This is a genomic window from Sphingomonas hankookensis, from assembly GCF_022664465.1.
GTDB lineage: Bacteria > Pseudomonadota > Alphaproteobacteria > Sphingomonadales > Sphingomonadaceae > Sphingomonas > Sphingomonas hankookensis.
This window is the reverse complement of sequence record NZ_JAKREV010000003.1, coordinates 222,705-335,684: the sequence shown is the minus strand read 5'-3', so window position 1 is coordinate 335,684 and position 112,980 is coordinate 222,705. Positions and strand designations below refer to the sequence as shown.

The following is a 112,980-nucleotide window of genomic DNA, read 5'->3' as shown; positions in this document are numbered from 1 at the left end:
CGATAAGGAACGTCATGAAGCGCGCGCTGGGCGGCATCGCTGCCGCCATCCTCCTGTTCACCCAGCCCGCTGCCGCCCAGTCGATACTGCGCGATGCCGAGACCGAGGCGCTGCTGCACGACATGTCGCGGCCGATCGCGGTTGCCGCAGGGCTCGACGCACGCAACTTCAATGTCGTGTTGTTGCAGGACAAGTCGATCAACGCCTTCGTCGCGGGCGGACAAACGGTCTATATCCATTCGGGACTTCTCGACGCCGCCGACGATGCCAACGAAGTGCAGGGCGTCATCGCCCATGAAATCGGCCATATCGTCGGCGGCCACGTACCCTTGGCCGGACGCGGCATGGCACCGGCGACCGGCATCACCGTGCTCAGCCTGCTGCTTGGCGTTGCGGCGATGGCGGCGGGCGCGGGTGAAGCAGGGGCGGGCATCCTCGCCGCCGGGCAACAGGCGGCGATGGGCAGCTATTTGTCGTTCAGCCGGACTCAGGAAAGCGCCGCCGATGCCGCCGGCGCCCGCTTCCTGCGCACGTCGAACATCTCGGGGCAGGGCATGCTGGACTTCTTCAAAAAGCTCCAGAACATGGAATATCGCCTCGCGATCCCGCAGGACAATGGCTATCAGCGCACCCACCCGTTGACCGGCGAGCGTATCGCCAACCTGACGCAGGACGTGCAAAGCTCGGCCGCGTTCAAGACGCAGACCGATCCGGCGCTGGAAACCTGGTTCAAGCGGGTGCAGGCCAAGCTGCGCGGCTATGTCAGCGATCCCAAGGATACGCTGCGCCGCTATCCCGCCAGCGACCAGAGCGTCTACGCCCATTATGCCCGCGCCTATGCCTATCATAAATCGGGCTATCCGGAGCAGGCGGCGGCGGAGACGCTGGCACTGGTGAAGGCCGCGCCCGACGATCCCTATTTCCTCGAACTCGAAGGGCAGATCCTGCTCGAATCGGGCAAGCCGAAGGAGGCCTTGTCGGCGCTACGCGAGGCGACCGACCGGACGCGCTCGTCGCCGCTGATCGCCGCGACCTTCGGCCATGCGCTGATAGCCGCGGAAGACCCGGCGCTGCTGAACGAGGCGGAGCGGGTGCTGAAACAGGCGATCGCGCGCGACAACCGGAACCCGTTCGCATGGTATCAGCTGAGCATCCTCTACGAACGGCGTGGCGATGCGGCACGGGTGGCGCTGGCGATGGCCGAATATGCGTCGCTGTCGGGCGACAACGGCATGGCGCTGGCCAGTGCGCGGCGGGCGATGGCGTTGTTGCCGCAGGGGTCTAGCGACTGGATTCGGGCACAGGATATTCAAATGACGTCGCAGACCGCATTCGAGGAAGACCGCCGCAATCGTCGGCGGCGGGGGGAATGATGGGGAAGGTCGGCAACGTCCTGATGCTGGCCGCCGCGGCGCTGGCGGGGGCCGGCGGCGCGATCGTGGCGCAGCGCGGATCGACCGATCGCGCCGCGACCGAGACGGTGGTGCGCGACTACATCCTCGCCAACCCGGAGATCCTGCCCGAAGCGATGCGCCGGTTGCAGGCAAAGGAATCGGGCAAGGCGGTGGCCGCCAACCGCGCGGCGATCGTCGAACCCTTTCCGGGCGCGGTCGCGGGCAATCCCAATGGCGACGTCAGCGTCGTCGCCTATCTCGACTATGCCTGCGGCTTCTGCCGCGCCAGCCTGCCGGCGATCACCGGGTTGCTCGCCAGCGATCCGAACGTCCGCATCGTCTATCGTGAGTTGCCGATCCTGTCCCCCGACAGCCGCAGCGCCGCCGAATGGGCGCTCGCCGCCGCGTTGCAGAACAGGTTCAAACCGTTCCACGACGCCCTCTACGCCTCGGGCCGGGTCGATAGCGGCGCGATCGAAGCGGCGGCCAAGACCGCCGGGCTGGACGTCGCCGCCGCCCGCGCCGCGATCCGGTCGCCGCAGATTGCGGGCGAGATCGAGCGCAACATGAAGACTGCGAGCAGCCTCGGCTTCACCGGTACGCCGTCCTGGGTGGTCGGCGACCAGGTGCTGGGCGGCGCGCAGACGCTGACCGGGCTGCAGACTGCGGTCGCCGACGCCCGCAAGGCGAAGGCGACGTAAGCCGCCTTCCCCCCGTCATCAAAGCGTGGGACAAGCCGTTCCATGAACACCATTCTATCGATCCGGGGCGTCGCCAAGACGTACCAGTCGGGCACCGTCGCGCTCGAACCGACCGACCTCGATATCGCCAAGGGCGAAATCTTTGCGCTGCTGGGGCCGAACGGGGCAGGCAAGACGACGCTGATCAGCATCATCTGCGGCATCGTGACCGCCAGCGAAGGCACGATCACCGCCGCCGGGTTCGACACGGTGCGCGATTATCGCGAGACGCGGACCCGCATCGGGCTGGTGCCGCAGGAATTGCTGACCGATGCGTTCGAAACGGTGATGGCGACCGTCACCTTTTCGCGCCGGCTGTTCGGGCGGCATGGCGACCCGGCCTTCATCGAAAAGCTGCTGCGCGACCTGACGCTGTGGGACAAGCGCAATGCCAAGATGACCGAGCTGTCGGGCGGCATGAAGCGCCGGGTGATGATCGCCAAGGCGCTGTCCCACGAACCCGACATCCTGTTCCTCGACGAACCAACCGCGGGCGTCGATGTCGAGCTGCGCCGCGACATGTGGCGGCTGGTCCACGAACTGCGCGAGCGGGGCGTGACCATCATCCTGACCACCCATTATATCGAGGAGGCCGAGGAGATGGCCGACCGGGTGGGGGTCATCGCCAAGGGCAAGCTGATCCTGGTCGATGAAAAGGCCGCGCTGATGCGCAAGCTGGGCAAGAAGACGCTGACGCTGACCATGGCCGAACCGCTGGGCGAGGTGCCGGCGGCATTGTCGCATTGGCCGCTGACGCTGACCGACGAAGGCCATGCAATGACCTTCGCCTTCGATGCCAATGCCGACGACAACGGCGTACGCGCGCTGTTGCGCGCGGTCGACGAGGCCGGGATCGCGTGGAAGGACATCGCCACGAAACAGTCGAGCCTTGAGGATATCTTCGTCGGGCTGGTGCACGAACAGGAGAGCCGGGCATGACGTTCAACTGGCACGGCGTGCTCGCCATCTATCGGTTCGAACTGGCGCGCTTCGGGCGGACGATCTGGACCTCGCTGATGACGCCGGTCATCACGACGTCGCTGTACTTCATCGTGTTCGGCACCGCGATCGGCAGCCGCATGACCGAGGTCGGCGGCGTGCCGTACGGCGCGTTCATCGTGCCCGGACTGATGATGCTGACGATGCTGACCGAAAGCATCTTCAACGCCAGCTTCGGCATCTTCATGCCCAAATGGTCGGGTACGATCTACGAACTGCTGTCCTCCCCCGTCTCGACGCTGGAGACGCTGGCCGGCTATGTCGGGGCGGCGGCGACCAAGTCGGTGATCGTGGCGCTGGTGATCTTCGCCACCGCGCACCTGTTCGTCGACGTGCAGGTGGCGCATCCGTTCTGGGCGCTATGCTATCTGTTGCTGGTCGCGACGACCTTCTGCCTGTTCGGCTTCATCCTCGGGCTATGGGCCAAGGGGTTCGAACAGTTGCAGGTGATCCCGCTGCTGGTGGTCACGCCGCTGACGTTTCTGGGCGGCGCCTTCTATTCGATCGACATGCTGCCGGGCGTGTGGCGGACGATCAGCCTGTTCAATCCGATCGTCTACCTGATCAGCGGGTTCCGCTGGACCTTCTTCGGCAAGGGCGACGTTTCGGTCGTGGCGAGCATCGGTGCGACGCTCGGCTTCCTGCTGCTGTGCGTCGCGGTGATCGCAACGATCTTCCGCACCGGTTGGCGATTGAAGAAATAAGGGACGAGCGCATGGATCTGGGAATTGCCGGCCGCAAGGCGATCGTGTGCGCATCGAGCGCGGGGCTCGGCCGGGCCTGTGCGCTCGAACTGGCGCGTGCCGGGGTCGATGTCGTCGTCAACGGACGCGATGCGGCGAAGCTGACGGCGACGGCCGACGCGATCCGCGCCGAAACCGGGGTGACCGTGGTCGAGGTGGTTGCCGACCTGTCGAGCGAGGAGGGCCGTGCCGCGCTGCTCGCCGCCTGTCCCGACCCCGACATTCTGGTCAACAACAATGGCGGGCCGCCGGTGAAGCCCTATACCGACCTCGACGCCGACGGCATCCGCGCCGGGGTGGAGGCGAATTTCGTGACGCCCGCGCTGCTGATCCAGGCGGTGCTGCCCGGCATGGTCGCGCGCGGCTTTGGCCGGGTGGTCAACATCACCTCGGGATCGGTCAAGATGCCGCTCCCCGGCCTCGACCTGTCGAGTGGTGCGCGTGCCGGCCTGACCGGTTTCGTCGCAGGCATCGCGCGGTCGGTGGCGCATGCCAACGTCACGATCAACGGCCTGCTGCCCGGGTCGTTCGACACCGCCCGCATCGCATCGATGAGCGAAGCGGCGGCGGCAAAGAACGGCACGACCCCGGCCGAGGAAAAGGCGAAACGGGCGGACACGATCCCGGCGAAACGGATCGGCGATCCGGCCGAATTCGGCGCGGCCTGCGCCTTCCTGTGTTCGGACAAGGCCGGGTTCATTACCGGGCAGAGCCTGTTGATCGATGGTGGAGCGTTTCCGGGGATTTTGTGATTTCACGCGAAGGCACGAAGAAGGTTTAAGAAGGTAGATTTCGCGCAGAGCCGCGGAGGCGCAGAGAGGTCCAGCCTGGGACGACCGGTTGCGTTCGGTAGACGATGTCCTTCGCTGCACGAAGATCGAGAGCCGCTATCGCGGCCGAACTCGCCGCAAACGCGACCCCTCCGCGGCTCTGCGCGAAATCTACCTTCTTCTCTCCGCGCCTTCGCGCCTTCGCGTGATTCAGAAAATCCCGAGAAACTTCTTCCGCTGTTCCTTGCGCTCACCCCGGTTGGAACGGCCATCCTCGGCCTTCGCCGTCGTCCCCCGCCCGACATCGTCGCGCGCCTCGCCACCCTTGGTCCGCTGGGCACGCGCCGTCGCGCCGGTGAGGATGGGGCCACACGCCGCGCCCTTGGCGTCGCCCGGATCGACGAACGCGAGCACCCCCGCCACCGGCGTCGCCACCAACGCCAACCCAAGCCCAGCACCGGCACGGCTGAGCAGTTCGGGGCTGACGACCGAGTAACGCGGCTCGGCGAAATAGCCGCCGACCCCGACCGGCGACTGGCCGGCGAACAGCGAGAAGCGCTTCGAGTCGGCGCGCACGGCAAGGTCGATCGATTCGTTGCGGAAGCTGAACCCGCCGCGGCCGATCATCACGTTTTTCTGCGTATCGATCAGGATCGGGTCGGCCGCCGCCACACCGTTCCGCACGGTAAAACCGATCAACCCGCAGTTGATCCGCACCGGCTCCTTCAACTTCCCCTCGAACATCTTCTGCGCAAAGGTGCCGAGATCGAGTTCGGACAGCTGGATATTGCGCGTCCAGAAGCTCCCGGCCGGCAGGATGATCGCGATCCGCCCGTTCGACGCCGCCAGTGAATCATGCACCGTATCGCCGGTGCCGGTCAGCTTCACCCGCCCCTTGACCGTACCGGTGGTGCCCGCTTCCGCGACCCCCCAGCCGGCGAGCAGCTGCCCCATCGGCGTCGGCGACAGGCGGATGTCATAGTCGGTGACCGCCGGGCGGCGACGCGCGTCGATGACGATGTCCGACGCGACATTGCCGCGCGCCATCGCGAAGGTCAGCGGTGATAGTTTGAGCAGCCGGTCGTTCAGCTCAAGCGTCAGGTCGACATTCGACACCGGCAGGCTGCGCGCGCGGACGGTCCCGACCTTGTAGCGGACCTGCGCATCGAAATTGCGCAGTGCCTCGACATTCAGCTTCGCATCGGGGAGCAGGCGTGGCGCGCCGCCCTGCCGTTCGATCACGCCCGCCGCACCCTGCGCCTCGACGCGTTCGAGGTCGTAGCCGACGAACGCCGACATATCGACGATATCGAGCGTGCGCGAGGTCAGGTCGGCGGTCAGCAGCAGCCGCGGCTCGCGCTGCGTCACGGTCAGCCTGCCGGCCAGATCGCTGTCGCCGAAGGTCCCGCGCAACCGGGTGAATTTCCAGTCGGCGCCATCCTTCGTCATCCGCCCGGTCAGGCGATAGGTCCGCGTGTTCGGCGTGGTGATGCCGAGCACCGCGAACACCTCCGCCAGATTGCGGCCGCGCAGGCGGACGGCGAGGTTCGATCCGTCGAGCTCGGTCGGCCCGGGCAGCGTACCGGCCAGCACCGCGACCGAGCGCGCAACCTCGATCCGCGCGGTCAGCCGGTTTTGCCCGCCACGGATCGTCGCATTGGGCGATTGCAACTCACCGGTCAGGCGGAACGGCCGCCCGCGCACCGTGCCGCGCCCGGTCGCGCGGATCGCATGCTCGAACTGCGCACCGGCCGTGGTCGCAGGCGCAAGGTCGAACGTCCCGTCGAGCAGGAATTGCGGGTCGCGGTAGCGGATCCGCGTATCACGGAACATGCCGCTGCGCACGATCGGCAGTTCGAGCTTCTTGCCCGGCTGGTTCGGATCGCCGAACGTCCAGGTGTTGCGCTTGCGTTGCGGATCCCAGTGCAGGTCGGCGCGCGCGCCGTCCAGTTCCAGCCAGTTCACCCGCCGCCGCCCGAACAGGAAGGTCAGCGTCGCGACCGAACTGTCAAGCTTCTTCGCTTCGAACACATTACCGCCGCCGGCCCAGTCGGGGTTCGACACCGACAGCCCCTCGGCAAGGAATTTCAGGTTCACCGGCGCGAAGTAGAACTGGAAATCGCCCGCGACGCGCACCGTCCGTCCGCTCTGCGACGACGCGATCCGTTCGAACGTGCCCTTCAGGAACCGGCCCTTGGTGACGAACAGCACTGCCCAGGCAAGGACGATCGCCGCGACGATCCCGAGGAGCGTCCGAAGCGCGATCCGCCGCCAGTCGCGGCGGCGGGGGGCGGCGGGTGCGCCGGCAGTTTCGGAAACGTCGGCCATCGCACCCCAACCGTTCGCAGGCGAAACGAGTTCCGGTTATTGCGTTTTGGCGACAGCCGGGTTAGGGGCGCGCTCTTTCCACGACCTTTCAAGGGATTCGCCCGGCCATCTAGGGCTGCCGCGGCAATCCGCACGTCGTGATTTTTGAGGAGACCAAAATGCCCAAGCTCAAGACCAAGAGCGGCGTGAAGAAGCGCTTCAAGCTCACCGCCACCGGCAAGATCAAGCACGGTGTCGCGGGCAAGCGCCACCGCCTGATCTCGCACAACGCGAAGTACATCCGCCAGAACCGCGGGACTTCGGTCCTGGCCGACGCCGACACCGCCCGTGTCAAGGCGTGGGCGCCCTACGGTCTGCGTTAAGGAGTACTGAAGCATGGCACGTATCAAGCGCGGCACGACCACGAAGGCGAAGCACAAGCGGATTTTGGACCAGGCGAAGGGCTATTATGGCCGTCGCAAGAACACCATCCGCATCGCGCGCCAGGCCGTCGAAAAGGCCGGTCAGTACGCTTATCGCGACCGCAAGGTAAAGAAGCGGACCTTCCGTGGTCTGTGGATCCAGCGCATCAACGCCGGTGTCCGCGCGGAAGGCATCACCTATTCGCAGTTCATGCACGGCTGCAAGCTGGCCGGCATCGAACTCGACCGGAAGGTCCTGGCCGATATCGCAATGCACGAGGAAGCCGCCTTCAAGGCGATCGTCGCGCAGGCGAAGGCCGCCCTGCCGGAACAGGCCGCCGCGTAAGCGCAGCGGTTTGATGGTAAGAGAAACGCCGGTGGGGTGACCCGCCGGCGTTTTTTTGTGCCTTTCCGCGACCCCCATCGTCATTCCGGCGAAGGCAGCTGCACCTTCATCGTCATTCCCGCGAAGCGGGAATCCATAGACGCTGCCGTTCCGGCTCCATTATTACCGTCAGCGTATATGGGTTCCCGCCTTCGCGGGAACGACGAAGGGGTGGGGGAATGGTGCGCATCTTCGAACCCTGCGTCTATATCGTCGCCAGTCGCCGCAACGGTACCTTCCCCGGCTTTACGGCTGATCACAATTGTGCCCGGCTCGTCTGGTTCAAACGCCACGAAACCATGGAAACCGCGATCCAGCGGGAGAAGCGGATCAAGAAGTGGAACCGCGACTGGAAGCAGAATTTGGTCGAGCGCACCAACCCCACTGGCACGACCTGTCCTCGGGGCTAGGCTTCTTCCCCGTTCCGCAATAAAGCCGGTCGCCTATCCCGACCACCGGAGCGACCGTGACCCCCGATCTCGACCAATTGCGTGCCGACCTGCTCGCCGCCATCGATGCCTCTGCCGGCGTCGATGCGCTGGAGGCGGTGCGTGTTCATGCGCTGGGCAAGCAGGGGGCGATCACCGGCCTGCTGAAAACGCTGGGCGCCCTGTCGCCCGAGGAACGCCAGACGGTGGCGCCCGGCATCCACGCCCTGCGCGAGGCGGTGACCACCGCGATCGGTGCGCGCAAGGCGGACCTCGAAGCGAAGGCGCTGGCCGCCAAGCTGGCGTCGGAACGCGTCGACCTGACGCTGCCAGTCGATCGTGCCGCACCGGGCGGGGTGCATCCCGTGTCGCAGGTCATGGACGAGCTGGCGGAGATTTTCGCCGATCTGGGCTTCGCTGTCGCGACGGGGCCGGAGATCGAGGACGACTGGCACAACTTCACCGCGCTCAACATTCCGGAGACGCATCCGGCGCGCGCGATGCATGATACGTTTTACGCGCAGCCGCGACGCCCGCAGGGCGAGCAACGGGCAAGCGCGGCCGGCGGCGCCGAAGCGCCGTCCGACGACGGTGGCTCCGCCACCGGCGCCCCCCAATCGGCCCGCGCCGGGCAAAGCCCGTCGCCGTCGGACGGTGCGGGTGCACCGCCGGCCGGTCCGGAGCAGGACCGAACCGCGCAGCGTTTCGTGCTCCGGACCCATACGTCGCCCGTCCAAATCCGCACGATGATGACGCAGCAACCCCCGATCCGCATCATCGCGCCGGGCCGGGTCTATCGCAGCGACAGCGACGCGACCCACACCCCGATGTTCCACCAGATCGAAGGGCTGGTGATCGATCGCGGCATCCATATGGGGCATCTCAAATGGACGCTGGAGACGTTCCTGAAGGCGTACTTCGAGCGCGACGACATCGTCCTGCGCCTGCGCCCCAGCTATTTCCCGTTCACCGAACCGTCGGCCGAGGTCGATATCGGCTACACGCTGGAGAAGGGCCGGCGCGTCGTCGGCGGTGATCCGGCCAAGGGCAATGGCGGCTGGATGGAGGTGCTGGGCAGCGGCATGGTCCATCCGAAGGTCATCGCGGCGTGCGGGCTGGACCCGGACGAATGGCAGGGTTTCGCGTTCGGCACCGGCGTCGACCGGCTGGCGATGCTGAAATACGGCATGGACGATCTGCGCCCGTTCTTCGACGGCGATCTGCGCTGGTTGAAACATTATGGCTTTGCGGCGCTGGACGTCCCCACGCTGTCGGGGGGAGTAGGCGCATGAAGATCACGCTTGGCTGGCTGCACCAACATCTCGACACCGACGCCACGCTCGACACGATCCTCGACGGCCTGACCCGTATCGGGCTGGAGGTCGAGGGCGTCGAGAATCCGGGCGAGAAGCTGTCCGCGTTCCGCATCGCCCGCGTCCTGACGGCGGAGCCGCATCCACAGGCGGACAAGCTGCAAGTGCTGTCGGTCGATGCCGGCGACGGCCCGTTGCAGGTCGTGTGCGGCGCGCCCAATGCCCGCGCCGGGCTGATCGGCGTGTTCGGGATGCCCGGCGCGACGGTGCCGGCCAACGGCATGTTGCTGAAGGTCGCGGCGATCCGTGGCGTCGAATCGAACGGCATGATGTGCTCGACGCGCGAGCTGGAGCTGGGCGAGGACCATGACGGCATCATCGAGCTGCCCGCCGATGCGCCGGTAGGCACGCCTTTCCTCGCCTATGCCGGGCTCGACGATCCGGTCATCGACGTCAGCGTCACACCCAACCGGCAGGACTGCATGGGCGTGCGCGGCATCGCGCGCGATCTGGCGGCGGCAGGCTATGGAACGCTTAAAGCTCTGGCGGTGCCGGTCGTCGAGGGTATCGGCGAGGGCCCCGACGTGCGGGTCGAGGACGCCGCGGGTTGCCCGGCGTTCCATGCACAGGCGGTACGCGGCCTGACCAATGGCGAGTCACCGGACTGGATGCGCCGCCGGCTGGCCGCGATCGGGCAGAAGCCGATCTCGACGCTGGTCGATATCACCAATTACGTGATGTTCGACCTCGGCCGGCCGCTGCACGTCTATGACATGGCCAAGCTCGATGGCGGACTGGTCGCGCGGCAGGCGCGAGTGGGCGAAAGCGTCGTGGCGCTGAACGGCAAGTCGTACACGCTGAACGGCGGCGAGACGGTGATCGCCGACAACGCGGCGGTGCACGATATCGGCGGGATCATGGGCGGCGAGCATTCGGGCGTGTCGGCGACGACGACCGACGTGCTGATCGAATGCGCGTACTTCACACCCGAGGCGATCGCGCGGACGGGACAGAAGCTGGCGCTGACCAGCGATGCACGTACCCGGTTCGAACGCGGCGTCGATCCGGCGTTTCTCGACCAGGGGCTCGCCATCGCGACCGATTATGTCCTGCGGCTGTGCGGCGGACAGGCGAGCGGCGTGACGAAGGCGGGTTCGCCGCCGACCGACCTGCGCACGATCACCCATCAGCCGGGTCGCGTCGCGTCGCTGGGCGGGATGGACGTGACCGAGGACCGGCAGCGCGACATTCTGGAGCGGCTGGGCTTTGCAGTCGGCGATGACTGGCAGGTGACCGTGCCGTCGTGGCGGCGCGATGTCGAGGGGACCGCCGATCTGGTCGAGGAAGTGATCCGGATCGAGGGGCTCGACAAGGTCCCCTCGACCCCGCTCGACCGCCCGGCAGGCGTCGCGCTGCCGACCGCCACCCCCGAACAGAAGCTGGAACGGCGGATGCGCCGTGCGGCCGCTGCGCGCGGGCTGGCCGAGGCGATCACGTGGAGCTTCATCGCCGACGACGAAGCCGCGCCGTTCGGCGGCGGCGCGTGGGAGGTGGTGAACCCGATCGCCAGCGACATGCGCGTCATGCGCCCGTCGCTGCTGCCCGGACTGCTCAGTGCTGCGGCGCGCAACATCAAGCGCGGGCAGTCGAGCGTGCGGCTGTTCGAGATCGGGCGGCGCTATCTGGCTGACGGCGAGCGCATGACGCTGGGCATCGTGTTCGCCGGCGAGCGTAGCCCGCGGAGCTGGCGCGGTGGCAAGGCGCAGGGCTTCGATGCGTTCGATGCCAAGGCCGAGGTGCTGGCGCTGCTCGAAGCGGCAGGCGCGCCGGTGGCGAATTTGCAGGTGATGGATGGCGCGGGCGACGTGTTCCACCCGGGGCAGTCGGCGACGCTGCGGCTGGGGCCGAAGACGGTACTGGCGAGCTTCGGCGTGCTGCACCCGACCACCGCCAAGGCGTTCGACCTGGCCGCGGGCGTGGTTGCCGCCGAACTCTATCTCGACGCCTTGCCGGCCAAGCGCGGCAGCGGCTTCATGCGCGCCGCCTATACGCCGCCGGCGTTGCAGGCGGTGACGCGCGACTTCGCGTTCCTCGTGGCGGAGGATGTTGCTGGCGATCAGCTGGTGCGCGCGGTGCGCGGTGCGGACAAGGCGGCGATCGTCGATGCGCGCCTGTTCGACGTCTTTGCCGGACAGGGCGTCGAGCCGGGGCACAAGAGCCTCGCGATCGAGGTCACGCTGCAGCCGGGCGCGAAGAGCTTCACCGATGTCGAGCTGAAGGCGATTTCGGACAAGATCGTGGCTGCGGCGGCGAAGGTCGGGGGGAGCCTGCGGGCATGAACGTCGTACTGACCAACGGGACACTGACCGCGACGATCGATCCGCTAGGTGCGGAGCTGCATTCGCTCAAGGATTCGCAAGGCCGCGAGCTGATGACCAATGCCGATCCGGCCTATTGGACCGGCCATGCGCCGATCCTGTTCCCGATCATCGGCGCGTTGCAGGACGATACGTACCGGGTGGAGGGCACGACCTATCACCTCGCCAAGCACGGCTTTGCGCGGCGGCGGATGTTCGCGAAGGTTGCGCAGAACGATGTTTCGGTGCGGTTCGAACTGGCCGACGATGCCGAAACGCGGGCGGTGTATCCGTTCGGCTTCGTGCTTCACGTGGAACATCGGCTGGACGGCGCGACCTTGCACACCGAGGTGACGGTGACCAATCGCGGCGATACCGACCTGCCGGCGAGCATCGGTTTTCATCCGGCGTTCGCATGGCCGCTGCCATTCGGACACGACCGGGCGGCGCACCGGATGGTGTTTTCGGCCGCCGAAGGTGACACCGTCGCCGCGATCGCCGCCAACGGGACGATCGCAGCGGAGCGGCGGCCGAGCCCGCTCGACGGCAAGGTGTTGAAACTGAACGACGCGCTGTTCGCTGACGATGCGCTGGTGTTCGATCCGGTGCATAGCGACAGCGTGACCTATGGTGCGGAAGACGGTCCGCAGCTGCGGGTCGACTTTCCGGGAATGCCGAAGCTGGGCGTGTGGACCAAGCCGGGGTCGGCGTTCGTCTGCATCGAGCCGTGGGACGGGATCGCCGATCCGGAGGGGTTTGCCGGGGATATATTCGACAAGCCGGGCATCCACCGGGTCGCACCGGGGCAGTCGCATCGAGCGGCTATGTCGGTGACGTTGGAAGGTTGATTTTCACGCGAAGGCGCGAAGGGCGCGAAGGGAAGAAGTAAGGTAGATTTCGCGCAGAGCCGCGGAGACGCGGAGGAGTCCTGTTCGCGGTAAGGCTCCGCCACGATAGTGGCTTTCTCGCTCGCTGCGGCGGGTGAAGCGGTCTCCCGAACGCAAACGGCCTGTTCATGCGCGACCTCTCTGCGCCTCTGCGTCTCTGCGCGAAATCTATCTTCTCTTTGCGCCTTCGCGCCTTCGCGTGAACTCCTCTCTTCGAACCCAATCTTGCCGCCCTCCCCGCCCGGCCCTAAAGGCCGACGATGGACCATATTTCCGATCGCCGCACTTTTGCGATCATTTCCCACCCCGACGCCGGCAAGACCACGCTGACCGAAAAGCTGCTGCTGTTCGGCGGTGCGATCCATCTGGCGGGCGAGGTCAAGGCGCGCGGCGCCGCCCGGCGCGCGCGGTCGGACTGGATGAAGATCGAGCAGCAGCGCGGGATTTCGGTCACGTCGTCGGTGATGACGTTCGAACGCAACGGGCTGACCTTCAACCTGCTCGACACGCCGGGGCATGAGGATTTCTCCGAAGACACGTACCGCACGCTGACCGCGGTCGATTCGGCGGTGATGGTGATCGACGCCGCCAAGGGCATCGAACCGCAGACCCGCAAGCTGTTCGAAGTGTGCCGGTTGCGCAGCGTGCCGATCATCACCTTCGTCAACAAGGTCGATCGCGAGGGTCGTGACCCGTTCGCGTTGCTCGACGAAGTCGCCGACATGCTCCAGCTCGACGTGTGCCCGATGACGTGGCCGGCGGGCATGGGCGGGCAGTTCGAGGGCATCTATGATCTGGTCGACAACCGGCTGTTGCAGCCGGAGGCCGGGACGAAGGATTTCCAGGGCAAGGTGGAGCAGTTCACCGGGCTGGACGACGATCGCATCGATTCGGTGCTGTCGGCGGAAGGTGCCGAGCGGCTGCGCGAAGAGGCCGAGCTGGCGACGGGCGGCTATGCCAGCTTCGATGGCGCGGCATACCGCGCGGGCGACCTGACCCCGGTCTATTTCGGGTCGGCGCTGAAGGAGTTCGGCGTCGATTCGCTGATCGACGCGATCGCGCGCCACGCCCCCCCGCCCCGCCCGCAGCCGGCCGAACCGGCGCCGGTCGATCCGACCGACGACCGCGTGACCGGGTTCGTGTTCAAGGTGCAGGCGAACATGGACCCCAATCACCGCGACCGGATCGCGTTCATGCGACTGTGTTCGGGGATTTTCAAACGCGGCATGAAGCTGACCCCGACGGGGCATGGCAAGCCGATCGCGATCCATTCGCCGATCCTGTTCTTCGCGCGCGAACGCGAGCTGGCCGATGAGGCGTATCCGGGCGATATCATCGGCATTCCCAACCATGGGACGCTGCGGGTCGGCGATACGCTGTCGGAGCGGGCCGATGTGCGCTTCACCGGGCTGCCGAACTTCGCGCCGGAAATCCTGCGCCGCGTGGTGCTGAAGGACCCGACCAAGACCAAGCAGTTGCGCAAGGCGCTGGACGACATGGCCGAGGAAGGCGTCACGCAGGTATTCTATCCGGATATCGGGTCGAACTGGGTGATCGGCGTGGTCGGGCAGTTGCAGCTGGAAGTGCTGCTCAGCCGGCTGGAGGTCGAATACAAGGTCGCGGCGGGGCTGGAAATGGCACCGTTCGAGACGGCGCGCTGGGTGTCGGCCAGCGATCCGGCGGATTTGAAGACGTTTACCGACCTGCATCGTTCGGCGATGGCGAAGGATCGGGACGGGAATCCGGTGTTCCTGGCGAAGAGCGCGTGGGAGGTCGGGTATATCGCCGATCGGTATTCCAAGGTGACGTTCGCGGCGACGCGGGAGCGGTAAGCGCGCCGCCTGCGTCTCCGTACCCCCGCGCAGGCGGGGGTCCAGGATTTCAGCCGCGATGTTGCATTGCTCGGCTCTGGATCCCCGCCTGCGCGGGGATACGGATTACTACGCCGTTCGTCGCCCCGGACTTGATCCGGGGTCCCGCTTCTTCCTTTGCCCAGAAGAAGGGAGAAGCGGGACTCCGGGTCGAGCCCGGGGTGACGGTTGGAGAGGGCACCCTGCATCTCTGCGTCTCTGCGTCTCTGCGCGAAATCTGCCTTCTTCTCCCCCACCTCCACGTGAACCCAATCACGCCACCCAGTCGCGCTCCAGCCGGCGGCTCGCCAGCGCCATCAGCGCCCCGGCGACCAGATACAGGCACAGCGCCACCGCGATCGCATAGCGTAGCGATTCGCTGCCATAGGTCGGGACCAGCGCCGTCGACAGCCGACCGACCACGAAGCTGCCCAGCCCCAGCCCGATCAGGTTGTTGATCAGCAGGAAACACGCCGACGCCGTGGCACGCATATGCGCCGGCACCAGATGCTGCACCGCGGTCAGCACCGGCCCCAGCCAGACATAGACCAGCGCCTGCGGGACGACGAACAGCGCGAAGGCGGCGACCCAGCCACCCGACAGCACGCCGGCGATGAACAGCGGCGTGCCCAGCACATAGCAGAGCGCCGGCAGCAGCGCGTACCAGCGCTTGTTCCGCTGACCCAGCCGGTCACCGAGCGATCCGCCGAGCAGGATGCCCGCCACCCCGCCGCTGAGCAGCAGCGCGCCGAAGAACTGGCCGGTCTGGACGATGTCGAGGCCGAAGCTGCGCATCATCAGGCTGGGCAGCCAGAAACCGACGCCATAGCCGCACATCGACCCCGCCGCCGCGCCGAACGCCAGCAGCCAGAAGCTGGGCTTGCGCGCGAGGATGCCGAACACGCGGCCGACCGGAATGCGATCGGCAGTCGCTGCGGCACGCGGCGGGTCCTTTACCAGCAACCGGAAGAACGGCGCGATGACGATGCCGGTCAGACCGACGGTATAGAAGGCCGTGCGCCATTCGACCGCGTGCGCGATATAGCCGCCGAGCAGCACGCCGCCCGCCGCCCCCAGCGGAATGCCGAGCGAATAGATGGCGAGCGCACGCGCGCGGCGTTCGGGAGGAAAGGTGTCGGCGATCAGCGCATAGGACGGCGCGACGCCGCCCGCCTCCCCTACGCCCACGCCGAGGCGGAACAGGAACATCTGGGTAAAATTCTGCGCCATGCCGCACAGCGCGGTAAAGGCGCTCCATACCGTGAGGCTGATGGTGATGACCCAGGTGCGGCTGGTCCGGTCGGCGATCAGCGCGAGCGGAATCGCCAGCGTCGAATAGAGCGCGGCGAAGGCGATGCCGCCCAATATCCCCATCTGCCCGTCGTCGAGCCCGAGGTCGCGCTGCACCGGCTGCGCGAGGATCGCGAGGATTTGCCGGTCGAGGAAGTTGAAGCTGTAGACCAGCAGCAACATGGCGAGGGTGATGCGGGGGTTTCTGGTCATCGGAGCCCTCTTAATCCTCCCCACTCCGTGGGGAGGGGGACCATGCATAGCATGGTGGAGGGGCCTGGCCCCACACGCAGCGGTAGCGTTTGTGGCGATGCCCCTCCACCACCGCTGCGCGGCGGTCCCCCTCCCCACCCAGTGGGGAGGAGCTTTGGTTAGAACTTCACCTCGAACGTCGCGGTCGCCGTCCTTGGCGGACCGTAATAGCCGATGATCGAATTGCCGAAGAGCGCACCGGGGAAATTATACCCGCCGACCCGGTACCGCTGATCGGTCAGGTTGCGCAGCGCCATGCCGAGCCGGTAGCGGCCATCGCCCGAAATCCAGTTGGCCGACGCGTTGACCAGTGCATAGCCGTCCTGATCGAGCGCCGGGGTCGGGATTTCGAACAGCGAATAATCGCTGCGCAGCGTCACTTCGGGCGTAACCGACAGCGTGCCCGCAGCAACGTCGGTCGAGGCGGTGAAGGATGCCGCGGCGGTGAATTCGGGCGTGTTCTGGAACACGCGCTGGTTCGCGACGTCGACCGGCGTGGTGCCGCCGCCGATGAAGGTCAGAAATTCCTTGTAGTCGGCATTGGTGTAGCCGAACGACACCTGCGCGGAGAAATTGCGCGACGGGACCATACGGCCCTCGATTTCGAGGCCGTAGATATCGGCCTTGCCGGCGTTATCGACGAAGCTGGCGATGCCTCCCGCGACATTGGGCACCTGAATCGTGACCTGCTGGTCGGTGTAGCGCGAATAATAGCCCGCCATGTTGAGGAACAACGTGCGGTCGAGGAACGCCCCCTTCATGCCGACTTCGTAGCTGGTGATCTTTTCGGGATCATAGCCATTGACGGTGGTCGGCGTGAACACCGCGTCGCCGCGCATGTCGAACCCGCCCGATTTGAATCCCCGGCCCCACGACGCATAGAGGTTCAGGTCCTTGCGCGGCTCGTAGCTGATCGAAACGCGCGGGGTGAACTGGTCGAAGCTGCGGTCATTGGTGTAATCGGTGCGGATCAGGCCGGGTACCGCGTTCGCATTGCCGAAGCGTGGGCTGCGGATGCCGGTATAGTTGCGGCGGAAGACGGTGCCGGTCTTGTCGTCCTTGGTGTAGCGCAGGCCGCCCGAAATCTTCAGCTGGTCGGTCACGTCGAAGCTGATGTCGCCGAACGCGGCATAGCTCTTGGTCTTGACTTCGCCCGACGTCAGCGTGGTGGTGTTGGCGAGGCCCAGCACCGTGTCGAACGCGCCCGATGCGTCGGCGTTGAGGTAATAGAGGCCGACGACGCCCTGCACGCGTTCGCCCTGCACCAACAGCTGCAGCTCCTGCGTGAACTGCCAGTCGTCATATTCGGCGGGCACGTCGAGCGTCGGCAGGACGGTGTTGTCGAAATCGATGACCGTGTTGGTCGCGCCTTCGCGGTAGGCGCTGATCGATTTGAAGGTCAGCAGGTCGGAGAGCTGGAACTCGCCGGTCAGCGACAGGCCCTGCGCCACCACCCGGTTGCGATCGCCGATGCCGGCGCGGGTGTCGTAGACGCTGGGGGTCGGCGCATAGCGCGCATCGGTGCCGTTGCCGACCAGCCGGGTGCCGTGGCGCGGGTTCGACCGGTCGAGCGTGCGGTCGCCCGCCAGCCGGACGAAGATCGCATCGGTCGGGGTCCATTCGGCCGAAACGCGCGCGGCCAGCACGTCCTTGTCATACTGGTCGGCGCCGGTGGTCAGGTTGGTGCCGTATCCGTCGCGCTTGTAGCGGGCGATCGCCCCGCCGATCGCGAAGGTGTCGCCGATCGGCACGGTGACTTGACCCACCAGATCGAACTGGTTGTACGATCCGTAGGACGCGCGGGCGGTGGCGGCATAGTCGTGGCCCAGCCGCTTGGTGACGTACTTGATCGCGCCGCCGATGGTGTTGCGGCCGTACAGCGTTCCCTGCGGCCCGCGCAGCACCTCGACCCGTTCCACGTCGAAGATATCGAGCACCGCGCCCTGCGGCCGGGCGACATAGACGTCGTCGAGATAGAGGCCGACACCGGGTTCGAAGCCCCAGAGCGGGTCTTGCTGCCCGACGCCGCGGCTGAACGCGATCAGCGTCGAGTTCGACCCGCGCGCGATCTGCAGCGTCAGGTTCGGCGTCTTGTCCTGCAACGCGGTGATATCGACCGCGCCGGTGCGGGTCAGCTGATCGCCGGTCACCACCGACATCGCGATCGGCACGTCGATCACGCTTTCGGCACGACGCCTGGCGGTAACGACGATGTCGCCATCACCCTGATCCTCGACTACCGATGCCGATTCGGCCGGCCCCGCCAGGGGCGTTTCGGTGGTTTGCGCGAGCGCGGGCGATACGGCGAACGCCGCCCCCATCAGCAAACCGGCGCGGATTCCAAACGTGCGACGCATCGACCTCTCCCCTTCATGGACGCCACCCGTTGGCCGGGTTGTACGCCGTTGCGCTTCGCTATACTGAAAGCTGAACCGGGTTTCAACTTTTCCCGGGAGGTGGGAGGGAATTTGATGGGCACCGATGGAGCCGGGCTCGACAAGGCGCCGCGGACCGAGCGCGGCCGCCGTACGCAGCGCGCGATCCTCGACGCCGCCGCGGCCGAGTTCGGTGAGAAGGGGTTTCACGACGGGTCGATCAGCGGGATCACGCGGCGCGCCGGCGTGGCGCTGGGCAGTTTCTACACCTATTTCGATTCGAAGGACGCGGTGTTCCGCGCGCTGGTCGCCGACATGTCGGCGCAGGTGCGCGATCATGTCGCCCCGGCGATTCGCAGCGCGGAAGGGCGGATCGCGGCGGAACGGGCGGGGTTGCTGGAATTCATCCGATTCGTGCGGACCCACAAGGAAATCTACCGGATTATCGACGAGGCGGAGTTCGTCGACCCGGCGAGTTTCCGGCGGCACTATTCGACGACCGCCGATCGCATCGCCGCACGCATCAGCACCGGGCCGGACGATATGCAGGCGGAGGTCCATGCCTGGGCGATCATGGGGATGAACGTGTTTTTGGGCCTGCGCTATGGCGTGTGGGACGAGGACCGTGCGCCGGAGGAGGTGGCCGATACCGTCGCGACGCTGCTGGCGCGGGGGATATTTGGTTCACGCGAAGGCGCGAAGGGCGCGAAGAAGGAAGATTAGGGGTTCGCGCGGAGGCGCGGAGACGCGGAGGGGTTGTGAACCTGGCGAATGGCGTGCGTTCGGGAGACGTTGCGTTCGCTGTTGCCTCCGCATGAAGGCTGCTGACGCAGCGAAAGTCGCGCCTCGAATGCACCCTCTCTGCGCCTCCGCGGCTCTGCGCGAACCACTATCTTCGCGACCTTCGCGCCTTCGCGTGAACCCTATTTCTTCAGCAGGTCCGCCAACCCACCCAGCGCCGACAGCGGGCCCGCCTCTTCCTCCTTCAGCACGCCGGCGGCGCGCAGCGCTTCTTCCGCATGGGGACTGCGCGGATAGGGGTCGAGCGCGAGGGCCAGCGTTTCCGCCGCCGCTTCGCCGAGGTCGATCGACGCGCCGGCGTAGAACATCGTGTCCATCGCGTCGTCGTCGAGCTCCAGTTCGCTATTCTCCACGCTGCCTTCGGGCAGGAAGCGCAGGGTAAAGGCTTCGTCGACCACCTCGGGCACCGGTTCGCCGCTGGCGACGCAGGGTTGCGCGACCTCGGCCCGCAGCTGCCCGGTCGCGATGATCCCGGTGGCATCGCGGCGCAGCGTATAATCGGCGGTCAGCGCACCCAGTTCGAGCAGGCCGAAGCGCCCCATCAACCGGCGGCGTTCGTCGGCATCGGCTTCGATGCGCTGGCGAAGCTCCCCCTCCCCGATCTGGTCGATGCGGAGGGGGCGGTGGAATTCGGAGATCATGGCAGCTTTCCGGCAAGAAGATCGTCGACGGTCACGCCGTCGAGCGCGGCGCGCAAGCCGCGCAGTTCGGCAGCGACATGGGCGAGTGCAGCAGGATCGGGCGCGGTCCCGCGATAGAGGTTGCGGACCAGCGCGGGTTCGAACGTCCCGTCGGCCAGCCCGTCGCGATACGCGCCCAGCCGCCCGCCCAGCGCCGCCATCATCCGCCCGATATGCTTGCCGACGACCATGTCGCCAAAGCCGATCTGACGCAGCTGCCCGTCCATGTCGTCGACGAAACATTCGGCGAGCGATGCGGCCGGCGCGGCCCCCGCCCCCTCGCCTTCCAGCCGCAGCATCACCATCGCCAAGACGGCGGCAATCATGTCGAACCGCCCGTCGAGCGTATCGGGCACGGCGCCCGCCAGATACCAGTGCGGCATCCGCCCGTGCGCGACGACCGCGTCGTACAGGGTGGCGGCAACGCGCGGCGGCGGTTCGCGACGGAACAGGCGGGGTAGACGCATGACTCTCCAAGGGAACGACGAAGGCCAAAGGAACGACAAAGGGCGCGCTTGTGGATAACGCGGGTCCGTCATATTGAACGCGTGGCCGCGCGATGCAATCGGGCGACCCGGTCGCGCGTTCGCTGGACGGAGATTTTATGGTTCGCTTCCCCACCCGTGGCGCAGTGGCGCTGATGATCGCCTGTGCCGCGGCGGGCCTGGGAGGCTGCACGAAGCTGCGCAGCCACCAGGGCTATGTCATCGATCCCGATCTGGTCAACGCGGTCCAGCCGGGCGTCGATACCCGCCAGTCGGTGCTGCAGACGCTGGGTACGCCCACCTTCGTCGGCCAGTTTTCCGACCGCGAATGGTTCTATCTGTCGCGCGACAGCCGCAACCTGGCGTTCAATCGCCCGCGTGCCGCCGATCAGACGACGCTGAAGATCAGCTTCGACCAGGCCGGCAACGTGACCGCGATCGACCGCACCGGCGTCGATCAGGTCGTCGGCATCAGCCCGTGGGACAAGAAGACGCCGACGCTGGGCCGCGAATCGAACTTCTTCCGCGATCTGTTCGGCAATATCGGCACGGTCGGCGCGCCCGGCACCGGTGGACCGGGGCCGAACCAGTAGGGATTGGGGCGGTCCGGCCGGCGGGGCATTTCCGCGTAGGCAGAATTCCATCGACGCTGGGGATGTGACCCGATCCGCAGCGTCGGTGTTTACGGATTCCCGCCGCCGCTGGCATGACGAGGGGGTCAGGCCAAGCCTTTCAGAATCCTGACGATCGCATTCGCGGAGCGTTCAGCGCGGCTCGGGCATTTCCGTTCTCATCACGAGGACAGGAGCAATCCGTATGCGAAAGATCTTACTGGCCGCACTGGCGGCAACGATCGCCCTTCCCGCCGTTGCCGCCCCGGCGATGGCCCAGTCGGCACGCGAACTGCGTCGCGACCGGCAGGATATTCGCGAGGAACGCCGCGACCTGAACCGCGCGCAGCGCAATTATCGCGAGAATTTGCGCGACCGGGCATGGGGACGCAACGACTGGCGCGCCTATCGTCAGGGGCACCGCAACCTCTATGCCCGCGGCAACTGGAACGCGCCGTTCCGCTATCAGGCGTTCCGGCCCGGTCTGGCGATCGGCCGCCCCTATTATGCGCAACGTTACTGGATCGCCAATCCGGGCCGCTATCGCCTGCCCCCAGCGCGCGGCGGCTATCAACGCTGGGTGCGGCATTATAACGACGCGTTGCTGATCGATCAGCGCCGCGGCCGGGTGATCGACGTGATCCGCAACTTCTATTGGTAAGCCCCCGGTTCGGCCGCGCCGTCGATACGTTCGGCGCGGCCGGTGCGCGGGGCACCAGTCCCGAAAGGGGATTTAGGACCGTTTTCGCCAACGTCCCGAATCGCGACCGGTTCAATCACAATCCAGAAATAATTCGCCACGATTCGCCGCATGCGGAGCGAAGACCCTTGTCCGCGTATACCGCCGCGGATTAAATCGCGGCGGGGACCATCATCGGGGGCTGGGGCATGGCTGCGTCCATCCCGTGGATCGACGGCATTGCGCGCGAAACGATGCTGTTCGCCGCCGTCGGGTTCCTGATCGGCGGGATCGACGATCTGGCGATCGACATCGCCTATCTGATCCGCGCGATCCGGCGGCGATGGCGGCAAAGAACCACACCGACGCTCGCCGATTTTCCGGTCGAGGGCTGCACCGGGCGATTGGCGGTGTTGATCCCGGCGTGGGACGAATCGTCGGTGATCGGCGCGATGCTGCGGACGACGCTGGCGCGGTTCGACCATCCCGACTGGCGGCTCTATGTCGGCGCCTATCCCAACGACCGTGCGACGATCGCCGCGATCGTCGGCGTGGCGATCGCGGACAATCGCGTCCGGCTAGCCCTGACGCCGCATCCCGGCCCGACGACCAAGGCCGACTGCCTCAATACCCTGTGGCGCGCAGTGCTCTCGGACGGTGCGCGCGAAGAACGCCCGTTCACCGCGATGGTGCTGCACGATGCCGAGGATGTCGTGCATCCCGGCGAGCTGCGCGTGTACGACCATATGCTGGCGCATGCCGATACGGTGCAGCTGCCCGTGTTGCCGCTGGCCGACCCCGGTTCGCGCTGGGTATCGGGCCATTATATCGACGAATTCGCCGAGGCGCATGGCCGGCAGCTGCCGGTGCGCGGCGCGCTGGGCGCCGAACTGCCGTTGGCGGGGGTGGGCTGTGCGATCTCCGCCGCGATGCTGGCGCGGATCGCCGAGCGTCGTGGCGGCCTGCCGTTCGACGAAATCAGCCTGACCGAGGATTACGAACTGGGGCTGACGGTGCGGGCGCTGGGCGGGCGCGGGTTGTTCGTCCGTGCGCTGGAGACACCAGGCGGATCGCCGGTCGCGGTGCGCGCCTATTTCCCCGCGACGCTCGATACCGCGGTCCGGCAAAAGGCGCGGTGGATGACCGGCATCGCGCTGGCCGGATGGGACCGGATCGGCTGGCAGGCGGGCGCAGGGTGGCGCGACCATTGGATGCGGATGCGCGACCGGCGCGCGATTCTGGCGATACCGGTGCTGGCGGTCGCCTATGTCGCGCTGGTCGCATGGGGCCTCGCGCTGCTGGCGCATCTGTGGAGCGGCAGCGCTGCGGCGGCGATCGATCCGGCGCTGCAACTGGTGCTGGCGGCAAACCTGTGCCTGCTGGTGTGGCGGGTCGCGATGCGCTGGACGCTGGTGCGCCAAGCTTATGGCCGGGACGAGGCGTGGCGATCGATCCCGCGGATATTGGTGGGCAATCTGGTGGCCCTGCTGGCGGCACGCCGCGCGGTGATACGCTATGCCGCGACGCTGCGTGGACGACCGGTACGCTGGGACAAGACCGCGCATCATTTCCCCAACCTCGCCGAACTGCACGGCGCATGACGCCGGCCCGTGGACGCCCGCTACGGTTCCTGGCGCTCGTCACCGTCAGCTGGATCGGCATGCGGGTCGCGTTGCTGTGGCCCGACGGCGTGCCGCAGGGTGATTGGGTGGAGGTGGTCCTGCCGGGCGCGCAACCGGTACCGATCGTCGCGTCGCGCGCGCAGTTACCGGCGCCGCAGCGGGTGGTCGCGGTGGCCGTGCCGCGTGCAGCCCTTAGCGTAGCCTCTTCGATGTCGAGGACGCCGGCCCGAGCGGTCCTTGCGCAAACCTCTGCGCCGGCACTGCCGGTCGCGGAATCACGGGTACAATTGGCCTTGCTCGCGCTGGCCGGTTTCTCGTCCGCGGAGACGTTGTCGCGCCCGGTCGTGCCACCACCGGCGCTGCCCCGGCCGATCACGTCCCGGTTGACCGTCAGCCTGTGGGCGCTGGCGCGACCCGGTAGCGCGACCGGGGGGCCGGTGCAGCTGGGCGGCGGGCAGGCCGGGGTGCGGCTGCGGGTGCCGGTCAACGACAGCGGGCGGGCGGCGGTGGCGGCCCGGGTCGCCACGCCGCTGGCCGGGCAGGGGCGCGAGGCGGCGGTGGGCGTCGAATGGCGGCCGGTCGCGGCGCCGGTCGCGGTGGTCGTGGAACGCCGCATGGCGCTCGACCGCGGGCGCGACGGCACCGGGCTCGGCCTGATCGCCGGGATCGACCGGGTACTGCCGGGCAGTCTGGGCATCGAAGCCTATGGGCAGGCGGGTGCGGTGGCGCGCGACGGGATCGAACCCTATGCCGATGGGGCGGCACGGGTGCTGCATCCGATGACGACGATCGGTGGCAGCGCGGTGAAGCTGGGCGTCGGCAGCTGGGGCGGGGCACAGCGCGGGGCGATGCGGATGGATATCGGCCCGTCGCTGGTCGCGGCGATCCCGGTGGGCCGCAGCGCGCTGCGCCTGTCGGTCGACTGGCGCCAGCGGGTCGCGGGCGATGCCGCGCCGGGATCGGGACCGGCGCTGACCATCGGCAGCGACTTTTGAGGGCACGGCTGGCACGGCCGGGCCGAACGCGGTAACCGGGAACCCCATGGACCTGTACCTTCCCATCGCCAACCTGTCGGTCAATGCGCTGGTCATCGTGCTGCTGGGGGGCGGCGTCGGGTTCCTGTCGGGCATGTTCGGGGTGGGCGGCGGGTTCCTGACCACGCCGCTGCTGATCTTTTACGGCATTCCGCCGACCGTCGCCGCCGCGTCGGCCGCCAGCCAGGTGACCGGTGCCAGCGTGTCGGGCGTGTTCGCGCATCTGCGGCGCGACGGGGTCGATTTCCGCATGGGATGGGTGCTGGTCGCCGGCGGGGTGCTGGGGTCGGTCGCCGGGGCGGGCATCTTTCGCCTGCTACAGTCGAGCGGGCAGATCGATACCGTCATCGCCATCCTGTACGTCGTGATGCTGGGATCGATCGGCGGATTGATGCTGAAGGAAGCGATCGGCGCGGTCAGGGTGCTGCGCGGGGCGATCCCGCCCAGGGCAGCGCGGCGGCGGCACCATCCGCTGGTCGCGGCGCTGCCCCTGCGGTGGCGATTCTATGCGTCGGGGCTGTATATCTCGCCATTGGCGCCGCTGCTGCTCGGGTTTGCGACAGGTATCCTGACGGTGTTGCTGGGGGTCGGCGGCGGGTTCATCCTCGTGCCGGCCATGCTGTATCTGCTCGGCATGGGGACGCGGGTGGTGGTCGGCACCTCGCTGTTCCAGATCCTGTTCGTGACCGCCGCGGCGACGATGGTCCATGCGCTGACGACCAAGGCGGTCGATATCGTGCTGGCGGTGCTGTTGCTGATCGGATCGGTCACGGGGGCGCAGATCGGCGCGCGCTTCGCCCAGAAGGCCAAGCCCGAATATCTCCGCCTCGCGCTGGCGATCATCGTGCTGGCGGTGGCGTTTCGCATGGCGCTGGGGCTCGGATGGCGGCCCGATGACATCTATACGGTGCAGCCGGCATGAGGCGCGCGCTGCTCCTCGCCGTGCTGGCGCCGTTGACGATGGGGGCGGCGGCGCCGGTGCTGGTGCCCGACGTGTCGACCCGCGACGTGCAGATCGCCTATTCGTTCACCGGGGCCGAGCTGCTGCTGTTCGGTGCGATCCTCTATCCCGGCGGGCGCGTGCCGCAGGGCGACCGGCCGGCGGAGATCGTGGTGGTGGTGAAGGGGCCGCCCGAATCGATCGTCGTGCGCGAGAAGGAAAAGGTTGCCGGAATCTGGGTAAATGCCGACCGCATCTCCTACCGCTCCGCCCCGTCCTTCTATGCCATCGCATCGGCGCGGCCGATCGACCGGATCGTCGACGAGCGGACGCGGGCGATCTACGAACTGGGGCTCGACAGTTTGCAGCTGTCGCCGGCGGCGGGCACATCGGCGGAGGACCAGGCGCGGTTCGCGCAAGGGTTCGTCGGCTTGCGCGAACGCGCCGGGCTGTACCGCGAGACGCCGGGCGCGGTCGAGATCACCGACGACGTGCTGTACCGCGCGGCGATTACGATCCCGGCACGGGTGCCCGTGGGCAAGTTCACCGCCGAAACCTTCCTGATCCGCGACGGGCGGGTGCTGGCGGCGGCGGTGCGGGAGATCGATATCCGCAAGTCAGGGTTCGAGCGGTTCGTGGCGATCGCCGCGAACCAGGCGTCTTTGTGGTACGGGCTGGCGGCGGTAGCGCTGTCGATCGGGTTCGGCTGGGCGGCGGGAGCGCTGTGGCGGCGGTTTTGACCGTAGGATTTCAAGTTATTGAAAACTATCGAAAGAATTTCCGGCGCCCGTCCAAAGTTCACTAAGTTCACACTCGTACGCAGTTTGTTGCAGGTGATGCGGGGCGTGTCGGCAGCGGCAATGGCAAAGAGCGTTCGGCGAGCCTGTCACGGGTCCGCGTTGTAGGAAAGCGGCCACGGTCGAAACCGATCGGCGGTGATCGCCCTCACCCTTCCGGCGCTGCGCGCCTCCCTCCCTCTCCGATGGGAGAGGGATTTACTAAAAGCCCTGGATCGCTTCGGGATCGACCGCGCCGATCAGCCGCCGTGCCGCGCGGCGGGCGAAGGCGAGGGTGCAGCGTTTGCGGACATGGGCGGGCAGGGGGGTGGTCGATGCCTCGCGCAGGATCGTCGCTTCGTAGCGGTCGGCGACGATGATGCCGGTGCGATCGGGAAGGAACGCCTCACCCGACAGCGGCGATACGTCGAACCCGGCCGGCACCGCCCAGAAATAGCGGTCGCAGTGCCCGAGATAATCCGTCCATTTGCCGTCGCCGAGCAGGTCGGCGCGCGACACCTTGATCTCGACGATCACGATCTGCCCGCGCGCATCGAGCGCCATCAGGTCGGCGCGGCGCCCGCCGTCGAGCGGGACTTCGGCCATGGCGGTCAGGTCGTGCGCCAGCAGCATGCGGGTAACGCCCCGCGCGACTTCGGCAGCGATCAGCGGATGGGTGTCGGGAGCGGGCGGTAGTGCGCCCGGGGCAAGGCTGGCCATTGCCGCCTTATAGGAACATTATGCGAACGGGGAAAGGGATTTAGCGGTAGAAGATGTGGTTGCCGAGCGAGGCGACACGGGTCTTGCCCCAGTTCGGGCTGACGCGGCGGGCGTGGAAGAACAGCGCGCCCTTTGCCGGACTTTTCCACAGCTCGTCGCGAGCGATACGGGCGATGGCGACCGCGGTCTTCCATGCCGGGCGGCTGGTGTCGACGTCGGGCAGGCGACCGCCCTTCACGAACGAGAACTGGCTGCGCTGGGTCAGGACACCGCAGGCAGAGGCCGGGAAACGACCCGAATTGGCGCGGTTGAGGATGACGTCGGCCACGGCGAGCTGGCCCGCGAGCGGCTCACCCTTCGATTCGTAATAGACGCCGATCGCGATGCAGTTGAGTTCCTCGTCATCGATCACGGCGCTCTGCGCGGCGACGGCGGCGGCGAGGGTAGCGTGATCGGTATCATCGGTCGCAGCGGGGATCGCATCGGGCGTCGCTGCGGCGGGGGTCGGCACCGCCTGAACGATTTCGGCGGGAGCGGCGAACTGGACGGGAACCTTTGCCGGGACCGACAGGTTGGTGACCCGTGTCGGGATGGCGGCTTCTTCTGCCGAAGCAGGGGCGGCCAGACCGGCAACAAACGTCATGGCGGCGAGGATCGCCATGGGGAAGCGCAGCGTCATCGTCGTCACTACTATGCGGTGAACCGACGCGCCCAACCCGTTCCGTCGAAACGGAACCCCTGGCGCCTGCCCCCCGACTGCGCCATCGACCCGAAACCCCAAGTCGATCCAGCGCGTGTATCCGATAACGAGCGCTTAGGGTCGGGTGAGTCGGACGGTCAATCGGCCCACAGCGTTTCAGCGGCGAGCGGTTCGGCTGCTGCGACGATCGCCTCCACCACCCACAGATCGGGGTCGCGCTGCCGCCGATCCTGCCAATAGGGGGTCAGTGCCGCTTCCCCTACCAGATCGGGTTTGCGCCGGACGATACGGGTGCGCCCGTCGAGATCGCGCTCACGCTCCAGCAGCCGGGCAGTGCCGTCGCGATCGATCGCGAGCAGCAGGATTACACCCGAGTCGCGGTCGCCGCGCGCGAGTACCGTCGCGCTGCCGCCGGCATTCTCGACGGCGCGGACGAAGGCGTTGACACGCAGCGCGGTCGGCCAGTCGCTCACCGGCCGGCATAGCCGGGCAGGGTGGCAAGCGGGATGCGGCTCTTCATGAAGGTGCCGGTACCGCGCGCGGCTTCCTCCCCCTCGGCATCGATCAGATGCGCGTCGGCGATAAACACGCGGCGCTTGCCGGAAACCCAGCGGCCCTCAGCGATCACCCGACCCGGGCCCAGCGGACGTTGCAGCAACAAGTTGAATGCCGTGGTCAGCAGGAAACGATCGGTAACGAGGCTGTTGGCGGCGTAGAAGGCCGCGTCGTCGAGCATCTTGAAATAGGTGGTGCCATGCGCCGCCCCGGCAGCATGGAAATGGCGTTCGTCGATCGCGAAGTGGATGCGCGCGACGCCGGCGGTAACGATCTCCAGCCGCGAATCGAACAGGCGGTTGATCGGCGCGGCAGCGTAGAGCGCCTCCAGCGCCCGGAAATGCGCCGCCTCTCCGGCGGGCGTGTCAGGCGGCGTCACGCGCCTCGACGCCCGACAACAGCGCGTAGAGTGCATCGGACGATCCGGCCCCGCGCAGCTTCGCACGGAACGCCGCATCGCGCAGCGCACGTGATACCCTCGCCAGCGCCTTCAGATGGTCGCTGCCGGCATCGGCCGGGGAGAACAGCGCAAAGATCAGGTCCACCGGCAGTTCGTCGACCGCGCCGAAATCGATCGGCCGATCGAGCCGGACGAAGATGCCGCAGACGCCGTCCGGGCTGTCGATCCGCGCATGGGGGATGGCGATGCCGCCGCCGAACGCCGTCGTCCCGAGTTTTTCCCGGTCGGACAGACGGTCGGCGACGAGCTTCGCCGCGATCCCGCAACGTCGTTCGGCGACGCCGGCGATATGCGCGAACAACGCCTTGCGGGTGCCGGCGGCAATGTCCGCCAGCACCGTTTCCGGCGTCACGAGATCATGGAAATCGTACACTTATGCCGCGCGATTGGGCTCGACCCAGCCGATCGTGCCGTCGTGGCGGCGATAGACCATGTTGAACAATCCGGTGCCGCTGTTCTTGAACAGCAGGGCGTTGGTGTTGCGCAGATCGAGCATCATCACCGCGTCGGACACGCTGGCATCGGGCACGTCGACCCGCGTTTCGGCGATGATCAGCGGGGCGTCGGCAACGTCCTCTTCCTCCTGCTCGCCACCGTTGAACACGGTGTAGCCGGCATTGTCATAGCCATTGTCGTAGCCGCCGGCTTCGTTGATCGCCGCGGCCTGCGCAGCGTTGCGGTCCTTCAGGCGGCGGGTGTAGCGACGCAGCTGCTTTTCGATCTTGTCGGCGGCACCGACGAACGCGCCCTGTGCCTCCTGTCCGGTGTTATGCCCTTTCAGCACGAGGCCCTGCGTGACGTGACAGACGATGTCGCAGATGAACCCGTTGTCGTGCGGCCCCTTGCCGAACGTGACCGTCGAAGAAATCGCGCGCTGGAAATATTTGTCCGCAATGCCCTGGAGTCGCTCCTGGACCATCACCTTCAGTGCGTCCCCAGTATCGACCTGGTGCCCCGAAACCCGGATGTCCATGTAATCCTCCGTCGTTGTGATAATCGTGTGAGCCGCTCAAAGCGGGTGGTGTCAACGCCTCAGGTCGGCGACGGGCCCCATAACGGGTCCTTCAACGTGCCGACGAAGGCGGCGTGGACGGCGAGTTCGGCCGCGCTGGCCGAAAACTGGCGGGGCGGACGCGCGCGGGAGGGAGCGACGGCATCGATCACCTCCGCCACCAGCGTCGGCGTGGCGTCGAGACCGAAGCCGATCTGACGACCGCCCATCAGTTCGACATAGACCTGCGCCAGCAGCTGCGCGTCGAGCAGCGCGCCGTGCAGCACACGGCGGCTGCGGTCGATGCCGAAGCGGACGCACAGCGCGTCGAGCGTGTGCTTGGCACCGGGATGGCGGCTGCGCGCGATGGCGAGGGTGTCGACCATCCGCGACAGGCAGATCGCATCGCGCCCGCACGCGCCCAGTTCGCCGTTCAGGAAGCCGAAGTCGAAACTGGCATTGTGCGCGATCAGCGGGCTGTCGCCGATAAAGGCGAGCAGGTCGTCGATCGCGGTGTGGAAGGCCGGCTTGTCGGACAGGAACGCGTCGGACAGGCCATGCACCGCCTCCGCTTCCTTCGGCATCGCGCGGCCGGGATTGAAATAGGCGTGGAAGGTGGCGCCGGTTTCGACCCGGTTGACCAGTTCGACGCATCCGATTTCGACCAGTCGGTCGCCTTCCGAAAATTTGAAGCCGGTGGTTTCGGTATCGAACACGATTTCACGCATTCCCACCTTATCCGCCTTCGGGAGGGACCATGCAAGCGACCAGCGCGGCGACTTGCGCGCGGGTTGCGGCGAGTGTCGTGTCGGTGTGGATAAGATGTTGGGCGCGGGCGCGTTTTTCGGCGTCGGGCATTTGCGTGGCAAGAATCGCGGCGAAGGCCGACTCGGTCATGCCGGGACGGGCGAGGACGCGGGCACGCTGTACCTCGGGCGCGGCAGAGACGACGGCGACGGAGTCGCAGCGAGAGTCGCCGCCGGTTTCGAACAGCAGCGGTACGTCGAGGACGATCAGCGGGGCGGCGGCGTGGGTGTCGAGGAAGCGCTGACGTTCGGCGGCGACCGCGGGGTGGACGATCGCTTCCAGTCTCCGGCGGGCGGCTGTGTCGTCGAAGATGCGGGTGCGCAGGGCGGGGCGGTCGAGGCCGTTCGGGCTGGTGGTGCCGGGGAAGGCAGCTTCGATCGCGGGTAGGAGGGCGCCGCCGGGGCCTTGCAGCATGTGGACGGTCGCGTCGGCATCGAAGACGGGGACGCCAAGGTCGCGGAACATATGGGCGACGGTCGACTTGCCCATGCCGATCGATCCGGTGAGGCCGAGGATGTGGGTCATCGATATGCGTCCACCCCCGTATCCCCGCGAAGGCGGGGATCCAGAGCCAAGCCAAGCGACGTTTGCGTTTGACGCTCTGGACCCCCGCCTGCGCGGGGGTACGGCTTGGGTCGGGACAGGTTCACGCCAGCAATCGCGCGCGCAATTCCTCGTCGCGGTCGCGCGGCGGGGCTTGCCCAAAGAACAGTTCGAACGCCAGCGCCGCCTGCCCGACCAGCATTTCGAGGCCGTCGACGGTGTCGAGCCCGCGATCATGCGCCTGGACCAGCAGTGGCGTCTCGATCGGGGCGTATACCGCGTCGTAGACGACGGCATCGTCGGGCAATGGCGTCAGATCGATCGCCAGTGGCGGCTGTCCGGTCATGCCGAGCGTGCTGGCGTTGACCAGCAGTTTGGCCGCCGGCAGCGGGGCGGTGAGGGGGAGCGCGTCGCCCTTCAGTCCGAAGGTCGACAGCAGCGCGGCGGCCTTGAGCGGGTTGCGGTTAAGCACGGTGACGCGCCCGACGCCGAGCTTCGACAGCGCGAACAGGATCGCGCGTGCTGCGCCGCCGGCACCGATCACCGCCACCGGTTGCCGCGTGAGGTCAAGCCCGGCGATCGGCGCATGGAATCCCGCCGCATCGGTGTTGGTACCGATCCAGTCGCCTTCGGGTCCGCGGAACACGGTGTTGATCGCGCCGATCGAGCCGCGAACGTCGCCCGGATCGGCGACATGGTCGAGCGCCGCCAGCTTGTGCGGGACGGTGACGTTGCACCCGCGCCAGTGCGGATCGCTGCGACGCTCGGCAAAATAGGCGGCGAGGTCGTCAGGTTTCACGTGGAACGTTCGGTACTCGGCATCAAGGCCGAGCTGGTCGAGCCAGAAGCTGTGGATAACCGGTGACTTGCTATGGGCGATCGGATCGCCGATCACTTCTGCATAAGGCTTCATGCGGGCAGTTTTCCCCGTTGGCGCAGATAGCGCGCGATTTCGAGCAGCGGCATGCCGAGGATCGTCCAGTGATCGCCGTCGATCCGGTCGAACAGCTGCACGCCCGGCCCCTCGATCCGGAAACAGCCGACGCAGCCGGCAATGGCGGGCCATTCGGCGTCGAGATAGGTTTCGATGAACCCCTCGGACAAGGGACGGACGGTCAGCTTCGCGTGGCCGATATGGCGCCATACCGGCTGGCCACCCTCGACGAACACCGCCGCGCTGAACAGGTCGTGGCGTCCGCCCGACAGTGCGCGCAGATGCGCGGCGGCATCGGCGCGATCGACCGGCTTGTCGAGCACGGTGCCGTCGGCGAGCGCGACGACCGAGTCCCCGCCCAGCACCAGCGTGCCGGGCACGCGGGTCGCGGCGCGCATCGCCTTCATCTCGGCCAGCGCATCGGCAAGATCGCGGGGCTTGAGCGCTTCGGCGGCCAGCGCCGCCTTGGCCGCTTCCTCGTCCAGCCCGCTCGCCATCGCATCGTGCGGAATACCGGCGGCGTCGAGCATCGCGCGGCGGGTGGCGCTCAGCGAGGCGAGGACGAAGCTCATGCGCGCTGCTCCAGCTTGCGATCGTTGCACAGGGTGATGATCGCCGCCGCCGTTTCCTCGATCGAGCGGCGGGTGACGTCGATTACCGGCCAGCCATTGTCGGCGAACATCCGCCGGGCATAGGACAGTTCCTTCACCACCGCATCCTGTTCGACATAGTCGGTGTCGGGCATCTGGTTGAGCGACAGCAGCCGATTGCGGCGGATCGCGATCAGCCGGTCGGCGCTGGTGGTCAGCCCGACGACCAGCGGGTTCTTCAGCGTGAACAGGATCGGCGGCGGCGGGCTTTCGACGACGATCGGGATGTTCGCCGTCTTGTACCCACGATTGGCGAGGTAGATCGATGTCGGCGTCTTCGACGAGCGCGAGACGCCGGCCAGTACGATATCGGCCTCTTCCCAATCCTCCGACGCGATGCCGTCGTCATGGCCGATGGTCCATTGGATCGCATCGACGCGGGCAAAATAGGCGGCGTCGAGGCTGTGCTGCCGACCCGGTCGTGCCTTCGCCTCCTGCCCCAGCAGGTTGGACAGCGCGTTGCTGACCGCGTCCATCGGCGCGACGATCGGCAGGCCTAATGCGGCGCAGCGCGCCTCCAGCATCCGCCGGATCGCCGGGTTGACCAGCGTATAGAGCACCAGCCCGGGATTGACCGTGATCTCGGCCAGGATGCGTTCGAGATGGGTTTCGGAGCGGACCATCGGCCAGAAATGGCGCATCGTGTCGACATCGTCGAACTGCGCCAGCGCCGCCTTTGCGATATTCTCCAGCGTTTCGCCGGTGGAGTCGGACAAGAGGTGGAGGTGCAGCCGCATGGGCGCCTTTCTGCACAAGGCTGTGGATAACTCGGGGGCAGGGGCTAGCGTAACTCGGACCCGCCGCCAAGCTGTGGGGAAGCCGGTTTTCATGCCCAGCTTATCCACAATCCCGGCACAGGCAGCGATTCAACCCACAGGCTGTGGATAGTGTGGATGACACAGCGTGAATCGGCGGGTTTGCGTGGGGTTCGCGGCGTCAATCTGTTGGCATTTCGGGCAATCCACCATAAGCCCCGATATCCACCGCCCAACCTCTTCCAACCATCTATTTAGATTCTACTTTAATAGTAGAAGGAGCGACGACGCTGACCGGTTCTCCTGATCCCAAACCGCTTCTCCGGGTGCTCGCCGGCGAGAAGCTGCCGACCCCGCCGCTCTGGCTCATGCGACAGGCGGGGCGCTATCTTCCCGAGTATCGCGCGCTCCGGGCGGAAAAGGGCGGGTTCCTCGATCTCGTCAACGACCCCGAAGCCGCGACCGAAGTGACGCTGCAACCGCTGCGCCGGTTCGCGTTCGACGGGGCGATCCTGTTCAGCGACATCCTGATGGTGCCGAACGCGCTGGGCCAGAAATTGTGGTTCGAGGCGGGGGAGGGACCGCGGCTTGCGCCCGAACTGCGTACGCGTGCGGCGATCGATGCGCTGGAACCGAACCCGGCGATCCTCGACCCGGTCTATGCGACGGTGCGCGGGGTTGCCGCCGCGGTACCGGCCGCCACCACCTTCCTGGGCTTCGCAGGATCGCCGTGGACGGTCGCCACCTACATGATCGCGGGCAAGGGTAGCCGGGAGCAGGCCGAAGCGCGCAGGATGGCCTATGGCGACCCTGAAGCGGTGCAGGAACTGATCGACCGGATCGTCATGATGACGATCGACTATCTGGCGGCACAGGTCGCGGCGGGGGTGGAGGCGGTGCAGTTGTTCGACAGCTGGTCGGGCAGCCTCGCGCCCGCCGAGTTCGAACGCTGGGTCATTGCGCCGACGGTGGCGATCGTCGAGGGACTGCGCGCACGCTGCGACGTGCCGATCATCGGTTTTCCGAAGGGTGCGGGCGGCAAGCTGGCCGCCTATGCGCGCGAGACGACCGTCGATGCGATCGGGTTGGACGAGACGGTTGATCCGGTATGGGCGAATGCGCAGTTACCCACAGGACTGCCGGTGCAGGGCAATCTCGACCCGTTGCTGCTGATCACCGGGGGCGCGGCGCTCGACGCCGGGGTCGACCGGGTGATCGCCGCCTTTGCCGATCGGCCGCATGTGTTCAATCTGGGGCACGGTATCCAGCAGGACACGCCGATCGCGCATGTCGAGCAACTGGTGGCGCGGGTGCGCGGGTCGTGAGCGGCTTTCTGGGCGGCGCCTATCTGTGGATAAAGGCGGCGCATATCGTGTTCGTCATCTTCTGGATGGCGGGGCTGTTCATGCTGCCGCGCTATCTGGTGCATCATCAGGAAGGGCTGAACGACCCGGCCGAGCCGCCACGCTGGATCCGGCGCGAGGCGTTGCTCAGGCGGATGATCCTGACCCCGGCGATGGTGATCGTGTGGGTGCTGGGGCTGGCGCTGGCGGCCAATGTCGGGCTGTTCGACGGCGGGGCCGGGCTGGGGTGGCTGCATGCGAAGCTGCTCGTCGTCGTGCTGCTCAGCGGCTATCATGGCTGGGCGGTCGGGTACGCCCGGAAGCTGGCGGCGGGGCGGCCGACATTGACGGCGCGGCAGTTGCGGTTGGCGAACGAACTGCCGGCGCTGGCGGCGGTCGCGGCGGTGGTATTGGCGGTGGTCAAGCCGTTTTGAACAGGGGGAGATGAGCGATGTGGATGGCGTTGGCGCTGATACAGGCGGCGGCGACGCCGCTGCCGGCAGGGGTCGAGGAGGATCTGTGGTGCATCGCAGTGATATCCACAGCCGCCGCCAGCGCGCCTGCGGACCAGCAGCCCGGCCTGGTCGGTGGAATGATGTATTACATGGGGCGGGTCGATCGCGTGGTGCCCGGGATCGACTATGCGGTGGAACTGCGTCGTTTGCTCGACGCGAAGGACGCGGACGCGACCATCAGTGCTGCGGCAAAGCGCTGCGGCACGAAGCTGCAGGACGTCGGCGGGTCCATGCAGCGCTGGGGAAAGGCGTTGCAGCAAAAGGACGGGAAGTAGCCAGGCTATCATGGACTCGATTCCGCGTGATGCGGGGCGAACGCGTGCGGTGCCCCTCGCGCTGCTTGACTTGATCGCCCCTGCAACCTAGGTCGAATACAGCGGTGCCCGGTCCTCGGTGCGCCCGTCCCAGCCGCTTGTGTCCGCCTTGTTTGCCGACCCTGCCTAACCATCGCTGATCTGGACCACCCCCCGATGCATCTCAAAGACTTAAAGAAACACGCCCCCGCCGAACTGGTCTCGATGGCCGAGGAGCTGGGCGTCGAAGGCGCATCGACGATGCGCAAGCAGGACCTGATGTTCGCGATTCTCAAGGCGCGTGCCGAGAATGGCGAGCAGATCATGGGTGTCGGCACGATCGAAGTGCTGCAGGACGGCTTCGGCTTCCTGCGCAGCCCCGAAGCTAATTATCTCGCCGGGCCGGACGATATCTATGTCTCGCCGAACCAGGTCCGCAAGCATGGCCTGCGCACCGGTGATACGGTCGAGGGCGAAGTTCGCGCGCCCAAGGACGGCGAGCGGTATTTCGCGCTCAGCAAGCTGGTGTCGGTCAATTTCGACGATCCCGACGCGGTCCGCCACCGGGTCAATTTCGACAACCTGACGCCGCTCTATCCCGAGAGCAAGCTGACGCTCGATCAGCTCGACCCGACGGTCAAGGACAAGTCGGCGCGGGTGATCGACATCGTGTCCCCGCAGGGCAAGGGCCAGCGTACGCTGATCGTCGCGCCGCCGCGCGTCGGCAAGACCGTCATGCTGCAGAACATGGCGAAGGCGATCACCGACAACCATCCCGAAGTGTTCCTGATCGTCCTGCTGATCGACGAACGCCCGGAAGAAGTAACCGACATGCAGCGCAGCGTGAAGGGCGAGGTCGTCTCCTCGACCTTCGACGAACCGGCGCAACGCCACGTCCAGGTCGCGGAAATGGTGATCGAGAAGGCCAAGCGGCTGGTCGAGCACAAGAAGGACGTGGTCATCCTGCTCGACAGCATCACCCGCCTCGGCCGCGCCTACAACACGGTCGTGCCGTCGTCGGGCAAGGTGCTGACCGGCGGTGTCGACGCCAATGCGCTGCAGCGGCCCAAGCGCTTCTTCGGTGCGGCGCGCAACATCGAGGAAGGCGGTTCGCTGTCGATCATCGCCACCGCGCTGATCGATACCGGCAGCCGCATGGACGAAGTCATCTTCGAAGAGTTCAAGGGCACCGGCAACTCGGAAATCGTCCTCGACCGCAAGGTGGCGGACAAGCGCATCTTCCCGGCGCTCGACGTCGGCAAGTCGGGTACCCGCAAGGAAGAGCTGCTGGTCGACAAAACCAAGCTCAGCAAGATGTGGGTGCTGCGCCGCATCCTGATGCAGATGGGGACGATCGACGCGATGGAGTTCCTGCTCGACAAGATGAAGAATTCGAAGACCAACGAGGATTTCTTCGACAGTATGAACCAATAGCGTTTGGACCGCGCCATGCTGGCGCGGATCACAAACGCGACCGGCCGGCGGGCTACAAGCCCAACCGACGACGCGGGCTTCGCCCGCGTCCGCCCCAAACGAACCGCCCGTCTTTTCCACAGGGAGAAGGCGGGCGTTTTCGTATCTACGCCAGCGCGCGCCTGCGGAGGGAGACCCCAGCCTGCGCCGGGGTGACGAAGTACGGATGGCGCAAGCCTCCCTTATCGCCATCCACAGCTTTTCCCCCTATCATCCCTGCATCACACGTACGGGAAGGCTCCCCATGAAGATCAACGTCGAAGTCGATTGCACCCCGGAGGAAGCGCGCCGCGCGATGGGCCTGCCCGACTTCACGCCGGTCCATGAACGCTATGTCGCGATGCTGACCGAGACGATGGAGAAGGGCGCCAGCCCCGAACTGCTCGACCAGTTGATGAAGAGCTGGGCGCCGATGGGCGAGGCGGGCATGACCTTCTGGCGCAAGATGTTCGAGACGGCGGGTCGTGGCGGCTGACACCATCTACGCGGTGTCGAGCGGGCGTCCGCCCGCGGCGATCGCGGTGTTGCGGATATCGGGGAGCGGAGCGATGGCCGCGGCGACGCGGTTGGCGGGTACGCTGCCGTCGCAGCGCCGCGCCGGCGTGCGTGCGCTGCGGGACGCTGTGGATAACCGGTTGCTCGACCGGGCGCTGGTGCTGGTGTTTCCGGGGCCAACGACCGCAACCGGCGAGGATCTGGTCGAGCTGCACCTGCATGGTGGACGCGCGGTGGTGGCTGGGGTCGAGCAGGCGCTGGCAGGGTTGGGACTGCGCGCGGCCGAACCGGGCGAATTCACACGGCGGGCGCTGGCGCATGGCCGGATCGACCTGACTGAAGCCGAGGGGCTGGGCGACCTGTTGTCGGCCGAAACCGAGGCGCAGCGGCAGATGGCGCTGGCGAACAGCGACGGGCGGTTGCGGCGTGCGGTGGCGCAATGGGCGGCGACGTCCACGCGGCTGTCGGCGATGGTCGAGGCGGTGCTCGACCATGCCGACGAGGATGATGTCGATGGCAGCGATGCGGTGCTGGCCGGGGTGCGACGCGACGCCGGTGCACTGGCGGTCGAGATCGCGGCGGTACTGGCCGTGCCGCCGGTCGAGCGGTTACGCGACGGCATCCGCGTCGTGCTGGCCGGGCCGCCCAATGCCGGCAAGTCGACGTTACTCAACGCGCTGGTCGGGCGGGAGGCGGCGATCGTGTCGCCGCTGGCCGGGACGACGCGCGATGTGATCGAAATTCCGGTGACGCGCGAGGGGGTGGCGTGGCTGTTCCTCGATACCGCCGGGTTGCGCGACGATAGCGATGATCCGGTCGAGCGTATCGGGATCGATCGTGCGGCGGGATCGATTGCGGCGGCAGATATCGTGGTGTGGCTGGGCGACGACGCCCCGCCGCTGGGCACGCGCGCGATCGCGTTGCATGCGCGGGCGGATGTGCGCGAAGGTGTCGCGGACGATCGTTTGGCGGTGTCGGCCGTGACGGGTCAGGGCCTCGACCGGCTATGGGCGGCACTGGGTACGCATGCGGCGGCGCTGTTGCCCAAGGTCGATGAGTTGGCGCTTAACCGACGGCAGGCGCATCATGCCGATGCTGCCGCAGGTGCGTTGAATCGTGCTGCGGCGCAGGACGATCCGCTGTTGCTGGCGGAGGAATTGCGCTATGCGGTGCAGGCATTCGCGGCACTGACCGGGATGCGCGCGACCGAGGCGGTCCTCGACGATCTGTTCGGTCGCTTCTGTATCGGCAAATAATGTTCCACGTGGAACCACGAGCAGCATGACCTTTGATGTAGTGATCGTCGGCGGCGGGCATGCCGGCACCGAAGCGGCGAACGCCGCAGCCCGGCGTGGCGCGACGACGTTGTTGATCGACTTCGATCCGACGCGGATCGGGGCGATGTCGTGCAACCCGGCGATCGGCGGATTGGGCAAGGGGCATATCGTGCGCGAGATCGATGCGCTCGACGGACTGATGGCGCGCGCGGCGGATGCAGCGGCGATCCATCACCGGATGCTCAACCGGTCGAAAGGATCGGCGGTGCAGGGGCCGCGGGTGCAGGCCGATCGCGTGCGCTATGCCGCGGCGGTAAAGGCGCTGCTCGTACATCCGAAGTTGATGGTCGTGGCCGGGGATACCGTCGCGTTGCTGACCGACGGCGAACGCGTCGCCGGGGTCGAACTGGCCGATGGTACGCGGATCGCAGCGCGGTCGGTCGTACTGGCAACCGGTACCTTCCTGGGCGGTACGATGTTCCGCGGCGAGGAACGGGAGGTCGGCGGGCGAGTCGGTGAGCGTGCGGCGACGCGGTTGGGACAGCAGTTGCGCGACCTGTCATTGCCGATCGCGCGGTTGAAGACGGGGACGCCACCACGATTGGACGGGCGGACGATCGACTGGGCGGCGCTGCCCGAACAGCCGTCTGACGCCGGCGTCTGGACGATGTCGCCGCTCTCCGACCCGGCACAGCGGTTGCCGCAACTCGCCTGTGCGATCGCGCGGACGAACGACCGGACGCACGATATCATCCGCGCGGGCCTCGATCGATCGCCGTTGTTCAGCGGGTCGATCGAAGGGCGGGGACCGCGCTATTGCCCGTCGATCGAGGACAAGGTCCACCGCTTCGGCGACCGCGACGGACACCAGATTTTCCTCGAACCCGAAGGGCTGGATACGCGTCTGGTCTATCCAAACGGCGTATCGACCTCGCTGCCGAGCGATGTGCAACTCGCGATGCTGCGTAGCGTCGCCGGGTTGGAACGGGTCGAGATCGTCACGCCAGGCTATGCGGTCGAGTATGATTATATCGATCCACGCGCGCTCGATGCGACGCTCGGTTTGCGCACGCTCGGCGGATTGTACTTTGCCGGGCAGATCAACGGCACGACCGGCTATGAAGAAGCGGGCGGGCAGGGTCTGGTCGCCGGCGCCAATGCGGCCGGTGCGGCGCTGGGGCTCGATCCGCTGATCCTATCGCGGGAGTCGAGCTATATCGGCGTGATGATCGACGATCTCGTCCTGCAGGGGGTGTCGGAACCGTATCGGATGATGACCGCACGCGCCGAATATCGGTTGCGGTTACGGTCGGATAACGCCGCGACCCGGCTGCATGCGATTGGGATAGCGGCAGGGTTGGTGTCGGATGCGCGGCAGGTGTTCGAGGCCAGGTGCCAAGAGCAGCGTGCGGCACTGATGGCGGCGATGGAGCGGCGGCATGTCGCGAATGCCCTTGCCGCCAAGGGTGCGCCGGTTGGCGGTAGCGATATGCGCAGCGGCAGCGAATGGTTGCTGGTGCCGGGAGTCACGCCCGAGCATCTCGGAATCGAAGGCGATCCGGCAGTGCTGGGCGAACTGATCGAAGATGCACGCTATGCGCCGTATCTCGAACGGCAGGCGGCCGAACTGACGGCGGCGAAGGTCGATCATGTGGAACTGCCGCGCGACTTTACCTATGGTGCGGTGCCGGGCCTTTCGAACGAGATGGTCGAACGGCTGACGCTGGCGGCGCCGGAGACGCTGGCGGCGGCGGGACGGATACAGGGGGTAACCCCGGCGGCATTGGTCGCGATCCTGCTGCACCATCGCGGGGGCAAGCTGGCGGCATGACCGAGGAGGAAGCACGCGACTGGATCGCGACCCGCTATGGCGAGGCGCGGACGGCGACGCTGGTGCGGTTCGCCGACCGGATCGTGGCGGAAACCGTGAACCAGAATCTGATCGCGGCATCGACGATCGAGTCGATCTGGGAACGGCATCTGCTCGACTCGGCGCAGCTGGTGCCGCTGGCGGCGGAGGCGGGGGATGGTGACTGGATCGACATCGGGTCAGGCGCGGGCTTTCCGGGTATCGTCGCGGCGATCCTGACAGATCGTCGGGTCGTACTGGTCGAGCCGCGCGGGCGGCGGGCGACGTTGCTGGCGGAGATGGCGTCCGATCTGGGTCTGACCAACGTCGTGGTCCATCAGGCGAAGATCGAGCGGCTGGCCAGCGATCGGCCGGCGGCAGTCATCAGTGCCCGGGCGGTCGCACGATTGGCGGCGTTATTTGCGATCGGCCATCGGCATGGCGATGGCGATACGATATGGCTGTTGCCGAAGGGGCGTTCCGCCGCCGAAGAGCTGGCCGAGGCCAAGGCTGACTGGCGCGGAATGTTTCACGTGGAACAGAGCATTACCGATCCGACATCGTCGATCGTGGTCGCCAAGGGAGTGCGCCAAGCATGATTTGCATTGCCATCGCGAACCAGAAGGGGGGCGTCGGCAAGACCACCACGGCGATCAACGTCGGCACGGCGCTGGCGGCGACCGGGCTCGACGTGCTGATCCTCGACCTCGACCCACAGGGGAATGCGTCGACCGGGTTGGGCATCGGCCGCAACGATCGCGAGCATTCGACCTATGACCTGCTGGTCGGCGACTTGATGCTCAACGAAGCGGCGATCCCGACCAAGGTGCCGCGCCTGTCGATCGTGCCGGCGACGGTCGATTTGTCGGGCGCCGAGATCGAGCTGATCGAGTTCGAAGCGCGGACACACCGGCTCGACCGGGTGGTTGAGGCGAGTGGCGGACGGTGGGACGTGATCCTGATCGACTGTCCGCCGTCACTGGGGCTGCTGACGATCAACGCGATGGTGGCGAGTCATGCATTGCTGGTGCCGCTGCAGTGCGAGTTCTTCGCGCTGGAAGGGTTGAGCCAGTTGTTGTCGACCGTTGAGCGGATTCGTGGGCGGTTCAATCCCGGGCTATCAATCCTGGGCGTGGTGTTGACGATGTACGACCGGCGTAACCGGCTGACCGATCAGGTGTCGGACGATGTGCGCGCGGTGTTGGGGAAAGTGGTGTTCGATACGGTGATCCCGCGCAATGTGCGCCTGTCCGAAGCACCCAGCCACGGCATGCCGGCCTTGATCTACGATTATCGCTGTGCCGGGTCGGAAGCCTATATCGCGCTGGCCCGCGAAGTGATTGCGCGGCTGCCGTCGCTGGCGGAAGCGGCATGAGCGAACAGCCGACACCGCGCCGTCCGCGCATGGGTGGTCTTGGCCGCGGGCTCAGTTCGTTGCTGGGCGAACCCGATGGCGAGGGGACGACGGCTCGGGGATCGACGCCGCCCACTGGTGTGCGCCAATTGCCGGTGACCGCGCTGTCGCCGCTGCCTGGACAGCCGCGCCGCTTCTTCGATGAATCGGCGCTCGATGAGCTGGCGGAGTCGATCTCCGCCCGCGGCGTGATCCAGCCGATCGTCGTCCGTCCGCATGGCAAGGGCTATCAGATCGTCGCGGGAGAGCGTCGCTGGCGCGCGGCGCAACGGGCGCGGCTGCACGAGGTACCGGTGGTCGTCCGCGACTTCACCGATGCCGAGACGATGGAAATCGCGCTGGTCGAAAATATCCAGCGCCGCGACCTGACCGCGATCGAGGAGGCGGAGGGCTATCGCCGGTTGATCGACGAGTTCGGCCATACGCAGGAAGCACTGGCCAACCTGGTCGCGAAGTCGCGCAGTCACGTCACGAACCTGTTGCGGCTGCTCGAACTGCCCAAGCCGATCCAGGACATGGTCGGCGATCAACGGTTGAGCATGGGCCATGCCCGTGCGCTCATCAACGTGACCGGTGCGGAATCGATTGCCGAAAAGGTGGTCGCCAAGGGGCTGTCGGTCCGTGACGTCGAACGCCTTGCCCGTCAGACGCGCGAACCCGATGCGAAGCGCAGTCGTGCGCCGCGCGAGGCGGCCAGCCCCGCGGACGGATCGATCGACGCCGATCTGCGCGCGCTGGAGCGGCAGCTGGGCGACGTCCTCGGCCTGAAGGTCCAGATCGCCCATGGCGAGAAGGGCGGGACAATCACCATCGGCTATTCGACGCTGGGCCAGCTGGACATGGTTTGCCAGCGGTTAAGTGGCGAACGAATCTGACACGCAAAATTTACGGATAGGCGCGCAGGGTGGCGGCGATGAATATGCCGATCCGCCCTCCGGCGCCCGAGTCGCCCTATGCAACGCGCGCCGACGAATCGGTCGCGATTGGGGTACTCCTCGACATATCCGGTGCCTCGAGTCGATTGCTGCTCGACATGGCGGCGGTGTCGATGCTGGCCAATTCGGTCCGCGATGGCGAGGCACCGGCCGGGCAGGTCGGATCGCTGGTCAAGTTGCAGATCGGCAAGACCTGGGTCATCGCCAGCATCCGGTCGACCCGGCTTGCCGATGACGGATCGAACCTGATTGCCGATGTCGACCTGATGGGCGAGGGCTATGAGCCCGAACCGGGGCAGGGCATGCGCGGGTTTCGGCGTGGGGTTACCCGCTATCCCCTGCCGGGGTCGCCGGTACATCCGGTTTCGATCGACGCGTTGCGGCGAATCTATGCGATGCAGGATCGGCCGCACATCACGGTCGGCCATATTCATATGGCGCCTGATCTGCGCGCGGCGTTGTATGTCGATCCGCTGCTCGGCAAACATTTCGCGCTGGTCGGATCGACCGGTACCGGCAAATCGACCTCGACAGCGCTGATCCTGCACCGCATCTGCGATTACAGCCCGCATGGCCATGTCGTGGTGATCGACCCGCATGGCGAATATGCCGCCGCGTTCGAGGACAAGGGCGAGCTGCTCGACGTCGGCAATCTGCAGTTGCCCTATTGGCTGCTCAACTTTCATGAGCATTGCGACATTCTGCTGACTTCCGAAGGATCGGCGCGACAGATCGAGGAGGATATCCTTGCCCGCTGCATATTGGGGGCGAAGGCCAAGAACCGAATGGCGCAGGATATACCGCGCCTGACGATCGACGCACCGGTACCGTATCTGATTTCCGACCTGTCGGCGCTGATCCAGGCCGAGATGGCGAAGATGGACCGCGGCAGCGACAACGCGCCCTATCTGCGGTTGAAGGCGCGGATCGAGGAAATCCGGGCCGATCCGCGCTATGCCTTCATGTTTTCGGGCATGCTGGTCGCCGACACGATGGCCGGGTTCCTCAAGCGGGTGTTCCGCCTGCCGGCGCGGGGCAAGCCGATCTCGATCATCGACGTGTCGGGCGTGCCGTCGGAAATCACCTCGGTCGTCGTCGCCGTGCTGGCGCGGCTGGTGTTCGATTTTGCGATCTGGTCGCGGGGTGAGACGCCCAAGCCGGTGCTATTGGTCTGCGAGGAAGCGCATCGTTACGTGCCGAGCGAGCGCGGCGGGATCGCTTCGGCGGCGTCGGGCATTCTCAACCGGATCGCCAAGGAAGGGCGCAAATATGGTGTCTCGTTGGGGCTGATCACCCAGCGGCCGTCCGACTTGGCCGAAGGGGTGTTGTCGCAGTGCGGCACGATCCTGACCATGCGGCTCAACAACGAACGCGACCAGGCGTTCGTCCGCGCGGCGATGCCCGAGGATGCGCGCGGGTTTCTCGACGCGATCCCGGCGCTGCGCAACCGCGAGTGCATCATCGTTGGTGAAGGCGTCGCCACGCCGATCCGGATTTCGTTCGATTCGCTGGAGGCGGCGCGGTGTCCGGCCTCCGCCTCCCCCTCGTTCACTGCGATGTGGCAGCAGGAGGGGGGCGAGGATGCGATGATCGAGCGGACGATTCGCCGGTGGCGGACGCAGGGCCGGTAAGCCCTTGTCTGGACCGCGCTGATCTGGACGTCATCCCAGCGCAGGCTGGGATCTTCCGGTGATAGCGCGCTGCAGGAACCGCATGAGGCCCCAGCCTCCGCTGGGGCGACGACCGTCGGCGAATCAATTCGAACCTAGCGCGCAGCCACACCCATCAGCCGACCGACCAGCTGGCGGAACCGGACGAGTTCGTTGCCATCGAGCCGCTGCACCGTCGCGAACGCTACCGAGCGCGGGTTGACTGCGACGCCGTTCTTCCACAGTTCGTAATGCAAATGCGGGCCGGTCGACAGGCCGGTCGACCCTACATAGCCAATCACCTGACCCCGGGCGACGCGGGTGCCGGCGGACACGATGATCCGGCTCATATGACCATAGCCGGTGGCGAGGCCCCCGCCATGGTCGAGCTTCACGAAATTGCCGTACCCGCCATGGCGCCCGGCGGTGACGACCCGGCCGTCGGTAGTCGCGCGGATCGGGCTGCCATAGGCCGCCGCGAAGTCCATGCCCTTGTGCAGCCGGCGGAAGCCCAGCACCGGATGGACGCGCCAGCCGAAATTGGAGGAGATGCGGGCGGCGACCGGCCACATCATCGCGCCCTTGCGCTCGCCCACGCCCTTCGGATCGAGCCATTCGGTGCGGCCGTCGTCCTGCCAGCGGACGAGGCGGACATCGCGGCGCCCCTCCAGCCCGGCATAGAGCAGCTGACCGAGCTGGACTTCGCCGGTTGCGGCGCGTGCCTGTTCGACGATCAGGTCGAAACGGTCGTCCTGCCCGACCTGCCCCATCGGGACGAGGCCGGAGACGGTGCGGATATAGGATTCGACCGCCTTGGCCGGCGCGCCGGCGGCGCGGGCGGCGCGGTAGAGGCTGGCGCCGACCCGGCCGCGGATGCGGAGCGGCGTGTGGTCGATCGCGATCGGCCGGGCGTCGAGCCGCAGCGTACCGCCATCGCGGACGATATCGAGCGCGAGATCGAACTTCGCGCGGAAGGCGAGGCGTTCGAGCGGGCGGGGCTGCGACAGCGTGTCGCGGCGGCCGAGCGTGACGTCGAGCCGGGTGCCGGGCGACAATTCGCTCGGGTCGACCCGGCCGGCGACGAGTGCGGCGACCTGGCGTGCTTCACCTGCGCCGACGCCGGTGCGTTCGAGCGCGCTGGCGATCCCGCTGCCAAGCGTCGCGGTCGCTTCGACGATCGGGCGTTCGGGGGTGTCGGCCAGCGGCACGACCCGCGACGTCGCGGCAAGGCGCATCCCGCTGGTGGCACCCAGCGCGCTGGCGCCGAACGACAGGCTGCGTGCTTCGTCGAGTGCGGTGCCGTCGAGCGGGGCAGGGACGCTGCTCAGGATCGGGCGATCCCATTGGGGCGACAGGGCCCAGAGGGCGGCGCATAATGCGGTGCAGCTGGCGAGCCCGCGCCACCAGTCGCGCGACCCGATCGCGGCGCCAAGGTCGGGAGTCCAGTCGAACGATTCGATGCGGCCGCGCAGGGCGGAGGTCGGGGCGGACAGGATCGGCGCACGGCCGAAGCGCAGCGCGCTGGTGCCGCCGGCCAGTTCCAGTCCATGATCGGTGCGCAGGAACACGCCCAGCCCCCAAATTCGGCCGCCCGACCCGGCCCGGTCCTACCCCTGTGAAGGCAAAGATTTAAAGTCAAATGAACCAACCGACCGGTCGGAACGACTGCGGCAAAGCGTTTACCGTATGCGACGGACGGAATCGTTTTACGGAACCGGCAAAACCCGTTGCACGGGCGCGCGACAGCCCCGATGTTGTGGAAGATGAGCCAGTTCGCGCGTAGCCCGGTCACGGCAGTGCTGGGGCCGACCAATACCGGCAAGACCTATCTCGCGATCGAGCGGATGTGCGGCCATGCGTCGGGGATGATCGGTTTTCCGCTCCGCCTGCTTGCCCGCGAGAATTACGATCGCGTCGTCGCGATGAAGGGCGTGGAGAACGTCGCGCTCGTCACGGGTGAAGAACGGATCGTGCCGCCCAAGGCGCGGTGGTTCCTGTGTACCGCCGAATCGATGCCGCTGGAGCGCGAGACTGCGTTCGTCGCGCTGGACGAGGCACAGCTGGGCGCCGATCCCGAACGCGGCCATGTGTTCACCGACCGGCTGTTGCGGGCACGCGGGCGCGAGGAGACGATGATCCTCGGGTCGGATGCGCTGAAACCGATGATCCGCGCGCTGGTAAAGGATGCCGAGGTCATTTCGCGCCCGCGCTTTTCGACCCTCAGCTATGCCGGCGCGCGCAAGTTGTCGCGGCTGCCACGGCGATCGGCGATCGTCGCCTTTTCATCGGAGGAGGTCTACGCCGTGGCCGAGGCGATCCGGCGGATGCGCGGCGGGGCGGCGGTGGTGATGGGGGCGCTGAGCCCACGCACCCGCAACGCCCAGGTCGCGATGTTTCAGTCGGGCGAGGTGGATTATCTTGTCGCGACCGATGCGATCGGCATGGGATTGAACCTCGACGTCGCGCATGTCGCTTTCGCATCGCTGCGCAAGTTCGACGGGCGGCGGCAGCGGCGATTGACAGTGGCGGAGATGGCGCAGATCGCCGGGCGTGCCGGGCGGCACCATCGCGACGGGACGTTCGGTGCGTTGGTCGAGGAAGGGCCGAACGCCTTTACGCCCGAGGAAGTGCTGGCGATCGAGGGGCATCACGTCCCGCCGCTCGAACGGCTATACTGGCGCAGCGGCGAGCCGGATTTCTCCAGCCTCGACGCGCTGATCGACAGCTTGGAGCAGCGTCCGCGCGATCCGGTGCTGATGGCGGCGCCGGAGGCAATCGACCTGATCGTGTTGAAGCGATTGGCCGAGGAGGACTGGGTACGGGCGCGAACGCGGTCGTCGACGATGGTCCGGCGGCTATGGGCGGCCTGCGGCCTGCCCGATTTCCGCAAGCTCGGCCCCGATCCCCACAGCCGCTTCGTCGGGCGCATCTTCGGGCATTTGAGCGAAGGGGCGGGGCATATCCCGCACCAATGGTTCGCCGACGAATTGCAGCGGCTGGACCAGATGAGCGGTGATGTAGAGACGATCGCCGGGCGGATCGCCGCCGCGCGCAGCTGGGCCTATATCGCACATCGCAGCGACTGGCTGCTCGATCCCGAACATTGGGCGGCACGGACGCGCGCGGTGGAGGAAAAGCTGTCCGACGCGCTGCACGACCGATTGCGCCAGCGCTTCGTCGATCAGCGGACGACGGTGTTGTTGCGGCGGATCGGGGCCGGCGCGGCGGATTTGCCGGTCGATGTCGCCACCGATGGTGCGGTCAGCGTCGACGGCCATGCGCTGGGGCGGCTGACCGGGTTCCGGTTCGAGGTGTCGCCGGAAACCAGGGTCGCCGACAAGCGCTTGCTGATCGCCGCCGCCGAAAAGGGACTGGCCGGCGAGCTGCGCAAGCGCGGCGGCGAGCTGGTGGTGGCGGGCGACGCCGAACTGACGCTGGTTGCCGAGCCGGGTGGGATGCCCGAACTGACATGGAACGGGCTGCCGGTGGCGACGCTGACCGGAGGGACGACGCTCGACCGGCCGGCGGTGATGCTCGATCGCAGCCTGTCGGTGCTGGAGCGCAATGTGCAAGGGCAGGTGCGTGACCGATTGTCCGAATGGGTGCAGGCGGAACTGCTGCGGCGCGCGCCGACCTTGGCCACGCTGGCGGCATTGGCGCGCGATCCGGCGGTGAGCGGGGCGTTGCGGGCGGTGGCGGCGGCGCTGACGGAGGTCGGCGGCATCGCCCCGCGCGACGGGTTCGACACGATGCTGGCACCGCTGACCGGTGACGACCGGCGGCGGCTGCGCAAGGCGGGGGTGACGATCGGGTCGCTCGACCTGTTCGATCCGCGGCTGTTCCGCCCGGCATCGGCGCGGTGGCGTGCGGCACTGCTGGCGGCGCGCGATGGCCATGCGATCGAGGCACTGGCGCCGACCGGCGCGACGGTGCTGCCGGCGGGGCAGGGGGCGTGGGGCTATCGCCGGTTCGGGCCGCAGGCGGTGCGGGTGGACCTGATCGAACGGCTGGCGCAGGCGGCGCATGACGCGCGCAAGGGCCATGCCCCGTTCGCACCCGATCCGGCGCTGGCGATATCGATCGGCCTGAAGCCGGAGACGATCGCCCGGTTGATGGCGCAGTTGGGGTTCCGGCCGAGTGCAGCGGAGGGAACGGTAGCGCAGTGGCGGTGGGCGCCGCCGCGACGCCGGGCGGCGGTGCCGGCGCCGCGTCCGGTCGCGCGTCCGGGCAATGCCTTTGCCGCGCTGGCCGATCTGGGCTTCGACCGCTGATGGCGGCACGGGCGCCCGAACTGCTGCCGCAGATGCGGCTCGACATGTTCCTGTGGTATGCCCGTTTTGCCAAGACGCGCAGCGCGGCGCAGGCGATCGCCGAGAAGGGCACGTTGCGCATCGACGGGCGGCGAATCGAACGATCGCATTGCCCGGTGCGGGTGGGTGCGGTGCTGGCCTTCCCCTTGGGCGGCCGGGTGCTGGTGCTGCGTGTCGCGGCGCTGCCCACGCGGCGAGGGCCGCCGGCCGAGGCACAGACGCTCTACACCCTGCTGGAACCGACACGGGCCGGCCCCGTTGACGAGGACGGCGACCCGGCATAACGCGGGGCAAATTCGTTTTTTCCGGAGCTTGGACCGACCCATGACCTACGTCGTCACCGACGCCTGCATCCGCTGCAAATATATGGACTGCGTCGAGGTGTGTCCGGTCGACTGCTTCTACGAAGGCGAGAACATGCTCGTCATCAACCCCAGCGAATGCATCGATTGCGGTGTGTGCGAGCCTGAGTGCCCCGCCGAAGCGATCCTGCCCGACACCGAAAGCGGACTGGAGCAGTGGCTGGAGCTCAACAATACCTATTCGGCGCAGTGGCCCAACGTCACCCGCAATGCGAACCAGACGCCGCCCGATGCCGACAAGTGGAAGGGCGTCGAGAACAAGATCGAGCATTTCTCGGCCGAGCCGGGCGCGGGCGACTAAACCCCCTTTCCGATCATGTTCCACGTGAAACGATCGCCGGGCCGCGACAGCGGTTCCGGCGTTTCGGCTTTGCGCTGGTAATTTTGTTGCCAGAGTGTTATACACGTCGGCGACGGCGGCAGTTTCATGCCCCGCCCGGAGATCACCTTTAGCTCGTCCCCTTGTCGTCCCGTCAGCCTCCGCCAAATCCAGCGTAGGTAAACAGGCGATGCGTTCGGGACGACGACCACGGAAAGGTTACCAATGGCTGCCAAGGCATTGTCCTTCGATGTCGGCGATTATGTCGTGTACCCCAAGCACGGTGTCGGCCGTGTGATCGAACTCCAGCGTAGTGAAATCGCTGGCATGCAACTCGAACTCTATGTGTTGCGCTTCGAAAAGGAGCGGATGACGCTACGCGTTCCGACCAACAAGGCGGAAAGCGTCGGCATGCGCAAGCTGTCGTCGGACAAGACGATGCGTGAGGCGATGGAAACGCTGAAGGGCAAGCCCAAGGTCAAGCGGACCATGTGGTCGCGCCGTGCGCAGGAATATGAGGCGAAGATCAATTCGGGCGACCTCGTGTCGATCGCCGAAGTGGTCCGCGACCTGTTCCGTGCCGACGACCAGCCCGAGCAGAGCTATTCCGAACGCCAGATCTTCGAGGCGGCGGCAAGCCGCCTGGCACGCGAACTGGCGGCGATGGAGCAGGTCGACGAGCCCAAGGCATTGGAGCGGATCATCGAAATTCTGCGCGATGCCGCGGCGATCTATAACAAGGAAAAGACCGCCGCCTGATCGGGCGCGGTTTCTTCTGCGACGAAGAGGGCGGCCGGCGACGGTCGCCTTTTTTCGTATCCGGTTTCCAGACTAGGCGTCCTACGTGTTCTGCTGTATTATTATGGCAATACAGGAGAGACGCAATGCGCTGGATCGTCTTGGCGACACTCGGACTCGCAGCTTGCGGCACGGGGGAGGGGAACGACAACCAGCCCCGCACCGACGTCCGACCCGTAGCGTTACGCGATTTCACCGCGGTGGCGCTGGAAAGCACGGATCAGGTCGAGATCACGCGCGGGCCGGGCTTTGCCGTTCGGATCGAAGCCGATCCGGTGCTGCGAGATCGGCTGGATATCCGTCGCGACGGCGACACGCTGCGCATTGGACGCAAGGATGATGGGTCGTGGACGGCGGGTGATGGCATCGCCCATATCCGCATTGCGATGCCGTCGATCACCGCGGCGGCGCTGGCGGGATCGGGCGATATCGCGATCGATCAGGTCGAGGACGGCTTTGCCGGCACGCTGGGCGGGTCCGGCGACATGACGATAGGGCAGCTGCGTGGCGAACGCGCGTCGCTGACCGTTGCTGGCAGCGGCACGATCGCCGCGGCGGGGGCCGTCCGGCAACTGGCACTGAGCGTCGCCGGATCGGGCGATATCGATGCGCGGCAGGTGCGCGCCCAGGGTGCGACCGTCTCGATCGCCGGTACCGGCAGCATTACCGCCGATATCGACGGCCCGGCCCAGGTGACGGTGGTCGGCAGCGGATCGGCGACGCTTGGCGCCAACGCCCGCTGCACGATCAACCGCGTCGGCACCGGCGAGGTGACCTGTGGTCGCGGCGACCGGACCGGCTGAGGCAGGTCCGGTCGAACGTCACACAATGGCGGGCAGGCGGTCGAGATATTTGTCGAGCGTGATCGGATAGTCGCGCACGCGCACCCCGGTGGCGTTGTAGATCGCATTGGCCACCGCCGCGCCGACACCGCACAGCCCCAGCTCGCCGACGCCTTTCGCCTTCATCGGGTTGGCCTTGTCATCGGCTTCGTCGAGGAACACGACCTCCTGATGCGGGATGTCGGCATGGACCGGCACTTCGTAGCTGGCGAGGTCGTGGTTGACGAACAGGCCGAAGCGCTTGTCGACCGCCAGCTCCTCCATCAGCGCCGACCCGACGCCCATCGTCATCGCGCCGATCACCTGGCTGCGCGCCGAGATCGGGTTGATGATCCGCCCGGCGGCGCAGACCGCGAGCATCCGCCGCAGCCGGGTGACGCCGGTATAGGCATCGACCGCTACCTCGACGAAGTGGGCGCCGAAGGTGGCGAACTGATATTGCTTGCTGAAGTCGCCGAACTCGATCTTGTCCTCGGCGCTGAGCGGTCCCTGTGCCGCCGCGTCGCGCAGCGCCACCGTCCGGCCGCCGCCGGTCACGCGACCTTCGGCGAACACCGCATCGGTGCCGAGCCCCAGCCGCTGTGCCACCTGTTCGCGCAGCTTGACGCAGGCGGCATAGACGCCGGCGGTGGCGTTGGCCGCGCCCCATTGTCCGCCCGATCCGGCCGATACCGGATAGGACGAATTGCCCAGCCGCACCTCGACCGCGTCGACCGGCACGCCCAGCATCTCGGCGGCGGTCTGGGCGATGATCGTGTAGCTGCCGGTGCCGATATCGGTCATGTCGGTTTCGACCGTCACGCGCCCGTCCTGCGACAGCTGCACGCGCGCCCCCGACGTCATGTTGACGTGGTTGCGAAACGCGGCGGCGACGCCCATGCCGATCAGCCACTTGCCGTCGCGGACCTGCCCCGGCTTGGTATTGCGCTTCGCCCAGCCGAAGCGGTCGGCACCGTCGGTCAGGCAGCGGACCAGCTGGCGCTGCGAAAAGCGCTTGGTCGGTTCGGCCGGATCGACCTGCGTATCGTTCTTGATGCGGAAGGCGACCGGGTCCATGCCCAGTTTTTCCGCCATCTCGTCGATCGCGATTTCGAGCGCCATCATCCCCGGCGCCTCGCCCGGCGCGCGCATCGCATTGCCTTCGGGCAGGTCGAGCACCGCCAGCCGCATCGCCGCCAGCCGGTTCGCGCCGGCATAGAGCAGCTTGGTCTGGTTCACCGCCGCTTCGGGACCGCCATCGGGCTGGTCGCCGGAGCCACTCTCATGGCCGATCGCGGTCAGCATGCCGTCGCGGGTCGCACCCAGCCGGATACGCTGGCGCGTGGCCGGGCGATGGGTCGCGTTATTGGCCATCATCGGGCGGGACATGGCGAGCTTCACCGGCCGCTTCGCTGCCTTCGCCCCCAATGCCGCCAGCACCGCATCGGCGCGCAGGAACAGCTTTCCGCCGAACCCGCCGCCGACATAGGGCGACAGGACCGTCACCTTGTCCTTCGGGATGCCCAGCGTCGTCGCAAGGTCGCCGCGACCCCAGTCGATCATCTGGTTCGAGGTCCACACCGTCAGCGCATCGCCATTCCACGCCGCGATCGACGCGAACGGCTCCATCATCGCATGGGTGTGGTCGGGGGTGGTATATTCGGCGTCGAGCTTGACCGGCGCGGCGGCGTACGCGCTTTCGAAGCTGCCGACCCGCGCCTCGCCATCGTCGCCCGGCGCCGGCCTGGCGGTCTTGAGCGCATCGTCGAGGTCGAAGCGGCCTTTGGTACGCGCATAGTCAACGCGGACCAGCGCGGCGGCGGCGCGGGCCTGTTCGAACGTCTCGGCGACGACCACGGCCACCGCCTGATGGTAATGGTCGACGCTCGGGCCGGCGAGCAGCTTCACCGTGTTCATCTTGCCCTTGCCGAGCTTGCCGGCGTCCTGCGCAGTGACGATCGCCAAGACGCCCGGCGCGGCGCGCGCAGCGCTGGTGTCGATCGAGCGGATCGTCCCCTTTGCCACGCCTGCGCCGACGATCGCGCCATAGGCGGCGTTCGGCACCTCACGGTGATGTTCATAGGCGTACGGGGCGAGGCCGGTGGTCTTGAGCGGGCCGTCGATACGCGGCAGCGCGCGGCCGACCGCCTGTTTGCGGTCGATCGGGTTGGTTCCGGCGGGGGAATCGAACTTCATGGCGTCAGGCCCTGTTCTGGTCGGCGGCTTGCGCGAGGACGGAGGCGAGCGCGCGGGTGGCGAGCGGCAGCTTGAAGGCATTGTCCTTCGTCGGCGTTGCCCCCTGAAACGCGCGAGCGGTGACGGCGGCGGCACCCTGTGGCAACAGGGCATCGGCCGCTTCGACCCGCCATGGCCGCGGAGCGACGCCGCCGAATGCGACGCGCCCGGTGCCGTCGCGCTGGATCACCGCCGCGACCGACACCAATGCATAGGCATAGGAGGCACGGTCGCGCACCTTTTCGTAGAAATGCCTGCCGCCGATCGGGCGGGGCAGGGTGACGGCGGTGATCAGCTCGCCGGGCCGCAGCACCGTGTCCTGATCGGGCCGGTCGCCCCATAGCCGGTGGAAATCGGCGATCGCGATCGAGCGGCGCTGGCCGCTGGCATCGACCGTCTCGACGACCGCGTCGAGCACGCGCATCGCCACCGCCATGTCGCCGGGAAAGGTCGCGATACAATCGTTCGACACGCCGATCACGCCCAGCTGGCGCGAATAGCCGCCGATCGCGGCACAGCCCGACCCCGGCTTGCGTTTGTTGCAGGCCATGTTGGTGTCGTAGAAATAGGGGCAGCGGGTACGCTGGAGCAGATTGCCCGCCGTCGACGCCTTGTTGCGCAACTGTCCGCTGGCCCCGGCGACGATCGCGCGGGTCAGCACGCCGTAATCGCGCCGCACGCGGTCGTCGGCGGCAAGATCGGTGTTGGTGACCAGCGCGCCAATGCGCAGGCCGCCGTCGCGGGTCTTCTCGATCCGGTCGAGCTTCAGGTCCTGTACGTCGACCAGATGAGTCGGCGTCTCCACCTCGATCTTCATCAGGTCGAGCAGGTTGGTGCCGCCAGCGATGAATTTCGCGCCGGGACGCGATGCGACGATGCGCGCCGCCTCGACCGGGTCCTTGGCGCGCTCATAGGTGAATGCTCTCATGCGCCCGCGACCTCCGCCATGGCATCGGCAATGTTGGAATAGGCACCGCAGCGGCAGATATTGCCGCTCATCCGCTCGCGCATTTCCATGTTGGTCGCGAGCGGCTTCGCGGTCAGGTCGGCCTGCACATGGCTGGGAATGCCGCGCCTGATCTCGTCGAGCACCGCCACCGCCGAACAGATCTGCCCCGGCGTGCAATAGCCGCACTGGTATCCGTCATGCTTCACGAACGCCGCCTGCATCGGATGCAGCTTGTCCGGCGTGCCGAGCCCTTCGATCGTGGTCACCCGGTCGCCGTCGTGCATCACCGCCAGCGTCAGGCAGGAATTGATCCGCTTGCCCTCGACCATCACCGTGCACGCGCCGCACTGGCCGTGGTCGCAGCCCTTCTTGGTGCCGGTCAGATGGAGATGTTCGCGCAGCGCGTCGAGCAGCGTGGTGCGCGTGTCGAGTGTCAGTTCGCGGGCGGTGCCGTTGACCGTCAGCCGCACCGGCATCGTCGGTGCGGGCGTCGCGGGCGCCTGACCCTGCGCAAGGGCAGGCAGCGGGGTGGCGACCAGCGCGGCGGTCGCCGCCCCACCGGTCAGGACGCCGCGGCGCGACAGTTCGAGTTCGGACGGCTCCGCCATGGATCGATTCTTCCTTCCCGCCCGCTGGAACGATGGGCGCTGTGGACGCTGAACGCGCCCCGACGGGAAGATAACGCTACCGAGCCGATTTGGTGCAACCGCGATCGTCCTCGGTACGCCGGATGACGTACCGCCGCGCCCGGCGGGGCGCGGCCGTGCGGTCCGGTCGGATCAGCGGCCGGTCAGCGCCGCATCGAAGTCGACGCCGCTTGCCTGCCAGTCGCTGCGGGTCTTGCAGACGGTCTTGCGGAGGATCGAGCCGCTATGCTGCGTCCGGAAGCAGTAGCGGGCGTTGGGCGACGCCTTGTACGCGGCGGCGGCCGGGCCGGCGGCCATGGTGATCGTCAGCGGCAGCGCGGCCGTCGACGCGGCGGCGATGCTGACCGGCGTCGGGGTCGGGACCGCCTTGGGTTGGGCGAAGGCCGAGGTGGCGGCGACGAGGCCGAGGGCGATCGAAATGGCGAAACGAATGGCGGTCATGCTGTTGGCTCCCTGCGCGTCCCGGGTTGTTTCCGGTGATGCCGACACCATTGCAGCGACCGTGCCAGTTTTCGGGGTGCAGAGATTCCAAGGCTTTGCGCGGAGACGATCGATGCGGGATCGTAATTCTCCGCCAAAACAGCGCAGTTTTCGCCAAATTTTGGGATCAGCGACGTTCGCTGGAGCATTCGCGCTATCACTTCCCTTCCTGCCAAGGGAGGGGAGCAGATGGCGCAAATGCTCCGCTTGATGGTGATCCGGCCTCAGATCGTCCTGCGCGACGCACCCGATCGCCTGTCGCTTGGCGGGGTTGCGCATTTTGCGTAGTTTTCGGCCGCCGCCGCTTAACGCGACGACAGGGTAGACGGGATAACGTTGCAGCCCCTTCGATGCACCGACGTCCGGCGATCTCGTTCGCACAAAAAAGGGGCGGCGCGGGATCGCTCCCACGCCGCCCCCTTTCGGTTGGCGTCCTTACGGTCAGGCGGGTTCGGCGACGCCGACCGGCTGCACGCTGTCGTGGTTCTGCGGCACGTCGAACCGGTCCGCATTCATCACCTTGGTCCAGGCCGCGACGAAATCACGGACGAACTTTTCCTCATGCCCCGTCTCGGCATAGACTTCGGCCACCGCGCGCAGCTGGCTGTTCGACCCGAAGATCAGGTCGGTGCGCGTCGCGCGCCAGCGTTCGTGCTGCCCGGCACGGTCATAGCCGATGAACTCTTCGTCGGCGCTGGTGTCGACGACCTTCCAGAAGGTGTCGTTGTTCAGCAGGTTGACGAAGAAGTCGTTGGTCAGCTGCCCCTTGCGGTCGGTGAACACGCCCTCGGGTGCGTCGTTATAGTTCGCACCGAGCACGCGCAGGCCGCCGACCAGCACGGTCATTTCGGGCACCGAGAGGCCGAGCAGCGACGCGCGGTCGAGCAGCAGTTCCTCGGTCTTCACGCTGTGCTTGGTCTTCAGGAAGTTGCGGAAGCCGTCGGCGACCGGTTCCATCACCGCGAAGCTGTCGGCATCGGTCCAGTCCTGCGTCGCGTCGCCGCGACCGCCGGTGAAGGGCACCTCGACTGCGAAGCCGGCGTCCTTTGCCGCCTTCTCGACCGCTGCGCTCCCGGCCAGCACGATCGCATCGGCCAGCGACAGGTTGCCGCGCAGTGCGTCGATCTTCGACAGGACCTGCGACAGTTCCGCCGGCTCGTTCACCTTCCACCCGCGCTGCGGTTCGAGGGCGATGCGCGCACCGTTGGCGCCGCCGCGATGGTCGGAACGGCGGTAGGTCGATGCCGAAGCCCATGCGGTCTTGACCAGCTGGCCGATCGAGAAGCCGGCATTCAGGATTGCCGACTTGAACGCGGCGATATCGCCGTCCGACGGGGCGGTGCCGGCGGGGACCGGGTCCTGCCAGATCAGCGTTTCCTCGGGCACTTCGGGGCCGAGGTAGCGGACCTTCGGGCCCATGTCGCGGTGGGTCAGCTTGAACCACGCGCGGGCGAAGGCGTCCTTGAACGCTTCATGGTCGTTCCGGAACTTCTCCGAGATCGCGCGCATCTCCGGATCGACCTTCAGCGCCATGTCGGCGGTGGTCATCATCGTCGGCACGCGCAGGTTCGGATCATGCGCCGCGGGGGCCATGTCCTCTTGCCGTTGGTCGATCGGCTGCCACTGCTTGGCACCCGCCGGGCTGCGCACCAGTTCGTACTCGTAATCGAGCAGCAGGCGGAAATAGTTGCCCGACCATTCGGTGGGGGTGTTCACCCACGCGCCCTCGATGCCGCTGGTGGTGGTGTGTTCGCCCATCCCGCTTTCGAAGCTGTTGGTCCAGCCGAGACCCATCAGCGAGATGTCCGCACCTTCCGGCGATTCGCCGACCATGGTCGGATCGCCGGCACCATGCGCCTTGCCGAAGGTATGGCCGCCGGCGGTCAGCGCGACGGTTTCCTCGACGTTCATCGCCATGCGGGCGAAGGTTTCCTTAATGTCGCGCGCCGACTGCATCGCGTCGGGCACGCCGCCGGGACCTTCCGGGTTGACGTAGATCAGGCCCATCTGGATCGCGGCGAGCGGCTGTTCCAGTTCCAGCTCTTCCTCGGGCAGGATGCGGGTCTTGTTGTCGGGATGGCCGACGAACTGCTCTTCCGAACCCCAGTAGATGTCCTTTTCGGGCTCGAACACGTCGCGGCGACCGCCGCCGAAGCCGAACACCGGTCCGCCCATATTCTCGATGGCGACATTGCCGGCGAGGATGAACAGGTCGGCCCAGCTGATGTTCTTGCCGTACTTTTGCTTGATCGGCCACAACAGGCGACGCGCCTTGTCGAGGTTGCCGTTGTCCGGCCACGAATTGAGCGGGGCGAAGCGCTGCTGTCCGCTGTTCGCGCCGCCGCGGCCGTCGGCAGTGCGGTAGGTACCCGCGGCGTGCCACGCCATGCGGATGAACAGGCCGCCGTAATTGCCGTAATCGGCCGGCCACCATGGCTGGCTGTCGGTCATCAGCGCGGTCAGGTCGGCCTTCAGCGCGGCATAGTCGAGCTGCTTGAAGGCTTCGGCATAGTCGAACTCATGGCCCATCGGGTCGGGCGAGGTGCCGCCCTGGTTGAGCACTTCGAGGGGCAGTGCATCGGGCCACCAGTCGCGGTTGGTACGGCCCACCAGCGACCGAACCGTGTTCGGTTGGTGGATCGGGCAGCCGCTCATCTCTCCGGTCTTCGCGTCCATTATCGGCTCTCCATTACGATGGCCGACAGACTAACCGGTTAGTGGGTAACCGGGTAAACAATTGTCTCGTTCACACTTGGCGGAAAACTCGATCGGTACGCGAGGGAACCGAATGGGGGCCTTAGCGGCCGCGTCCGACGCCGTCCTGCAACCAGTCGCGCAGCAGCATCGTGACCTCGCCGCCGCGCTCCATCGGTGCCAGATGGCCGCAGTTGCGCAGGATGTGGAAGCGGGCGCCGGGGATGCGGTCGGCGAGCGCCTTGGCATCCTGGGCCAGGCAGATGCGGTCGCGGTCACCGACCGCGACCAGCGCCGGCACGCGTACCGCATCGATCGCGGCGTCGAGGTCGGGCCGCGCAAGCAGCGCGTGCTGCTGGCGTTCGAACACTTCCGGCCCGACGCGTTCGGCCATCGCCTGGACGGGGCCGCTGACGATCGGGGTGAGCGTCGGGTCGGCGTGCGGCGCGGTGGCGAGCAGCCCCTGTTCGCCCATCGTCCGCGGGCGCATCGCCAGCGTAGCGCGCGTGCCGAACAGGGCGATTCGCGCGATCCGCTCCGGCGCCTGCCGCACCATTTCCAGCGCGACATAGCCGCCCAGACTGACGCCGGCGACGGCGAAGCGTGGCGGGGCATGGGCCAGCACCCGCGCCGCCATCTTCGCCAGCGTGTCGTCGACGGTAAGGTCGCCGAGTTCCGGATGGGCCATATCGCCCAGATCGACGATCTGCCGCGCCCATAATTGCCCGTCGCAGCCCATGGCGGGCAACAGGACCAACGGCATCGAAGGGCTCATCCGGAAGCTCCAGTATCAGGTGAAGAGGGGCAGGATGCCGCGGGCCGGATCGGTCAGCCCTTCGTAGATCATGCGGCAGGCGACATAGACGATGACGGCAAGGCCGATATACGCGACCCAGCGATAGCGTTCGATCACGCGGGCCAGCACGTTGGCGGCGATGCCCATCAGCGCGACCGACAGGATCAGCCCGACGGCAAGGATGCCGGGATGGTCGCGCGCGGCACCGGCGACGGCCAGCACGTTGTCGAGGCTCATGCTGACATCGGCGACCGCGACGGCCCAGGCGGCGCTGGCGAAGCTGCGTGGGGCAGCGGCCTTGAGCGCGGTCTCCTCGCCCGTAGCATCTTCATGGTCGCGCAGCTCGCGCCACATCTTCCACGCCACCCATACCAGCAGCAGGCCGCCGGCGAAGACGAGGCCGGTGACCTGCAGCAGCTGGGTCACGACCAGGGCGAAGGCGACGCGCAGGATCAGCGCGGCGCCGACTCCGATCAGGATGACCTTGCGGCGCATCGCCGGCGGCAGGCCGGCAGCGAGCGCGCCGACGACGATGGCATTGTCCGCCGCCAGCATGATGTCGATCAGCACAACCTGGGTGAAGGCGGCGAGGGCGGACGGACTGCCGATATTGGCGAAGTCGGCGACGATATGGTTCCAGAGTTCGGTCATCAGATCAGCTCACGAAAGGGAAGGCGAGTACCGCCATACCGACAAGCGTCATCACAACACAGACCGCCGTTGCGGGGATCAGCGTAAATCGTTGATGATCGGCCAGATCGATGCCCGCGAGGCTGACCAGCAGATAGGTGGAGGGCACCAGCGGGCTGAGCAGATGGACCGGCTGCCCCATCAGCGACGCGCGCGCGATCGCCATCGGCGACACGCCGTAATGCGCTCCGGCCTCCGCGAGGATCGGCAGCATCCCGAAATAGAAGGCGTCGTTCGAGATGAAGAAGGTGAAGGGCAGCGAAAGCGCGGCGGTGATCGGCGCCATGTACGGCCCCATCGCCGGCGGGATGAAGCCGACGACTTCCTTGCTCATCGCCTCCACCATGCCGGTGCCCGACAGGATGCCGGTGAAGATGCCCGCGGCGAAGATCAGCGAGACGACCGACAGGACGTTGCCGGCATGCGCGGCGATGCGTTCCTTCTGTTCGGCGACCTGCGGATAGTTGACGATCATCGCGACCGCGAACGCCAGCATCATCAGCACCGACAGCGGCAGGATGCCCGATACGAGGCCCGCGATCAGCGCCAGCGTCAGCGCGCCGTTGAACCAGCGCAGGTGATAGCGGCGTGCTTCGGGGAACTGCGACACCGCCATGCCGGTGAACGCGGTCGGGCCATTGGCCTTCACATGGCCGATGCGGCGGCGTTCCTTGCGCCCGAACCAGATGGCAAGGCCGATCAGGAAGGCGAGGCCGACGAGCATGCCGGGGATCAGCGGCAGGAACAGCGTGGCGGGATCGAGCTTCAGCGCGCTGGCGGCACGCGCGGTCGGGCCGCCCCATGGCGTCAGGTTCATGATGCCGCTGGTGCTCATGAGCAGGCAGCACAGGTACAGCCGGTTCATGTCGTAGCGCTTGTAGAGCGGCAGCAGCGCGGCGATGGTGATGATGTAGGTCGTGGAGCCATCGCCATCGAGGCTGACGATCGCGCACAGCACGACCGTGCCGATCAGGATCAGCAGCGGATCGCCGTGGACGACCCGCAGCAGCCGGTTGACCAGCGGATCGAACAGCCCGGTATCGGTCATGATCGAAAAGAACAGGATCGCGAACAGCAGCATCACGCCGGTCGGCGCAAGATTCTTGATGCCGTCGATCATCATGTCGCCGATGCCGCTGGCGAAGCCGGCGATCAGCGCGAAGAGCGTGGGAACGACGATCAGCGCGACCAGCGGGGTCATCCGCTTGGTCATGATGAGCGTCATGAAGGTGGCGACCATCAGGAAGCCGAGCAGGGCGAGATCCATGGGTAAGCTCCCCGGGGAGGTCAGAAGGTGACGGCGATGCGGGTCATGACGGTCTGGCCGTCATCGGGCCCGACAAAGGCGCCGGCGCGATTGTCGGTGTTCCAGTGGACCAGATTGGCCTGGAACCGTGTGAAGCTGTTGAGGTACCAGTTGGCGCCGATCGTCGCGGCCCAGCCCTGCCCACCGGTCAGCAGGTCGGTGTAGTCGAGATTCTCGTAGCGGGCGGTCAGCTCGATCGCGCCCGGCCCTCCTTCGAAGATCGGGCGCAGCACGCGCGGCTGGCCGAAACTGCCCAGACGCGGGTTGTACGGCGGCAGATCGCCGGTCAGGAACCACCCGCCCGACAGGCTCCACGCCTTGCTGACGAAATCGGGACGTCCGGCGTCGAGCCGCGCGTGGCGCTGCCCCGCTTCGGCCATCAGCCAGACGGGCCCCACATAGCCGCCGAGTTCCGCGCCATAGCCGGTGGTGCCGGTGCCGCCGAGGAGCGTCCCCGACGATACGCGCAGCGCGCCGTTGAAGCGACCGCCGATCACGGTGTTGCGGGTCAGCGTGGTGGCACCGGCAGCCAGCCCTTCGTCGAAGCCCCATGCGCCGACGTGCAGCACGCTGTTGGCGGTCTTGATCGGGTTCCAGTGCGCGCGCGCCAGCACGGTGCGGCTGTCGTTGCCGCCCTGGTTGCCGTCGATGCGGTCGCCAGTGACGGTCAGCGAGGCGTGGCCGGTCTTCCAGAACAGGCGCGGCATGATGCCGACGCCGTAGAAGCCGCGCTGCGGGATGATCGCGGTCGACACGACGGTGCGTTCCATGAACGGCGTCGAATCTGACCCGGTCGATCCTTCGAACCCGCGATCGTTGAACAGGTGGCCGGCGCGGACGTCGTAATCGATGCCCGGCGCGATCCGGTTGCGCCAGCCGATGAACGCGGTGACGATATCGACCTCGTTCTCCGAAAAGTCGCTTTCGAACTGGTAGAAGAAGTGCGTGCCGACCCCGCCTTCGAGGCCGAGGCGCAGCGCCCGCATGCCGGTGGTCGTGATGTTGCGCGCGGTATAGTCGGAGCCGAAGGTCGAGCTGACATCGGTCAGGATGCGCCCGCGCGGCTTGAAGGTGTAGACGCCGTCAGCCGAGTGGAAGACGGGCAGGCCCGCACCCCATTCGGTGGTGACGCCCGCGGCATTGGCCTGCCGCGCCTGCGCCACATCGCGCTCGGCCGGGCCGGGAGGCACGAGCTGCGGTGCGAACGGGCTGGTGACGTTGCCGCCGGATTGCGACGGGGTCTGCGCCAGAACGACCGGCGGGGTTGCGGGCGCGGGCGTCGGCGCCGGCTGCGCCGTGGCTACCGGCGTGCCCTCCAGCCGGTCGAGCCGGGCGCGCAGCGCGGCGATCTCGGCCGACTGCGCCTTGACCAGCGCCGCCAGCTCCTCCTGCGTCGGGGTCTGGGCCAGTGCGGGCGTGGCGGCGATCAGCGCGACGAGCGCGCAGCCGGTGCGGAACAGGGTCATTGCGGGGTTCCTTGAGTCAGGATCGCGCGCCAGTCGGCGAGGAAGCGGCGGCGCATGATCGTGTCGAGATTGACGAGAAGCTGTGGGCCCACACGGATCGGGCGCTGCTGTTCGGGGGACAGGCGGGGCGCGCGCACGTCGCGGCGCACCGGCAGCAGCCATTGCCGGGCCAGCAGCGTCTGGCCGGTGCGCGACAGCAGGAAGTCGAGGAACAGCTTCGCCGCCGCCGGTCGCCGTGCATCGCGGGCGATGAAGGCGACGCGCGAGGCGACGATGGTGTAGTCGCGCGGAAAGATCACGCCGATGCGCGGATCGCGCTGTGCGCGGGTCAACGCATAGGGGCCGACGACGTTGTAGGCGATCGCCACCCGGCCGTCGGCGACCGCATCGAGCATCGGTTCGGTGGTCGGCGACAGCCAGGGCCGGGTCGCTGCCATCGCCTGCACCAGCGAGCGCGTGTCGCGGGTGATCGCGAAATCCTCCGCCAGATACAGATAGCCGACGTTCGAACGCGCCGGATCGTAGGTCGCGACCTTGCCGGTCAGCGCCGCGCGGCGGGTGCGCAGCAGTGCCTCGAACGCCTCGTGCGTACGCGGCGCCTGTGCCTGCGGGATCAGCCGGCGGTTGTAGACGAAGGCGACGGGTTCGGTGGTGACGCCGTATCCCATGTTCTTCCACACCGCGTTCGCGGGCAAAGCGGGCTTTTCGGGGCTGAGATAAGCCTGGGCATAGCCGTCGTTGATCAGCTTCGCCTGCAGGTCCATGCCCGACGACCACACCAGATCGGCGCTCGCCTTGCCGGTGCGCGCCGCAGTCACGACGCGGCGGTAGATTTCGCGCGACTCGAGATCGTCGTAGCGGACGACGACCCCCGGCCAGGTCCGGCGGAACGCGGCGATCAGCGGCGCCATCGCCGACGCATCGGCATTGCCGAAGACATGCACGCCGCCCTCCGCCCGTGCCGCCGCGACCAGCGCGTCGTAGGAGCGCGGATAGCCGGCCGGCCGCTGCGCCAGTGCCGGGGCACTCGCAACGATCAGCATCGACAACAGGATCAGGCGACGTTTCATTTCCAGGTCCTCTCGCTTCCCGCCTCTGGGTTCGGGTAAGCTCGCACCCATGGCCTATGGATCGAACCTGTCATCCGCCTTTCACGGATCGGCCGCACGATGCGGATATTGATCGTCGAGGACGATGCGGCGTTGGCGCGCAGCATCGTCGCGTTGCTGCGCGCGGCGGGCCATGCGGTGGACCATGTCGCGACCGGCGAGGACGCGCTGATGGTGCTGTCGGGCGAGCCCTATGCGCTGACCATCCTCGACGTCGGGCTGCCCGATATCGACGGGTTCGCGGTGTTGCAGGCGCTCAGGCGGCGCGGCGACCGGGTGCCGGTGCTGATGCTGACCGCGCGCGACGCGCTGGACGACCGGGTGCGCGGACTCGATCTGGGTGCCGACGATTATCTGCGCAAACCCTTTGCGCCCGAGGAGCTGGAGGCGCGGATTCGCGCGCTGGGGCGGCGGCGGGGCGGCGATCCGACGCCCGAACTGGTGATCGGGTCGCTGACGCTCGACCGGTCGCGGGCGCAGGCGCGAGTGGGGGAGCGGGTGCTCGACCTCCGGCGGCGCGAATGGGCGGTGCTCGACGCGCTGGCGACGCGCGCCGGACAGATCGTGCCGCGCGAGACGCTGCAATCCGAAGTGTTCGGCTATGACGACCCGGTCGGACCCAATGCGATCGAGGTGAACATCACCCGCCTGCGCGGCAAGCTGGCGCCCGATGGCCCGACGATCCGTACCGTGCGTGGTGTCGGTTACTTGCTCGATGCCGGTTGAAGCGCCGATCGGAAATTCGCGGAAACGCGAATTCCAAGGCGGTGCTGGCCCGCTCCCCCTCCCGGCCACCCATCAGGATACTCGTGTGGGTGGCCGGGAGGGGGAGCGGGCCGGCACCGCACCAGGTAACGCGCGGGGACAGGCGCTGGCGCTGCGCACGCGGTTGCTGGCGGCGATGCTGGCGCCGCTCATCGGGATCGCGGTGCTGCTGGGCTTGGCGGGCGCGACGCTGATCGCCGATGTCGTGCGGCGGACCAACGACCGGGTGCTGGGCGGGGCGCTGGGCGCGATCGCGGAGACGGTGCAGGTCGAACGCGGCGAAGTGACGATGGACCTGCCCGCCGCCGCGTTCGGGATGCTGGAGAATAGCGAGCGCGACAATGTCTATTACCGGATCGCGGTCGGCGACCGGTTGCTGACCGGCTATGCCGACCTGTCGGCGCCGCGGCCCGCCGACCTCGCGCTCGATACGCCGCGGTTTCGCTATGCCAGCTATAACGACCAGCCGATCCGCATCGCCGAGGTGCGCCGGTCGTTGCCGCGCATCGCCCAGCCGGTGGTGGTGCAGGTGGCCGAGACGCTGGACGGCCGCCACGCGCTGCAACGCAAATTGCTGATCGCGCTGCTGGTCGGGGAGATATTGCTGGTCGGGGTCGCGATGCTGCTGATCCGGCCGGCGCTGGCGTGGAGTTTGAAACCGCTGTCGCGGCTGCGCGGTGCGGTGGCGGCGCGCGATACGCGGGCGACCCCCGATCTGTCGCCGCTCGACACCGGGCCGCTGCCGATCGAGCTGATGCCGCTGGCGCAGGCGTTCGACCATCTGCTCGCCCGGCTGGACGCTGCTACGGCAGGGATGCGGCGCTTCACCGCCGACGCCTCACACCAGATGCGCACGCCGCTGGCGGTGCTGAAGCTGCAGGTGACGCTGGCACGGCGCGGGGAGCCGACGGCGCTCGGCGAAATCGCCGATGCCGCCGACCGGCTGGAGCATCTGGTCAAGCAGTTGCTGGCACTGGCGCGGGCCGAGGAGACGGGCAGTTCGCCGCCGTTCGAGCGCGTCGACCTGCGCGAGGTGGCGATCGCGGTCATCAACCGCCGCATCGCGCAGGCGATCGAGACGGGCGTCGAGGTGCATCTGGACGCACCCAAGGCGCTGGCGATCGCCAGCCACCGTACGTTGCTGTTCGAAATCCTGTCGAACCTGCTCGACAACGCCATCCGCTACAACCGGCGGGGCGGGCAGGTGAGCATCGTCGCCGAGGGGAGTGGTGAGGGTGCGGTGGTAATCGTCGCCGATGACGGGCCGGGCCTGCCCGAGGGCGATCTGGCGCGGCTGGGGCAGCGTTTCACCCGCCTGTCGACCAGCCGCGACAGCGAGGGCAGCGGGCTGGGCTTCGCGATCGTGCGCTCGGCGGCGGAGCGGCTGGGGGCGACGATGACGGTCGAGAACAGCCGGCCCGGGCTGCGGGTGACGCTGGTGCTGCCCGGCAGCAAGGCGACACCGCCCCCGGTATGACGGGGGCGGTGCGCGCGATTACTTCTTTTCCTGGCCCGAGGCGCCGGACACGGCGGACCCGGCCGAGCGCAGATCCTTGCCCGCGCCGTTGACGGTGTTGCAGGCGCCGAGCATCACCGACGCGGCCAGCACGAGGCCCAGAGCGATCTTCTTGGTCATGCGGTTTCTCCTTGTGCGTAAGAGGGTGCGGCGGACCCGATACGCTGGCCCGCCGCGGACACTCAGCGCAGCCGGCGGCGGGCCGCCGCGGTTGCGCCGAAACCGGCTGCGGCCGCACCGACGAGCAATGCCAGCACCAGAACGAACGAGGTGCCCGCTGCGGCCCCGGCGGCCTTGTCGGTCGCCGACTTGGCGGTGGCGATCGTCTCGTTCTTGGTCTGGACGAACTGCTGCTTGGCGCGGGTGACCTGCGCCTGCGCTTCGGGACGGCTGATCTTGCGCTGTGCGGCGACGATGTCGACGATGCGGCTTTCGGCCTGCTGGCCTTCGGCACCGCCGCGGGCGAGCGCGGGCAGCTGACGGGCGATCTCGGCCTGCGCCTGTTCGGGGGTCATCTGTGCCGGATCGTTCGGCGCGTCCGACAGATACGCGGCGGCTTCGCTGCGCACGTCCTGCGCGGCGTCCTGCACGTCGTTCGCATCGACGCCCGCGACCGACGCGGCGGCGGGGGCTGCCGCCGTCACCGCGCCGACCGCGCTGCCTGCCGTGCCGGCGACCGCGCCGACCGTGCGGAACGCACCGCCGATGATGCCGCCGACCGCCGAGGTCAGCAGGTACAGCGTCAGGATCAGCGTGACGCCCCACACGACCAGCCCGTGGACCAGCGCATCGAACCGTTCGGTTACACCGGCAACGCGCGCCGCGGCATAGCCGCCCGCGCCCAGCGCCAGCACGGTGGTGATCAGCCAGTAGATGCCGGCACCGATGCCGAAGCCCGCGGCGCCCGGCGTCGTACCCTCGACCGGGTCGACCATGGTCAGGCCGATCCCCGCACCGAGGATGCCCAGCACCAGCTGCACCGCGATCGCGATCACGACGCCGCCGAACACGGCGGCCCATGACAGGCGGGTCGCGGTCTTGCCGACGCGCGTCTCATCTATCGGCGCGAGGCCGTGGGATAGGTTGGTAGCCATAGTGTCTCCTGTTGAAATCGAAGGGTTACGGGCGCTTGCGCTTGCCCTGTTCGATGGGGTCGGTGTCGGGCCGCTCGGCCGCGCCGTGCGCCTGTGCCGCGTCGTCGCCGATCAGCTTGCCGATCGCTTCGTGAACCGATGCCTTGGTCTTGGCGGTAGCGGCGTCCTTTGCCTTGTCGTTGCTCATGACGCCGTCTCCCGTTCGGATTTGTCGAGGCTGACGCCTTCGCCGTCGAAGCCGCGCGCGCGGGCCCAGGCGACGGCGGCGATCCGGCGGTTGACGCCGATCTTGGCGTAGATGCGCGCGACATGGTTGCGCACCGTGTTCGCCGCGACGTCGAGCGTGCGGGCGATCGTCTTGTCGTCATAGCCGCGACAGATCAGTGCCAGCACGTCGCGTTCGCGTGACGTCAGATGGTCGAGGCCGGGACCGCTCGCCACGCCCTGCGGCGTGCGCAGCCGGGCCAGCTTGTCCATGATCGACCGGCTGAACCAGCTGGTGTCCTTCATCACCGCCTCGATCGCCTCGACCAGCTCCATCTCGGTCGCCTTGCGCTGGGTAATGTCCTGGAACGCCCACAGGACGCAGGCGTCGTCCCCCAGCCGGATCGCTTCGGTCGACACGATGCAGTCGATCGTCGCGCCGTCCTTCGCATGGATGCGCGCTTCTTGCCCGCGGAGGTCATGGCCGCTGTCGATCAACTGTTCGATCGCGCGGCGCATCGCACCGTCTTCCCACAGTTCGACCTCGCCCAGCGGGCGGCCGATGATCTCGGTCGCGCTGTAGCCGGTCAGTTCGGTGAAGCTCGCGTTGACCTCGCACAGCAGATGCCCGTCGCGCGCGCCGATCGCCATCGGTACCGGCGCCAGCTGGAAGGTGCGGGTGAAGCGTTCCTCGCTATGACGCAGCGCCGCTTCCGCCTTTCGCCGCGGTTCGAGGTCGGCGAAGGTGAACAGCATGCAGGGCTGGCCGTTCATGTCGATCGGCTGGCCGGCGACGATCACCAGCTTGGTCCCGCCGCCGGGCAGTTCCAGTTCCGCCTCCATCTGCGGGATGGTGCTCCCCTCGGCCAGGCGTTCCTTGGCGAGGTCGAGCCGGTCGCCATGGCGCAGGACGTCGATGTCGTAGACCTTCTTGCACAGCACCTGATCGCGCTGGTGCCCGGTCATGTCGAGGAACCCCTGATTGACCTTCACGAACCGCAGGTCGCTGAGGCGACAGATCAGCGCGGGCGCGGGGTTGGCGTTGAACGACTGTTCGAACCGGTCCTCGGCCTCGTAGCGGGCCGACACGTCCTGAATAATCAGCACGAGGCAGGCCGGTTCGCCGCCATCGTCGTCGTTCAGCACCAGGCTGCGCACCTGATGCACCCAGCGCGGTTCCTCCTCGCCCGCGACGATCACCTCGACCACCACTTCGGAAAAGCGGTCGCCCGCGACGACCCGTTCGATCGGATAATCGTCGGCCTCCAGCCGGTGGTTGTTGCGATAGCGCAACTGGAAGCGGGCGCGATACTCGTCGACCGTCGCGCCCAGATCGGCGAGGTCGGCCACGCCGTGCATCGCCAGCGCGGCGTCGTTCGCCCAGAGCAGGCTCTGGTCGGGATCGATCAGGATCACGCCCTCGTCGAGACCGGCGATGATCTGGCGCAAATGGCGCAGATCGGCGGTTTCGCGCAGGGTCTTGAACGACGCCTTGCTCATCGCCGGCTCAGCCGCGACGTCCGTGCAGGAGCCAGGCGACGCCATAGCCGATAATCGCGGCACCGACCGCCAATAGCAGCGGACTGTCCTCGACGGTGCGCGCGGCGGCGGTGCCGCCTTTATGCGCCGTGTCGGCGACCTGGCGCCCGGCGGTCTTCAGCTTGTCGCGCGCCGATTCGGCCAGCGCCGGGGCGCTGTCGATCGCATCCTCGACGATCGCGCGGACGCGGCCATAGCTGTGCTGCGCGCCGCCCGCGACCTGATCGACCACGCCGTTGACCTGCCAGTCGCGGCTGTTCACCGTGTCGCCCACGGCCTTTTCGACCTTGCCGCCGGCATAGCGCAGGCCGCCTTCGAATTCGTCCTTGTTCACTTCGAACGGTCCTTCAGAAAATGGGGCGGCCGGCGAAATGCCGGGCCGCCCAGATCGCCATGTCAGGGCGCATCAACCGATCGAAGGGGTTCGTGTTCCTGGTATATTTGCCGGGATCGCTAGTCAGTAAGTACCATCGCGACCAGCGCGGCCTGTTCTTCATACAGGCGAGACAAACGGTCATGGATCATGCGCGCTTCACCTTCCGCTGTATTTTCAGCGATTTGGCGATGCACTTCGGCGCGCTGGAGCAAATAGTCGCGTTCTTCGCCGGCAGGGCGCAACATCTGGTCGGGTCGGGTCGATTTGCTCATGCCGCAACGATATCACCGGCGGATCGGGGGCGAAATCGTGCCGAAATACCCGGTCCCTGGTGCAGAGCTACCCCATAGGACAACGGCCGCACCCACCGGGTACGGCCGTTGTCGTCGATGGCGGGCGGATCAGCGGCCGGCGAGTGCCGCGTCGAGATCGACCCCGGTCGCTTCCCATTCGCCGCGGGTCTTGCAGCTGGTCTTCAGGATGCGCGACCCGGTGACTTCGTTGCGGAAGCAGTAGCGGGCGTTCGGCGATGCCTTGTAAGCGACCGCGGCGGGACCGGCGGCAAGGGTAACGGTCAGCGGCAGTGCGGCGGCCGATGCGGCGGCGACCGGGCTGGGTGCCGGGGTCGGGGCGGCATTGGGTTCGGCGGCGAAGGCCGAGGTGGTTGCGACGAGGCCGAGGACGATCGAAGTGGCGAAACGGATGGCGGTCATGATGCTGTCTCCCTGTGCGTTCCGGGTTGTTTCCGGTGATGCCAACTACATTGCAGCGACCGTGCCAGTTTTTCGCGATAAGCAATTACAATGACTTACGCAAAGACTACAAACGTAGATGTGGGATTTGCCGCCAGAGTCGCGCAATCCACGCCAATGCTTGGCAAATGGCGATCGCCGCTTGCTGCAACCGTGCATGGCGCAGCGACGTTCTGATGCCGATTCCGGTTCGCCGGACACTAATTCGAGGGCCCGCCATGTTCAAAAGCGTCAATCCCGCGACCGGTCAGCAGATCGCGACCCATCCCGTCCTGAGCGCGCCGGAGGTCGAGGCGAAGCTGGCGCTGGCGGCACAGGCCTATGCTGCGTGGCGGACGACGCCGATCGCGGATCGCGTCGCGCTGCTCGAACGGATCGCCGATCGCTACGACGCGAACAAGGACCGGCTGGCGCGGATGGCGACGCAGGAAATGGGCAAGACGCTGAAATCGGCGGTGGCCGAGGTGGAGAAATGCGCCGCCGCGTTCCGCCATTATGCGCAACACGGGCCGGCGATGCTCGAACCGCAATCCTACCCGTTGGGCAATGGTGGCACCGCCGAAGTGAACTGGCTGCCGCAGGGGCCGGTGCTGGCGATCATGCCGTGGAACTTCCCCTATTGGCAGGCGGTACGCTTCCTCGCGCCCACTATCCTTGCGGGCAATGTCGGCCTGCTCAAACATGCCAGCATCGTGCAGGGCGTTGCCGGGCTGATGGAGGAGATGGTGCGCGATGCCGGTGCGCCCGAGGGGCTGTTCCAGAACCTCGCCATCCGGTCGGACGCGGTCGGCGACATCATCGCCGACGACCGGGTCGTCGCGGTGACGCTGACCGGCAGCGAGGGGGCGGGCGTCGCGGTTGCCGAACAGGCCGGGCGCCACTTGAAGAAGGTCGTGCTGGAACTGGGCGGGTCGGACCCGTTCGTGGTGATGCCGTCGGCCGATCTCGACGCCGTGGTGAAGGCGGCGGTGACGGCACGGGTGCAGAATAGCGGCCAGTCGTGCATCTGCGGCAAGCGGATGATCGTGCATGCCGATATTTACGACGCGTTCCTCGCCAAATTCGCCGACGCGATGCGCGCGGTGCAGGCGGGCGACCCGATGGACCCGGCCAGCGACATGGGGCCGCTGTCGAGCTTCGAACAGCGCGATACGGTGATCGAGCAGATCGCCGAGGCGAAGCGGCAGGGCGCGACACTGTTGGTCGGCGGCGAACGGCCCGACCTGCCCGGCGCCTATCTGACCGCCGGTATCCTAACCGACATATCCCCCGACAGTCCGCTGATGGCCGAGGAAATCTTCGGACCGATCGCGATGTTGTTCCGCGCTGCCGATATCGACGACGCGATCCGCATCGCCAATGACATCCCCTTCGGCCTCGGATCGTCGGTATGGACCAATGATGAGGGTGAGCAGGACCGCTTCGTCCGCGATATCGAAGCGGGGATGACCGCGATCAACCAGATGCTGGCATCGTCGCCCGAGGCGCCGTTCGGCGGCATCAAGCGATCGGGCCATGGCCGCGAGCTCGGACCGTTCGGGCTGCACGAGTTCATGAACCTGAAGACGGTGTTCCGTACGGGCTGAGGCACCGCCGCACGGCTGGCGGAGGCGCGGCGCGCGTGGCAGGATGCCCCAAACGACAATAAGGGGTTATGCATGCGCGTCGGTGCCTGTCTGGTTGCTTTCCTGCTCGCCTCCACCGCTTCGGCGCAGGAGCCGGGCACCGCCTATCACCGGGCACCCGATGCGATCGCCAAAATCCTCGAAGCTCCGCCGACCCCGGCGGTCGCGGTCAGCCCCGATCACCGCACGCTTGCCATCCTCGGGCGCGAGAACCTGCCGAGCATCGCCAATCTGTCGAAGCCGATCCTGCGCCTTGCCGGCTATCGCATCGATCCCGCGACCAACGGGCAGGCGGAGATGCGGGTCCAGTGGCTCAATGCGCTGGGCTTCAAGGATATCGCGACCGGTCGCACGGTGGAGGTGCAACTGCCCGCGGGCACGCGCTTCGCCGCGCCCGACTGGTCGCCCGACGGTGCGCGGCTGGCTTTCTATGCACAGGAGCCGAACGGGCTGTCGCTGTGGATCGCCGAGCGGAGCGGCGCCGCGCGGCGGGTGGCGAGCGGGCTGAACGGCACGTTGGGCACGCCGTTCGCGTGGACGCCCGACAGTCAGGCCTTGATCGCCTATGTCGTCCCGACCGGCCGTGGCGCGGCACCGGTCGCCTCCACCACGCCCGCCGGGCCGGTGGTGCAGGAGAGCATGGGCCGTATGTCGGCGGCGCGCACCTATGAGGATTTGTTGCGCAACGCCTATGACGAGGCGCTGTTCGACCATTATTTCACCGGGCAGCTGGTGCGAATCGACCTTGCCGGCACCGCGCGCCCGATCGGGCAGCCGGGGCTGATCACCGATTTCAGCGTGTCGCCCGATGGTCGCTACCTGCTGACCGAACGGTTGAAGCGGCCCTATTCCTATTTGCTGCCCGCCAGCTATTTCCCGACCGAGATCGCCGTGGTGACGATCGACGGACAGCCGGTGAAGACCTTGGTCGACCGGCCGCTCGCCGACGACCTGCCGGTCGATTTCGACGCGACGGTGAAAGGCCCGCGCGAGGCGACGTGGCGGGCCGACGCGCCTGCGACGTTGGTGTGGGCTGAGGCGCTGGACGGCGGCGATCCCAAGGCGAAGGTCGCGTTCCACGACCGCATCCTGATGCAGAGCGCACCGTTTTCCGCCGCACCGGTCGAACTGGCGCAGACCCCGGCACGCTATGGCGGCATCCTGTGGGGCAATGACGATTTCGCGCTGGTCGTCGACCGCGAATGGCGCACGCGCACCGAACACCGCATCGGCGTGTCGCCAGCGCGGCCGGGCCAGACCCGCGCGCTGCTGACGCGCAACTATCAGGACCAATATGGCGACCCCGGCATGCCGATGACCGAGGAGAATGCGGCGGGCAAGCCGGTGATGCGCTTTACGCCGGCGCGCGACGCGGTCTACATGACCGGTGATGGCGCGACCAAGGCGGGCGCCTTCCCGTTCCTTGGCCTGATGCCCGTCGCCGGCGGCGAGCAGAAGCGGCTGTGGACCGCGCAGGCGCCCTATTACGAAACCGTCGTGGCGCTGCTCGACGACCAGGGCACACGGATGCTGACCCGGCGCGAAAGCGCGAAGCTCGCCCCCAATTACATGCTGCGTGGGGTGAAAGGCGGTAAGGCGCGGCCGATCACTGACTTCGCCGATCCCGCGCCGGTCTTTGCCGGGGTGAAGCAGCAGACGATCACCTATAACCGCGCCGACGGCCTGCCGCTGTCGGGATCGCTGTACCTGCCCGCCGGCTATGACGCGAAGCGCGACGGGCCGCTACCGACGCTGCTCTGGGCGTATCCGGCCGAATATACCGATGCGAAGGTTGCCGGGCAGACGGTCGATCAGGGCAACCGCTTCGTCCGCCCACGCGGGATCAGCCACCTTTTCCTGCTGACGCAGGGCTATGCGATCCTCGACAACCCGGCGATGCCGATCATCGGCGAAGGCGGGGCGGAGGCCAACGATACCTATGTGAAGCAGCTGCGGGAGGATGCGCAGGCGGCGGTCGACGCGGTGGTGAAGCTGGGCATCGGCGACCGCACCCGCATGGCGGTGGGCGGGCACAGCTATGGCGCGTTCATGACCGCAAACTTGTTGGCACACACCGATCTGTTCCGCGCCGGCATCGCCCGGTCGGGTGCGTATAACCGCACGCTGACCCCGTTCGGGTTCCAGGCGGAACAGCGCACCTATTGGCAGGCGACGCCGACCTATACCGAGATGAGCCCGTTCACCTATGCCAACCGGATCAAGGAGCCGATCCTGCTGATCCACGGTGCGGCGGACGACAATAGTGGCACCTTCCCGATCCAGTCGGAGCGGATGTATGCGGCGTTGAAGGGCAATGGCGCGACGGTCCGCTATGTCGTGCTGCCGAACGAAGCGCATGGCTATCGCGCGCTCGAATCGACCGGCGAAACGCTGTGGCAGATGACCGACTGGCTCGATCGCTATGTGAAGCCCAAGGCTGCCGCTCCGGTCGCGCCTGCGCAGTAATCGCGCCGCTTGCCAAAGGCGCTGCGGCGGGGGATGCAGGGGGATGTTCGCTGCCCTGATCGCCGCCGCGCTGCTCGCGCCCGCTTCGCCGCCCGAGGCCGAGAAGCGGCTGATGCTGACCGGGTTCGACCGGGTGCGGATCGACGGGCCGTTCACCGTCACGGTGACGGCGGGATCGTCGGTATCCGGGCGCGTCGTCGGCGATCCCGCCGCGATCGATGCGGTGCAGGTCCGCGTCGACGGGCAGACGCTGGTCGTCGCCCCGACACGCGACGATCGCGGCCGCCCCGAACAGGCATCGGCCCGCCCGCTCGCCATCGAGCTGTCGAGCGACCGCATCGTCGGCGCGGCGGTACGCGGATCGGGGCGGTTGCGCGTCGATCGTATGACCGGCCCGCGCGTCGACATCGCGCTGACCGGCGACGGTATGATCGAGGTCGGCGCGGTCGACGCCACCCAGTTCAGCGCGATGGTGATCGGCGCGGGCAAGCTGACGCTGGCCGGGCGCGGCGGGCAGGGGCGCTTCATGGTCAACGGCCCCGGCACCGTCGACGCCGCGAACCTCGCGATCGACACGCTGCTGGTGCGCAGCGAGGGGGCGGGCGGCGGCACCTACCGCGCCCGCTACACCGCCGACGTGACCGCGCTGGGATCGGGCGCGGTCAGCGTCGCGGGCACGCCCAAATGCCGGACGCAGGGGACGGCGACGGTGCGGTGCGGGTAGCTCCGCTTCGTCATTCCCGCGCAGGCGGGAATCCATAGACGCCAACGATGCGACGCGATCACGACGTCAGCGTGTATGGACTCCCGCCTGCGCGGGAGTGACGTACGGGTTCGGTCAGGCCACTTCGTGCGCCAGCGTCGGATAGTCGGTATACCCCTCCGGCCCGTGCGAATACCACGTCGCCATCTCGTCCTTCGTGAGCGGCGCGCCCTGTTCCAGCCGTGCGGGCAGGTCGGGATTGGCAAGGAACGGCCGGCCGAACGCGATCGCATCGGCGACGCCGCCATCCAGTTCGGCCTGCGCGTTGGCACCGTCATAGTCCTGGTTCAGGACCAGCGGGCCGGCAAAGACCTTGCGGATCTCGGGCGACACGCGCGGCTGGGTCGCGCTGCCGAACGTGCCGTCGGGGCCTGGTTCGCGCAGTTCGAGGAAGCCGATGCCCTTGTCCGACAGCAGCCTGGCGGCAGGCACGAAGACCGACGCCGGATCGCTGTCGATCACGCCCTGCGTATCGCCATTGGGCGAGAAGCGGACCGAGGTGCGCCCGGCGCCCACTTCGCCGATCAGCCGGTCGACGACTTCGCCGAGCAGGCGGATGCGGTTCTCCGGGCTGCCGCCGTAATCGTCGTCGCGCAGGTTGGCGCCGTCGCGCAGGAACTGGTCGATCAGATAGCCATTGGCGGCGTGCAGCTGCACGCCATCGAACCCGGCGGCCTTCGCATTGCGCGCCGCACGCGCATAATCGTCGAGGACGCGGGCGATATCGTCGCGCGTCGCGGCGCGCGCGGCTTCGTACGGCTTCTTGCCGTCATAGGTATGCGCCTTGCCCGGCGCGGTCGTGTCCGACGACGACAGCGGTGCGGCACCGTCCAGATAATCGGGATGGACCACCCGGCCCATATGCCACAGCTGCGTCACGATCCGGCCGCCGGCGGCGTGGACCGCGTCAGTAATCGGCTTCCACGCTTCGACCTGTTCGTCGGTCCACAGCCCCGGCGCGAACGGCCAGCCCAGCCCTTCGCGGCTGATGCCGGTCCCTTCGGAAATGAGCAGGCCGGCGGACGCGCGCTGGGCATAATATTCCGCCATGATCGCGGTCGGCACATGCTCGCGCGTCGCGCGCCCACGGGTCAGCGGCGCCATCAGCACGCGGTTGGGCGCGGCGATATCCCCCAGGGTAATCGGATCGAACAGGCTGGGCATTATACGAAAACTCCTGAGGGTAATGGAAATACAGGCGACTGCGAAAAGATAGGGCGGTAGGGGACCTCATGCAGCCGGTAACGCCTGAAACAAATAATATCCTGTCACAAAGAACGCCACGCGGCGCGATCGTCGCCGTCGTGGTCGCCAATATCGCGCTGGCGTTCGGGCCGTGGTTCGTGCGCATGGCGGATACCGGGCCGGTCGCCGCGGGATTCTGGCGGATCGCACTGGCGCTGCCGGTGTTGCTGGCGGTGGGGGCATGGACCGACCGGCGGGCGATGCTGCGGGGCGGAGCGTTGCTGGTACCGCTGCTGATCGGCGGGATCGCCTTTGCCGCCGATCTGGGCAGCTGGCATATCGGCATCCATCGGACGACGCTGGCCAACGCCACGCTGTTCGGCAATTGCGCGGTGCTGATCTTCCCGATCTATGGCTTCATCGCGATGCGGCGCTGGCCGACGCGGGCGCAGGGAATGGCGCTGCTGCTGGCGGCAATCGGCGGCATGTTGCTGCTCGGCCGCTCCGCCGAACTGTCGTCGCGCAACCTGGCGGGCGATTTGTTCTGCCTGCTCGCCGGCGTGCTTTACGCGGTCTATTTCATCGCGATGCGCGGCGTGCGGCGGACGATGGCGCCGCTCCCCGCGCTGGCGCTCTCCAGCCTTGCCGGCGTGCTGCCATTGCTGTTCCTCGCCATGGCGCTGGGGGAGCGGATCATGCCGCAGGACTGGACGCCGCTGCTGGCGCTGGCGCTGGTCAGCCAGATCGCGGGGCAGGGGCTGATGATCTATGCGCTCGGCCATCTCAGCCCGCTGGTCGTCGGGCTGGCGCTGCTGCTGCAACCGCTGGTCGGCGGCACGATCGGCTGGGCGGCCTATGGCGAGCGGCTGGGGACGATGGACGCGCTGGGCGCGGTGCTGGTCGCGGCGGCGCTGGCAATCGTCAGCGCGCGGCGTTCGCCGGAACGGTGAGGGCGGGCGCCCGACGCCATTCGCCCAAGAACGTCGCCCCAGCGTAGGCTGGGGCCTCGCGCGGTTCCTGTCGCTCGCTACAACCGGGATATCCCAGCCTGCGCTGGGATGACGTTCGTTTCGATGGCTGGATTCGGTCTATGACAGCGTTGCTGCGTCGGTCAGCGCGCGAAAATCGGCGAGCGAGCGGTCGAAGAAATACTGCCGCGGCGCATCGAAGGTCGCGAGGTACAGCCGCCCGCCGATCAGCGCCGCGCGGGCCTCGCCCCGGCGCGGCAGATGGTCGTTGTCGACATAGGCATAGGTGAAGCGGATGCCCGGTTGCCCGAGGAACGGATCGGGCTTTGCCGAGGTCAGCTCGAAATCGGCGACCGAGCGCTCGGTGCGATAGGTCGCTTCCAGCAGTTCGGGGATTTCGGCGATCAGCGTCGATTGCTTTAGCCGAGGCAGCGGCTTGTGCTTGCGGCTGGTCTCGCGGATCAGCGGTTCGTCGGGCGCGATCCCGGCATACCAGGTGATCTCGTTCAGCCGTTCGCCGTCAAGCGTCCATGTCTCCGCCTTCTTGCCCGGACGGATCGACAACAGGTTCCAGTCGCGCGGTGGTGCGACGCTGAGCGTCGAACCGGCGATCGTCACCACCTTGCCCTTTTCGCGATAGCCATTGGCAGCGACGGGCACGGCGAGCAGGGCGGCGGCGGCCAGCGACAGCGCGGCGGTACGGATCGGTCGGGTGGACATGGTCATGGCTCCCTGGGGTCGGCCGGCGCCAGCATCGCGATCATGCCGGCATCCTTCGCATCGGGTTTGAGGATGAGATAGCGGCGCAGCGCCACGCGCCCTTCGCTGGGGCGCCTGGTCTTGAGCAGCGACAGGCCAAGGCCGCGATACGCATCGGCCAGCTCTGGGTCGGCGGTGGTCGCGTTGGTGTAGAATTCGGCGGCAATGACGAGGTCGCGGGGATTGCCGCGGGCGCGGTACAGTTCGCCGCGTGCCAGCCACAGCGGTGCGGTCCAGCCATTCTTGGCCAGTTCGGCGATCAGGAAGTCGCTGGCGCCGAAATCGTTGAGCTTGATCTGGTCGTCAAGGAACATCGGCAACCAAGGCGCCAGCGCCATCGCATAGCGCGCCGCCCCGTCGTCACGCGCTTCACCGCCCGGATCGGCCAACGCCGCCAGCGTCAGCGCGCGTTCCGCGCTGGGCGGGTGCGACGCGGTAAAGGCGAGCTGGTCGAACCGCGGCTTCGACAGGCCGCGGGCGCGTGACGACGCCTCGCCCTCCGCCATCACATTGCGCCACACGCTGGCCGCCGCCTGCGGGCGTAGCGTGCCAGCATTGAGATAGCCCAGACCCAGCAGGTCGGCCTCGCGTTCCGTGTTGCGATCGTAGCGATAGAGGTTGCCATAGACCGACCATTGCAGGTCGTTGAAGTTCGACCGCGTCTGATAACCCGGCGACATCGACGCGAACACCGCCGCCCAACTGAGCAGGTCGCTGCCCGTCCGGCGTGCCTTGAACTTGGCGAGGCTGTGGCGCAGTTCGAAATGGCCGAATTCATGGCCGAGGATCGCGCCCAGTTCCGCCTCGTTGCGGACGCGCAGCAACAGCCCGCTGAACACCCGCATCGTCCCGTTGGGCGTCATGCTGGCGTTGAAGACCGGGGTGCGCAGCAGGTAGATGCGGGTCGCCGCACAGCGATCCTTGCCGACCGTGCTGCACAACACGCCGCGGACATAGGCGTTGAGCGCCTCGTCACGGATCACTTCGGGCGCATTGGCCAGCGCGCGTTCGTCCTCGTCCGCCTCGCGCCAGAAGCCGATCTCGTCGACGCCTTGCGGCTGGTAGACGCCGGCATAGGGCGGGGGTGGCGGTGCGGCGCCCGGTTTGGGCGGGGCGGCCGCGATGGCGAGCAGGGCGCACAGCCCTGCCGCGCCCTTTGCGAGCCGCTTCACCGCTGCGCCGTGACGACCGGTGTTGCCGTGGCGGCGGAGGCGGGCGTGCTGCCGGGAAGGCCCTCAAGCAACTGGCCAACGCGCTTCTGTGCGCCCTCGGGCATGCGGACGTCGCCGCCCATCGCATTGTCGGCGTTCAGCCACAGCAACTCGCCGGTGCGCAGGTCGACCAGCCCGGCATAGCCGGCATGCTCGCCCGACTTGACCGCGATGCCGGGGCCCAGCAGCGCGACGACCTGCAACAGCTTGCGCCCGGTCGATCCGTACGCGTCCTTATTGTACAGGAACAGCGCATAGTCGGCGTCCTTGGCGCCCGGCAGCGCGGCGATACCGCTGCCCAGCGACTAGTCGAACACGTTCGCCTTGTTGTCGCGCTTCTTGGTCGGCAGCCGGTTGCCGACGAAAAACTGGTAGTCGATCACCGATTGCGAGACGGCGGCAAACAGCGCGGCATATTCCTCGACCAGTTGCGCATCGGCGCCATAGCTTTCGGGCGCCGCGACGACGCGGTTGCCGATGCGCTGCTGCTGTTCGGTCAGCGCCGCTTCGATGTTGCGGCGCGCCTGGTCGGTCCAGTCGCCATTGGGTTCGAACATCCCGCCGGTCGATTGCGCGCCGACCGATACGGTCGGGCGGAGGACGAGGATGGTCTTCCCGCTGCCGCTGGGCAGTTCGAACCCTGCCTTCACCGCGGTGCGTTCCTGAGCGCCTGCCGGCATGGCAACCAGCGCCAGCCATGCCGCACCGACAATGGCGATCCTCCGTTTCATACAGCCCCCCAGCTTATGGTCCGGACAGGCTATCGCGACCGTTGCCGCTCCGCAACGGTCTTTCGCACTACGGAAAGCGCCGCTTCGGATCGATCGTCAGGCGATACCGGCGCGGCCCAGATCGACCAGCGCCTCGCCGAAGCGCGCGATGTCGCCCGGCGCGAAACCGGCGATGTTGATCCGGCCGGACCCCGCCATGTAGATGCCGTGCGTCGCGCGCAGCCATTCGATCTGCGCCGGGTTCAGCGGCAGCGTGGCGAACATGCCCTTGCCCTTGGCCAGCGGCGCGAGATCGACCGATCCGACCTGCCCCAGCGCCGCCAGTTCGCCGCGCAGCCGCTGCAACCGGGTGCGCAGCGCGTCGAGCTCGCCGCGCCAGTCGGCGGCAAGGCGTTCGTCCTCCAGCACGATCCGTACCGCCGCAGCACCATGGTCGGGCGGCATCGACCAGTTGGCGCGCGCCAGCGCCAGCAGGTTCGACAGCACGATCTCGCGTGCGTCGTCGTCGGGGGCGGTCGCCCACAGCGCGCCGGTCCGTTCGCGGTACAGCCCGAAATTCTTGTCGCACGAATAGGCGACGAGGCCGAACGGCACCGCGTCGAGCACGATACGCGTGCCCGCCGCGTCGCTCTCCATATCGTCGCCCAGCCCCTGATAGGCGAGGTCGATGAACGGCACGAGCCGGCTGTCGGCGATGGCGGCGGCGATCGCGCGCCAGTCGTCGGCGGTCGGATCGATCCCCATCGGGTTGTGGCAGCAACCGTGGAGCAGGATCGCGTCGCCTGCCTCGGCTTGGCCGATCGCGGCACGGATCGCGGGCAGGTCGATCGTCTGTGCGGCGGTGTCGAACATCGCATGAGGCACGACGACGATGCCGGCGGCGGCAAAGACGGGTGCGTGATTGGCCCAGCTCGGCTGGCCGACCAGGATGCGACGCACCCCGGCCTTCGCCAGCAGCTCGGCGCCCAGCCGCAGCGCGCCGGTGCCGCCCGGCGTCTGCAACCCGCAGCGGCGCTCGGCCGGAAAGCCGCGACCGAACACCAAGGGTTCGAGCAGCGCGACGAAGCCCTTGTCGCCCTCCGGCCCCAGATACGCCTTGCTGTCCTGCGTCGCGATCAGGCGCATTTCCGCCTGCTTCACCGCCTGCATCACCGGGGTATGGCCGTGATCGTCGCGGAACACGCCGACCCCCAAATCGATCTTGTGCGGACGGGGATCGGCGCGGAACGCCCCGATCAGGCGAAGCAACGAGTCGGCGGGCTGGGCGACCAGCGAACGGAACGGCATGAAAACTCCCCGGTACGGCGTAGAGGCCCGCCTATAGGCCGATCGCCAGGCAGGCCAAACGCTATCTTCGGGTGAGAGGCTTGCGGAGAGAGGCCGGTCGCGACGTCTGCCGTCATTGCCGGGCGAGGTAGCGCTCCACATCGTCGCTGCCGCCGATCCGTTCGCCGTCGATGAACACCTGCGGCGTGGTGTCGACGCCCTGTTCCGCCTTGAACGCATCGACCTCTTCGCGGCTGCGCAGGATATGGTCGTCCACCGTATATCCTGCCGATTGCAGCAACTGCTTGGCCTTCACCCCGAACGGGCAGGTGTGGTCGGGCAGGACCATGCGATACAGCGTGGCTTCGCGGGCATCCGACATCACGGCGTTCCTTTCTGGTGCGGGTTCATCCGGCATAGCGTACCGGACGGGCGCGGGTTCCGCTGTTGCCGTTCCCTCCTCTGCACCCTAGCTAGGAATGCATGATGGAGGACGCGATGGCCCCGCTGGCACCTGCCGACCTGACGCTCGACGAACTGCGCGCCGCACTGGCGCCGCTGGTCGCCGCCAATGCCGCATTCGACGGTTGGAGCGACAAGGCGGTCGAGGCGGCGGCGCAGACCTTCGGCGCGGACGCCGACGTCGCGCGGCTGGCCTTTGCCAGTGGCGCGGTCGACATGATCGATGCGTGGTTCGCCGAGGTCGACCGGCAGATGATCGCGGCGCTGCCGGCCGAGCGGTTGTCGGCAATGAAGATTCGCGAGCGCATCACCGCGCTGGTCGAGGCACGGCTGGCGGCGGTGGCGGGCGAGCGCGAGGCGTTGCGCCGCGCACTGGCGATCCTTGCCATGCCGCAGAATGTCGCGCGCGCGACGCGGCTGGGCTGGCGCACCGTCGACCTGATGTGGCGGCTGGCCGGCGATAGCGCGACCGATTACAACCATTATACCAAGCGGGCGATGCTCGGCGCGGTCTATGCCGCGACGATCGCGGTGTTCCTCGACGACGAGAGCGGCGGCCATACCGATACCCGCGCGTTCCTGTCGCGACGGATCGACGGCATCATGCGCTTCGAAAAGTTCAAGGGCCGCATCCTCACGTCGCGCGATCCGGAGCGGCGGTTGAGCCTGTCGCGCTTCATCGGCCGGTTGCGCTACCCGGCGGTATAGTCCGTCGCAGCGAGCAAAGAATCCGCTTCCCAAGACACGGGCTTATTGCTAATTAGTCGCAATGTTGTCGCCCAACCTGCACCTTACCCAGCTGCCCCGCACCTGCCGGGCGACGGTCGCGTCGGTCGAATGGGACCGCATGTCGCCGTCCGAAGCGCGCCGGTTGCGCGAATTCGGACTGGATGAGGGCGTCGATATCGAATTGCTGCACCGCGCGATGCTGGGCGGCGGTCCGCTGGCCTGCCGGATCGGGCGGATGACGGTGGCGCTGCGGGCGCATGTCGCGGGCGCGATCCGTGTCGCGCCGCTGGCGGGCTGACGGCTGACCTTCACGTGAACCCCGCACCTCTGGTTGCGCTGGTCGGCAATCCCAATGCCGGCAAGACCGCGCTGTTCAACGCGCTGACCGGCGCACGGCAGAAGGTCGGCAATTATCCCGGCGTGACGGTGGAGCGCCATTCGGGCCGCCTCGCGCTCAACGACGGGCGTCCGGTCGAGCTGGTCGACCTGCCCGGCACCTACAGTCTCGATCCGTCCAGCCCCGACGAAGCGGTCACGCGCGACGTGGTGCTGGGGCGGCAGAGCGGCGAGCGGGTGCCCGATGCGATGATCGTCGTGGCCGACGCCACCAATCTCGACAACCACCTGCGCTTCGTCCTGCAGCTTCAATCACTGGGGCGGCCGATGGTGCTCGCGCTTAACATGATCGACATGGCGACGCGCGACGGGTTGAAGATCGACCTCGATGCGCTGTCCGCCGAACTGGGCATCCCCGTCGTCGCGACGGTGGCGGTGCGCAAGCGCGGGCTGGACGAACTGCGCGCCGCGCTGGCCGGCATCCTCGCCACCGCGCCGCGAACGGCACCGGCCGACTCGGTCGAAACCGATATCCGCCATTTTCAGCGCGAGGCGCGGCGGATTTCACGCGCCGCGACCGTCGAACAGCCGCGGATGCGGGCCGTTACGCGCGGGCTCGACCGGGTGGCGCTGCATCCCGTGATCGGCCCGATCCTGCTGCTCGTCATCCTGTTCGTAATGTTCCAGGCGGTGTTCAGCTGGTCCGAAGCGCCGATCGGCTGGATCGAGGGCGCGCAGGGCTGGCTCGCCGACACCGCGGTCGCGACCCTGCCCGGCGGGTTCCTGCGCGATCTGCTGGTACAGGGCGTCATCAACGGCGTCGGATCGGTGGTGGTGTTCCTGCCGCAGATCCTGATCCTGTTCGTGTTCATCCTGCTGCTCGAGGCGTCGGGCTATATGGTGCGCGCCGCGTTCCTGATGGACCGGTTGATGAGCGGCGTCGGCCTGTCGGGCCGGGCGTTCATTCCGCTGCTGTCGTCGTTCGCCTGCGCTATTCCCGGCATCATGGCGACGCGGTCGATCGACGATCCCAAGGAACGGCTGACCACGATCCTGATCGCGCCGCTGATGACCTGTTCGGCGCGACTGCCCGTCTATGCCGTCATCATCGGCGCGTTCATTCCGGCGCGACAGGTGCTGCCGGGGATCGGGTTGCAGGGGCTGGTGCTGCTGGTGCTGTACCTGACCGGGATCATCGGTGCGGTGCTGGCGGCGTTCGTGCTGCGTCGGACCGCGACCAAGGGCGTGGGCGGCGGGTTCCTGATGGAAATGCCGCGCTATCAGCTGCCGTCGATCCGCGACATCGCGATCGGGTTGTGGCAGCGCGCCTATGTCTTCCTGCGCCGCGCGGGCACGATCATCCTGCAGGTGACGGTCGCGCTGTGGCTGCTCACCTCCTATCCGGTCGCGCCGGCCGGGGTGAAGCAGTCGGAATATTCGATCGCCGGGCGCATCGCGTCGGGGCTGGAGGTCGTGCTCAGGCCGATCGGCTTCAACCACGAAATGTCGCTGGCGGTGATCCCGGCGATGGCGGCGCGCGAGGTCGCGGTGTCGGCGCTGCAGACCGTTTATGCGATCGATGCCGCCGACGAGGAACAGGGTGCGCAGGAACTGGGCGGGCGACTGGCCGGCCGGTGGAGCCTCGCCACCGCACTCGCCTTCCTCGCATGGTTCGTGTTCGCGCCGCAGTGCCTGTCGACGATCGCGGTGGCCCGGCGGGAGACCAATGGCTGGAAATGGCCGCTGGTGATGATCGGCTATCTGTTCGCGCTGGCCTATATTGCGGCAGGCGCGACCTATTGGACGGCGGTCGCCTTCGGGCTGGGGTAGGGACGCCGCCGACCGCATCGTCACTCCGGCGAAGGTGGGAGTCCATAGACGCAGCGATAGCGGCTCTATCAGGACCGTCAGCGGCAATGGACTACCGCCTTCGCGGGAATGACGAGCGTTGCCCGGCCGGCGCTAGTCCTCGCGCTTCGCCCCGTCGAGCAGCGCCTTGTGCCGCGCCTCGTCCTGCTCCTCGGCCGTCCTTTCCGCCTTGGTCCGGCCGAACTTGCGGCGGTTGGCGTCGGCCTCCTGCGCACGGGCGCCCTTGTCGCGACCTTTACGAAAGCGGTTGAGGTTGATGACGTCGCCCATCGCGGTACGATGAACGCCTGTCCCCGCTTCGGCAACCTCTGGCGTCGCGCCGCGCGCTGGCATAGGAAGCCGAGCTATATCTTTCTCGGAGAACTGCGCCATGGCCGGCAGCGTCAATAAAGTCATCCTCGTGGGCAATCTGGGCCGCGACCCGGAATCGCGGTCGTTCCAGAATGGCGGCAAGGTCGTGAACCTGCGCATCGCGACGTCGGAGTCGTGGAAGGACCGCAACACCGGCGAGAAGAAGGAAAAGACCGAATGGCATTCGGTCGCGATCTTCAACGAAGGCCTCGCCAACGTCGCCGAGCGGTTTCTGCGCAAGGGTTCGAAGGTCTATATCGAAGGCCAGCTGCAGACGCGGAAGTGGCAGGATCAGCAGGGCCAGGACAAGTACAGCACCGAAATCGTGCTGCAGGGCTTCAACAGCGTGCTGACGATGCTCGACGGCCCCGGTGGCGGCCAGGGCGGCGGCGGTGGTCGCGGCGGTAGCGACTTTGGCGGCGGCGACGATTTCGGCGGCGGTTCGGGTGGCGGCGGCTATGGCGGTGGTCAGAGTGGCGGCGGCAGCGGTTCGCGCGGCGGCGGGTTCAACTCGGGCGGCAACAAGAGCGGCGGCAATTTCGGCGGCGGCGGCTTCGGCGAGGACCTCGACGACGACGTTCCGTTCTGATTTGGGGTGTGGCGGGGTTGGCCCGCCGCATAGCTACTCTCCATCACTCCATGCAGGGGGGAGTCCCTATGCGCTGACGTGGCGAATCCGGCATAAGCGTCAGCGGCTATCGATTCCCGCCTCCGCGGGAATGACGGATGTCCGTGATGTTCGACCGATCCGAACGGGACGTCGCCCCAGCGAAGGCTGGGGCCTCACGCGGCTCTTGTCCCGTACGATCCCAGCTCCCGCTGGGATGACGTCCGGACCGGGATTTAGAGCCGCGGACCCGCGACCGGCGCCTTGGGCTTGGCAGCTGGCGCATCGTCCAGCGCCTTGAGCAGCACCGGCGTCCGCGTATCGCGCTTGGCATAGTCGCGCGCCGACAGGCCGGCGATCACGTCGGCCTGGTCGGGATTGGCGCCCGATGCGACCAGTTCGCGAACCATGTCGAGGTTGCGCAGCTGCACCGCACGAATCAGCGGGGTCTCGCCACTGCTGTTGCCGAGGTTCAAATTCGCCTTGCGTGCCGACAGCGCACGGATCGCCTCGACCGATCCCGATTCCACCGCCAGCAACGCCGGGGTATTGCCGCGATTGTCCTGGATGTTGGGGTTGGCGCCCTTGGCGAGCAGGAAGCGCAGATAGGTCAGATTGCCGTTCTTCGCCACGATGTGCAGCGCGCTTTCGCCGGTCGAACGGTCCTTGGTATTGATGATCGTCTGGCCCGGCTGGCCGAGGATATCGTTGACCTTGTTGCCGTCCTCGTCGCGGATCGCCTTCAGGAACGTGTAGCCCGGCGACATCTGCTGGGCCTCAGCGGCGGCGGGCAGCATCAGCGCGGCGGCGAGGAGGATGCGGATGGCGGGCATGGGAACGGGCTCCACTGGGATGTTACGCGACTTGCAAGGCATCGCCTATCAGATCATGGCTGGCAGCGCCATGAACAGCATCCCCCGTATCCTTCTCCCGGCGCTTGCGCTGGCCCTTGCCGCATGCGGCGGATCGGCCGAAACGCCCGCAGCGCCGCCGCTGGCCGGTGCGCGCATCGGCGGGCCGTTCGTGCTGACCGATTCCACCGGCAAGGTCGTGCGCGACACCGATTTCGCCGGCAAATGGCGCATCATGTATTTCGGCTATACCTATTGCCCCGATGTCTGCCCGGTCGATGTGCAGAATATCGCGGCCGGGGTGAAGGCGTTCGAGGACGAGTCGCCCGAACTGGGCGCGAAGGTCGTGCCGATCTTCGTAACCATCGATCCCGAACGCGACACCCCGGCGGTGGTCGGCAAGTTCGTTGCCGCCTTTCACCCGCGTATGGTCGGGCTGACCGGCAGCGCGCAGGCGATCGCCGATGCCGCGCGCGCGTACGGCGTGACCTATGCCAAGCAGCAGTCGCCCGGCGCCAGCGAATATCTGATGGACCATAGCCGCACCGCGATCCTGATGGACCCGAAGGGGCAGCCGGTCGCGCTGCTGCCGCAGGACGAGGGCGGCCCGGCGGTCGCCGCCGAGCTGGCGAAGTGGGTCCGGTGAGCGGGCGGTTCTGGGAAGAGCTGCCGCTCGCTGCGCTCGATCGTGCGCAGTGGGAGGCGCTGTGCGACGGCTGCGGCAAATGCTGCCTGCACAAGCTGGAGGACGAGGATAGCGGAGAAATCCACGCGACCAATGTCGCGTGCAAGCTGCTCGACCGTCGCATGGGCCAGTGTAGCGACTATCGCCACCGCCATGCCTATGTGCCCGAATGCGTACGCCTGAACGCGCGCAACGTCGGCGACATCGAATGGCTGCCCTCGACCTGCGCCTATCGGTTGCGGAACGAAGGCAAACCCTTGCCCGACTGGCATTATCTCAACAGCGGCGACCGGGAGAGCGTGCATGCCGCCGGCCAGTCGACGCGCGGCTGGACCGTGTCGGAGAACGATGTCGGCGACCTCGAACATCATTTGACCGACCGGACGCTGTGATCGACGGGGTCGATGTCGTCCGTCACCCCCGCGCACGGGTCGCGCGGTTGTCGGTCGATCCGGCGACCGGTCGGGTGCGGTTGACCGTGCCGAAGCGGATGGCGCTGGCCAAGGCAGTGGCGTGGGCGGGCGAGAAGGCCGAGTGGATCGCAGCGCAGCGGGCGCGGTTGCCGCAGGGGCGGCCGTTCGTGGACGGCGCGGCGGTGCCGGTGGCGGATCGTGCCGTGCGGCTGGTGTGGCAGGAGGGCGCATCGCGGACGGTGCGGCTTGTTCCCGACATTCAACTTGATCCGTCACCCCAGCGCAGGCTGGGGTCTCCTGCGGCGAGGAGGGGCGCTTCGTTACCGGGAGACCCCAGCCTGCGCTGGGGTGACGTCAGTGGCGAGGGGGGGGACGAAGACCTCCTCACCTGCGGCGGCCCGATCGACCAGTTCCCCGCCCGTATCGAACGCTGGCTCAAGCGCGAGGCGTTACGCCTCCTTGCCGAAGACACAGCCCATTACGCCGCGAAAGCCGGCGTCACCGTAACCAACGTCGCGATCGGCGACCCGAAAGCGCGATGGGGCAGTTGCAGCGGCGCCGGTACGATCCGCTATAGTTGGCGGCTGCTCCTCGCCCCTGGTTTTGTCCGTCGCGCGACCGTTGCGCATGAAGTCGCGCACCGGGTACACATGCACCACGGCCCCGCCTTCCATGCGCTGGTCGCCGACCTGTTCGAAGGCGATCCCGACGATGCCCGCCGCTGGCTGCGCGCCGAGGGGGCGGCGCTTCACTGGTACGGGCGGGCGTCCTCGTCCGGGTAACGGTCGGCGGGCGGCGGCTGGCGACGGTCGGGAACCGGGCGGCGCGGCGCCGGGACCGGTTGCTCGCTGCGCTGCCCGCGGCCGAGCGCGCGGTCGATCCAGTCCTGATCGAGCTGTTCGTCGGGCACGCGCTGCTGCTGCGGCGCCGGCGGCACGTCGCCATCCTCGACCGGGGCTTCGGGCTGGGTCGGGGCGGGCGCAGCGTCGATCGGATTGCCGTCGGGGTCGACATAGACGCGGTCGTCGGGCGCGCCGTAATAGCTCTCCGCGTCGGGCTCTTCCTGCCATTCGGGCAGCGTTACCTTGGTATTGAACTCCTCGACCGGTCGGCTGGCGACCGCCTGTCGCATGAACGCGGCAAAGGCACGTGCCGGGGCGGTGCCGCCCTGTAACCCGCCGACCGCCTTCGCATCGTCGCGGCCCATCCACACGCCGGTGGTGATCCCGGACGAAAAGCCCATGAACCAGCCGTCCTTGTACGAACTGGTCGTGCCGGTCTTGCCCGCGACCGGGCGGCCGATCTGTGCCGCGCGGCCGGTGCCGGTGTTGACCGCGGTCTGTAGCAGGTCGGTCATCTGCTGCGCGACATAGGGCGCGACCAGCACGCGCGAACTGTCGACCTGATGCTGGTAGATCACGTCGCCGCCCGCCGTGACGCGGGTGATGCCATAGGGCACAACCGCCGTCCCGCCGCTCGCGACCGAGGCATAGGCGCGGGTCAGGTCGATCAGCCGGACGTCGGAGGTGCCCAGCACCATTGCCGGCTGGGTGTTGATCGGCGTTGAGATGCCGAAGCGTTTCGCCATGTCGGCGACGGTGCCGAAGCCGACCTCCTGCCCCAGCCGCGCCGATACGGTGTTGAGCGAATAGGCGAAGGCGGTGCGCAGCGACACCTGCCCGCTGAACCGGCGCGAGCTGTTGCGCGGGCTCCACCCATCGATCGTGACCGGCGCGTCGTTGACTTGGCTGTCGGGGTTCATCCCCGCTTCCAGCGCCGCCAGATAGACGAACAGCTTCCACGCCGATCCCGGCTGGCGCGTCGCCTGCGTCGCGCGGTTGTAGATCGACGAGACATAGTCCTTGCCGCCGACCATCGCCCTGACGGCACCGTCGCGGTCGAGCGCGATTAGCGCGCCCTGTACCCCGGCGGGGGCGTTGGCGCGGATTGCGGTATCGGCGCTTTTCTGCATCGCGGGATCGAGCGTGGTCCACACGTCGAGCGGCTGTTCGGTCTCGTCGATCAGCGTTTCGAGCTGGGGCAGCGCCCAGTCGGTGAAATAGCGCACGCTGTTCTGCTGCGGTTCGGGCGCCAGCTTGATCGCCTGCGGATCGGCATCCATCGCCTGCGCCGCAGTGATCGCACCGGTTTCCTGCATCAGTTTCAGCACCACGCCCGCGCGACCGACGGCGGCTTCGGCGTCGGCGGTCGGCGAATAGCGCGAGGGCGCCTTGACCAGCCCGGCGACGACCGCCGCCTCCGACAGCGACAGGCTGGTGGCGGGATGGTTGAAGAAGCGCCGCGACGCCGCGTCGATACCGTACGCACCGCCGCCGAAATAGACCTTGTTCAGATACAGCTCAAGAATCTGGTTCTTGGTGAACTTTCGCTCCAGCGCCAGCGCGAGGATGATTTCGCGGAACTTGCGCCCGACCGTATAGCTGTTCGACAGGAAGATGGTGCGCGCGACCTGCTGCGTGATCGTCGACGCGCCCTGCAGCCGTCGTCCGGTCCCGCGCGTCTCGATCGCGAACTTGGTGATGCGCGCCAGCGCCACCGGATCGACGCCCCAGTGCGAGCGGAAGCGCCGATCCTCGACCGACACCATCGCGTCGCGCATCTCCGCCGGGATCTGCGCATAGGGCACCCATTCGCCATAGCTTGGCCCCAACGACACCAGGATCGACCCGTCGGCGGCACGCACCCGGATCATCTGTCCATTGGGCGAGGATTTCAGCTGGTTGAAGCTCGGCAGGTTCGATTTGGCATTGTAGACCGCCACGACCAGCGCGATCGTCGCCAGCGCGGCAATGCCGAAGCCGATGCCCAGCACCCAGCGCAGGATGCGCCACCAGCGGGATGGGGCGGCAGCTGCGGGCTGCTTCTGCGGACGTTGGGGGGTGCGTGCCATGGGAGTGCGCCGGATACCGCGCCCGCCCCCGGCGGCACAAGCCCCGGACGCACCGCGCATTGGGAAAGGCGCGCGCTAGGCCGGGCTGGCTGAACCGGGGCTGACGGATGCAACCCGGGTCCAGCGGGCGGCGGCGGCGACCAGCGGTGCGATCCGCCCGCCCGTCAGCAGCGCGCCATGTCCTGCGGGATGTTCGGCCAGCGTCCGCAACATCCCTGCCAGCGCGATCGGGCGGTGCAGCGCGCGGGCGAGGTCGTGTTGGTAGCGTTCCGCTCCCGCCGCGCCATCGTGCCGCCAATGGCCGGTGGCGCGGATCGCGCTGGCGATGGCGATGCCCATGCCTTCGCCGGCCAACGACGGAATCACCCCGGCCTGATCGCCCAACCGGTAGACACCGGGCGTGGTGGTGCCGGTGCGCCAGCCATAGGGGACGTTGGCGATGGCATCGATCGTGGGCGTATCGCCGAGGAACGCCAGCCGTTCGCCGAGCGCGGGCGACTCGGCCGCAAGCGCGGTCAGCAACGCCGGCAGGTCGCCTGCCGCGCGCAATCGCGAGCGGCGCAGCGCCATGCACAGATTGGCGCTGCCATCCTCCTGCACGACCAGCCCGGCATAGCCGCCGGCAAAGGCGTGCAATTCGATCGCGTCGCCGACCAGCCGGGCCAACGCGGGATGGGGGGCGACGCGGACGCGCACCCCCATCGCCGGATCGTCGCCGATCGCCGCATCGCGGCTCGCGCCACGCAGCTCATGCTTGCCGGTGGCGAGGAACAGCGTCGTGCCCGTCACCGTTGCGCCATCGCTGGTATGCAGCGTCGTGCCGTCGGCCGAGCGGATCGTCACGCCACGTTCGACCCCGGCGCCGGCAGCGATGGCATGGTCGAGCAGCAACGCATCCAGCCGCCGTCGCGACAGGCCGATCGCCGGGGCGGGCAGCGCCGACTCGGCACGCCGCCGACCGGCGAACAACACCACCCGCCGCACGACATGCCCGCCAAGCGTCGCACGATCGATCCCGACCGACGCCAGCGACTCGAGCGTCCGCCACGATAGGAACCCGCCGCACAATGCGTCCGGCATGCCCCGTGACCGCTCCAACAGCAGCGGGACAGCACCCCCCTGGGCCAATCGCAGCGCCGCGACCGCCCCGGCGGGGCCGCCGCCCGCGATCAGCGCCGGCGTTCGACGCATAGCCGGAACGGGAAAATGCGCCGCACCTCCGCCTCGCGCACCCCGGCCTCGGCGAGGATGGGTGGCCATTCGTCGGGACGATACGACCGTGCGATCGACAGTGTGCCGTCGGCGCGGACGATCGGATGCCAGCGCGCCAGCGTCGCCAGCAACGGATAGCCACGATGCGCGAAACGGTGGCGGTGCAGGTCGTTGACGAACCAGCCGCGCGCGCTCTCCCGCTCCATGAACGCCAAAAACGCGACGAGCTGCGCCCGCGTCATGTGATGCGCGACGAGGCTGGAGACGACCGCGTCCCAGCCTTTGCCCGCCAGATCGGCATAGTCGCCGGTGCGGTAGGTGATGGGCAGGTCGCCGGGCGTATCGGCGCGGGCGATCGCTTCGCTGCGCGGATTCAGGTCGATGCCGATCAGTTCGGCCTTCACGCCGCGCCGTGCCGCCCAGCGCGCGATCCGGCGTAGCATGTCGCCATCGCCATAGCCGACATCGAGCAGCTTCAATCGGTCGCCCCGCCGGGCGATGCGCCCGAGAAACGCCAGCGTCGGTCGCGCCGCCATCGTGACGGTGTTCACCCGTGCAAGATCGCGCAGCACCGCGGCATAGGTTGCGGGGTCGAGCGACGGGTCGTCCATCAACTCTTCGGCATCGACCCGCGCAAGGCTCATGCCGCGCTCCGAAAGCCGAAGCCCTCGGCGGCGAGGCCGGGGCCGAACGCCAGCGCGATGCCGTTGGCGACCGGCGGTCCGGCCAGCATCGCTGCCAGCACGAACATCAGCGTCGCCGACGACATGTTGCCATTGGCCGCCAGCACCGCGCGCGACGCCGCCAGCGCTTGGCGTGGCAGCGACAGGCTGCGCTCGACCGCGTCGAGGATCGACCGCCCGCCGGCATGCACCGCCCAGCCATCAACGCTGCCCAGCGATCGCCCGCCGGTCGCGGCGGTGGCGAAATCGGGGTCGGTCAGCGCGGTGGCGATCCGGCCCGGCACCTCGCCCGACAGATGCATCGCAAAGCCGGCATCGGTGATGTCCCAACGGATCAGCTCGGCCGAATCGGGCAGCGTCGCGGCGAACGGGGCCTCGATCGCGAAGCCGGCCGGGTTGGCGGTCACCAGTGCCGCTGCGGCACCATCGCCGAATTGCAGCATCGCCAGCAGCGGTTCGAGTTCGGTGGCGGGTTGCAGGTGCAGCGTCGACAGCTCGACCGTCACCACCAGCACGCGTGCGTCGGGCTCCGACCGCACGATATGCCTCGCACTGCGCAGCGCGGCGACCGCGGCGTAACAGCCCATGAACCCGACCAGCAGCCGCTCGACCCGCGGCGACAGCTTCAGCCGCGCGGCGATGATCTGGTCGATGCCCGGCGCGACGAAGCCGGTGCAGCTGGCCACGACGAGATGGGTGATCCCGCCCAGCGGCATCTGCGCCGCCAGCGATTCGATCGCGCGGACGGCAAGCGTCGGCGCGGCATCGCTATAAATGCCCATCCGCGCGGCGGTACCCGGCATCGCCTCGGCATAGAAGCCGCCGGGCGCGACCGGCGACCCGCCGTCGCTGCCGATCGGCAGCACCGACCAGCGATGACCGATCCCCGCACGTTCGACCATGCGATCGAACAACCGCACCTCGCGCGGCGCCAAGCGATTGCGCGCCCAGCCGATAAAGGCGTCGTGGATGTCGTGGGTCGGGGTCGCCGTGGCGACCGCGTTCAACCACGCGACGGGTGCAGAAGAAGTCATCCTGCGCTCAACGCGCGGCGACGCGAAATGCTACCGCGTCAGTCCTTCCACGCCCACCACAGCTGTGCCGGGGGCATGTTCCACCACTCGGTATCGTGATCGATCCGCGCGAACTGGCGGTCGAGGAAGTCGCGGACGCGGGGGTTGAACTGATAGACGAGGAACGCACCGCCCGGCCGCAGTACCGCCTGAGTCGCCATGGCGATCTTGTCGCCGACACCCGGTGGCAACGTGGAAAATGGCAATCCCGACAGTACGTAATCGGCATGGGGGTGACCATGATCGGCGACGATCCGCTCGACATCCGCCGCCGACCCATGGACCGCCGAAAACCGCGAATCGAGGATCGTCGCGTTCAGATAGTCGATGAAGTCGGGGTTGGTATCGATCACGATCAACTGCGCATCAGGCGCCAGCCGTTCGAGGATCGGGCGGCAGAAGGTGCCGACGCCGGGGCCATATTCCACCACCACCTTGGCGCTGGCCCAGTCGATCGGGGCCAGCATCTTGCGGATCAGCTTGTTCGAAGACGGGATGATCGACCCGACCATCACCGGATGCTTGACGAAACCACGCAGGAAGATGCCGGCAGGCGATGGCACGCCGCGCGGCTTCCGTCGGGTCGCGGCGTTGGAACTCGTCGTCATGCAAATCCTCGAACGGATGGCGCGTAAGGCCATGGTCATCGCGTCGTCGCAAAAGCGCAACGAACTTGCAAGCCGAACAGTTGCAGTCCGTCGCATGGGGGGGAACGGTACGCCCGACACCTCTTCGTCCTTCCGGCGCAGCGGATTTCTGCCTGCGCCGAAAGGACGGTGTCGCGCGCTACCCCTTCGGCCCGCGCCCCTCGACCATGCCGGGCGTAATGAAGCCCAGCGGCTGGATCGACAGGGCATCCTGTTTCAGCCGCGAAGACATGGCGCGATACTCCTCCTCCATCTCGGCCGTCACCGACGCGCGGGAGTCGCCCAGCGCCGCTTCGAAATGCGCCATCGTGACCTGCCGCGTATCGAGCGACTCCCGCAGCGCGAACAGGCCGGCGCGGCGGACCACGTCCTCCAGATCGGCACCGGTGAACCGTTCGGTCCGCCCGGCGATGACGTCGAGGTCGACATCGTCGGCCAGCGGCATCTTCTGCGTCTGGATGCCGAGGATACGGGCGCGTCCGGCCCGGTCGGGCACGCCGACATAGATCAGCTCGTCGAACCGGCCCGGCCGCAGCAGCGCAGGGTCGACCATGTTCGGTCGGTTGGTCGCGCCGATCACCACGACCGACTGCAGTTCCTCCAGTCCGTCCATCTCGGCGAGGATGGTATTGACCACACGTTCGGTCACCTGCGGCTCGCCAAGGCCACCGCCACGCGCGGGCACCAGCGAATCGAGTTCGTCAATGAAGATGACCGTCGGCGCCACTTGCCGGGCGCGCGCGAACAGGCGGGCGATCTGCTGTTCGCTTTCGCCATACCATTTCGACAGCAGGTCGCTCGACTTGGTGGCGATGAAGTTCGCCTCCGCCTCGCGCGCGACCGCCTTCGCCAGCAGCGTCTTGCCGGTACCGGGCGGGCCGTAGAGCAGGAAGCCCTTGGCCGGGCGAATGCCCAGCCGACGGAAGGATTCGGGCGACTTGAGCGGCAGCTCGACACCTTCCTTCAACCGCATCTGCGCATCGTCCAGCCCACCGACATCGTCCCAGCGGACGGTCGGCGCCTGCACCATCACTTCGCGCATCGCGCTCGGCTGCACGCGCTTCAACGCTTCGAGGAAATCGTCGCGCGTCACCGACAGGCTGTCGAGTACGTCCTGTGGGATCGTCCCTTCGGACAGGTCGATGCGCGGCATGATCCGCCGCACCGCCTCGATCGCCGCCTCGCGGGTCAGCGCCGCCAGGTCCGCGCCGACAAAGCCATAGGTCGTGCGCGACAGTTCGGCGAGTTCGACATCGTCGGCCAGCGGCATGCCGCGGGTATGGATACCGAGGATTTCGCGCCGCCCGCGCTCGTCGGGCACGCCGACCACGATCTCGCGGTCGAACCGGCCGGGGCGGCGCAGTGCCTCGTCGATCGCCTCGGGCCGGTTGGTCGCGGCGATGACGACGATATTGGCGCGCGACTCCAGCCCGTCCATCAGCGTCAGCAACTGCGCGACCAGCCGCTTCTCGGCTTCGCCCGACACCTGCCCGCGTTTGGGCGCGATCGAATCGATCTCGTCGATGAACACGATCGACGGCGAAGCCTTGGTCGCTTCCTCGAACACCTCGCGCAGGCGCTTTTCCGATTCGCCATACGCCGATCCCATAATCTCGGGACCGTTGATCAGGAAGAACTCCGCGTCCGATTCGTTGGCGACGGCACGGGCGAGGCGCGTCTTGCCGGTGCCGGGCGGCCCATGCAGCAACACCCCCTTGGGCGGATCGACGCCAAGGCGCTGGAACAGTTCGGGATAACGCAGCGGCAACTCGACCATCTCGCGAAGCTGGTCGATCGTCTGCCCCATGCCACCGATATCGTCATAGGTGACGTCGGCACGGCGTGATTCGCGCGGTTCCTCATATTCCGACCGCAACTCGATCTCGGTCGATTCGTCGATATGCACGACGCCCTTGGGCGCCGCCGACACCACCGCGAGGCGGATTTCCTGCAACGAGAATGCCGGGGCGTTCACATAGCGGCGGACATTGGGCGACAGGTCGTCGACGCGCTGATGCCCGGTCGTGGCGACGATATCGCCCTGGCATAGCGGGCGCCCGAAAAAGGTACGCTTCAAGGCATTGGCCGAGCCCTGCAGCCGCAGATTCTGTTGCGCGGGGGCGAAGACGACGCGGGTGGCGGGACGCGATTCGGTCTTGCGCACCTCTACCTGATCGCCCGATCCGACACCGGCATTGGCGCGCTGCAACCCGTCGATGCGGACGATGTCGAGTCCCTCGTCCTCCGGATAAGGCGCGATGGCGCGCGCCGGTGTCGTCTTCTTGCCGATGATCTCGACGACGTCGCCCTCGTTGATGCCAAGCAGCGCCATGACCGATCGGGGGAGGTGGGCAATGCCGCGTCCGCTGTCTTCGGGCCGGGCATTCGCCACTTGCAACCGCCGTCCGCCTGTTTCGCTATCCGCCATCAAAATTCCGTCCTGCTGGAACGTGTCCGAACGGCGGAGATAAGGCGCGGGTTGCTGGCAACAAGGCGAAAAAAAAGGCCGATCGAAACGACCGGCCGGAAAGTTTTTAGGAGAGGATGCCTGAAAGGCACGCCCTGTGTGCAGTGCGGCGTGTTTTTGTGCAAGTGCGAACAAATCAATTCAGCTTGCATAAATTGCACGCACCGCAGAGCAGGATGGTTGCATGTGTGACCAACGCAGTGCAGCGTGTACCGCACCGCAACGAAGGTTTAAGGTATCGGATGCGTCGCCTTCCCCCCCTCACCGCGATCGAGGCCTTCGTCCACGTCGCCCGGCTCGGTTCGGTCAAGCTCGCCGCCGACGAACTGGCGCTGTCGTCCCCCGCGCTCAGCCGGCGGGTGCAGGCAATGGAGCGCTTCATCGGCAAGCCGCTGTTCGAACGCCGGCATCAGGCGCTGAAACTCAACGCCGATGGCGAACGGCTGTTGTCGCTGCTGTCGGGGGCGCTCGATACGCTGTCCGACGCGGTCGAGCAGATGTCTGGCGCGGTTGAGGTGCTGCGGCTGCGGCTGGGCGTGCTGCCGCTGTTCGCGATCCAGCGGCTGATGCCACGGATGGGTGACCTGAAAGAACGGCATCCCGAACTGCACCTCGATTTCGACACCGCGCATCACGGGCTGGGGCGGCTGGGCGAGGGGATCGATGTGGCGATCGTGCTCGACCATGCGATCGATCCCGCGCTTTATGCCCGGCGGCTCGACCGCAACCGGGTCTATGCGATTGCCGGGCGCGCGCTGATCGATCGCCAGCCGATCACCGATCCGGCACAGATCGCGCAACACACCGCGCTGATCCACCGCGACATGCCCGATACCTTCGCCGACTGGATGCATGCGGCCGGGTTCCCCGACCTCGAACCCGCCGCGACCGACCGGTTCGATTCGGGCACGCTGATGCTGGAGGCGGCGGCACAGGGGCTCGGCATCGCCTTCATGCTCGAATCGCATTTCGAAACCGCGCGCGACGACCGGCTGGTGCCGCTGTTCGATCGTGCGGTCGATTCGACCTACAGCCACTGGTTCGTATGCCGCCCGCGCATGTTGCAGCAGCGGCCGGTAAAACTGTTCCACGACTGGCTGGTCGCCGCGCTCGGCGCGCCGGCGGAGTAGGACAGCCACCCGTCATTCCGGCGAAGGCCGGAATCGATTGTGTAGGGTGTTGGCGATGGATCGCGGCCGTTCCCCTATCCACGGATCCGGGCCTCGGCCGGGATGACGGACGGGGGGAGGCGGGGTCTCAAACCCAATCGTCACCCCCGCGCCGGCGGGGGTCCATTGACGCTGACGTCGGCGATTGCACCGAAACCTCAGCGTCTATGGATTCCCGCCTGCGCGGGAATGACGACAGGCCGGCTTTACGCTTCCGAACGCGCGGTCACGATCTTGCCCGGGTTACGCGGCGGCTCGCCCTTGGGCAGCGCGTCGACGGCGTCCATGCCGCTCTCGACCACGCCCCACACCGTATACTGGCGGTCGAGGAAAGTCGCATCGTCGAGGCAGATGAAGAACTGGCTGTTGGCCGAATTCGGGTCCTGCGTCCGCGCCATCGAGCATACGCCACGGACGTGCGGCTCGGCGTTGAATTCCTGCTTGAGGTTCGGTTCCTTCGACCCGCCGGTGCCATCGCCGCGACCGCCGTCGCCGCCCTGCGCCATGAAGCCGTCGATCACCCGGTGGAACGGCACGCCGTCATAAAAGCCCGAATCGGCCAGCTTGACGATCTGCTGAACGTGGTTGGGCGCAAGGTCGGGGCGCAGCTTGATGCGGACTTCGCCGGTATCGAGCGTCATCACGAGCGTGCTGGGGGTATCGGCCATTATCTGCTCCTTGAAACTGGCGCCTAGCTAGGGGCTTGCAGTGCCAAGGGCAACCGCACGACCGTTGGCACGGCGGTGCAGCATGGTTACAGCGGGCGGAACCACACGCGACAGGAGGGTTGCGACCATGACCGAACTCGACCTTCCCGACGATACCAGCGAACTGGACGAGGACGACCGGCTGAAGCCCGAATTCGTCCGTGCCGTGTGCGAAGCGGTGGATCGCGGCGATGACGAGGCGGCGCGCGAGCTGGTCGAACCGCTCCATCCCGCCGACCTTGCCGACCTGTTCGAACTGGTGCCCGGCGAACAACGGGCGGCACTGGCGGCGGCGATCGCCGAACGACTGAACGGCGACGTTCTGGCCGAGATGAACGACTGGGTGCGCGAGGCGGTGATCGACGCGCTGACCGCCACCCAAGTCGCCGATCTCGCCGCGCAGCTCGACACCGACGACGCGGTTGCGATCATCGAGGACTTGGACGATGCCGATCAGCGCGCGGTGCTGCGCGCGCTCGACCCCGACGATCGCGCCGCGATCGAGGAGGCGCTGTCCTACCCCGAGGAATCCGCTGGCCGCCTGATGCAGCGCGAGCTGGTCGCGGTGCCCGAGCATTGGACCGTCGGCGACGCGCTCGACTATCTGCGCGCCGACGAAGTGCTGACGACTGATTTCTGGGAAATCTTCGTGGTCGATCCGGCGCACAAGCCGGTCGGCACCTGCCAGCTGTCGTGGATTCTCCGCACGCCGCGATCGGTCGCGATCGGCGACGTGATGGCGCGCGAACAGACGCTGATCCCGGTCGACATGGACCAGGAAGAAGTCGCGCTGCGCTTCCAGAAATATGCGCTGATCTCCGCCGCGGTCGTCGACGGTAGCGGGCGGCTGGTCGGGATGATTACCGTCGACGACGTCGTCCACATCATCCAGGCCGAAGCGGGCGAAGATGCGCTGTTGCTGTCGGGTGCGGGCGAAGGCGACATCAACGAACCGATCCGCGATTCGTACAAGGCGCGGGTGCGCTGGCTGATCACCAACCTGATCACCGCGCTGCTGCCCGCAACGATCATCGGCATGTTCGGGGCGACGATCGACCGGATGGTGACGCTGGCGGCACTGATGCCGATCGTCGCGGGGCTGGGCGGCAATGCCGGCACGCAGACGATGGCGGTGACCGTCCGCGCGCTCGCCACCAACCAGCTGACGCAATCGAACACCCTGCGCGCGATCCGGCGCGAGATGATCATCGCCCTGATGAACGGCGCGACCGTCGCCGCGCTGATCGGCACCGGGGTGACCTTGTGGTTCGGCAACCCACAACTGGGCGCGGTAATCGGCACCGCGATGCTGCTGAACGTCGTCATCGCCGGGTTCGCCGGGGTGTTCGTGCCGCTGACGCTCGATCGCTACAATGCCGATCCGGCGGTGGCGTCGTCGATCTTCGTCACGATGACCACCGATTCGATGGGATTCCTCGTCTTTCTCGGGCTTGCAACCGTCAGCGGGCTAACCGCTTGAGCCGGCACGCCATGCTTCCCATCTGGGGAGCGTGCCGCTGCATCTCACCAAAGTCGCCTTTGCCATCGAATCGGTCGAGCAACTGGCCGAGCGGCTGGCCGCGCGCCATGCCGAAGGCGGGTTCCTGACGACCCGCTACCTGCCGAAACGTGCCGCCGAGATCGAGGGCGGTTCGCTGTTCTGGATACTCAAGCACCGGCTGGTGGCGCGCTCCCCGATCCTCGGCTTCGGCGAGGCGGAGGGCGGACGCGTCGCGATCCATCTGGGACCCAGGCTGGTGCTGGTCGAGGCACGCCCGAAGCGCGCGCATCAGGGCTGGCGCTATCTGGAGGCGGCGGATGCGCCGGCCGATCTGGGTGGGGAGGGCACCGGTGCGGATGCACTGCCGCCGCGGTTGATCGGCGAGCTGATGGCTCTGGGGCTGCTGTAAGAGGAAAAGTGGATCGCGCGGAGGCGCGAAAACGAATCTTCTTCTACCCGACCAACCCCGGATACGCTGCCTTCGCCGCCGCGACCTTCGGCTTGTCCCACCGCACGATATAGGGATGCGACGGGTTCTTCCGCGCGAAGTCCTGATGATAGGTCTCCGCCGGATAGAAGGCGCCGGTTTCGATCTTCGTCGCGATCGGCTTCGGGAACGCCTTCGCCCGCGTCAATTGCGCGACATAGCGCCGGGCGGTCAGCGCCTGCGCGCCGTTCTGCGCGAAGATCGCCGAGCGATAACTGGGCCCGCGGTCGGGATACTGGCCATCGACCTGCGTCGGATCGTGCGCGACCGAGAAATAGAGTCGCAGCAGCGTGCCATAGCTGACGACGCGCGGGTCGTAGGTGATGCGGATCGCCTCGGCATGGCCGGTGCGTTCGGTCGATACCTGGTCGTAGGTCGCGGTGGCCTGAGCGCCGCCGGCATAGCCACTGACGACCGACTTCACGCCCTTCACCCGTTCGAACACCGCTTCCATCCCCCAGAAGCAGCCACCGGCCAGCACGGCGGTGGCGAGGCCGGGGGTGGGGGGTACGTCGCTGGCGATGGTCGGGATCGGCACCGCGCGTTCGGCGGTGGCCGGGGGGATCGACAGCGCGGCCACGCCGATGGCGGCGATTGCGACGGGGAGCAGGAATTTCATGGGGCGGTTCCTAACGCTATGCCGGGAACCAAGATGGGGGTTCGACGCGGACGCCGCCAGATCAGCCGATGCGTTCGATCGTCGCCGGTGCGGGACGGACCGACTTCGCATCGCTGCGATCCGCCACCTGCACCGCGACCAGCGCGACGGCACCCAGCGCGAAACCGCTGACGAAATGGCGAAGGAAACCGGTGCGCTTCTGGGTCATCTGTCTCATCCTCTTGCCCGGCCGCTCCCCCGGATGGTTCGCGGCATCGAACGGACCGCACGGCCCGTTCGTCGATGGCAAGATATAGTGTCTGGGGCTGAACCGACGCTGGCGCGCCCGTTCATCGTGCGCACAGCCTCAACCATGTTGCGACTGCGAAATCAAGTAGGTGAGGGGTGCGGTTTCGGCAACGCTGCGTTGCGCATCCGTTGCGCGGCCCCGTTGCTTGTCGGCATACATGCGCTCGTCGGCGTCGGCGATCAGCGCTTCGACATCGGCGAGCGGCCCCAGCGTCCACCCGATGCTGAGCGTCGCCGCCATCCCGGTACCGAGCAACGCGCCGGTACCTTCCGCGAATTTGCCGGCAATGCCCTTGGCGATGGCCGCCGCCTCCCGTGCGCCGGTGCCGGGCAGGACGCAGACGAACTCGTCCCCGCCCCAGCGGAACACCCGCCCCGTCATCGGCACCGACGCCACTGCAGCACGGGTGGCGATGCACAGCGCGGCGTCGCCCACCGCATGGCCGTGGCGATCGTTCAGCGCCTTGAACCGGTTCAGGTCGATCATCAGCACCGCGCCGTCGCCGCGCCAGCCGCCGCGCGCGCGTTCGAATGCGGTACGGTTCCCCGCCCCGGTCAGCGCGTCGCGCTCGGCAAGCATTTCCAGCCGCCGCTCGCCCCGTTCGGCGTCCATCGTCAGCAGCGAAAAGCCGCGGAACATGATGAAGGCGACGGCGCCGGCCGCCAGCCACGCCGCCGGCCCGCCCTGCAACCCGGTCGGGTTGGTACCAATATGGCCGGTCAGCGCCAGCCACGCGCGGCCGATAAACATCGGCACGGTCAGCGCGAACATGACCGCGACGATCCACCCGGTGCGCAGCGATTCGCGCTTGGCGATGCGGATCGCGACGACGACGGTCGCCACGTCGAACATCGATCGCACGACGTTGAGATAGGCGATCCGCCCGCCCATGCCCGCCGGATCGCTCCACAGCAGCATCGGCACCGCCAGGACCGCGGCAACCGCGATCCAGACCCCGATGTCCGCCCGCGGATCGGCAAAGCGCCGCATGCCGATATAGATGCCGGTATAGCTCAGTACCGCGACGGTATTGCCGACCGGGACCAGCATCGGGATGCCCATGCCGCGCGCCAGCGGCATTACCGCGCTCAGCCCCAGCAATATATGCCCGCCGCCCCACCAGTTCGCCCAGCTGCCGAAGCGGCCGCCGACCGCCGCGGCAAGATGCACGATTCCGGCAACGACCGAACACAACGCGACCATGGCGTACAGGGTAGAAATATCGAGCAGCATGTCTTCTCTATCGCGACCAATGCCGTGATAGGAACGAGGCCCTAATAGTCCGTTGCGACGAAAGGATTACTTTAGCGCGTCGCACGCGGTTCGGATGCGGGCGCACGCTTCGCGCAACAGATCGTCCGACGTCGCGTAACTGATGCGCATCGCCGGCGACAGGCCGAACGCCGCACCCTGCACCGCGGCGACGCGCGCATCCTCCAGCAGATAGCCGACGAAATCCTCGTCGGTCGCGATCCGCTGCCCCGCCGGCGTCGCCTTGCCGATCACTCCGGAAATGTCGGGATAGACATAGAAGGCGCCTTCGGGCGTCGGGCAGGTGACGGCATCGATGGCATTGAGTTCGGCGACCACCATGTCGCGGCGACGCTGGAACGCCGCGTTACGCTCTGCCAGGAACGACTGGTCGCCGTTCAGCGCGGCGACGGCGGCGGCCTGCGCGATCGAACACGGGTTGCTGGTCGATTGCGACTGGAGCTTGGCGATCGCCTTGATCAGCCACGCCGCGCCGCCGGCATAGCCGATGCGCCAGCCGGTCATCGCATAGGCCTTCGAACAGCCGTTTACGGTGAGGGTCCGGTCGTACAGCGTCGGGTTCACCTCGGCGATCGTGGCGAACTCGAACCCCGGATAGACGATATGCTCGTACATATCGTCGGCGAAGATCCAGACATGCGGATGCCGTTCCAGCACCTTGCCCAGTTCGCGCAGCTCGGCGCGGGTATAGCCCGCACCGGTCGGGTTCGACGGCGAATTGAGGATGACCCACTTGGTCCGCTCGGTGATCGCGGCATCGAGCTGCTCAGGCGTGATCTTGTAATTCTGGTCGGCGCCCGCCGCGACGAACACCGGGGTGCCGCCGGCGAACTGCACGACATCGGGGTAGCTTACCCAATAGGGCGCAGGCACGATCACCTCGTCGCCGGCATCGACCGTTGCGACCAGTGCATTGAACAGCGTGTGCTTGCCGCCGACATTCACGCTGATCTGGTTCGCGGCATAGGTCAGGCCGTTATCGCGCTTGAACTTCGCGGTGATCGCGTCCTTCAGTTCGGCAGTGCCGTCGACATTGGTGTATTTGGTCTTGCCGGCGTGGATTGCCTCGATCGCGGCGTCCTTCACGAAATCGGGCGTGTCGAAATCGGGTTCGCCCGCGCCCAGCCCGATCACGTCGACGCCCTGCCGCTTCAGCTCGAGCACCTTCGACGTGATGGCGAGGGTCGGCGAGGGATTGATGCGGTCGAGCGCGGCGGAGGGCTTCATGGGACGTCCGATGCTGAGAAGGAACAGGTGGACGCGCCCTTACCCCCCTATGTTCGCATCCGCAACCAAGCGCGCACGAATCAATCCGCGAACCGCATTGCCGACGTAAAATCCTTGCGCGAGATCGCTGAGTTTCAGCGGCATCTCGACTGCCTCGCCCCGTGCGATCAGCTCGCTGCGCAGGACGCCCGGCAACAGGCCGCGGTCGAGCGGCGGGGTCAGCAACTGCGCCCCGGCGCCGACGAAGACCGAGGTGAAGCTGCCCTCAGTCACTTCTCCGTCGGCACCGACGAAGATCGTCTCGAAACAGCCCGGCGGCGGTGCGGGCCAGAAGCGGCGGTCGCTGGTCTTGTGGCTGAGCCGCAGGTCGTGCGGCGACACCAGCAGCGGGGCGACCGCCACGTCGACCGGCCCGGCGGGCGGCGTCGGCAGCGGCGTGACGTCGACCGCGATCGCGCCCGACACCGACAGCAGCAGTCGTACCCGCGAAGCCTCCCGCAACCGAAAGGTCGCCGCCTGCAATTCATTGCGCGTCGCATGGCGATCGAACGCGAACCCCAGCGCGCGGGCGCTCTCGGTCATCCGCGCCAGATGCCGTTCGAGCAGCGCGATGCCGGCGATCGGATCGAACGCCATCGTCTCGACCAGGTCGAACCGGCGCTGCGGCACCTCGAGGAAGCGGGCCTTTGCCAGGCATTCGTGCCATTCCACCTGCGGTTGCGAATCGGCGACGACCCCCGATCCCAGCCCCAGCGTCGCGTGGGGACCACCGGCGGGCAGGTGCAGTGTGCGGATCGCGACGTTGAACGTCGCATCGCCGCCAGCATCGATCGCGCCGATCGTCCCGGTATAGATGCCGCGCGCGCGCCCCTCGACCGCGTCGATCGCCTCCATCGCGCGCCGTTTGGGCGCGCCGGTGATCGATCCGCACGGAAACAGCGCCGCCAGCGCATCGACCGCGGTCGTGCCGGGCAGCAGTTCGGCGGTCACCGACGACACCAGCTGGTGGATGCTAGGATAGGTTTCGACGACGAACCGCTCGGGCACCTGCACGCTTCCCGGCACGCCGACGCGCGACAGGTCGTTGCGCATCAGATCGACGATCATCAGGTTTTCGGCGCGCTGCTTCGGATCGTTCGCCAGCGCGTCGGCCGCCGCGCGGTCGCGTGCGGGATCGGGGTCGCGCGTCGCGGTGCCCTTCATCGGCCGTGCGATGATCCGCCCGCCCTCGACCGCGAAGAACAGTTCGGGCGAGAACGACAACAGCCAGTCGCTGCCGGTCCACACCACCGCGCCATGCCCCGCCGCCGCCTGCGGCCGGATCGCGGCGTACAGCGCCAGCGGATCGCCGGCCACCGGCACCCGCGCGGCGAAGGTCAGGTTCGCCTGATAGATATCGCCCGACGCGATCAGTTCGAGGATGTCGCTGCACCGCGCGGCATAGCTGTCGCGATCGATATCGGGCGCGACCGCCCCGATCCACGCACCGGCCGGGTCGGGCAACAGCGCTGCAACGTCGACGCGCTCGCTCCCCCCGAATACCCCGAACCACAGCAACGGCGCACCCGTATCGCGCACCGGCACGCCCGGCACCAGCGCCGCCCCCGCCTCATAGCTCAGATAGCCCGCCACCGCCGCACCCGCGGCGACCGCCTGCGCCAGTGCGCCCAGCGCACCCGGCACGGCACCCACCGTGTCGGCGCGGATCACGCGGACCGGTGCCCGGTACAGCCGCGCGCGTCCCCCCGGCCGGGCATCGTCGAGCAGTACGAAGGGCCGCGTCGGGTCGAGCATCGTCCACGCTTGCCGGTTGCGCGCGCGCGGGGCAACCATTCTTACGCTGCTTTGTGTACACGCCATTAAGCAGTAAGGCGGGCGGCATGACTCCATCCCCGATCCGCGCGGCGATCATCCCGGTGACTCCGCTGCAACAGAATTGCACGTTGCTATGGTGCACGAAGACGATGCGCGGCGCGTTCGTCGATCCTGGCGGCGACCTGCCGCGCCTGCTCGCCGCGGCCGAACAGCAGGGGGTGACGATCGAGAAAATCCTCCTGACCCACGGTCATATCGACCATTGCGGCGAGGCCAAGCCGCTCGCCGAGCAGCTGGGCGTGCCGATCGAGGGGCCGCACGAGGCCGATCGCTTCTGGATCGCGCGGCTGGACGAGGACGGCAAGCGCTGGGGCCTGCGCGGCGTACCGTTCGAACCCGACCGGTGGCTGGTCGAAGGCGACACGGTGACCGTGGGCGAGGCGACGCTGTCGGTCTACGAAACGCCCGGCCACACGCCCGGCCACGTCATCTTCTTCCACGAAGCCGCCCGATTCGCGCTGGTCGGCGACGTGTTGTTCCAGGGATCGGTTGGCCGCACCGACTTCCCGCTGTCGGATCATCAGGCATTGCTCACATCGGTCGTGACCAAGCTGTGGCCGCTGGGCGACGACGTCGCGTTCGTGCCGGGTCATGGTCCGGGCAGTACCTTCGGTCACGAACGGGCGACCAATCCCTTTGTGGGGGACAAGGTGCTGGGGCATTAAGGACCCATCCGTATCCCCGCGCAGGCGGGGATCCCGGGTCAGGCAGGGCGACGGCAGCGTTCGACGCTTTGGATCCCCGCCTGCGCGGGATACGACAAGAAGGTGCGTCGTTTGCGAGCAACCCAAAGCTTGCAACCCTACGTGAAAACGCTATAGGCGCTTTTCGCTTCGCGACCAGCCTGTTTGCCGGTCCGGCGGGTCGTCGGTCGCGCAAACGGTCCGGCACTTGCCTGGGCCGCGTCGGCAGTTGGTGGCGACACCATGCTATTCAAGTGATAAAGGTGCCGAAATGGCAGTTCCCAAGAGAAAGACCTCGCCCTCGAAGCGCGGTATGCGTCGCAGCCACGATTCGCTGAGCATCGAGTCGTTCCAGGAATGCCCGAACTGCGGCGAACTGAAGCGTCCGCACAACCTGTGCAACGCCTGCGGCCACTATAACGGTCGCGAAGTCGTCTCGGTCGAAGCGTAATCCGCTCAACCGGACAGGGAAGCACGCATGGCTGACGGGTCCTGGATCGCCATCGACGCGATGGGCGGTGACGAAGGGCTTGCCACCATGCTGGCGGGCGTCGCCCATGCCCGGCGACGCCACGAATCGATGCGCTTCCTGCTGGTCGGTGACGAGGCTGCGATTCGCGCCGGCCTGGAATCGCACCCCAACCTCAGCGCCGCGTCGGAAATCGTCCACGCGCCAGAGGTCGTCGGTTCGTCGGACAAGCCCAGCCAGGCGATCCGCAGGGCGAAGGTGACGTCGATGGGCGTCGCCATCAACCTGGTGAAACAGGGGCGCGCCGCCGCGGCGGTTTCGGCGGGCAATACCGGCGCGCTGATGGCGATGGCCAAGCTGTCGCTGCGCACCATGCCGGGCATCGACCGCCCGGCGCTGGCGGCGTTGCTCCCCAGCCTCGGCGACAACGACCTGGTGATGCTCGACCTCGGCGCCAATGCCGAGTGCGACGCGCGCAACCTCGTCCAGTTCGCGGTGATGGGCGCGGCCTATGCCCGCACCGCCCTCGACCTCGAAAGCCCCCGCGTCGCGCTGCTGAACATCGGCACCGAAGAGCTGAAGGGCATCGACAGCGTGCGGGAAGCGGCGGCGACGCTGCGCGCCTCGCCCCACCTGCCGATGACCTTTTCGGGCTATATCGAGGGCGATCGCCTGTCGCGCGGACAGGTCGACGTCGTCGTGTGTGACGGCTTTTCGGGCAATATCGCGCTCAAGACGGCGGAGGGGACGGCACGCTTCGTCGCTGATCTGCTCAAGCGCGCGTTCCGCTCGTCGGTGCGCAGCAAGATCGGCTTCCTGATCTCGCGCCCCGCCACCGAATTGCTGCGCCACCATCTCGATCCCAACAACCATAACGGCGCGGTATTTCTCGGCCTCAACGGGCTGGTGGTGAAGAGCCATGGCAGCGCCAATGCGGCCGGCATCTCGAACGCGATCCAGGTCGCGGCGAAGATGGTGCGCGACGACCTGACCCGCAGCATCGCCAGCGATCTGGCGGGTATCGAGGCGCAGGCGGCATGATCCGCGCGGTCGTCACCGGTACCGGATCGGCGCTGCCCGCCAACCGCGTCTCGAACGCCGAGCTGGCCGAACGCGTCGACACTTCCGACGAATGGATCGTCGAGCGGACCGGCATCCGTTTCCGCCACATCGCCGCTCCGCACGAGACGACCGCGACGCTCGCCGCCGATGCCGCGCGCGAAGCGATCGCCGCCGCCGGGCTCGACGCGGGCCAGATCGACCTGATCGTGCTGGCGACCGCGACCCCCGACCAGACCTTTCCCGCCACCGCGACCAAGGTGCAGGCGGCGCTCGGCATCAACGACTGCGTCGCGTTCGACGTGGCGGCGGTCTGCTCGGGCTTCCTCTACGCGGTGCAGGTCGCCGATTCGATGCTGCGCGCCGGGGTCCACCGCCGCGCGCTGGTGATCGGTGCCGAAACCTTCAGCCGCATCCTCGACTGGGAAGATCGCACCACCTGCGTCCTGTTCGGCGACGGTGCCGGCGCGATCGTGCTGGAGGCGACCGAGGAACCGGACGGTCGCGGTATCCTGTCGACCCGCCTGCACGCCGATGGCCGCCACAACGGGCTGCTCTATGTCGATGGCGGTCCCTCGACCACCGGCACCGTCGGCAAGCTGCGGATGAAGGGCAAGGAAGTGTTCCGCCACGCGGTGGTGAACCTTGCCGCCGTAATGGGCGAATCGCTGACCCTCGCCGGTCTCAGCGCCGAAGACGTCGACTGGGTCGTGCCGCATCAGGCCAACGCCCGCATCCTTGATGCGACCGCGCGCAAGCTGGGCCTCGCACCCGAAAAGGTGGTCGTCACCGTCGATCGCCATGCCAACACCTCCGCCGCGTCGGTCCCGCTCGCGCTGGACGTCGCGGTCAAGGACGGCCGGATCAAGCGCGGCGATCTGGTCGTGCTGGAGGCGATGGGCGGCGGATTTACGTGGGGCGCCGCCGTAGTGCGTTGGTAATCCTTTCGTATTTTTGAAACTCCGTATACGCCATGCTATCGGCCCGGAACATTTCGAAAGAGGAACGAACACCGATGGCTACCGATGGCACGCTGACTCGCGCAGACCTCGCCGAGGAAATGCACCGTGAGATCGGCCTGTCGCGCGCCGATTCGGCGCGCGTCGTCGAACAGATTCTCGGCGCAATGTGCGAATCGCTGTCCGAAGGGCAGAACGTCAAGATTTCGGGCTTCGGCAGCTTCGTGCTGCGCGACAAGGGCGAGCGCATCGGCCGCAATCCCAAGACCGGGATCGAGGTACCGATCGCCCCGCGCCGCGTGCTGACCTTCCGCGCCAGCCAGATGATGCGCGATCGCATCGTCGCGGCGGACTGACCGCTTCTTGGCGCCCCCGGTCGACAAGGCGCTGACCGCCTATCGCACGATCGGGGAGGTCGCGCGCGACCTGGGGGTGCCGCAGCACCGGCTGCGCTATTGGGAAGGGCGCTTCCCGCAGATCCGCCCGCTGACCCGCGCCGGCGACCGCCGCCATTACCGGCCGGAGGATGTCGCGCTGTTGCGCCGTATCCACAGCCTGCTCGGCGAACAGGGCTATACCGTGCGCGGCGTGCAGCAATTGCTGGCACAGGAGGCGAAGGCGCCGTTGCCGGTCGCCCCTGCGCCGCGTCGGGCCGCGCGCATTACCGAACTGCGCGCCGTCCGTGCGCTGCTGGCCGACGCGCTGGCGGCGGATGGGGTGGGGCGGTAGGCTTCGGCCGACCCGTTGCCCTTCCTGCTTCCTTTCCACGCGCGTCGCCCCAGCGCAGGCTGGGGCCTTCCTCGGCTCCTGCTGCGCGCCATAACCGGGAGATCCCAGCCTTCGCTGGGATGACGTAAGGGGTTGCCGGGCGCCGGCATCACGCCCCGCTTTCCCCCACGCCCAAACCTGCTAAACCGCGCGGGCGATGAGCGTATCCGACACCGAAGCCACCCCTGACGCCGCTGCCCGGACAAGCTGGCGGGCCCGTTTCGCCCGTATCCGGCGGCGGTGGTGGTTCCGCTTGCCCGCCTTCGCGCTGTTGCTCGCCGGGATCGGCGTCTTTCTGATCTGGCTGCTGTTGTGGCGCACGCTGCCGTCGGTCGATTCGCTACGCGCGTACGAACCGCCGCTGCCGACCAATGTCCGCGGGATCGAGGGCGATCCGATCCACAGCTATGCCCGCGAACGCCGCGTGCAGCTGTCCTATGCCGAATATCCGCCGTTGCTGGTCCGCGCGTTCCTCGCGGCCGAGGACCGGACGTTCTTCGAACATCACGGCGTCGACTATCCCGGCATCGCCGCGGCGATGTTCACCAACCTGACGCGCGACGGTCGCCCGATCGGCGCGTCGACGATCACGCAACAGGTGGCGAAGAACCTGCTGCTGACCAACGAGGTCAGCTATGTCCGCAAGGCGAAGGAAGCGCTGCTCGCCTATCGCATCGAGAATGCGCTGACCAAACAGCAGATTCTCGAACTCTATCTCAACCAGATCGCGCTCGGCCGCAACGCGTTCGGCGTGGAGGCGGCGAGCCATGCCTATTTCGGCAAGGAACTGCGCGAGCTGACGCTGCCGCAAATGGCGTATCTGGCGATCCTGCCCAAGGGGCCATCCAATTATACGCCCGAACGTGGTTATGACCGCGCGATCACCCGGCGCAACTGGGTGCTGGGCGAAATGGAGCGCAACGGCTTCATCACGCCTGCCCAGCGTGCGGCAGCGGTCGCCCAACCGCTCGGCACCATCCCGCGCCAGACCCCGCGCCAGGAAACGGCGGGCGGCTATTTCATTGAGGAAGTCCGCCGCCAGCTGCTTGGGGCATTCGGTGAGAATGCCAAGGACGGCCCGTACAGCGTCTATGCCGGCGGGCTGTGGGTGCGCACCTCGCTCGACCCGAAAATCCAGCAGGACGCGCAGGACGCGCTGCGTTCGGGGTTGATCCGCTTCGATTCGGGGCGTGGCTGGTCGGGCCCGCTCAACAAGCCGCGGGCGACGATCGACGGAGACAATTGGCAGTCCGCGCTGCTCAACACCAATATCGCGATCGATTACCAGGACTGGCAGGCGGCGATCGTCATTTCCAGATCGGGTGGCGAGGCGCAGCTCGGCTTTGCCGACGGTCGCACGGGTACGTTGCCGCGCGGCAATGCGGTAATGCCGGTGCGGGGGCAGGGCGGTACCGCCTATGCCGCGCTCGAACCCGGCGACATCGTCGCGGTCGCGCCCGCAGGCAGCGACTGGGCATTGCGCTCGGTCCCGCGCGTGTCGGGCGGCATGGTCGTCGAAGACCCGCGCACCGGCCGCATCCTCGCCATGCAGGGCGGGTTCGACAGCCGTATCCAGTCGTTCAACCGCGCGACGCAGGCGATGCGCCAGCCCGGATCGACGATCAAGCCGATCGTCTATGCCGCCGCGCTGGAGGCGGGGATGACCCCGGCCTCGATCATCGTCGACGGCCCGTTCTGCGTGAATCAGGGCGGTCGGCTGGGCCAGAAATGCTTCCGCAACTTCGGCGGCGGCGGCGCCGGGCCGCACACCATGCGCTGGGGCGTCGAACAGTCGCGCAACCTGATGACGGTGCGCGCGGCGGCACAGACCGGCATGGACAAGGTCAACGACCTGATCCAGCGTGTCGGCGTCAGCGACGAGAAGTTTCCGCCGTACCTCTCCTATGCGCTGGGCGCGGGCGAGACGACGGTCATGCGCATGGTCAACGCCTATTCGATCCTCGCCAACCAGGGCCGCGAGCTGAAGCCCACGGTGATCGATTTCGTGCAGGACCGCCGCGGCAAGGTGATCCTGCCGCAGAACTGGCGTGCCTGCGATGGCTGCAACGCGCCCGATTGGGACGGCAAGCCGATGCCGCGTCCGCAGATCAAGTCGCGGCAGGTCATGGACGCGATGAGCGCCTACCAGATGGTGCATATCATGGAAGGCGTGATCCAGCGCGGCACCGCCACCACACTGCGCGATCTGAACCGGCCGATCATGGGCAAGACCGGCACCTCGACCGGTCCGACCGACGTCTGGTTCGTCGGCGGCACGCCGCAGATGATCGCCGGGCTCTATCTGGGCTTCGACACGCCCCGCAACCTCGGCGGCTATGCGCAGGGCGGCACGATCGCCGCGCCGATCTACAAGAGCTTCGCAGTGAAGGCGTATAAGGACATGGAGGTGCTGCCGTTCCGCGCCCCCGCCGGCATCCGCATGGTCCGCATCGACCGCGCCAGCGGCCGCCCGGTCTATGGCGGCTGGCCGACGACCGATCCCAAGGCGGCGATCATCTGGGAAGCGTTCAAGCCCGAGACCGAGGCGCGCCGTGCCACCGGGCGCCTCGGCGAGGCGCGCGCCCCCGTCACCCGCGACCCGACCCGCGTCGCGCCGACCCAACAGCAGGCGCAACCGCGCGACAGCGACTTCTTGCAACGCGAAGGGGGAATCTACTAGCGCGCGCCCTATATCGGCGGCATCCCCTGTACCCAGCCTTTCCCGGAGTTTTCCCCATGCGCGCCGAAGCGCAAGCTCATGTAGACAAGATCAACGATGCCCTCGCGCTGCTGCGCCGCTTCCTCGACTGGGACCGCGCGCTGCGCCGGCTCGACGAGCTGAACGCGCGCGTCGAGGACCAGGCATTGTGGAACGATCCCAAGGCCGCGCAGGAAGTGATGCGCGAACGCCGCCGGCTGGACGAGGCGATCACCGCCACCCGCACCATCGAACGCGAGCTGTCCGACACCGTCGAGCTGATCGAGATGGCCGACGAGGAAGGCGATACCGAGATGGCCGAGGAAGGCGTCGCGGGCCTCGCCGAACTGGCGAAGCGTGCCGATCACGACAAGGTGCAGGCGCTGCTGTCGGGCGAAGCCGATGGCAACGACACCTATATCGAGATCAACGCCGGCGCCGGCGGGACCGAGAGCCAGGACTGGGCCGGCATGCTGCAACGCATGTACACCCGCTGGGCCGAACGCCGCGGCATGAAGGTCGAACTGGTCGACCAGCATTCGGGCGAACAGGCCGGCATCAAGTCGGCGACGCTGCTGATCAAGGGCGAGAACGCCTATGGCTTCGCCAAGACCGAGGGCGGCGTCCACCGCCTCGTCCGCATCAGCCCCTATGACAGCGCCGCACGCCGCCACACCTCGTTCGCGTCGATCTGGGTCTATCCGGTGATCGACGACAATATCGAGGTCGAGTATAACGAAAGCGACCTGCGCATCGACACCTACCGCGCGTCGGGTGCCGGCGGGCAGCACATCAACACGACCGATTCGGCGGTGCGTATCACCCACATTCCGACCGGGATCGTGGTGCAGTGCCAGAACCAGCGTTCGCAGCACAAGAACAAGGCCGAAGCCTATAACCAGCTGCGCGCCCGCCTGTACGAGCGCGAACTGGCGATCCGCGAGGCGGAGGCCAATGCCGAGAACGCGACCAAGACCGATATCGGCTGGGGTCACCAGATCCGGTCCTACGTGCTGCAACCGTATCAGATGGTGAAGGACCTGCGCACCGGCGTCGTCTCGACCGCGCCCGGCGACGTACTGGACGGTGCGCTCGACCCGTTCATGGCCGCCGCCCTGTCGCAGCGTGTGACCGGCGAAGCGGTCGATGTCGAGGATGTCGACTGAGATGCGCTACGCTTTGCCCATGGTGCTGCTGATGCT

Annotated in this window: 115 protein-coding genes (1 of these 115 cut by a window edge); 60 read left to right on the top strand and 55 right to left on the bottom strand. The window is 67.5% G+C overall.

The window, feature by feature from the left end; all coding sequences use genetic code 11:
* Positions 1–14: 14 nt before the first annotated feature.
* The 5 genes from MF610_RS11035 to MF610_RS11015 are packed head-to-tail and all read left to right on the top strand — an operon-like array spanning position 15 to position 4,628.
* Positions 15–1,373, top strand: a complete 1,359-nt coding sequence (locus MF610_RS11035) for a M48 family metalloprotease (RefSeq protein WP_242196255.1) — start codon at positions 15–17, stop codon at positions 1,371–1,373.
* On the top strand, positions 1,370–2,095 hold the full coding sequence (locus tag MF610_RS11030; RefSeq protein ID WP_242196253.1) for a DsbA family protein: 726 nt from the start codon (positions 1,370–1,372) through the stop codon (positions 2,093–2,095). The genes MF610_RS11035 and MF610_RS11030 overlap by 4 nt, the downstream gene beginning before the upstream one ends.
* 42 nt (positions 2,096–2,137) lie before the next feature.
* Positions 2,138–3,073, top strand: coding sequence for an ABC transporter ATP-binding protein (locus MF610_RS11025; protein WP_242196251.1), 936 nt, complete (start codon positions 2,138–2,140; stop codon positions 3,071–3,073).
* The gene (locus MF610_RS11020) at positions 3,070–3,837 is read left to right on the top strand and encodes an ABC transporter permease (protein WP_242196250.1); all 768 of its coding nucleotides are present in this window, start codon (positions 3,070–3,072) and stop codon (positions 3,835–3,837) included. Before MF610_RS11025 ends, MF610_RS11020 begins: the two co-directional genes overlap by 4 nt.
* A gap of 11 nt (positions 3,838–3,848) precedes the next feature.
* Positions 3,849–4,628 (top strand): SDR family oxidoreductase, encoded by a 780-nt coding sequence (locus tag MF610_RS11015; protein ID WP_242196248.1) that lies wholly within the window; start codon positions 3,849–3,851, stop codon positions 4,626–4,628.
* Positions 4,629–4,856: 228 nt separating this feature from the next.
* Here MF610_RS11015 and MF610_RS11010 read toward each other — a convergent pair whose 3' ends face one another.
* A complete protein-coding gene (locus tag MF610_RS11010) occupies positions 4,857–6,974 on the bottom strand; it encodes an AsmA family protein (protein ID WP_242196246.1) in 2,118 nt (705 codons plus the stop codon).
* A gap of 158 nt (positions 6,975–7,132) precedes the next feature.
* Here MF610_RS11010 and rpmI point away from each other — a divergent pair, with 158 nt between their 5' ends.
* The 7 genes from rpmI to MF610_RS10975 all read left to right on the top strand — a co-directional run bounded on the left by rpmI (position 7,133) and on the right by MF610_RS10975 (position 14,577).
* A complete protein-coding gene (gene rpmI / locus MF610_RS11005; protein ID WP_055757212.1) occupies positions 7,133–7,336 on the top strand; it encodes a 50S ribosomal protein L35 in 204 nt (67 codons plus the stop codon).
* 13 nt (positions 7,337–7,349) lie between these two features.
* On the top strand, positions 7,350–7,721 hold the full coding sequence (gene rplT, locus MF610_RS11000; protein ID WP_055757215.1) for a 50S ribosomal protein L20: 372 nt from the start codon (positions 7,350–7,352) through the stop codon (positions 7,719–7,721).
* 218 nt (positions 7,722–7,939) lie between these two features.
* Positions 7,940–8,170 (top strand): GIY-YIG nuclease family protein, encoded by a 231-nt coding sequence (locus MF610_RS10995; RefSeq protein ID WP_339328525.1) that lies wholly within the window; start codon positions 7,940–7,942, stop codon positions 8,168–8,170.
* A 56-nt stretch (positions 8,171–8,226) separates the two neighbouring features.
* The gene (gene pheS / locus MF610_RS10990; RefSeq protein ID WP_242196244.1) at positions 8,227–9,480 is read left to right on the top strand and encodes a phenylalanine--tRNA ligase subunit alpha; all 1,254 of its coding nucleotides are present in this window, start codon (positions 8,227–8,229) and stop codon (positions 9,478–9,480) included.
* Positions 9,477–11,840, top strand: coding sequence for a phenylalanine--tRNA ligase subunit beta (gene pheT, locus MF610_RS10985; RefSeq protein ID WP_242196242.1), 2,364 nt, complete (start codon positions 9,477–9,479; stop codon positions 11,838–11,840). The genes pheS and pheT overlap by 4 nt, the downstream gene beginning before the upstream one ends.
* Positions 11,837–12,706: an aldose 1-epimerase family protein gene (locus tag MF610_RS10980; RefSeq protein WP_242196240.1), complete on the top strand. Its 870-nt coding sequence runs from the start codon at positions 11,837–11,839 to the stop codon at positions 12,704–12,706. The genes pheT and MF610_RS10980 overlap by 4 nt, the downstream gene beginning before the upstream one ends.
* Positions 12,707–13,005: 299 nt before the next feature.
* Positions 13,006–14,577, top strand: a complete 1,572-nt coding sequence (locus MF610_RS10975; RefSeq protein ID WP_242196237.1) for a peptide chain release factor 3 — start codon at positions 13,006–13,008, stop codon at positions 14,575–14,577.
* Between the two features lie 291 nt (positions 14,578–14,868).
* Here the strand turns inward: MF610_RS10975 and MF610_RS10970 are convergent, their stop codons facing one another.
* A complete protein-coding gene (locus tag MF610_RS10970) occupies positions 14,869–16,098 on the bottom strand; it encodes a spinster family MFS transporter (RefSeq protein WP_242196236.1) in 1,230 nt (409 codons plus the stop codon).
* Positions 16,099–16,256: 158 nt separating this feature from the next.
* Entirely contained in the window at positions 16,257–18,494 is a 2,238-nt protein-coding gene (locus MF610_RS10965; RefSeq protein ID WP_242196233.1) for a TonB-dependent receptor, read from the bottom strand.
* A gap of 114 nt (positions 18,495–18,608) precedes the next feature.
* Here MF610_RS10965 and MF610_RS10960 point away from each other — a divergent pair, with 114 nt between their 5' ends.
* Positions 18,609–19,235, top strand: a complete 627-nt coding sequence (locus MF610_RS10960; RefSeq protein WP_242196231.1) for a TetR/AcrR family transcriptional regulator — start codon at positions 18,609–18,611, stop codon at positions 19,233–19,235.
* 200 nt (positions 19,236–19,435) lie between these two features.
* On the opposite strand, the gene MF610_RS10955 is transcribed toward MF610_RS10960, so the two are convergent.
* Positions 19,436–19,954, bottom strand: a complete 519-nt coding sequence (locus tag MF610_RS10955) for a YceD family protein (protein WP_242196229.1) — start codon at positions 19,952–19,954, stop codon at positions 19,436–19,438.
* Positions 19,951–20,460, bottom strand: a complete 510-nt coding sequence (locus MF610_RS10950; RefSeq protein WP_242196227.1) for a ubiquinol-cytochrome C chaperone family protein — start codon at positions 20,458–20,460, stop codon at positions 19,951–19,953. Before MF610_RS10950 ends, MF610_RS10955 begins: the two co-directional genes overlap by 4 nt.
* A gap of 137 nt (positions 20,461–20,597) precedes the next feature.
* On the opposite strand from MF610_RS10950, the gene MF610_RS10945 reads away from it, so the two are divergent.
* From MF610_RS10945 to MF610_RS10920, 6 genes are all read left to right on the top strand, one after another.
* Positions 20,598–21,071: an outer membrane protein assembly factor BamE gene (locus MF610_RS10945; protein WP_242196223.1), complete on the top strand. Its 474-nt coding sequence runs from the start codon at positions 20,598–20,600 to the stop codon at positions 21,069–21,071.
* Between the two features lie 223 nt (positions 21,072–21,294).
* On the top strand, positions 21,295–21,750 hold the full coding sequence (locus MF610_RS10940) for an RcnB family protein (RefSeq protein ID WP_242196220.1): 456 nt from the start codon (positions 21,295–21,297) through the stop codon (positions 21,748–21,750).
* A 227-nt stretch (positions 21,751–21,977) separates the two neighbouring features.
* Entirely contained in the window at positions 21,978–23,369 is a 1,392-nt protein-coding gene (locus MF610_RS10935; protein WP_242196217.1) for a glycosyl transferase family protein, read from the top strand.
* Entirely contained in the window at positions 23,366–24,385 is a 1,020-nt protein-coding gene (locus tag MF610_RS10930) for a hypothetical protein (protein ID WP_242196214.1), read from the top strand. The genes MF610_RS10935 and MF610_RS10930 overlap by 4 nt, the downstream gene beginning before the upstream one ends.
* Positions 24,386–24,431: 46 nt before the next feature.
* On the top strand, positions 24,432–25,346 hold the full coding sequence (locus tag MF610_RS10925) for a sulfite exporter TauE/SafE family protein (protein ID WP_242196211.1): 915 nt from the start codon (positions 24,432–24,434) through the stop codon (positions 25,344–25,346).
* Positions 25,343–26,104, top strand: a complete 762-nt coding sequence (locus MF610_RS10920; protein WP_242196208.1) for a TIGR02186 family protein — start codon at positions 25,343–25,345, stop codon at positions 26,102–26,104. The genes MF610_RS10925 and MF610_RS10920 overlap by 4 nt, the downstream gene beginning before the upstream one ends.
* Positions 26,105–26,362: 258 nt before the next feature.
* On the opposite strand, the gene MF610_RS10915 is transcribed toward MF610_RS10920, so the two are convergent.
* The 11 genes from MF610_RS10915 to MF610_RS10865 form a co-directional block, all read right to left on the bottom strand.
* The gene (locus tag MF610_RS10915) at positions 26,363–26,860 is read right to left on the bottom strand and encodes an MmcB family DNA repair protein (RefSeq protein WP_242196205.1); all 498 of its coding nucleotides are present in this window, start codon (positions 26,858–26,860) and stop codon (positions 26,363–26,365) included.
* 40 nt (positions 26,861–26,900) lie between these two features.
* On the bottom strand, positions 26,901–27,539 hold the full coding sequence (locus MF610_RS10910; protein ID WP_242196565.1) for a cell wall hydrolase: 639 nt from the start codon (positions 27,537–27,539) through the stop codon (positions 26,901–26,903).
* Between the two features lie 158 nt (positions 27,540–27,697).
* The gene (locus MF610_RS10905; RefSeq protein WP_242196202.1) at positions 27,698–28,033 is read right to left on the bottom strand and encodes a DUF1491 family protein; all 336 of its coding nucleotides are present in this window, start codon (positions 28,031–28,033) and stop codon (positions 27,698–27,700) included.
* Entirely contained in the window at positions 28,030–28,530 is a 501-nt protein-coding gene (locus MF610_RS10900) for a PaaI family thioesterase (RefSeq protein ID WP_277924032.1), read from the bottom strand. The genes MF610_RS10905 and MF610_RS10900 overlap by 4 nt, the downstream gene beginning before the upstream one ends.
* Positions 28,481–28,948, bottom strand: a complete 468-nt coding sequence (locus tag MF610_RS10895; RefSeq protein ID WP_242196196.1) for a PTS sugar transporter subunit IIA — start codon at positions 28,946–28,948, stop codon at positions 28,481–28,483. The genes MF610_RS10900 and MF610_RS10895 overlap by 50 nt, the downstream gene beginning before the upstream one ends.
* Entirely contained in the window at positions 28,949–29,548 is a 600-nt protein-coding gene (gene hpf, locus MF610_RS10890; RefSeq protein ID WP_242196193.1) for a ribosome hibernation-promoting factor, HPF/YfiA family, read from the bottom strand.
* Positions 29,549–29,607: 59 nt separating this feature from the next.
* Complete coding sequence (dnaQ, locus tag MF610_RS10885) at positions 29,608–30,294, bottom strand: DNA polymerase III subunit epsilon (RefSeq protein WP_242196190.1); 687 nt, start codon at positions 30,292–30,294, stop codon at positions 29,608–29,610.
* 7 nt (positions 30,295–30,301) lie between these two features.
* Positions 30,302–30,898: a dephospho-CoA kinase gene (gene coaE / locus MF610_RS10880; protein ID WP_242196187.1), complete on the bottom strand. Its 597-nt coding sequence runs from the start codon at positions 30,896–30,898 to the stop codon at positions 30,302–30,304.
* A 121-nt stretch (positions 30,899–31,019) separates the two neighbouring features.
* The gene (locus tag MF610_RS10875) at positions 31,020–31,829 is read right to left on the bottom strand and encodes a shikimate dehydrogenase family protein (protein WP_242196184.1); all 810 of its coding nucleotides are present in this window, start codon (positions 31,827–31,829) and stop codon (positions 31,020–31,022) included.
* On the bottom strand, positions 31,826–32,422 hold the full coding sequence (locus MF610_RS10870) for a Maf family protein (protein WP_242196181.1): 597 nt from the start codon (positions 32,420–32,422) through the stop codon (positions 31,826–31,828). The genes MF610_RS10875 and MF610_RS10870 overlap by 4 nt, the downstream gene beginning before the upstream one ends.
* On the bottom strand, positions 32,419–33,237 hold the full coding sequence (locus MF610_RS10865; RefSeq protein ID WP_242196177.1) for a pyruvate, water dikinase regulatory protein: 819 nt from the start codon (positions 33,235–33,237) through the stop codon (positions 32,419–32,421). Before MF610_RS10865 ends, MF610_RS10870 begins: the two co-directional genes overlap by 4 nt.
* Positions 33,238–33,545: 308 nt before the next feature.
* Here MF610_RS10865 and hemE point away from each other — a divergent pair, with 308 nt between their 5' ends.
* The 11 genes from hemE (at position 33,546) to MF610_RS10810 (ending at position 44,480) form a co-directional block, all read left to right on the top strand.
* Positions 33,546–34,580 carry a uroporphyrinogen decarboxylase gene (hemE, locus tag MF610_RS10860; RefSeq protein ID WP_242196562.1) on the top strand — a complete coding sequence of 345 codons (1,035 nt, stop codon included), beginning with the start codon at positions 33,546–33,548 and terminating at the stop codon, positions 34,578–34,580.
* Complete coding sequence (locus MF610_RS10855; protein ID WP_242196174.1) at positions 34,577–35,032, top strand: CopD family protein; 456 nt, start codon at positions 34,577–34,579, stop codon at positions 35,030–35,032. Before hemE ends, MF610_RS10855 begins: the two co-directional genes overlap by 4 nt.
* 17 nt (positions 35,033–35,049) lie before the next feature.
* Positions 35,050–35,388 carry a hypothetical protein gene (locus MF610_RS10850; RefSeq protein WP_242196172.1) on the top strand — a complete coding sequence of 113 codons (339 nt, stop codon included), beginning with the start codon at positions 35,050–35,052 and terminating at the stop codon, positions 35,386–35,388.
* A 195-nt stretch (positions 35,389–35,583) separates the two neighbouring features.
* Entirely contained in the window at positions 35,584–36,840 is a 1,257-nt protein-coding gene (gene rho, locus MF610_RS10845) for a transcription termination factor Rho (RefSeq protein WP_055786574.1), read from the top strand.
* A gap of 283 nt (positions 36,841–37,123) precedes the next feature.
* Positions 37,124–37,354 carry a DUF6489 family protein gene (locus tag MF610_RS10840; protein ID WP_242196169.1) on the top strand — a complete coding sequence of 77 codons (231 nt, stop codon included), beginning with the start codon at positions 37,124–37,126 and terminating at the stop codon, positions 37,352–37,354.
* Complete coding sequence (gene mnmE, locus MF610_RS10835) at positions 37,344–38,630, top strand: tRNA uridine-5-carboxymethylaminomethyl(34) synthesis GTPase MnmE (protein ID WP_242196166.1); 1,287 nt, start codon at positions 37,344–37,346, stop codon at positions 38,628–38,630. The genes MF610_RS10840 and mnmE overlap by 11 nt, the downstream gene beginning before the upstream one ends.
* 25 nt (positions 38,631–38,655) lie before the next feature.
* The gene (gene mnmG / locus MF610_RS10830; protein ID WP_242196163.1) at positions 38,656–40,482 is read left to right on the top strand and encodes a tRNA uridine-5-carboxymethylaminomethyl(34) synthesis enzyme MnmG; all 1,827 of its coding nucleotides are present in this window, start codon (positions 38,656–38,658) and stop codon (positions 40,480–40,482) included.
* Entirely contained in the window at positions 40,479–41,099 is a 621-nt protein-coding gene (rsmG, locus tag MF610_RS10825) for a 16S rRNA (guanine(527)-N(7))-methyltransferase RsmG (protein WP_242196160.1), read from the top strand. The genes mnmG and rsmG overlap by 4 nt, the downstream gene beginning before the upstream one ends.
* A complete protein-coding gene (locus MF610_RS10820; protein WP_242196157.1) occupies positions 41,096–41,875 on the top strand; it encodes a ParA family protein in 780 nt (259 codons plus the stop codon). The genes rsmG and MF610_RS10820 overlap by 4 nt, the downstream gene beginning before the upstream one ends.
* Complete coding sequence (locus MF610_RS10815; protein WP_242196154.1) at positions 41,872–42,789, top strand: ParB/RepB/Spo0J family partition protein; 918 nt, start codon at positions 41,872–41,874, stop codon at positions 42,787–42,789. Before MF610_RS10820 ends, MF610_RS10815 begins: the two co-directional genes overlap by 4 nt.
* A 44-nt stretch (positions 42,790–42,833) precedes the next feature.
* Positions 42,834–44,480: an ATP-binding protein gene (locus tag MF610_RS10810; protein ID WP_242196559.1), complete on the top strand. Its 1,647-nt coding sequence runs from the start codon at positions 42,834–42,836 to the stop codon at positions 44,478–44,480.
* 134 nt (positions 44,481–44,614) lie between these two features.
* Here MF610_RS10810 and MF610_RS10805 read toward each other — a convergent pair whose 3' ends face one another.
* Complete coding sequence (locus MF610_RS10805; protein ID WP_242196151.1) at positions 44,615–46,066, bottom strand: M23 family metallopeptidase; 1,452 nt, start codon at positions 46,064–46,066, stop codon at positions 44,615–44,617.
* Between the two features lie 195 nt (positions 46,067–46,261).
* Between MF610_RS10805 and MF610_RS10800 the strand changes: the two genes are divergently transcribed.
* The 5 genes from MF610_RS10800 (at position 46,262) to MF610_RS10780 (ending at position 51,090) form a co-directional block, all read left to right on the top strand.
* A complete protein-coding gene (locus MF610_RS10800) occupies positions 46,262–48,769 on the top strand; it encodes a helicase-related protein (RefSeq protein WP_242196149.1) in 2,508 nt (835 codons plus the stop codon).
* Positions 48,769–49,092: an RNA-binding S4 domain-containing protein gene (locus MF610_RS10795; RefSeq protein ID WP_242196146.1), complete on the top strand. Its 324-nt coding sequence runs from the start codon at positions 48,769–48,771 to the stop codon at positions 49,090–49,092. Before MF610_RS10800 ends, MF610_RS10795 begins: the two co-directional genes overlap by 1 nt.
* Before the next feature lie 40 nt (positions 49,093–49,132).
* Positions 49,133–49,471 carry a ferredoxin FdxA gene (gene fdxA, locus MF610_RS10790; RefSeq protein ID WP_055757295.1) on the top strand — a complete coding sequence of 113 codons (339 nt, stop codon included), beginning with the start codon at positions 49,133–49,135 and terminating at the stop codon, positions 49,469–49,471.
* Positions 49,472–49,714: 243 nt separating this feature from the next.
* Positions 49,715–50,248 (top strand): CarD family transcriptional regulator, encoded by a 534-nt coding sequence (locus tag MF610_RS10785; RefSeq protein WP_055757298.1) that lies wholly within the window; start codon positions 49,715–49,717, stop codon positions 50,246–50,248.
* Between the two features lie 125 nt (positions 50,249–50,373).
* On the top strand, positions 50,374–51,090 hold the full coding sequence (locus MF610_RS10780) for a GIN domain-containing protein (protein WP_242196142.1): 717 nt from the start codon (positions 50,374–50,376) through the stop codon (positions 51,088–51,090).
* 18 nt (positions 51,091–51,108) lie between these two features.
* Here the strand turns inward: MF610_RS10780 and paoC are convergent, their stop codons facing one another.
* The 10 genes from paoC to MF610_RS10730 form a co-directional block, all read right to left on the bottom strand.
* Positions 51,109–53,304 carry an aldehyde oxidoreductase molybdenum-binding subunit PaoC gene (gene paoC, locus MF610_RS10775; protein ID WP_242196139.1) on the bottom strand — a complete coding sequence of 732 codons (2,196 nt, stop codon included), beginning with the start codon at positions 53,302–53,304 and terminating at the stop codon, positions 51,109–51,111.
* 4 nt (positions 53,305–53,308) lie between these two features.
* Complete coding sequence (locus MF610_RS10770) at positions 53,309–54,271, bottom strand: FAD binding domain-containing protein (RefSeq protein ID WP_242196136.1); 963 nt, start codon at positions 54,269–54,271, stop codon at positions 53,309–53,311.
* A complete protein-coding gene (gene paoA / locus MF610_RS10765) occupies positions 54,268–54,900 on the bottom strand; it encodes an aldehyde dehydrogenase iron-sulfur subunit PaoA (RefSeq protein ID WP_242196132.1) in 633 nt (210 codons plus the stop codon). The genes MF610_RS10770 and paoA overlap by 4 nt, the downstream gene beginning before the upstream one ends.
* Before the next feature lie 171 nt (positions 54,901–55,071).
* The gene (locus MF610_RS10760) at positions 55,072–55,380 is read right to left on the bottom strand and encodes a hypothetical protein (protein ID WP_242196130.1); all 309 of its coding nucleotides are present in this window, start codon (positions 55,378–55,380) and stop codon (positions 55,072–55,074) included.
* Positions 55,381–55,860: 480 nt separating this feature from the next.
* Positions 55,861–58,095 (bottom strand): catalase/peroxidase HPI, encoded by a 2,235-nt coding sequence (katG, locus tag MF610_RS10755; RefSeq protein WP_242196128.1) that lies wholly within the window; start codon positions 58,093–58,095, stop codon positions 55,861–55,863.
* Between the two features lie 121 nt (positions 58,096–58,216).
* Positions 58,217–58,888 carry an alpha/beta fold hydrolase gene (locus tag MF610_RS10750; RefSeq protein ID WP_242196126.1) on the bottom strand — a complete coding sequence of 224 codons (672 nt, stop codon included), beginning with the start codon at positions 58,886–58,888 and terminating at the stop codon, positions 58,217–58,219.
* A gap of 15 nt (positions 58,889–58,903) precedes the next feature.
* Positions 58,904–59,560: a YjbE family putative metal transport protein gene (locus MF610_RS10745; protein WP_242196124.1), complete on the bottom strand. Its 657-nt coding sequence runs from the start codon at positions 59,558–59,560 to the stop codon at positions 58,904–58,906.
* Positions 59,561–59,564: 4 nt separating this feature from the next.
* Positions 59,565–60,866, bottom strand: a complete 1,302-nt coding sequence (locus MF610_RS10740; RefSeq protein WP_242196122.1) for a CitMHS family transporter — start codon at positions 60,864–60,866, stop codon at positions 59,565–59,567.
* Between the two features lie 20 nt (positions 60,867–60,886).
* On the bottom strand, positions 60,887–62,371 hold the full coding sequence (locus MF610_RS10735; protein WP_242196120.1) for an OprO/OprP family phosphate-selective porin: 1,485 nt from the start codon (positions 62,369–62,371) through the stop codon (positions 60,887–60,889).
* Positions 62,368–63,441, bottom strand: a complete 1,074-nt coding sequence (locus MF610_RS10730; RefSeq protein ID WP_242196118.1) for an ABC transporter substrate-binding protein — start codon at positions 63,439–63,441, stop codon at positions 62,368–62,370. Before MF610_RS10730 ends, MF610_RS10735 begins: the two co-directional genes overlap by 4 nt.
* A gap of 99 nt (positions 63,442–63,540) precedes the next feature.
* Between MF610_RS10730 and MF610_RS10725 the strand changes: the two genes are divergently transcribed.
* Together MF610_RS10725 and MF610_RS10720 are read left to right on the top strand one after the other, a co-directional pair.
* Entirely contained in the window at positions 63,541–64,206 is a 666-nt protein-coding gene (locus MF610_RS10725) for a response regulator (protein ID WP_242196116.1), read from the top strand.
* A gap of 85 nt (positions 64,207–64,291) precedes the next feature.
* Positions 64,292–65,722: a sensor histidine kinase gene (locus tag MF610_RS10720; protein ID WP_339328523.1), complete on the top strand. Its 1,431-nt coding sequence runs from the start codon at positions 64,292–64,294 to the stop codon at positions 65,720–65,722.
* A gap of 18 nt (positions 65,723–65,740) precedes the next feature.
* On the opposite strand, the gene MF610_RS10715 is transcribed toward MF610_RS10720, so the two are convergent.
* From MF610_RS10715 to MF610_RS10685, 7 genes are all read right to left on the bottom strand, one after another.
* A complete protein-coding gene (locus MF610_RS10715) occupies positions 65,741–65,881 on the bottom strand; it encodes an entericidin A/B family lipoprotein (RefSeq protein ID WP_242196114.1) in 141 nt (46 codons plus the stop codon).
* 62 nt (positions 65,882–65,943) lie between these two features.
* Complete coding sequence (locus MF610_RS10710) at positions 65,944–66,855, bottom strand: hypothetical protein (RefSeq protein ID WP_242196112.1); 912 nt, start codon at positions 66,853–66,855, stop codon at positions 65,944–65,946.
* A gap of 25 nt (positions 66,856–66,880) precedes the next feature.
* Positions 66,881–67,042 (bottom strand): hypothetical protein, encoded by a 162-nt coding sequence (locus MF610_RS10705; RefSeq protein ID WP_242196110.1) that lies wholly within the window; start codon positions 67,040–67,042, stop codon positions 66,881–66,883.
* Entirely contained in the window at positions 67,039–68,559 is a 1,521-nt protein-coding gene (locus MF610_RS10700) for a helix-turn-helix transcriptional regulator (RefSeq protein ID WP_242196109.1), read from the bottom strand. The genes MF610_RS10705 and MF610_RS10700 overlap by 4 nt, the downstream gene beginning before the upstream one ends.
* Before the next feature lie 7 nt (positions 68,560–68,566).
* Positions 68,567–68,932 (bottom strand): CsbD family protein, encoded by a 366-nt coding sequence (locus tag MF610_RS10695; RefSeq protein ID WP_242196108.1) that lies wholly within the window; start codon positions 68,930–68,932, stop codon positions 68,567–68,569.
* A 119-nt stretch (positions 68,933–69,051) separates the two neighbouring features.
* Positions 69,052–69,246, bottom strand: a complete 195-nt coding sequence (locus tag MF610_RS10690; RefSeq protein WP_242196107.1) for a hypothetical protein — start codon at positions 69,244–69,246, stop codon at positions 69,052–69,054.
* A 129-nt stretch (positions 69,247–69,375) separates the two neighbouring features.
* Positions 69,376–69,687 carry a hypothetical protein gene (locus MF610_RS10685; protein WP_242196105.1) on the bottom strand — a complete coding sequence of 104 codons (312 nt, stop codon included), beginning with the start codon at positions 69,685–69,687 and terminating at the stop codon, positions 69,376–69,378.
* A 257-nt stretch (positions 69,688–69,944) separates the two neighbouring features.
* Between MF610_RS10685 and MF610_RS10680 the strand changes: the two genes are divergently transcribed.
* From MF610_RS10680 to MF610_RS10670, 3 genes are all read left to right on the top strand, one after another.
* Positions 69,945–71,312, top strand: a complete 1,368-nt coding sequence (locus MF610_RS10680; RefSeq protein ID WP_242196103.1) for an NAD-dependent succinate-semialdehyde dehydrogenase — start codon at positions 69,945–69,947, stop codon at positions 71,310–71,312.
* A 72-nt stretch (positions 71,313–71,384) separates the two neighbouring features.
* On the top strand, positions 71,385–73,817 hold the full coding sequence (locus MF610_RS10675) for an alpha/beta hydrolase family protein (RefSeq protein WP_242196102.1): 2,433 nt from the start codon (positions 71,385–71,387) through the stop codon (positions 73,815–73,817).
* Between the two features lie 43 nt (positions 73,818–73,860).
* Positions 73,861–74,541 (top strand): GIN domain-containing protein, encoded by a 681-nt coding sequence (locus MF610_RS10670; RefSeq protein WP_242196100.1) that lies wholly within the window; start codon positions 73,861–73,863, stop codon positions 74,539–74,541.
* Positions 74,542–74,655: 114 nt separating this feature from the next.
* Here the strand turns inward: MF610_RS10670 and MF610_RS10665 are convergent, their stop codons facing one another.
* Positions 74,656–75,744: an alkene reductase gene (locus tag MF610_RS10665; protein ID WP_242196098.1), complete on the bottom strand. Its 1,089-nt coding sequence runs from the start codon at positions 75,742–75,744 to the stop codon at positions 74,656–74,658.
* Positions 75,745–75,812: 68 nt separating this feature from the next.
* Here MF610_RS10665 and MF610_RS10660 point away from each other — a divergent pair, with 68 nt between their 5' ends.
* Positions 75,813–76,715 carry a DMT family transporter gene (locus tag MF610_RS10660; RefSeq protein ID WP_242196096.1) on the top strand — a complete coding sequence of 301 codons (903 nt, stop codon included), beginning with the start codon at positions 75,813–75,815 and terminating at the stop codon, positions 76,713–76,715.
* A gap of 138 nt (positions 76,716–76,853) precedes the next feature.
* On the opposite strand, the gene MF610_RS10655 is transcribed toward MF610_RS10660, so the two are convergent.
* The 6 genes from MF610_RS10655 to MF610_RS10635 all read right to left on the bottom strand — a co-directional run bounded on the left by MF610_RS10655 (position 76,854) and on the right by MF610_RS10635 (position 81,082).
* The gene (locus MF610_RS10655; protein WP_242196094.1) at positions 76,854–77,453 is read right to left on the bottom strand and encodes a hypothetical protein; all 600 of its coding nucleotides are present in this window, start codon (positions 77,451–77,453) and stop codon (positions 76,854–76,856) included.
* A 2-nt stretch (positions 77,454–77,455) separates the two neighbouring features.
* Positions 77,456–78,664 (bottom strand): M48 family metalloprotease, encoded by a 1,209-nt coding sequence (locus tag MF610_RS10650; RefSeq protein ID WP_242196092.1) that lies wholly within the window; start codon positions 78,662–78,664, stop codon positions 77,456–77,458.
* Positions 78,661–78,906, bottom strand: a complete 246-nt coding sequence (locus MF610_RS19165) for a hypothetical protein (protein ID WP_339328522.1) — start codon at positions 78,904–78,906, stop codon at positions 78,661–78,663. The genes MF610_RS10650 and MF610_RS19165 overlap by 4 nt, the downstream gene beginning before the upstream one ends.
* A 102-nt stretch (positions 78,907–79,008) precedes the next feature.
* Positions 79,009–79,434: a hypothetical protein gene (locus tag MF610_RS19160; RefSeq protein WP_339328521.1), complete on the bottom strand. Its 426-nt coding sequence runs from the start codon at positions 79,432–79,434 to the stop codon at positions 79,009–79,011.
* 96 nt (positions 79,435–79,530) lie between these two features.
* Entirely contained in the window at positions 79,531–80,721 is a 1,191-nt protein-coding gene (locus MF610_RS10640; protein WP_242196089.1) for an aromatic amino acid transaminase, read from the bottom strand.
* Between the two features lie 112 nt (positions 80,722–80,833).
* A complete protein-coding gene (locus MF610_RS10635) occupies positions 80,834–81,082 on the bottom strand; it encodes a glutaredoxin domain-containing protein (RefSeq protein ID WP_242196087.1) in 249 nt (82 codons plus the stop codon).
* A 101-nt stretch (positions 81,083–81,183) separates the two neighbouring features.
* Here MF610_RS10635 and MF610_RS10630 point away from each other — a divergent pair, with 101 nt between their 5' ends.
* The 3 genes from MF610_RS10630 to feoB all read left to right on the top strand — a co-directional run bounded on the left by MF610_RS10630 (position 81,184) and on the right by feoB (position 84,057).
* A complete protein-coding gene (locus MF610_RS10630; protein ID WP_422635942.1) occupies positions 81,184–81,870 on the top strand; it encodes a COQ9 family protein in 687 nt (228 codons plus the stop codon).
* A gap of 61 nt (positions 81,871–81,931) precedes the next feature.
* Positions 81,932–82,189, top strand: a complete 258-nt coding sequence (locus tag MF610_RS10625) for a FeoA family protein (protein WP_242196083.1) — start codon at positions 81,932–81,934, stop codon at positions 82,187–82,189.
* Between the two features lie 14 nt (positions 82,190–82,203).
* Positions 82,204–84,057, top strand: coding sequence for a ferrous iron transporter B (feoB, locus tag MF610_RS10620; RefSeq protein WP_242196080.1), 1,854 nt, complete (start codon positions 82,204–82,206; stop codon positions 84,055–84,057).
* 132 nt (positions 84,058–84,189) lie between these two features.
* Here feoB and MF610_RS10615 read toward each other — a convergent pair whose 3' ends face one another.
* Positions 84,190–84,429, bottom strand: coding sequence for a DUF4169 family protein (locus tag MF610_RS10615; RefSeq protein ID WP_339328520.1), 240 nt, complete (start codon positions 84,427–84,429; stop codon positions 84,190–84,192).
* A gap of 37 nt (positions 84,430–84,466) precedes the next feature.
* Here MF610_RS10615 and ssb point away from each other — a divergent pair, with 37 nt between their 5' ends.
* The gene (ssb, locus tag MF610_RS10610) at positions 84,467–85,036 is read left to right on the top strand and encodes a single-stranded DNA-binding protein (protein WP_242196077.1); all 570 of its coding nucleotides are present in this window, start codon (positions 84,467–84,469) and stop codon (positions 85,034–85,036) included.
* 254 nt (positions 85,037–85,290) lie between these two features.
* On the opposite strand, the gene MF610_RS10605 is transcribed toward ssb, so the two are convergent.
* Positions 85,291–85,887, bottom strand: coding sequence for an ankyrin repeat domain-containing protein (locus MF610_RS10605; protein ID WP_242196074.1), 597 nt, complete (start codon positions 85,885–85,887; stop codon positions 85,291–85,293).
* A gap of 55 nt (positions 85,888–85,942) precedes the next feature.
* Here MF610_RS10605 and MF610_RS10600 point away from each other — a divergent pair, with 55 nt between their 5' ends.
* From MF610_RS10600 to MF610_RS10590, 3 genes are read left to right on the top strand one after another with little or no spacing between them, the layout of a single operon-like run.
* Positions 85,943–86,551 carry an SCO family protein gene (locus MF610_RS10600; protein ID WP_242196071.1) on the top strand — a complete coding sequence of 203 codons (609 nt, stop codon included), beginning with the start codon at positions 85,943–85,945 and terminating at the stop codon, positions 86,549–86,551.
* Positions 86,539–86,982, top strand: coding sequence for a YcgN family cysteine cluster protein (locus MF610_RS10595; RefSeq protein ID WP_242196068.1), 444 nt, complete (start codon positions 86,539–86,541; stop codon positions 86,980–86,982). The genes MF610_RS10600 and MF610_RS10595 overlap by 13 nt, the downstream gene beginning before the upstream one ends.
* Positions 86,979–87,785, top strand: a complete 807-nt coding sequence (locus tag MF610_RS10590) for a M48 family metallopeptidase (protein ID WP_242196065.1) — start codon at positions 86,979–86,981, stop codon at positions 87,783–87,785. The genes MF610_RS10595 and MF610_RS10590 overlap by 4 nt, the downstream gene beginning before the upstream one ends.
* On the opposite strand, the gene MF610_RS10585 is transcribed toward MF610_RS10590, so the two are convergent.
* From MF610_RS10585 to MF610_RS10560, 6 genes are all read right to left on the bottom strand, one after another.
* Positions 87,752–89,914 carry a transglycosylase domain-containing protein gene (locus MF610_RS10585; RefSeq protein WP_242196063.1) on the bottom strand — a complete coding sequence of 721 codons (2,163 nt, stop codon included), beginning with the start codon at positions 89,912–89,914 and terminating at the stop codon, positions 87,752–87,754. The genes MF610_RS10590 and MF610_RS10585 overlap by 34 nt on opposite strands.
* Before the next feature lie 75 nt (positions 89,915–89,989).
* The gene (locus tag MF610_RS10580; protein ID WP_242196060.1) at positions 89,990–91,105 is read right to left on the bottom strand and encodes an NAD(P)/FAD-dependent oxidoreductase; all 1,116 of its coding nucleotides are present in this window, start codon (positions 91,103–91,105) and stop codon (positions 89,990–89,992) included.
* Positions 91,084–91,770, bottom strand: coding sequence for a methyltransferase domain-containing protein (locus tag MF610_RS10575; protein WP_242196057.1), 687 nt, complete (start codon positions 91,768–91,770; stop codon positions 91,084–91,086). The genes MF610_RS10580 and MF610_RS10575 overlap by 22 nt, the downstream gene beginning before the upstream one ends.
* Complete coding sequence (locus MF610_RS10570) at positions 91,767–92,843, bottom strand: type III polyketide synthase (RefSeq protein ID WP_242196054.1); 1,077 nt, start codon at positions 92,841–92,843, stop codon at positions 91,767–91,769. Before MF610_RS10570 ends, MF610_RS10575 begins: the two co-directional genes overlap by 4 nt.
* A gap of 38 nt (positions 92,844–92,881) precedes the next feature.
* The gene (locus MF610_RS10565) at positions 92,882–93,490 is read right to left on the bottom strand and encodes a class I SAM-dependent methyltransferase (RefSeq protein WP_242196051.1); all 609 of its coding nucleotides are present in this window, start codon (positions 93,488–93,490) and stop codon (positions 92,882–92,884) included.
* Between the two features lie 178 nt (positions 93,491–93,668).
* Positions 93,669–95,957 carry a CDC48 family AAA ATPase gene (locus MF610_RS10560; protein ID WP_242196048.1) on the bottom strand — a complete coding sequence of 763 codons (2,289 nt, stop codon included), beginning with the start codon at positions 95,955–95,957 and terminating at the stop codon, positions 93,669–93,671.
* A 281-nt stretch (positions 95,958–96,238) separates the two neighbouring features.
* Between MF610_RS10560 and MF610_RS10555 the strand changes: the two genes are divergently transcribed.
* The gene (locus MF610_RS10555) at positions 96,239–97,126 is read left to right on the top strand and encodes a LysR substrate-binding domain-containing protein (protein WP_242196045.1); all 888 of its coding nucleotides are present in this window, start codon (positions 96,239–96,241) and stop codon (positions 97,124–97,126) included.
* A gap of 245 nt (positions 97,127–97,371) precedes the next feature.
* Here MF610_RS10555 and MF610_RS10550 read toward each other — a convergent pair whose 3' ends face one another.
* Complete coding sequence (locus MF610_RS10550; RefSeq protein WP_242196043.1) at positions 97,372–97,833, bottom strand: peptidylprolyl isomerase; 462 nt, start codon at positions 97,831–97,833, stop codon at positions 97,372–97,374.
* Between the two features lie 127 nt (positions 97,834–97,960).
* On the opposite strand from MF610_RS10550, the gene mgtE reads away from it, so the two are divergent.
* Both mgtE and MF610_RS10540 read left to right on the top strand, forming a co-directional pair.
* On the top strand, positions 97,961–99,352 hold the full coding sequence (gene mgtE / locus MF610_RS10545) for a magnesium transporter (protein ID WP_242196039.1): 1,392 nt from the start codon (positions 97,961–97,963) through the stop codon (positions 99,350–99,352).
* A gap of 31 nt (positions 99,353–99,383) precedes the next feature.
* A complete protein-coding gene (locus tag MF610_RS10540; protein ID WP_242196035.1) occupies positions 99,384–99,782 on the top strand; it encodes a DUF1489 family protein in 399 nt (132 codons plus the stop codon).
* 43 nt (positions 99,783–99,825) lie between these two features.
* Here MF610_RS10540 and msrA read toward each other — a convergent pair whose 3' ends face one another.
* From msrA to pabB, 5 genes are all read right to left on the bottom strand, one after another.
* A complete protein-coding gene (gene msrA / locus MF610_RS10535; RefSeq protein ID WP_242196032.1) occupies positions 99,826–100,479 on the bottom strand; it encodes a peptide-methionine (S)-S-oxide reductase MsrA in 654 nt (217 codons plus the stop codon).
* Between the two features lie 61 nt (positions 100,480–100,540).
* Positions 100,541–100,687 (bottom strand): hypothetical protein, encoded by a 147-nt coding sequence (locus MF610_RS10530; RefSeq protein WP_242196028.1) that lies wholly within the window; start codon positions 100,685–100,687, stop codon positions 100,541–100,543.
* A gap of 138 nt (positions 100,688–100,825) precedes the next feature.
* Positions 100,826–102,001 (bottom strand): GGDEF domain-containing protein, encoded by a 1,176-nt coding sequence (locus MF610_RS10525; protein ID WP_242196024.1) that lies wholly within the window; start codon positions 101,999–102,001, stop codon positions 100,826–100,828.
* 66 nt (positions 102,002–102,067) lie between these two features.
* Entirely contained in the window at positions 102,068–103,267 is a 1,200-nt protein-coding gene (locus tag MF610_RS10520; protein WP_242196021.1) for a pyridoxal phosphate-dependent aminotransferase, read from the bottom strand.
* A 39-nt stretch (positions 103,268–103,306) separates the two neighbouring features.
* Positions 103,307–105,100 carry an aminodeoxychorismate synthase component I gene (pabB, locus tag MF610_RS10515; protein WP_242196017.1) on the bottom strand — a complete coding sequence of 598 codons (1,794 nt, stop codon included), beginning with the start codon at positions 105,098–105,100 and terminating at the stop codon, positions 103,307–103,309.
* A gap of 47 nt (positions 105,101–105,147) precedes the next feature.
* On the opposite strand from pabB, the gene MF610_RS10510 reads away from it, so the two are divergent.
* From MF610_RS10510 to MF610_RS10470, 9 genes are all read left to right on the top strand, one after another.
* Positions 105,148–105,807 carry an MBL fold metallo-hydrolase gene (locus MF610_RS10510; RefSeq protein ID WP_242196014.1) on the top strand — a complete coding sequence of 220 codons (660 nt, stop codon included), beginning with the start codon at positions 105,148–105,150 and terminating at the stop codon, positions 105,805–105,807.
* Between the two features lie 289 nt (positions 105,808–106,096).
* A complete protein-coding gene (gene rpmF, locus MF610_RS10505; RefSeq protein ID WP_242196011.1) occupies positions 106,097–106,276 on the top strand; it encodes a 50S ribosomal protein L32 in 180 nt (59 codons plus the stop codon).
* Between the two features lie 27 nt (positions 106,277–106,303).
* On the top strand, positions 106,304–107,335 hold the full coding sequence (gene plsX / locus MF610_RS10500; RefSeq protein ID WP_125657622.1) for a phosphate acyltransferase PlsX: 1,032 nt from the start codon (positions 106,304–106,306) through the stop codon (positions 107,333–107,335).
* Positions 107,332–108,294, top strand: coding sequence for a beta-ketoacyl-ACP synthase III (locus MF610_RS10495; RefSeq protein WP_242196008.1), 963 nt, complete (start codon positions 107,332–107,334; stop codon positions 108,292–108,294). Before plsX ends, MF610_RS10495 begins: the two co-directional genes overlap by 4 nt.
* A 74-nt stretch (positions 108,295–108,368) precedes the next feature.
* Positions 108,369–108,668, top strand: coding sequence for an integration host factor subunit alpha (locus MF610_RS10490; protein WP_242196005.1), 300 nt, complete (start codon positions 108,369–108,371; stop codon positions 108,666–108,668).
* A gap of 7 nt (positions 108,669–108,675) precedes the next feature.
* On the top strand, positions 108,676–109,041 hold the full coding sequence (locus MF610_RS10485) for a MerR family transcriptional regulator (protein ID WP_242196001.1): 366 nt from the start codon (positions 108,676–108,678) through the stop codon (positions 109,039–109,041).
* Between the two features lie 196 nt (positions 109,042–109,237).
* Positions 109,238–111,760: a penicillin-binding protein 1A gene (locus MF610_RS10480; protein ID WP_242195998.1), complete on the top strand. Its 2,523-nt coding sequence runs from the start codon at positions 109,238–109,240 to the stop codon at positions 111,758–111,760.
* A 56-nt stretch (positions 111,761–111,816) separates the two neighbouring features.
* The gene (gene prfB / locus MF610_RS10475; RefSeq protein ID WP_242195995.1) at positions 111,817–112,944 is read left to right on the top strand and encodes a peptide chain release factor 2; all 1,128 of its coding nucleotides are present in this window, start codon (positions 111,817–111,819) and stop codon (positions 112,942–112,944) included.
* Positions 112,934–112,980, top strand: partial view of a class I SAM-dependent methyltransferase gene (locus tag MF610_RS10470; protein WP_242195993.1) — the beginning only. Its footprint extends 724 nt past the window's final position; 47 of the gene's 771 nt are visible here — the first part of the coding sequence; the start codon lies at positions 112,934–112,936; its stop codon lies off the right edge, out of view. The genes prfB and MF610_RS10470 overlap by 11 nt, the downstream gene beginning before the upstream one ends.

Coding starts and splice junctions, on each gene's coding strand:
- MF610_RS11035 (WP_242196255.1), top strand. CDS start 15: ATGAAGCGCGCGCTGGGCGGCATCGCTGCCGCCATCCTCCTGTTCACC.
- MF610_RS11030 (WP_242196253.1), top strand. CDS start 1,370: ATGATGGGGAAGGTCGGCAACGTCCTGATGCTGGCCGCCGCGGCGCTG.
- MF610_RS11025 (WP_242196251.1), top strand. CDS start 2,138: ATGAACACCATTCTATCGATCCGGGGCGTCGCCAAGACGTACCAGTCG.
- MF610_RS11020 (WP_242196250.1), top strand. CDS start 3,070: ATGACGTTCAACTGGCACGGCGTGCTCGCCATCTATCGGTTCGAACTG.
- MF610_RS11015 (WP_242196248.1), top strand. CDS start 3,849: ATGGATCTGGGAATTGCCGGCCGCAAGGCGATCGTGTGCGCATCGAGC.
- MF610_RS11010 (WP_242196246.1), bottom strand. CDS start 6,974: ATGGCCGACGTTTCCGAAACTGCCGGCGCACCCGCCGCCCCCCGCCGC.
- rpmI (WP_055757212.1), top strand. CDS start 7,133: ATGCCCAAGCTCAAGACCAAGAGCGGCGTGAAGAAGCGCTTCAAGCTC.
- rplT (WP_055757215.1), top strand. CDS start 7,350: ATGGCACGTATCAAGCGCGGCACGACCACGAAGGCGAAGCACAAGCGG.
- MF610_RS10995 (WP_339328525.1), top strand. CDS start 7,940: ATGGTGCGCATCTTCGAACCCTGCGTCTATATCGTCGCCAGTCGCCGC.
- pheT (WP_242196242.1), top strand. CDS start 9,477: ATGAAGATCACGCTTGGCTGGCTGCACCAACATCTCGACACCGACGCC.
- MF610_RS10980 (WP_242196240.1), top strand. CDS start 11,837: ATGAACGTCGTACTGACCAACGGGACACTGACCGCGACGATCGATCCG.
- MF610_RS10975 (WP_242196237.1), top strand. CDS start 13,006: ATGGACCATATTTCCGATCGCCGCACTTTTGCGATCATTTCCCACCCC.
- MF610_RS10970 (WP_242196236.1), bottom strand. CDS start 16,098: ATGACCAGAAACCCCCGCATCACCCTCGCCATGTTGCTGCTGGTCTAC.
- MF610_RS10965 (WP_242196233.1), bottom strand. CDS start 18,494: ATGCGTCGCACGTTTGGAATCCGCGCCGGTTTGCTGATGGGGGCGGCG.
- MF610_RS10960 (WP_242196231.1), top strand. CDS start 18,609: ATGGGCACCGATGGAGCCGGGCTCGACAAGGCGCCGCGGACCGAGCGC.
- MF610_RS10955 (WP_242196229.1), bottom strand. CDS start 19,954: ATGATCTCCGAATTCCACCGCCCCCTCCGCATCGACCAGATCGGGGAG.
- MF610_RS10950 (WP_242196227.1), bottom strand. CDS start 20,460: ATGCGTCTACCCCGCCTGTTCCGTCGCGAACCGCCGCCGCGCGTTGCC.
- MF610_RS10945 (WP_242196223.1), top strand. CDS start 20,598: ATGGTTCGCTTCCCCACCCGTGGCGCAGTGGCGCTGATGATCGCCTGT.
- MF610_RS10940 (WP_242196220.1), top strand. CDS start 21,295: ATGCGAAAGATCTTACTGGCCGCACTGGCGGCAACGATCGCCCTTCCC.
- MF610_RS10935 (WP_242196217.1), top strand. CDS start 21,978: ATGGCTGCGTCCATCCCGTGGATCGACGGCATTGCGCGCGAAACGATG.
- MF610_RS10930 (WP_242196214.1), top strand. CDS start 23,366: ATGACGCCGGCCCGTGGACGCCCGCTACGGTTCCTGGCGCTCGTCACC.
- MF610_RS10925 (WP_242196211.1), top strand. CDS start 24,432: ATGGACCTGTACCTTCCCATCGCCAACCTGTCGGTCAATGCGCTGGTC.
- MF610_RS10920 (WP_242196208.1), top strand. CDS start 25,343: ATGAGGCGCGCGCTGCTCCTCGCCGTGCTGGCGCCGTTGACGATGGGG.
- MF610_RS10915 (WP_242196205.1), bottom strand. CDS start 26,860: ATGGCCAGCCTTGCCCCGGGCGCACTACCGCCCGCTCCCGACACCCAT.
- MF610_RS10910 (WP_242196565.1), bottom strand. CDS start 27,539: ATGACGCTGCGCTTCCCCATGGCGATCCTCGCCGCCATGACGTTTGTT.
- MF610_RS10900 (WP_277924032.1), bottom strand. CDS start 28,530: ATGCACTCTACGCGCTGTTGTCGGGCGTCGAGGCGCGTGACGCCGCCT.
- hpf (WP_242196193.1), bottom strand. CDS start 29,548: ATGGACATCCGGGTTTCGGGGCACCAGGTCGATACTGGGGACGCACTG.
- dnaQ (WP_242196190.1), bottom strand. CDS start 30,294: ATGCGTGAAATCGTGTTCGATACCGAAACCACCGGCTTCAAATTTTCG.
- coaE (WP_242196187.1), bottom strand. CDS start 30,898: ATGACCCACATCCTCGGCCTCACCGGATCGATCGGCATGGGCAAGTCG.
- MF610_RS10875 (WP_242196184.1), bottom strand. CDS start 31,829: ATGAAGCCTTATGCAGAAGTGATCGGCGATCCGATCGCCCATAGCAAG.
- MF610_RS10870 (WP_242196181.1), bottom strand. CDS start 32,422: ATGAGCTTCGTCCTCGCCTCGCTGAGCGCCACCCGCCGCGCGATGCTC.
- MF610_RS10865 (WP_242196177.1), bottom strand. CDS start 33,237: ATGCGGCTGCACCTCCACCTCTTGTCCGACTCCACCGGCGAAACGCTG.
- MF610_RS10850 (WP_242196172.1), top strand. CDS start 35,050: ATGTGGATGGCGTTGGCGCTGATACAGGCGGCGGCGACGCCGCTGCCG.
- rho (WP_055786574.1), top strand. CDS start 35,584: ATGCATCTCAAAGACTTAAAGAAACACGCCCCCGCCGAACTGGTCTCG.
- MF610_RS10840 (WP_242196169.1), top strand. CDS start 37,124: ATGAAGATCAACGTCGAAGTCGATTGCACCCCGGAGGAAGCGCGCCGC.
- mnmG (WP_242196163.1), top strand. CDS start 38,656: ATGACCTTTGATGTAGTGATCGTCGGCGGCGGGCATGCCGGCACCGAA.
- rsmG (WP_242196160.1), top strand. CDS start 40,479: ATGACCGAGGAGGAAGCACGCGACTGGATCGCGACCCGCTATGGCGAG.
- MF610_RS10820 (WP_242196157.1), top strand. CDS start 41,096: ATGATTTGCATTGCCATCGCGAACCAGAAGGGGGGCGTCGGCAAGACC.
- MF610_RS10815 (WP_242196154.1), top strand. CDS start 41,872: ATGAGCGAACAGCCGACACCGCGCCGTCCGCGCATGGGTGGTCTTGGC.
- MF610_RS10810 (WP_242196559.1), top strand. CDS start 42,834: ATGCCGATCCGCCCTCCGGCGCCCGAGTCGCCCTATGCAACGCGCGCC.
- MF610_RS10800 (WP_242196149.1), top strand. CDS start 46,262: ATGAGCCAGTTCGCGCGTAGCCCGGTCACGGCAGTGCTGGGGCCGACC.
- MF610_RS10795 (WP_242196146.1), top strand. CDS start 48,769: ATGGCGGCACGGGCGCCCGAACTGCTGCCGCAGATGCGGCTCGACATG.
- fdxA (WP_055757295.1), top strand. CDS start 49,133: ATGACCTACGTCGTCACCGACGCCTGCATCCGCTGCAAATATATGGAC.
- MF610_RS10785 (WP_055757298.1), top strand. CDS start 49,715: ATGGCTGCCAAGGCATTGTCCTTCGATGTCGGCGATTATGTCGTGTAC.
- MF610_RS10780 (WP_242196142.1), top strand. CDS start 50,374: ATGCGCTGGATCGTCTTGGCGACACTCGGACTCGCAGCTTGCGGCACG.
- paoC (WP_242196139.1), bottom strand. CDS start 53,304: ATGAAGTTCGATTCCCCCGCCGGAACCAACCCGATCGACCGCAAACAG.
- MF610_RS10770 (WP_242196136.1), bottom strand. CDS start 54,271: ATGAGAGCATTCACCTATGAGCGCGCCAAGGACCCGGTCGAGGCGGCG.
- paoA (WP_242196132.1), bottom strand. CDS start 54,900: ATGGCGGAGCCGTCCGAACTCGAACTGTCGCGCCGCGGCGTCCTGACC.
- MF610_RS10760 (WP_242196130.1), bottom strand. CDS start 55,380: ATGACCGCCATTCGTTTCGCCATTTCGATCGCCCTCGGCCTCGTCGCC.
- katG (WP_242196128.1), bottom strand. CDS start 58,095: ATGGACGCGAAGACCGGAGAGATGAGCGGCTGCCCGATCCACCAACCG.
- MF610_RS10750 (WP_242196126.1), bottom strand. CDS start 58,888: ATGAGCCCTTCGATGCCGTTGGTCCTGTTGCCCGCCATGGGCTGCGAC.
- MF610_RS10745 (WP_242196124.1), bottom strand. CDS start 59,560: ATGACCGAACTCTGGAACCATATCGTCGCCGACTTCGCCAATATCGGC.
- MF610_RS10740 (WP_242196122.1), bottom strand. CDS start 60,866: ATGGATCTCGCCCTGCTCGGCTTCCTGATGGTCGCCACCTTCATGACG.
- MF610_RS10735 (WP_242196120.1), bottom strand. CDS start 62,371: ATGACCCTGTTCCGCACCGGCTGCGCGCTCGTCGCGCTGATCGCCGCC.
- MF610_RS10730 (WP_242196118.1), bottom strand. CDS start 63,441: ATGAAACGTCGCCTGATCCTGTTGTCGATGCTGATCGTTGCGAGTGCC.
- MF610_RS10725 (WP_242196116.1), top strand. CDS start 63,541: ATGCGGATATTGATCGTCGAGGACGATGCGGCGTTGGCGCGCAGCATC.
- MF610_RS10715 (WP_242196114.1), bottom strand. CDS start 65,881: ATGACCAAGAAGATCGCTCTGGGCCTCGTGCTGGCCGCGTCGGTGATG.
- MF610_RS10710 (WP_242196112.1), bottom strand. CDS start 66,855: ATGGCTACCAACCTATCCCACGGCCTCGCGCCGATAGATGAGACGCGC.
- MF610_RS10705 (WP_242196110.1), bottom strand. CDS start 67,042: ATGAGCAACGACAAGGCAAAGGACGCCGCTACCGCCAAGACCAAGGCA.
- MF610_RS10700 (WP_242196109.1), bottom strand. CDS start 68,559: ATGAGCAAGGCGTCGTTCAAGACCCTGCGCGAAACCGCCGATCTGCGC.
- MF610_RS10690 (WP_242196107.1), bottom strand. CDS start 69,246: ATGAGCAAATCGACCCGACCCGACCAGATGTTGCGCCCTGCCGGCGAA.
- MF610_RS10685 (WP_242196105.1), bottom strand. CDS start 69,687: ATGACCGCCATCCGTTTCGCCACTTCGATCGTCCTCGGCCTCGTCGCA.
- MF610_RS10680 (WP_242196103.1), top strand. CDS start 69,945: ATGTTCAAAAGCGTCAATCCCGCGACCGGTCAGCAGATCGCGACCCAT.
- MF610_RS10675 (WP_242196102.1), top strand. CDS start 71,385: ATGCGCGTCGGTGCCTGTCTGGTTGCTTTCCTGCTCGCCTCCACCGCT.
- MF610_RS10670 (WP_242196100.1), top strand. CDS start 73,861: ATGTTCGCTGCCCTGATCGCCGCCGCGCTGCTCGCGCCCGCTTCGCCG.
- MF610_RS10665 (WP_242196098.1), bottom strand. CDS start 75,744: ATGCCCAGCCTGTTCGATCCGATTACCCTGGGGGATATCGCCGCGCCC.
- MF610_RS10660 (WP_242196096.1), top strand. CDS start 75,813: ATGCAGCCGGTAACGCCTGAAACAAATAATATCCTGTCACAAAGAACG.
- MF610_RS10655 (WP_242196094.1), bottom strand. CDS start 77,453: ATGTCCACCCGACCGATCCGTACCGCCGCGCTGTCGCTGGCCGCCGCC.
- MF610_RS19160 (WP_339328521.1), bottom strand. CDS start 79,434: ATGAAACGGAGGATCGCCATTGTCGGTGCGGCATGGCTGGCGCTGGTT.
- MF610_RS10640 (WP_242196089.1), bottom strand. CDS start 80,721: ATGCCGTTCCGTTCGCTGGTCGCCCAGCCCGCCGACTCGTTGCTTCGC.
- MF610_RS10635 (WP_242196087.1), bottom strand. CDS start 81,082: ATGTCGGATGCCCGCGAAGCCACGCTGTATCGCATGGTCCTGCCCGAC.
- MF610_RS10630 (WP_422635942.1), top strand. CDS start 81,184: ATGATGGAGGACGCGATGGCCCCGCTGGCACCTGCCGACCTGACGCTC.
- MF610_RS10625 (WP_242196083.1), top strand. CDS start 81,932: ATGTTGTCGCCCAACCTGCACCTTACCCAGCTGCCCCGCACCTGCCGG.
- MF610_RS10615 (WP_339328520.1), bottom strand. CDS start 84,429: ATGCCAGCGCGCGGCGCGACGCCAGAGGTTGCCGAAGCGGGGACAGGC.
- ssb (WP_242196077.1), top strand. CDS start 84,467: ATGGCCGGCAGCGTCAATAAAGTCATCCTCGTGGGCAATCTGGGCCGC.
- MF610_RS10605 (WP_242196074.1), bottom strand. CDS start 85,887: ATGCCCGCCATCCGCATCCTCCTCGCCGCCGCGCTGATGCTGCCCGCC.
- MF610_RS10600 (WP_242196071.1), top strand. CDS start 85,943: ATGGCTGGCAGCGCCATGAACAGCATCCCCCGTATCCTTCTCCCGGCG.
- MF610_RS10585 (WP_242196063.1), bottom strand. CDS start 89,914: ATGGCACGCACCCCCCAACGTCCGCAGAAGCAGCCCGCAGCTGCCGCC.
- MF610_RS10580 (WP_242196060.1), bottom strand. CDS start 91,105: ATGCGTCGAACGCCGGCGCTGATCGCGGGCGGCGGCCCCGCCGGGGCG.
- MF610_RS10575 (WP_242196057.1), bottom strand. CDS start 91,770: ATGAGCCTTGCGCGGGTCGATGCCGAAGAGTTGATGGACGACCCGTCG.
- MF610_RS10570 (WP_242196054.1), bottom strand. CDS start 92,843: ATGACTTCTTCTGCACCCGTCGCGTGGTTGAACGCGGTCGCCACGGCG.
- MF610_RS10565 (WP_242196051.1), bottom strand. CDS start 93,490: ATGACGACGAGTTCCAACGCCGCGACCCGACGGAAGCCGCGCGGCGTG.
- MF610_RS10560 (WP_242196048.1), bottom strand. CDS start 95,957: ATGGCGGATAGCGAAACAGGCGGACGGCGGTTGCAAGTGGCGAATGCC.
- MF610_RS10555 (WP_242196045.1), top strand. CDS start 96,239: ATGCGTCGCCTTCCCCCCCTCACCGCGATCGAGGCCTTCGTCCACGTC.
- MF610_RS10550 (WP_242196043.1), bottom strand. CDS start 97,833: ATGGCCGATACCCCCAGCACGCTCGTGATGACGCTCGATACCGGCGAA.
- mgtE (WP_242196039.1), top strand. CDS start 97,961: ATGACCGAACTCGACCTTCCCGACGATACCAGCGAACTGGACGAGGAC.
- msrA (WP_242196032.1), bottom strand. CDS start 100,479: ATGAAATTCCTGCTCCCCGTCGCAATCGCCGCCATCGGCGTGGCCGCG.
- MF610_RS10530 (WP_242196028.1), bottom strand. CDS start 100,687: ATGACCCAGAAGCGCACCGGTTTCCTTCGCCATTTCGTCAGCGGTTTC.
- MF610_RS10525 (WP_242196024.1), bottom strand. CDS start 102,001: ATGCTGCTCGATATTTCTACCCTGTACGCCATGGTCGCGTTGTGTTCG.
- MF610_RS10520 (WP_242196021.1), bottom strand. CDS start 103,267: ATGAAGCCCTCCGCCGCGCTCGACCGCATCAATCCCTCGCCGACCCTC.
- pabB (WP_242196017.1), bottom strand. CDS start 105,100: ATGGTTGCCCCGCGCGCGCGCAACCGGCAAGCGTGGACGATGCTCGAC.
- MF610_RS10510 (WP_242196014.1), top strand. CDS start 105,148: ATGACTCCATCCCCGATCCGCGCGGCGATCATCCCGGTGACTCCGCTG.
- rpmF (WP_242196011.1), top strand. CDS start 106,097: ATGGCAGTTCCCAAGAGAAAGACCTCGCCCTCGAAGCGCGGTATGCGT.
- plsX (WP_125657622.1), top strand. CDS start 106,304: ATGGCTGACGGGTCCTGGATCGCCATCGACGCGATGGGCGGTGACGAA.
- MF610_RS10495 (WP_242196008.1), top strand. CDS start 107,332: ATGATCCGCGCGGTCGTCACCGGTACCGGATCGGCGCTGCCCGCCAAC.
- MF610_RS10490 (WP_242196005.1), top strand. CDS start 108,369: ATGGCTACCGATGGCACGCTGACTCGCGCAGACCTCGCCGAGGAAATG.
- MF610_RS10480 (WP_242195998.1), top strand. CDS start 109,238: ATGAGCGTATCCGACACCGAAGCCACCCCTGACGCCGCTGCCCGGACA.
- prfB (WP_242195995.1), top strand. CDS start 111,817: ATGCGCGCCGAAGCGCAAGCTCATGTAGACAAGATCAACGATGCCCTC.